This window comes from Sphingobium sp. B11D3A, assembly GCF_025961695.1.
Classification (GTDB): domain Bacteria; phylum Pseudomonadota; class Alphaproteobacteria; order Sphingomonadales; family Sphingomonadaceae; genus Sphingobium.
On the sequence record NZ_JAOQOE010000001.1, the window covers coordinates 2,987,409 to 3,100,747 of the forward strand.

109 protein-coding genes (2 of these 109 cut by a window edge) are annotated in these 113,339 nt (G+C 65.0%); 74 read left to right on the forward strand and 35 right to left on the reverse strand.

What is annotated here, in order from left to right; translation table 11 throughout:
• Positions 1-748, forward strand: the 3' portion of a protein-coding gene (locus M2332_RS13935; protein ID WP_264574525.1) for a GMC family oxidoreductase. It extends 878 nt beyond the left edge of the window; the window shows 748 of its 1,626 coding nt (coding positions 879-1,626); its start codon lies off the left edge, out of view; the stop codon is at positions 746-748.
• A gap of 64 nt (positions 749-812) precedes the next feature.
• The gene (locus tag M2332_RS13940; protein ID WP_264574526.1) at positions 813-2,114 is read left to right on the forward strand and encodes an MFS transporter; all 1,302 of its coding nucleotides are present in this window, start codon (positions 813-815) and stop codon (positions 2,112-2,114) included.
• Here M2332_RS13940 and M2332_RS13945 read toward each other — a convergent pair.
• Genes M2332_RS13945 through otsB form a run of 3 tightly spaced genes read right to left on the reverse strand, consistent with a single transcriptional unit; the run spans position 2,093 to position 6,257 of the window.
• Positions 2,093-3,553, reverse strand: coding sequence for an alpha,alpha-trehalose-phosphate synthase (UDP-forming) (locus M2332_RS13945; protein WP_264574527.1), 1,461 nt, complete (start codon positions 3,551-3,553; stop codon positions 2,093-2,095). The two genes, M2332_RS13940 and M2332_RS13945, sit on opposite strands and share 22 nt — an antisense overlap.
• The gene (locus M2332_RS13950; RefSeq protein ID WP_264574528.1) at positions 3,550-5,346 is read right to left on the reverse strand and encodes a glycoside hydrolase family 15 protein; all 1,797 of its coding nucleotides are present in this window, start codon (positions 5,344-5,346) and stop codon (positions 3,550-3,552) included. Before M2332_RS13950 ends, M2332_RS13945 begins: the two co-directional genes overlap by 4 nt.
• Positions 5,346-6,257: a trehalose-phosphatase gene (otsB, locus tag M2332_RS13955; RefSeq protein ID WP_264574529.1), complete on the reverse strand. Its 912-nt coding sequence runs from the start codon at positions 6,255-6,257 to the stop codon at positions 5,346-5,348. The genes M2332_RS13950 and otsB overlap by 1 nt, the downstream gene beginning before the upstream one ends.
• A 13-nt stretch (positions 6,258-6,270) precedes the next feature.
• On the opposite strand from otsB, the gene M2332_RS13960 reads away from it, so the two are divergent.
• Positions 6,271-6,738, forward strand: a complete 468-nt coding sequence (locus M2332_RS13960; protein ID WP_264574530.1) for a low molecular weight protein-tyrosine-phosphatase — start codon at positions 6,271-6,273, stop codon at positions 6,736-6,738.
• Here the strand turns inward: M2332_RS13960 and M2332_RS13965 are convergent.
• Positions 6,725-7,654 (reverse strand): 1-phosphofructokinase family hexose kinase, encoded by a 930-nt coding sequence (locus M2332_RS13965; RefSeq protein ID WP_264574531.1) that lies wholly within the window; start codon positions 7,652-7,654, stop codon positions 6,725-6,727. The genes M2332_RS13960 and M2332_RS13965 overlap by 14 nt on opposite strands.
• A 274-nt stretch (positions 7,655-7,928) precedes the next feature.
• Between M2332_RS13965 and M2332_RS13970 the strand changes: the two genes are divergently transcribed.
• The 7 genes from M2332_RS13970 (at position 7,929) to M2332_RS14000 (ending at position 18,109) form a co-directional block, all read left to right on the forward strand.
• Complete coding sequence (locus M2332_RS13970) at positions 7,929-9,899, forward strand: extracellular solute-binding protein (RefSeq protein WP_264574532.1); 1,971 nt, start codon at positions 7,929-7,931, stop codon at positions 9,897-9,899.
• Positions 9,896-10,975, forward strand: a complete 1,080-nt coding sequence (locus M2332_RS13975) for a microcin C ABC transporter permease YejB (RefSeq protein WP_181558805.1) — start codon at positions 9,896-9,898, stop codon at positions 10,973-10,975. The genes M2332_RS13970 and M2332_RS13975 overlap by 4 nt, the downstream gene beginning before the upstream one ends.
• Before the next feature lie 65 nt (positions 10,976-11,040).
• Positions 11,041-12,060: an ABC transporter permease gene (locus M2332_RS13980; RefSeq protein ID WP_413715986.1), complete on the forward strand. Its 1,020-nt coding sequence runs from the start codon at positions 11,041-11,043 to the stop codon at positions 12,058-12,060.
• Entirely contained in the window at positions 12,057-13,682 is a 1,626-nt protein-coding gene (locus M2332_RS13985; protein WP_264574534.1) for an ABC transporter ATP-binding protein, read from the forward strand. The genes M2332_RS13980 and M2332_RS13985 overlap by 4 nt, the downstream gene beginning before the upstream one ends.
• Before the next feature lie 283 nt (positions 13,683-13,965).
• Positions 13,966-14,220: an energy transducer TonB gene (locus tag M2332_RS13990; RefSeq protein WP_264574535.1), complete on the forward strand. Its 255-nt coding sequence runs from the start codon at positions 13,966-13,968 to the stop codon at positions 14,218-14,220.
• Positions 14,221-14,990: 770 nt separating this feature from the next.
• Positions 14,991-16,067, forward strand: a complete 1,077-nt coding sequence (locus tag M2332_RS13995) for an ABC transporter substrate-binding protein (RefSeq protein ID WP_264574536.1) — start codon at positions 14,991-14,993, stop codon at positions 16,065-16,067.
• A 398-nt stretch (positions 16,068-16,465) separates the two neighbouring features.
• On the forward strand, positions 16,466-18,109 hold the full coding sequence (locus tag M2332_RS14000; RefSeq protein WP_264574537.1) for a transferrin-binding protein-like solute binding protein: 1,644 nt from the start codon (positions 16,466-16,468) through the stop codon (positions 18,107-18,109).
• A 7-nt stretch (positions 18,110-18,116) separates the two neighbouring features.
• Here the strand turns inward: M2332_RS14000 and M2332_RS14005 are convergent, their stop codons facing one another.
• The 3 genes from M2332_RS14005 to gmk all read right to left on the reverse strand — a co-directional run bounded on the left by M2332_RS14005 (position 18,117) and on the right by gmk (position 21,243).
• A complete protein-coding gene (locus M2332_RS14005; RefSeq protein ID WP_264574974.1) occupies positions 18,117-18,572 on the reverse strand; it encodes a YaiI/YqxD family protein in 456 nt (151 codons plus the stop codon).
• A complete protein-coding gene (locus tag M2332_RS14010; RefSeq protein WP_264574538.1) occupies positions 18,572-20,371 on the reverse strand; it encodes a DEAD/DEAH box helicase in 1,800 nt (599 codons plus the stop codon). The genes M2332_RS14005 and M2332_RS14010 overlap by 1 nt, the downstream gene beginning before the upstream one ends.
• A 191-nt stretch (positions 20,372-20,562) precedes the next feature.
• Positions 20,563-21,243: a guanylate kinase gene (gene gmk, locus M2332_RS14015; RefSeq protein WP_181558811.1), complete on the reverse strand. Its 681-nt coding sequence runs from the start codon at positions 21,241-21,243 to the stop codon at positions 20,563-20,565.
• Positions 21,244-21,639: 396 nt separating this feature from the next.
• Here gmk and M2332_RS14020 point away from each other — a divergent pair, with 396 nt between their 5' ends.
• Together M2332_RS14020 and M2332_RS14025 are read left to right on the forward strand one after the other, a co-directional pair.
• Entirely contained in the window at positions 21,640-21,843 is a 204-nt protein-coding gene (locus tag M2332_RS14020) for a Flp family type IVb pilin (protein WP_264572146.1), read from the forward strand.
• 110 nt (positions 21,844-21,953) lie between these two features.
• Positions 21,954-22,142 carry a flagellar FlbD family protein gene (locus tag M2332_RS14025; protein ID WP_181558812.1) on the forward strand — a complete coding sequence of 63 codons (189 nt, stop codon included), beginning with the start codon at positions 21,954-21,956 and terminating at the stop codon, positions 22,140-22,142.
• Positions 22,143-22,160: 18 nt separating this feature from the next.
• Here M2332_RS14025 and M2332_RS14030 read toward each other — a convergent pair whose 3' ends face one another.
• From M2332_RS14030 to lepA, 4 genes are all read right to left on the reverse strand, one after another.
• On the reverse strand, positions 22,161-22,487 hold the full coding sequence (locus M2332_RS14030) for a hypothetical protein (protein WP_264574539.1): 327 nt from the start codon (positions 22,485-22,487) through the stop codon (positions 22,161-22,163).
• 191 nt (positions 22,488-22,678) lie between these two features.
• Entirely contained in the window at positions 22,679-22,873 is a 195-nt protein-coding gene (locus tag M2332_RS14035) for a hypothetical protein (RefSeq protein ID WP_181558813.1), read from the reverse strand.
• A 40-nt stretch (positions 22,874-22,913) separates the two neighbouring features.
• Entirely contained in the window at positions 22,914-23,228 is a 315-nt protein-coding gene (locus M2332_RS14040; protein ID WP_264574540.1) for an alkylphosphonate utilization protein, read from the reverse strand.
• Positions 23,225-25,045: a translation elongation factor 4 gene (lepA, locus tag M2332_RS14045; RefSeq protein ID WP_264574541.1), complete on the reverse strand. Its 1,821-nt coding sequence runs from the start codon at positions 25,043-25,045 to the stop codon at positions 23,225-23,227. Before lepA ends, M2332_RS14040 begins: the two co-directional genes overlap by 4 nt.
• 211 nt (positions 25,046-25,256) lie before the next feature.
• On the opposite strand from lepA, the gene M2332_RS14050 reads away from it, so the two are divergent.
• The 4 genes from M2332_RS14050 (at position 25,257) to M2332_RS14065 (ending at position 30,819) form a co-directional block, all read left to right on the forward strand.
• Positions 25,257-26,018 carry a CsgG/HfaB family protein gene (locus M2332_RS14050; protein WP_264574542.1) on the forward strand — a complete coding sequence of 254 codons (762 nt, stop codon included), beginning with the start codon at positions 25,257-25,259 and terminating at the stop codon, positions 26,016-26,018.
• A gap of 167 nt (positions 26,019-26,185) precedes the next feature.
• Positions 26,186-27,484 carry an FAD-dependent oxidoreductase gene (locus M2332_RS14055; protein WP_264574543.1) on the forward strand — a complete coding sequence of 433 codons (1,299 nt, stop codon included), beginning with the start codon at positions 26,186-26,188 and terminating at the stop codon, positions 27,482-27,484.
• A gap of 436 nt (positions 27,485-27,920) precedes the next feature.
• A complete protein-coding gene (locus M2332_RS14060; RefSeq protein WP_264574544.1) occupies positions 27,921-30,089 on the forward strand; it encodes a TonB-dependent receptor in 2,169 nt (722 codons plus the stop codon).
• A gap of 127 nt (positions 30,090-30,216) precedes the next feature.
• A complete protein-coding gene (locus tag M2332_RS14065; protein WP_264574545.1) occupies positions 30,217-30,819 on the forward strand; it encodes a nuclear transport factor 2 family protein in 603 nt (200 codons plus the stop codon).
• Positions 30,820-30,862: 43 nt separating this feature from the next.
• Here M2332_RS14065 and M2332_RS14070 read toward each other — a convergent pair whose 3' ends face one another.
• Together M2332_RS14070 and M2332_RS14075 are read right to left on the reverse strand one after the other, a co-directional pair.
• On the reverse strand, positions 30,863-32,278 hold the full coding sequence (locus tag M2332_RS14070; protein ID WP_264574546.1) for an AtzE family amidohydrolase: 1,416 nt from the start codon (positions 32,276-32,278) through the stop codon (positions 30,863-30,865).
• The gene (locus M2332_RS14075) at positions 32,275-32,487 is read right to left on the reverse strand and encodes a DUF4089 domain-containing protein (RefSeq protein ID WP_264572156.1); all 213 of its coding nucleotides are present in this window, start codon (positions 32,485-32,487) and stop codon (positions 32,275-32,277) included. The genes M2332_RS14070 and M2332_RS14075 overlap by 4 nt, the downstream gene beginning before the upstream one ends.
• Positions 32,488-32,718: 231 nt before the next feature.
• Here M2332_RS14075 and M2332_RS14080 point away from each other — a divergent pair, with 231 nt between their 5' ends.
• From M2332_RS14080 to M2332_RS14125, 10 genes are all read left to right on the forward strand, one after another.
• Positions 32,719-34,329, forward strand: coding sequence for a CocE/NonD family hydrolase (locus M2332_RS14080; RefSeq protein ID WP_264574547.1), 1,611 nt, complete (start codon positions 32,719-32,721; stop codon positions 34,327-34,329).
• Positions 34,326-35,621, forward strand: a complete 1,296-nt coding sequence (locus M2332_RS14085; protein WP_264574548.1) for a cytosine deaminase — start codon at positions 34,326-34,328, stop codon at positions 35,619-35,621. The genes M2332_RS14080 and M2332_RS14085 overlap by 4 nt, the downstream gene beginning before the upstream one ends.
• Positions 35,621-36,784 carry an acetylornithine deacetylase gene (argE, locus tag M2332_RS14090; protein ID WP_264574549.1) on the forward strand — a complete coding sequence of 388 codons (1,164 nt, stop codon included), beginning with the start codon at positions 35,621-35,623 and terminating at the stop codon, positions 36,782-36,784. The genes M2332_RS14085 and argE overlap by 1 nt, the downstream gene beginning before the upstream one ends.
• A 180-nt stretch (positions 36,785-36,964) precedes the next feature.
• Entirely contained in the window at positions 36,965-37,834 is an 870-nt protein-coding gene (locus tag M2332_RS14095) for a bifunctional 5,10-methylenetetrahydrofolate dehydrogenase/5,10-methenyltetrahydrofolate cyclohydrolase (RefSeq protein ID WP_264574550.1), read from the forward strand.
• A gap of 104 nt (positions 37,835-37,938) precedes the next feature.
• Entirely contained in the window at positions 37,939-38,646 is a 708-nt protein-coding gene (locus M2332_RS14100) for a TetR family transcriptional regulator (RefSeq protein WP_181558823.1), read from the forward strand.
• A gap of 166 nt (positions 38,647-38,812) precedes the next feature.
• Positions 38,813-39,394, forward strand: a complete 582-nt coding sequence (locus M2332_RS14105) for an NAD(P)H-dependent oxidoreductase (protein ID WP_264574551.1) — start codon at positions 38,813-38,815, stop codon at positions 39,392-39,394.
• Between the two features lie 2 nt (positions 39,395-39,396).
• Positions 39,397-40,185 carry an ABC transporter ATP-binding protein gene (locus M2332_RS14110; RefSeq protein WP_264574552.1) on the forward strand — a complete coding sequence of 263 codons (789 nt, stop codon included), beginning with the start codon at positions 39,397-39,399 and terminating at the stop codon, positions 40,183-40,185.
• Complete coding sequence (locus M2332_RS14115) at positions 40,182-41,024, forward strand: ABC transporter permease (RefSeq protein ID WP_264574553.1); 843 nt, start codon at positions 40,182-40,184, stop codon at positions 41,022-41,024. The genes M2332_RS14110 and M2332_RS14115 overlap by 4 nt, the downstream gene beginning before the upstream one ends.
• A complete protein-coding gene (locus M2332_RS14120; RefSeq protein WP_264574554.1) occupies positions 41,021-42,184 on the forward strand; it encodes a hypothetical protein in 1,164 nt (387 codons plus the stop codon). Before M2332_RS14115 ends, M2332_RS14120 begins: the two co-directional genes overlap by 4 nt.
• Positions 42,184-43,035: a bifunctional 5,10-methylenetetrahydrofolate dehydrogenase/5,10-methenyltetrahydrofolate cyclohydrolase gene (locus tag M2332_RS14125; RefSeq protein ID WP_264574555.1), complete on the forward strand. Its 852-nt coding sequence runs from the start codon at positions 42,184-42,186 to the stop codon at positions 43,033-43,035. The genes M2332_RS14120 and M2332_RS14125 overlap by 1 nt, the downstream gene beginning before the upstream one ends.
• Before the next feature lie 25 nt (positions 43,036-43,060).
• Here M2332_RS14125 and M2332_RS14130 read toward each other — a convergent pair whose 3' ends face one another.
• Both M2332_RS14130 and M2332_RS14135 read right to left on the reverse strand, forming a co-directional pair.
• Positions 43,061-44,371 (reverse strand): Rieske 2Fe-2S domain-containing protein, encoded by a 1,311-nt coding sequence (locus tag M2332_RS14130; RefSeq protein WP_264574556.1) that lies wholly within the window; start codon positions 44,369-44,371, stop codon positions 43,061-43,063.
• 15 nt (positions 44,372-44,386) lie between these two features.
• Positions 44,387-45,742 carry an FAD-binding oxidoreductase gene (locus M2332_RS14135; RefSeq protein ID WP_264574557.1) on the reverse strand — a complete coding sequence of 452 codons (1,356 nt, stop codon included), beginning with the start codon at positions 45,740-45,742 and terminating at the stop codon, positions 44,387-44,389.
• A 221-nt stretch (positions 45,743-45,963) separates the two neighbouring features.
• On the opposite strand from M2332_RS14135, the gene M2332_RS14140 reads away from it, so the two are divergent.
• The 4 genes from M2332_RS14140 to hpxZ are packed head-to-tail and all read left to right on the forward strand — an operon-like array spanning position 45,964 to position 48,360.
• Positions 45,964-46,752 (forward strand): creatininase family protein, encoded by a 789-nt coding sequence (locus M2332_RS14140; protein ID WP_264574558.1) that lies wholly within the window; start codon positions 45,964-45,966, stop codon positions 46,750-46,752.
• The gene (locus tag M2332_RS14145; RefSeq protein ID WP_264574559.1) at positions 46,749-47,177 is read left to right on the forward strand and encodes a cupin domain-containing protein; all 429 of its coding nucleotides are present in this window, start codon (positions 46,749-46,751) and stop codon (positions 47,175-47,177) included. The genes M2332_RS14140 and M2332_RS14145 overlap by 4 nt, the downstream gene beginning before the upstream one ends.
• A complete protein-coding gene (locus tag M2332_RS14150) occupies positions 47,177-47,977 on the forward strand; it encodes a cysteine hydrolase family protein (protein WP_264574560.1) in 801 nt (266 codons plus the stop codon). The genes M2332_RS14145 and M2332_RS14150 overlap by 1 nt, the downstream gene beginning before the upstream one ends.
• Positions 47,977-48,360, forward strand: coding sequence for an oxalurate catabolism protein HpxZ (gene hpxZ / locus M2332_RS14155; protein WP_264574561.1), 384 nt, complete (start codon positions 47,977-47,979; stop codon positions 48,358-48,360). The genes M2332_RS14150 and hpxZ overlap by 1 nt, the downstream gene beginning before the upstream one ends.
• Before the next feature lie 25 nt (positions 48,361-48,385).
• Here the strand turns inward: hpxZ and M2332_RS14160 are convergent, their stop codons facing one another.
• Entirely contained in the window at positions 48,386-49,963 is a 1,578-nt protein-coding gene (locus M2332_RS14160) for a gamma-glutamyltransferase family protein (RefSeq protein WP_264574562.1), read from the reverse strand.
• Between the two features lie 152 nt (positions 49,964-50,115).
• Between M2332_RS14160 and M2332_RS14165 the strand changes: the two genes are divergently transcribed.
• Positions 50,116-51,447, forward strand: a complete 1,332-nt coding sequence (locus M2332_RS14165; RefSeq protein WP_264574563.1) for an amidohydrolase — start codon at positions 50,116-50,118, stop codon at positions 51,445-51,447.
• Positions 51,448-51,462: 15 nt separating this feature from the next.
• On the opposite strand, the gene dnaN is transcribed toward M2332_RS14165, so the two are convergent.
• Positions 51,463-52,575, reverse strand: coding sequence for a DNA polymerase III subunit beta (dnaN, locus tag M2332_RS14170; protein ID WP_181558834.1), 1,113 nt, complete (start codon positions 52,573-52,575; stop codon positions 51,463-51,465).
• A 172-nt stretch (positions 52,576-52,747) separates the two neighbouring features.
• Between dnaN and M2332_RS14175 the strand changes: the two genes are divergently transcribed.
• Together M2332_RS14175 and M2332_RS14180 are read left to right on the forward strand one after the other, a co-directional pair.
• Positions 52,748-53,263 (forward strand): hypothetical protein, encoded by a 516-nt coding sequence (locus M2332_RS14175; protein ID WP_264574564.1) that lies wholly within the window; start codon positions 52,748-52,750, stop codon positions 53,261-53,263.
• An 86-nt stretch (positions 53,264-53,349) separates the two neighbouring features.
• Positions 53,350-54,945, forward strand: a complete 1,596-nt coding sequence (locus M2332_RS14180) for a M28 family metallopeptidase (RefSeq protein WP_264574565.1) — start codon at positions 53,350-53,352, stop codon at positions 54,943-54,945.
• 11 nt (positions 54,946-54,956) lie between these two features.
• Here M2332_RS14180 and M2332_RS14185 read toward each other — a convergent pair whose 3' ends face one another.
• Positions 54,957-55,229: a PepSY domain-containing protein gene (locus M2332_RS14185; RefSeq protein ID WP_264574566.1), complete on the reverse strand. Its 273-nt coding sequence runs from the start codon at positions 55,227-55,229 to the stop codon at positions 54,957-54,959.
• Positions 55,230-55,489: 260 nt separating this feature from the next.
• On the opposite strand from M2332_RS14185, the gene rlmN reads away from it, so the two are divergent.
• A complete protein-coding gene (gene rlmN / locus M2332_RS14190; protein WP_264574567.1) occupies positions 55,490-56,758 on the forward strand; it encodes a 23S rRNA (adenine(2503)-C(2))-methyltransferase RlmN in 1,269 nt (422 codons plus the stop codon).
• A gap of 8 nt (positions 56,759-56,766) precedes the next feature.
• Here the strand turns inward: rlmN and M2332_RS14195 are convergent, their stop codons facing one another.
• Complete coding sequence (locus M2332_RS14195; RefSeq protein ID WP_181558839.1) at positions 56,767-57,390, reverse strand: flavin reductase family protein; 624 nt, start codon at positions 57,388-57,390, stop codon at positions 56,767-56,769.
• A gap of 118 nt (positions 57,391-57,508) precedes the next feature.
• Here M2332_RS14195 and M2332_RS14200 point away from each other — a divergent pair, with 118 nt between their 5' ends.
• From M2332_RS14200 to M2332_RS14210, 3 genes are all read left to right on the forward strand, one after another.
• Complete coding sequence (locus tag M2332_RS14200; protein WP_264574568.1) at positions 57,509-58,744, forward strand: SAM-dependent methyltransferase; 1,236 nt, start codon at positions 57,509-57,511, stop codon at positions 58,742-58,744.
• A gap of 107 nt (positions 58,745-58,851) precedes the next feature.
• Positions 58,852-61,083 carry a catalase/peroxidase HPI gene (katG, locus tag M2332_RS14205; RefSeq protein ID WP_264574569.1) on the forward strand — a complete coding sequence of 744 codons (2,232 nt, stop codon included), beginning with the start codon at positions 58,852-58,854 and terminating at the stop codon, positions 61,081-61,083.
• Positions 61,084-61,494: 411 nt separating this feature from the next.
• Positions 61,495-62,712 carry an argininosuccinate synthase gene (locus tag M2332_RS14210; RefSeq protein WP_264572181.1) on the forward strand — a complete coding sequence of 406 codons (1,218 nt, stop codon included), beginning with the start codon at positions 61,495-61,497 and terminating at the stop codon, positions 62,710-62,712.
• A gap of 63 nt (positions 62,713-62,775) precedes the next feature.
• Here M2332_RS14210 and M2332_RS14215 read toward each other — a convergent pair whose 3' ends face one another.
• The 5 genes from M2332_RS14215 to ispH all read right to left on the reverse strand — a co-directional run bounded on the left by M2332_RS14215 (position 62,776) and on the right by ispH (position 67,022).
• Positions 62,776-62,919 carry a hypothetical protein gene (locus tag M2332_RS14215; protein WP_181558843.1) on the reverse strand — a complete coding sequence of 48 codons (144 nt, stop codon included), beginning with the start codon at positions 62,917-62,919 and terminating at the stop codon, positions 62,776-62,778.
• Positions 62,920-63,024: 105 nt separating this feature from the next.
• A complete protein-coding gene (gene amyA / locus M2332_RS14220) occupies positions 63,025-64,512 on the reverse strand; it encodes an alpha-amylase (RefSeq protein ID WP_264574570.1) in 1,488 nt (495 codons plus the stop codon).
• 132 nt (positions 64,513-64,644) lie between these two features.
• Positions 64,645-65,082, reverse strand: a complete 438-nt coding sequence (gene rnhA, locus M2332_RS14225) for a ribonuclease HI (RefSeq protein WP_264572183.1) — start codon at positions 65,080-65,082, stop codon at positions 64,645-64,647.
• Complete coding sequence (gene thrB, locus M2332_RS14230; RefSeq protein ID WP_264574571.1) at positions 65,079-66,062, reverse strand: homoserine kinase; 984 nt, start codon at positions 66,060-66,062, stop codon at positions 65,079-65,081. The genes rnhA and thrB overlap by 4 nt, the downstream gene beginning before the upstream one ends.
• Before the next feature lie 3 nt (positions 66,063-66,065).
• Positions 66,066-67,022 (reverse strand): 4-hydroxy-3-methylbut-2-enyl diphosphate reductase, encoded by a 957-nt coding sequence (ispH, locus tag M2332_RS14235; RefSeq protein WP_413714902.1) that lies wholly within the window; start codon positions 67,020-67,022, stop codon positions 66,066-66,068.
• A 255-nt stretch (positions 67,023-67,277) separates the two neighbouring features.
• Here ispH and M2332_RS14240 point away from each other — a divergent pair, with 255 nt between their 5' ends.
• The 31 genes from M2332_RS14240 (at position 67,278) to M2332_RS14390 (ending at position 99,480) form a co-directional block, all read left to right on the forward strand.
• Positions 67,278-67,931: a hypothetical protein gene (locus M2332_RS14240; protein WP_264574572.1), complete on the forward strand. Its 654-nt coding sequence runs from the start codon at positions 67,278-67,280 to the stop codon at positions 67,929-67,931.
• 71 nt (positions 67,932-68,002) lie between these two features.
• Complete coding sequence (gene argS, locus M2332_RS14245) at positions 68,003-69,730, forward strand: arginine--tRNA ligase (protein WP_264574573.1); 1,728 nt, start codon at positions 68,003-68,005, stop codon at positions 69,728-69,730.
• Positions 69,730-70,491 carry an SPOR domain-containing protein gene (locus M2332_RS14250; RefSeq protein WP_181558849.1) on the forward strand — a complete coding sequence of 254 codons (762 nt, stop codon included), beginning with the start codon at positions 69,730-69,732 and terminating at the stop codon, positions 70,489-70,491. Before argS ends, M2332_RS14250 begins: the two co-directional genes overlap by 1 nt.
• Before the next feature lie 10 nt (positions 70,492-70,501).
• Entirely contained in the window at positions 70,502-71,518 is a 1,017-nt protein-coding gene (gene nagZ, locus M2332_RS14255; protein WP_264574574.1) for a beta-N-acetylhexosaminidase, read from the forward strand.
• A gap of 62 nt (positions 71,519-71,580) precedes the next feature.
• A complete protein-coding gene (locus tag M2332_RS14260) occupies positions 71,581-72,336 on the forward strand; it encodes a segregation and condensation protein A (RefSeq protein WP_264572368.1) in 756 nt (251 codons plus the stop codon).
• Entirely contained in the window at positions 72,333-72,950 is a 618-nt protein-coding gene (gene scpB, locus M2332_RS14265) for an SMC-Scp complex subunit ScpB (protein ID WP_264574575.1), read from the forward strand. The genes M2332_RS14260 and scpB overlap by 4 nt, the downstream gene beginning before the upstream one ends.
• Positions 72,951-73,045: 95 nt before the next feature.
• The gene (locus tag M2332_RS14270; RefSeq protein WP_181558851.1) at positions 73,046-73,288 is read left to right on the forward strand and encodes a twin-arginine translocase TatA/TatE family subunit; all 243 of its coding nucleotides are present in this window, start codon (positions 73,046-73,048) and stop codon (positions 73,286-73,288) included.
• Positions 73,289-73,317: 29 nt separating this feature from the next.
• Positions 73,318-73,788 (forward strand): Sec-independent protein translocase protein TatB, encoded by a 471-nt coding sequence (tatB, locus tag M2332_RS14275; protein WP_264574576.1) that lies wholly within the window; start codon positions 73,318-73,320, stop codon positions 73,786-73,788.
• A complete protein-coding gene (gene tatC, locus M2332_RS14280; RefSeq protein WP_264574577.1) occupies positions 73,785-74,573 on the forward strand; it encodes a twin-arginine translocase subunit TatC in 789 nt (262 codons plus the stop codon). Before tatB ends, tatC begins: the two co-directional genes overlap by 4 nt.
• Before the next feature lie 95 nt (positions 74,574-74,668).
• Positions 74,669-75,655: a cysteine synthase A gene (locus tag M2332_RS14285; RefSeq protein WP_264572192.1), complete on the forward strand. Its 987-nt coding sequence runs from the start codon at positions 74,669-74,671 to the stop codon at positions 75,653-75,655.
• An 11-nt stretch (positions 75,656-75,666) separates the two neighbouring features.
• Positions 75,667-76,095 carry a hypothetical protein gene (locus tag M2332_RS14290; protein ID WP_264572193.1) on the forward strand — a complete coding sequence of 143 codons (429 nt, stop codon included), beginning with the start codon at positions 75,667-75,669 and terminating at the stop codon, positions 76,093-76,095.
• A 20-nt stretch (positions 76,096-76,115) separates the two neighbouring features.
• On the forward strand, positions 76,116-77,507 hold the full coding sequence (locus M2332_RS14295; protein WP_264574578.1) for a GldG family protein: 1,392 nt from the start codon (positions 76,116-76,118) through the stop codon (positions 77,505-77,507).
• A 179-nt stretch (positions 77,508-77,686) separates the two neighbouring features.
• Positions 77,687-78,184 (forward strand): division/cell wall cluster transcriptional repressor MraZ, encoded by a 498-nt coding sequence (locus M2332_RS14300; RefSeq protein WP_181558856.1) that lies wholly within the window; start codon positions 77,687-77,689, stop codon positions 78,182-78,184.
• A complete protein-coding gene (gene rsmH, locus M2332_RS14305; protein ID WP_264574579.1) occupies positions 78,184-79,164 on the forward strand; it encodes a 16S rRNA (cytosine(1402)-N(4))-methyltransferase RsmH in 981 nt (326 codons plus the stop codon). The genes M2332_RS14300 and rsmH overlap by 1 nt, the downstream gene beginning before the upstream one ends.
• Positions 79,161-79,796 carry a colicin transporter gene (locus tag M2332_RS14310; RefSeq protein WP_264574580.1) on the forward strand — a complete coding sequence of 212 codons (636 nt, stop codon included), beginning with the start codon at positions 79,161-79,163 and terminating at the stop codon, positions 79,794-79,796. The genes rsmH and M2332_RS14310 overlap by 4 nt, the downstream gene beginning before the upstream one ends.
• Positions 79,796-81,550 carry a peptidoglycan D,D-transpeptidase FtsI family protein gene (locus M2332_RS14315; RefSeq protein ID WP_181558859.1) on the forward strand — a complete coding sequence of 585 codons (1,755 nt, stop codon included), beginning with the start codon at positions 79,796-79,798 and terminating at the stop codon, positions 81,548-81,550. The genes M2332_RS14310 and M2332_RS14315 overlap by 1 nt, the downstream gene beginning before the upstream one ends.
• Entirely contained in the window at positions 81,550-82,977 is a 1,428-nt protein-coding gene (locus tag M2332_RS14320; protein ID WP_264574975.1) for a UDP-N-acetylmuramoyl-L-alanyl-D-glutamate--2,6-diaminopimelate ligase, read from the forward strand. The genes M2332_RS14315 and M2332_RS14320 overlap by 1 nt, the downstream gene beginning before the upstream one ends.
• Positions 82,974-84,353 (forward strand): UDP-N-acetylmuramoyl-tripeptide--D-alanyl-D-alanine ligase, encoded by a 1,380-nt coding sequence (locus M2332_RS14325; RefSeq protein WP_264574581.1) that lies wholly within the window; start codon positions 82,974-82,976, stop codon positions 84,351-84,353. Before M2332_RS14320 ends, M2332_RS14325 begins: the two co-directional genes overlap by 4 nt.
• Entirely contained in the window at positions 84,353-85,423 is a 1,071-nt protein-coding gene (gene mraY / locus M2332_RS14330; RefSeq protein ID WP_264572201.1) for a phospho-N-acetylmuramoyl-pentapeptide-transferase, read from the forward strand. Before M2332_RS14325 ends, mraY begins: the two co-directional genes overlap by 1 nt.
• On the forward strand, positions 85,420-86,754 hold the full coding sequence (murD, locus tag M2332_RS14335; protein WP_264574582.1) for a UDP-N-acetylmuramoyl-L-alanine--D-glutamate ligase: 1,335 nt from the start codon (positions 85,420-85,422) through the stop codon (positions 86,752-86,754). The genes mraY and murD overlap by 4 nt, the downstream gene beginning before the upstream one ends.
• A 113-nt stretch (positions 86,755-86,867) precedes the next feature.
• Positions 86,868-88,028 carry a putative lipid II flippase FtsW gene (gene ftsW, locus M2332_RS14340; protein WP_264572369.1) on the forward strand — a complete coding sequence of 387 codons (1,161 nt, stop codon included), beginning with the start codon at positions 86,868-86,870 and terminating at the stop codon, positions 88,026-88,028.
• Positions 88,025-89,191 (forward strand): undecaprenyldiphospho-muramoylpentapeptide beta-N-acetylglucosaminyltransferase, encoded by a 1,167-nt coding sequence (gene murG / locus M2332_RS14345; RefSeq protein ID WP_264574583.1) that lies wholly within the window; start codon positions 88,025-88,027, stop codon positions 89,189-89,191. Before ftsW ends, murG begins: the two co-directional genes overlap by 4 nt.
• Positions 89,188-90,615 (forward strand): UDP-N-acetylmuramate--L-alanine ligase, encoded by a 1,428-nt coding sequence (gene murC, locus M2332_RS14350; RefSeq protein ID WP_264574584.1) that lies wholly within the window; start codon positions 89,188-89,190, stop codon positions 90,613-90,615. Before murG ends, murC begins: the two co-directional genes overlap by 4 nt.
• Positions 90,561-90,848, forward strand: a complete 288-nt coding sequence (locus tag M2332_RS14355) for a hypothetical protein (protein ID WP_264574585.1) — start codon at positions 90,561-90,563, stop codon at positions 90,846-90,848. Before murC ends, M2332_RS14355 begins: the two co-directional genes overlap by 55 nt.
• On the forward strand, positions 90,848-91,792 hold the full coding sequence (gene murB, locus M2332_RS14360; RefSeq protein WP_264574586.1) for a UDP-N-acetylmuramate dehydrogenase: 945 nt from the start codon (positions 90,848-90,850) through the stop codon (positions 91,790-91,792). The genes M2332_RS14355 and murB overlap by 1 nt, the downstream gene beginning before the upstream one ends.
• Entirely contained in the window at positions 91,789-92,751 is a 963-nt protein-coding gene (locus M2332_RS14365; protein ID WP_181558868.1) for a D-alanine--D-alanine ligase, read from the forward strand. Before murB ends, M2332_RS14365 begins: the two co-directional genes overlap by 4 nt.
• The gene (locus M2332_RS14370) at positions 92,748-93,710 is read left to right on the forward strand and encodes a cell division protein FtsQ/DivIB (protein WP_264574587.1); all 963 of its coding nucleotides are present in this window, start codon (positions 92,748-92,750) and stop codon (positions 93,708-93,710) included. The genes M2332_RS14365 and M2332_RS14370 overlap by 4 nt, the downstream gene beginning before the upstream one ends.
• A gap of 2 nt (positions 93,711-93,712) precedes the next feature.
• Positions 93,713-94,972 (forward strand): cell division protein FtsA, encoded by a 1,260-nt coding sequence (ftsA, locus tag M2332_RS14375; RefSeq protein WP_264569595.1) that lies wholly within the window; start codon positions 93,713-93,715, stop codon positions 94,970-94,972.
• Positions 94,973-95,088: 116 nt separating this feature from the next.
• Positions 95,089-96,591, forward strand: a complete 1,503-nt coding sequence (gene ftsZ / locus M2332_RS14380; RefSeq protein ID WP_181558871.1) for a cell division protein FtsZ — start codon at positions 95,089-95,091, stop codon at positions 96,589-96,591.
• Positions 96,592-96,643: 52 nt separating this feature from the next.
• Entirely contained in the window at positions 96,644-98,329 is a 1,686-nt protein-coding gene (locus M2332_RS14385) for an SPOR domain-containing protein (RefSeq protein ID WP_264574588.1), read from the forward strand.
• Positions 98,326-99,480: a deoxyguanosinetriphosphate triphosphohydrolase gene (locus M2332_RS14390; protein WP_264574589.1), complete on the forward strand. Its 1,155-nt coding sequence runs from the start codon at positions 98,326-98,328 to the stop codon at positions 99,478-99,480. The genes M2332_RS14385 and M2332_RS14390 overlap by 4 nt, the downstream gene beginning before the upstream one ends.
• A gap of 310 nt (positions 99,481-99,790) precedes the next feature.
• Here the strand turns inward: M2332_RS14390 and recF are convergent, their stop codons facing one another.
• Positions 99,791-100,858, reverse strand: coding sequence for a DNA replication/repair protein RecF (gene recF / locus M2332_RS14395; RefSeq protein ID WP_264574590.1), 1,068 nt, complete (start codon positions 100,856-100,858; stop codon positions 99,791-99,793).
• Positions 100,859-100,972: 114 nt separating this feature from the next.
• Here recF and M2332_RS14400 point away from each other — a divergent pair, with 114 nt between their 5' ends.
• From M2332_RS14400 to M2332_RS14410, 3 genes are all read left to right on the forward strand, one after another.
• On the forward strand, positions 100,973-101,509 hold the full coding sequence (locus M2332_RS14400) for a peroxiredoxin (protein ID WP_264574591.1): 537 nt from the start codon (positions 100,973-100,975) through the stop codon (positions 101,507-101,509).
• 182 nt (positions 101,510-101,691) lie between these two features.
• Entirely contained in the window at positions 101,692-102,090 is a 399-nt protein-coding gene (locus tag M2332_RS14405; RefSeq protein WP_264574976.1) for a thermonuclease family protein, read from the forward strand.
• A gap of 143 nt (positions 102,091-102,233) precedes the next feature.
• Positions 102,234-103,100, forward strand: coding sequence for an SDR family NAD(P)-dependent oxidoreductase (locus M2332_RS14410; RefSeq protein ID WP_264574592.1), 867 nt, complete (start codon positions 102,234-102,236; stop codon positions 103,098-103,100).
• Between the two features lie 61 nt (positions 103,101-103,161).
• On the opposite strand, the gene M2332_RS14415 is transcribed toward M2332_RS14410, so the two are convergent.
• Together M2332_RS14415 and M2332_RS14420 are read right to left on the reverse strand one after the other, a co-directional pair.
• Entirely contained in the window at positions 103,162-103,824 is a 663-nt protein-coding gene (locus M2332_RS14415; protein WP_264569603.1) for a hypothetical protein, read from the reverse strand.
• A 186-nt stretch (positions 103,825-104,010) separates the two neighbouring features.
• Positions 104,011-104,178 carry a hypothetical protein gene (locus M2332_RS14420; RefSeq protein ID WP_264569604.1) on the reverse strand — a complete coding sequence of 56 codons (168 nt, stop codon included), beginning with the start codon at positions 104,176-104,178 and terminating at the stop codon, positions 104,011-104,013.
• A gap of 209 nt (positions 104,179-104,387) precedes the next feature.
• Between M2332_RS14420 and M2332_RS14425 the strand changes: the two genes are divergently transcribed.
• Positions 104,388-104,522, forward strand: a complete 135-nt coding sequence (locus M2332_RS14425) for an entericidin A/B family lipoprotein (protein ID WP_264569605.1) — start codon at positions 104,388-104,390, stop codon at positions 104,520-104,522.
• 102 nt (positions 104,523-104,624) lie between these two features.
• Here M2332_RS14425 and M2332_RS14430 read toward each other — a convergent pair whose 3' ends face one another.
• From M2332_RS14430 to M2332_RS14455, 6 genes are all read right to left on the reverse strand, one after another.
• Positions 104,625-105,203, reverse strand: coding sequence for a glycine zipper 2TM domain-containing protein (locus tag M2332_RS14430; RefSeq protein WP_264574593.1), 579 nt, complete (start codon positions 105,201-105,203; stop codon positions 104,625-104,627).
• A gap of 119 nt (positions 105,204-105,322) precedes the next feature.
• Positions 105,323-105,793: a hypothetical protein gene (locus M2332_RS14435; RefSeq protein WP_264574594.1), complete on the reverse strand. Its 471-nt coding sequence runs from the start codon at positions 105,791-105,793 to the stop codon at positions 105,323-105,325.
• Positions 105,794-106,054: 261 nt separating this feature from the next.
• Complete coding sequence (locus tag M2332_RS14440) at positions 106,055-107,107, reverse strand: ribonucleotide-diphosphate reductase subunit beta (protein WP_181558882.1); 1,053 nt, start codon at positions 107,105-107,107, stop codon at positions 106,055-106,057.
• A gap of 164 nt (positions 107,108-107,271) precedes the next feature.
• A complete protein-coding gene (locus M2332_RS14445; RefSeq protein WP_181558883.1) occupies positions 107,272-107,460 on the reverse strand; it encodes a hypothetical protein in 189 nt (62 codons plus the stop codon).
• Positions 107,457-107,864, reverse strand: a complete 408-nt coding sequence (locus M2332_RS14450; RefSeq protein ID WP_264574595.1) for a PepSY domain-containing protein — start codon at positions 107,862-107,864, stop codon at positions 107,457-107,459. Before M2332_RS14450 ends, M2332_RS14445 begins: the two co-directional genes overlap by 4 nt.
• A gap of 57 nt (positions 107,865-107,921) precedes the next feature.
• Complete coding sequence (locus M2332_RS14455) at positions 107,922-108,242, reverse strand: hypothetical protein (protein ID WP_264574977.1); 321 nt, start codon at positions 108,240-108,242, stop codon at positions 107,922-107,924.
• 262 nt (positions 108,243-108,504) lie between these two features.
• Here M2332_RS14455 and M2332_RS14460 point away from each other — a divergent pair, with 262 nt between their 5' ends.
• Entirely contained in the window at positions 108,505-108,903 is a 399-nt protein-coding gene (locus M2332_RS14460; protein WP_264569609.1) for a DUF2171 domain-containing protein, read from the forward strand.
• 343 nt (positions 108,904-109,246) lie between these two features.
• Here M2332_RS14460 and M2332_RS14465 read toward each other — a convergent pair whose 3' ends face one another.
• Complete coding sequence (locus M2332_RS14465; protein WP_264574596.1) at positions 109,247-110,203, reverse strand: alpha/beta fold hydrolase; 957 nt, start codon at positions 110,201-110,203, stop codon at positions 109,247-109,249.
• Between the two features lie 144 nt (positions 110,204-110,347).
• Here M2332_RS14465 and M2332_RS14470 point away from each other — a divergent pair, with 144 nt between their 5' ends.
• A complete protein-coding gene (locus tag M2332_RS14470; RefSeq protein ID WP_264574597.1) occupies positions 110,348-111,991 on the forward strand; it encodes an RNA-directed DNA polymerase in 1,644 nt (547 codons plus the stop codon).
• Positions 111,992-111,998: 7 nt separating this feature from the next.
• Here M2332_RS14470 and uvrA read toward each other — a convergent pair whose 3' ends face one another.
• Positions 111,999-113,339 carry the end of an excinuclease ABC subunit UvrA gene (uvrA, locus tag M2332_RS14475; RefSeq protein ID WP_181558887.1) on the reverse strand. Its footprint extends 1,692 nt past the window's final position, so the window shows 1,341 of its 3,033 coding nt (coding positions 1,693-3,033); its start codon lies beyond the right edge, outside the window — the gene reads right to left on this strand; it ends in the stop codon at positions 111,999-112,001.

Sequence of the window (113,339 nt, forward strand, 5' to 3'; positions counted from 1 at the left end):
TCCGATCGCGCTCAGCTTCTGGCAAGCCGCCGCGCCGGTGACCTTTGACGACCAGTTGCGGCTCGACCGGATCGCGCTGCACGCGGCGCGCTGGGCCTTGTTCGGCACCGGCAACATGGCGCAGAGCCCCATGTCGGTTCAAGGCTTCCTGCGCTCGGGGCCGTTGCAGGATCGGCCGGACCTGCAGTTCCAGATTGTCCACGCAAGCTACGCAGCGCGCCCTTGGTTCCCCGGGTGGCGAAAAGGCGCAGGGCACCAATTCTCGGCCGGCACGCTGCTGCTTAACCCCGAGAGCCGGGGCAGCATCGCGCTGCGGTCGGCCGATCCAGAGGCGCTGCCGAAAATTCACCTGAACTTCCTGAGCGAACAGGGCGATCTTGATCGGCTCTTATGGTCGATGCACTTCATGCGCCGTTTCTTCGCGACAGCGCCGGCCCGTGATCTGGTCGCCGCGGAAGTCGCGCCCGGACCTGATGCTGCGGATGATGCGGCGCTTGAAGGCTGGCTGCGCGCGACGGCGCGGAGCGGGGGCCATCCCGCCTGCACCTGCGCCATGGGCACCGACGATGCTGCCGTGCTGGATGCGCAGTTGCGGGTGCGCGGGGTCGAAAGCCTGCGGGTGGTCGATGCCTCCTCCATGCCAGCGCTGATCCGGGGAAATACCAACGCCCCCGTAATCATGATCGCGGAAAAGGCGGCTGACCTCATTCTGGGCAAGACGGCGCCGGCCGAGCCAGCGCAGCGGTGATGGACGAGCAGGAACGGCCAGACCGGATGAACCGGCGGCGACAGGGTGAGAGGATGGGACCGAGATGAGTCAGAGCGACGCAATTCTGCCGGCGGATGCACAAGCGGACCCGCCGGCGCCTGCCAAGGCGGCCAGCGGATTTCAGATCTACATCGTCGGCCTGCTGAGCTTCATCATCATGGTCATCGATGGCTATGACATCGGGTCGATGCCCGTCATCGTGCCGCATCTGGCGCAGCTTTGGGGGGAGTCACCGGCCTTGTTCGCACCGGCCCTATCCGCCGTGGTCATTGGCTTGGGTCTCGGCGCCTTCTTTCTCGGACCGCTGGGCGACAAGGTCGGGCGGCGCACGACGACCGTTGTGGCGCTGGGCGTTATCAGCTTCGCGACACTCGGCACCTCATGGTCGCAGACGGTCAGTCAGTTGTTCTGGTGGCGCTTGCTCACCGGCACGGCGCTGGGCGCCTGCCTGCCCAATGTGCTGGCGATCCTCGCGGAGGTGATGCCGGCCAAGCGGCGGGCGAGCGCGATGACCATTGTCGGCTGCGGCATTCCGGTCGGGGCAGCCGGTGCCGGCGTCGTGGTGCCATGGCTCACCGCCGGGCGCGGGTGGGAAGCGGCGTTCACCGTCCCGGCGACCTTCATGTTCGTGATCACGATTCTTCTCGCGCTGTTTCTCACGCGTCTGCCGGCGGCTCCCATAGCGGCCAAACCGGCGCGCGAGCGGGCGTGGCACTGGACTGACATTCCCATATTGGCGCCGCTGGGGCGCGGCTATCTGCTGCGCACCACGCTGTTTTCCGCGCTGTTCTGCTTCAACGCCTTGTCCATGTACATGCTGGCGAGCTGGCTGCCGACGGTGCTGCGCGGGGTCGGCTTCAGCTTCGAGACGTCGGCCCATATGGCTTCCATCGTGCAGATCGGCGGACTGGTCGGCGGCCTCATTCTGGCTACGCAGATCGACCGTCACCGCACGATTCCGGCGCTGTTGGTGGGCTATGCGCTGGTGTCGCTCGGCTTGGTGGCGCTGGCGGTGCTGGCGCCGACATTCGCTACCTGGGGTCTGCTCATGCTGATTATCGGCATGGGCGTCGGCGGCGCCCATATCGCCCTGACGGCCGTGGCCGCGAGCATCTACCCGATCACGATGCTGTCTGCCGCCATCGGTCTGGCGGTCGCCGTCGCGCGCGTGGGTGCCATGGCGGGCCCGCTCGTCGGCGGGGCGCTGATCGCTGCCAACATGTCCGCCGGCATGTTCTTTCTGGCGCTGCTGGTGCCGGTCGGCTGCTGCATCCTGTGCGTGCTCGCCTTCTCCAAGGCGCGGATCGCGACCGCGCCCTCCGCTCAGGAGGAGGCTGCAGCCTGAGCGGCCTCTTTCGTATCTGCGCCTTCTGAACTCTCAGAGGCCTCGGCAGTGCTCCCTCGCGGCGGGTGTTCGCTCGTCAGCAGATCGAGGAAGCGCTTCAGCCACCAGCGAATGTCCTGCGTTTCCACGCTGTCCATCATAGCCCGCCAGCGCGTCTTGCGCTCTTCGAGCGGCATGAGCAGCGCCTGGTGCAGCGCGTCGGCCAGTTCTTCCGGGCTGAACGGGTTGACCAGCAGGGCATCCTGCAATTGCTCGGCGGCGCCGGCATAACGGGAGAGGATGAGGACGCCGGGATTTTCCGGGTCTTGCGCCGCGACAAATTCCTTCGCGACCAGGTTCATCCCATCCCGCAATGGCGTCACCAGTGCGGCGCGCGCGGAGCGGTACATGCCGGAGAGGGAAAGCCGGTCATAGCCACGGTTCACATAGCGCAACGGCACCCAATGGGCGGTGGCGAACTCGCCGTTAATATGGCCCGACAGCGCATCGAGTTCGCGTCGGATGTCCTGATAGCTGGCGACCTGCTCGCGCGATGGCGGCGCGATCTGGAGGAAGGTGACCTTTTCCTGAAATTCGGGATGGTCCTGCAGCAAGCGGCTGTACCCGTGAAAACGCTGCTCCATGCCCTTGGAATAGTCCAGCCGGTCGACCCCCATGATGAGGTCGCGGCCTTCGAGACTGCGCAGGATGCTTTCGCGCGCTTCATCGGCTTCCGGGGTGGTCGCGCTTTTGGCGAAGTCCCCCGCATCGATGCCGATCGGGCAGGCGACGACCCGCACGGTCCGGTCGCCGATGCGGATCACACCGTCCGATATTTCCGCCTCGGGGAACTGGTCGTGGACATAATAGAGGAAGGAATCGAGCCAGGCCTGGCACTGGAAGCCCAGGAGATCATAGGCGAACAGCGCATTCACCAGCTTGGCGTGGCTCGGCAGGGAGGTCAGCAGGCGCGCGACGGGCCAGGGCGTGTGGAGGAAGAAGCCGGTGCGGTTGGTGACATCGCGTTTGCGCAGTTCCGCGCCGAGCGGGATGAGGTGGTAATCGTGGACCCAGATCAGGTCTTCGGGCGTGATGAGCGGCAGCAGGGTATCGGCGAAGCGCTCGTTCACCCTCGCATAACCGCCCGCGAAGTTGCGCTCGAATTCTGCGAGGTCGGTCCGGTCGTGAAAGAGCGGCCAGAGCGTGCGATTGGCAAAGCCGTTATAATATTCGTCGATATCCTGCGGCTCGAGGTCGACGGTGGCGGTGGTGACGCCATCGCTCTTGCTGAAATTCACATGACCGGTGAACGTCTCGGTTTCATTGCCCGACCAGCCGAACCAGATGCCGTTTGTCTCGCGCAGCGCCGAGGACAGCGCGACCGCAAGGCCGCCCTGATTGGCTTGTCCTTCCCCCGTCGGCGGGCTGACGCGGTTCGACACGATGACGAGGCGAGTCATCTGATGGTACTCCACGGCTTGCTGAGCAGAACGGCGCAGTTGATTAATCCAACCAACGAATAGGTTTGGGGATAGTTGCCCCACAGTTCGCCCGTGGCGGGGTCGATATCCTCCGAGAGCAGTCCGGCGGCGGTGCGACGGCTGAGCATTTCCTCGAACAACACCCGCGCCTCGTCGACCCGTCCGGTGGCGTGCAGCGCCTCAATAAGCCAGAAGGTGCAGACGTTGAAGGCGGTCGAGGGCAGGCCGAAATCGTCCTCGGTGGCATAGCGCAGCATGTGGCTGCCACGACGCAACCCCTGCTCGACGGCCTCGAGCGTGGTCTTGAATCGCGGGTCGCCGGGCGAGAGAAAGCGAAGGTCCAGCAACTGGATGATGCTGGCATCCAGATCGTCGCCGCCGAATGTCGCGGACATCCGGCCTGTGTCTTCCCGCCAAGCCGCATCGATAATGGTCTGGCGCATGCTATCGGCGCGCCCCTGCCAGAAGGCGGCCCGCTCCGGCAGATCGAGCGCGGCGGCGGCATTGGCCAGTCGGTCGCACGCCGCCCAGCACATGGCGGCGGAGTAGGTGTGGACATGGCTGCGGGTGCGCAGCTCCCACAGGCCGGCATCGGGCTTGTCATAGACGTCCCACGCGCGCTCGCCGACGGCCTCAAGCGCGTGAAAATCGTCGGTGCCGCCCATGCGCAGCAGCCGCCGGTCGAAGAAGCTCTGGGTGCTGGAGAGAACGATCTGCCCATAGGCATCGTGCTGGATCTGCTCGGCCGCCTGGTTGCCGACGCGCACCGGCCCCATGCCGCGATAGCCGGCTAACCCCGGCGCGATCCATTCGGTCAGCGTGGCTTCGCCGCCCACGCCGTACAGGGGCTGAATATGGCCACCGCGTGCATTGTCGACGAGGTTGCGCAGATATTCGAGATAGCTCTCCAGAACATCGAGCGCCCCGAGCCGGTTGAGCGCCTGGACGGTGTAATAGGCATCGCGAATCCAGCAGTAGCGATAATCCCAGTTGCGCCCGCTATCGGCATGTTCGGGCAGCGATGTGGTCAGCGCCGCGACGATGGCGCCGGTTTCCTCATGCTGGCACAGCTTGAGCGTGATCGCGGCGCGAATGACCGCCTTCTGCCACTCCACGGGCGTGGCAAGACCCCGCACCCAGCCCTGCCATTCCCGGATCGTCCGGTCGAGCATGGTGTCCAGCGTGATGCGCAGGTCGTCGGCAAAGCTCTCGTCTGGCCCGAGAAAGAAGTGCAGCGGCCGCTCGACCCGGAACAGTCGCTCGTCCTCGATCCAGCCGACGGGCGCCGTCGTCGTCAGGCGCAGGGTCATGTCCGAGAGCATGTAGCGGATGTGATTGGTGCCGCGCGTGCGGTTCGGATCGCGCGCGCCCCAGTCGCGCGCCGGGCGCAGGCGGATTCGGATGCGCGGACTGCCCGCCACCGGCTTGACGATGCGGGCATAAGCGACGGGACGGAACATGCGCCCGCTCCGGTGGAAACGCGGGCAGAAGTCGATGACCTCAATGGCGTTGCCATGCTTGTCCTCATGCCGCGTCACCAGCACCGGCGTGTTGCGCACATAATGCTGCGCCGTCTCCACGCAGTCTTCCAGGTCGATTTCCCAGAAGCCGCGTGCGCCCTCGGCGGCGCGCGGGGCCGGGTCGAGCAGGGAGGAGAAGGCCGGGTCGCCATCCACCCTGGGCACGCAGCCCCAGACGAAGCGGCCGGCCCGGTCGATCAGGGCGGAGACCTGGCAATTGCCGATAGGCCAGAGGTCGAGTGTTGCAGTCATCAGAGCAGGTCCTCCAGCCAGGCATGTACGGCGCGCGGATTGGCAAGCTTGTATTGGGCTGCGGTCGGCCGCCGATCGCCCACGATCACGCCAACGCCGCCAAGCGCCTGCGCGGCGAGAAACGCGGCCTCGTCTGTCTCGTCATCGCCAAGGAACCACGGCGAGGTGCCTGCCATGGGCGCCCGGCTCATCAGGGTACGCACGGCCTTGCCCTTGTCGCCGCCGGGCATCCGCAGTTCCGTCATCATCTTGCCGGGCTGGTAATGGAGGCCGAGGTCGTCAGCGAGGCGGGTGGCGAGGGCGGTGGCTTCCGCCTCGATCTGCGGCGCCATGCGGAAATGCAGCGCGACGCCATAGCTCTTGTCCTCGACGATCACGCCCTCATGCCGGCCGGCGAAGGCGCGAAAGTCCGCGGCGGCTTCGTCCAGTCCCTTGGGCCGCACCGGATGCGCCGCGACGCCGCGCCAGCGATGTTCGCTGCCATGGCTGCCGGACACCGCCAGATCTTGCGCGATGGGGCCGAGAATGGCGTCGATCTGCGCGATGGAGCGCCCACTCACGACCGCCAGACGCCCGTCGAGCCGCGTCGACAGCCGGGCGAGGAGGCTGCGCAGACGCTCGTCTGCGATCACCTCTTCGGGATGGTCGATCAGCTCGAAGAGCGTGCCGTCCAGATCCAGAAACAGGCTGAGATGGTCGAGGGTGTCGATTGAGGGCGCTGGAAGATCGAATGCGGACGGATGCGAAATGGTGATTCCCCTGTCATGCTTTGCGTCATGGTTTGCGTCATGGTTGGGTCCGCCGTGATTGGGTTCGGCGTGGCTCTCGTTGCGAACGCCCGCACATGGGGGCGGGTTCCTGTCTCGCGGCCTGGCCGAAGCGCGGCCGGGTCGCGTTCGTCGTCCGCGCATGATAGCGAGGCGCATGCTCAAGCCAACCCCATCCGCTATTTTGTTCGTCTGTCTCGGCAATATCTGCCGGTCGCCTTTGGCCGAGGCGGCCTTCCGCCACGAGGCGTCGCTGGCGGGCCTTGATGTGACGGCGGACTCGGCAGGCACGGGCGACTGGCATGTCGGGCGGCCGCCCGATCCGCGCGCCCAGGCCACCGCGCTGCGCCATGGCATTGACATCTCGACCTACCGCGCGCGGCAGATCGGGCTGGCGGATTTCCAGCGCTTCGACATGATCTTTGCGCTGGATGCGGACAATCTCGCCAGCCTCCGGCGCCTCGCGCCCGCAGGGCATCGCGCTCATGTCGGCCTGTTGCTGGACATGGTGCCGGGCCGGGAAGGGCAGGCCGTGGCCGACCCCTATTTTGGCGATGAAGCCGGGTTCGATGTGACCTGGCGGGACGTGCAGGCGGCGGCGCGCGCGCTGGTCAGCCGGTTTTGATCTGCGCGTAGAGGCGGTCGATGTCGGCCGGGCGGGCGAGGTCGGTGCCCGGCGTCAGCACCGCTGCAGTGCCACCGGCAATGCCATAGCGGAAGGCATCTTCCACCGGCCAGTCGCTGGCCAGCGCATAGACCATCGCGGCGACGAAGCTGTCCCCCGCGCCGACCGCGCTTTTCGCGTCGATGGGGATGGCGGGGTGATAGACGGTGCTCTCTGCCGTCGCCAGCACCGCCCCTTCATGGCCAAGAGTGACCGCGACATAGCGCGCGCGGCCCGATCGCACGATGTCCTGCGCTGCCGCCGCAATGGCGTCCGGGCCTTTCAGGTCGCGCCCGACGAGCTGCTGCAATTCGCCCTGGCTAGGCTTGACCAGCAGCACATGCTCGCCGCTCAGGCCACCGCGCAGGCCGGCGCCTGAACTGTCGAGCACGAAGCCGATGCCGCGCGGCGCCAGCGCGGCGGCAAGCTGCCCGTAGAAATCCTCCGGCACCCCGGGCGGCAGCGATCCGCTGGCCACGAAATAATCGCACGTCACCTGACTGAGCTGGTCGAGCGCCAGCCGCCATTCGGCCTCCACCACCACCGGCCCCGGCGGTGTGAAGCGATATTCCTTGCCGCTGTCCTTCTCCAGCACCGAGGTTGCGACGCGGGTTTCGCCCTGGATCGGGATCTGCGCGCGCACCAGTTGATGCCGGTCGAGCAAGCCATCGAGCGCCACGCCGGTCGCCCCGCCGGACAGGTAATGCACCCGCGCATTGCCGCCCAGCCGCACGAACACGCGGGCGACATTGATGCCGCCGCCGCCGGGATTATGATATTCGCCAGCCGTCCGCATCTTGTGCGTGGCAAATACCTTGTCGACCTCATAGGCCACATCGATGGTGGGATTGAGGGTGAGCGTGGCGATGTTCTTCATGCGCATGGGCTAGCAGGATGCGCGCGGTGATCAAAGCCGTGCCGCGCTGTGCGGCAGCCGGTTGCATTGGTGGAGCAGGCGCGGCACGATGACGAGCAGGGCGTTTACGCGCCTGGCAGCGCGAATTATGACAAGATAAGTTCGATTCGAATTGTTAGTTAGGTCAACTAAAGTTAGACATTGAACCAACGGAGCGGGTGACGCGACATTCGGCGCAAGATCGAATGGGCATCACTTGTTTGCTGGACTCCATCTGGGGTTCGGAAGGGAGAGTATGGCTGGAGATGCTGCGGACGGCCCGAATGACCATGGCCTGGATGATGGCGGCCCGCCACCATCTGCCGGGCCGGTGAGGCAGCGCCTCGGGGTGCTTCGGCAACTCCTGCTGGCGCTACTCTGCCTTCCGCTGCTGCTGACGATCAGTTCCGCCAGCGTTCAGGCCGTGCCGGGCGGCAATGAGCTGATCTCCAGCCATGCCTATGCGGTGTTCGGCACCCCCAAATACGGCCCCGGCTTCAAGCATTTCGACTATGCCGATCCCAAGGCGCCCAAGGGCGGCACGCTGCGGGTGGCCTATATTGGTGGCTTCGACAGTCTCAATCTCATGGCCCTGCTTGGCACGCCGCCCATCGGCATGATGCAGGTCTATGAGCCGCTGATGCGGCGCAGTTCGGACGAGCCGGCGATGCGCTACGCGCTGGTCGCTGAGTCGATCACCTATCCCAAAGATATTTCATGGATGGATTTCCATCTCGATCCCCGCGCGCGCTGGCATGATGGTGTGCCGATCACGCCCGAGGACATCATCTTCACCATCGATCAGGCCAAGGGCCTGGTGACGCCCTCTCTCAAGCGCCTTGAACAGGCCGTGACGCGTGCGGAAAAGCGCGGGCCGCACACGGTGCGCGTCTATTTCACCCAGCCCAATAATCCCACGCTGCCGACGGTGGTGATGGATATGTGGCTGCTCCCCCGCCATTATTACGCGAAGCACCCGCTCAACGCCGCCTCGCTCGACCGCCCCTTGGGCAGCGGCCCCTATAAGGTCGGCCGTTTCAGCCAGGGGCGCTGGATCGAATATGAGCGCGTGAAGGATTATTGGGCCAAGGATCTGGCGGTCAACAAGGGCCGCTACAACTTCGACATCATCCGGCACGATTATTACCGGGACCAGACGGTGGCCTATGAGGCCTTTCTCGCCGGCAATGTCGACTTCCGGCAGGAAACGAGCGCGGTCCGCTGGGCAAGCGAGAAGCAGTTGCCGGCCTTCCGCGCGGGCCAGATCAAGCGGCAGGTCATCGATTACCGCAGCCCGTCCTTCTATCTGGGCATCGTCATGAACACGCGGCGGCCCGCGCTGGCGGATCGCCAATTGCGGCGCGCGCTGATGCTGGCCTATGATTTCGAGTGGGTGCGCCGGACCCTGCTCGCCGGGCATCATGGCCGCCTGCACAGCTTCTACACCAACAGCGAGTTTGCGGCCGAGGGCTTGCCTCAGGGCCGGGAGCTGGAGCTGCTCCAATCCGTGCGGGACGAGGTGCCGGGCGAGGTGTTCACCAAGGCGCCGGACCTGCCGGTTGGCGGGAACTGGCGCAACCGCCGGGCCAACCTCATCGAAGCAGTGCGGATCCTGCGGGCGGCGGGCTATCGCTATCAGGACGGCCGGCTGATCGACAAGACAACCGGTCGCCCCATGGCGCTCGAGCTGATCAGCTATTCCCCGCTGATGGACCGGCAGGTTTCGCTCTTTGTCGAGAATGCGCGGCAGCTTGGCATCGCCATCAGTTTCCGCTCGTTCGACAGTGCGCAATTCCGGCATCGGCTGCGTCATTATGATTATGATCTGCTGCTCAACATCCCGATGTTCCCCGGCCATGAAACGCCGAGCATCGGCCAGACACTGATCTGGGGGTCGCACGCTGCGGATCAGCCGCAATCGCTGAACTATCCGGGCGTCAAGAATCCGGCCGTCGACAAGATGCTCGCGCAGATGATCACCGCGACGGACAGGGAGACCGTGGTCGGCGCGATGCGGGCGCTCGATCGCATCCTGCTGTGGAATTTCTACGCCATACCCTTCCAGCATGATTACCCGGCGCCGGTGGGGCAGATGCCGATCACCTATTGGGACCGCTTCGGCATGCCGAAAAAGCAGCCCGCCTATAATTTCCCGATTATGACGCTGGATACGTGGTGGGCCGACCCCGGCAAGACGGCCGGGCACGCACAAGGACAGTCATTATGACGGCGCTCTGGTCCTATGTCGCCCGCCGGCTCCTGCTGATGGTGCCGACGCTGATCGGCATCGTCACGATCACCTTCATCATCATCCAGTTCGTGCCCGGCGGCCCGATCGACCAGATTCAGGCGCGGTTCGCCGGCACCGCGATGGACGCGACGGCCACCATCGGCGGCAGCGTCGATACGGGGGCGAGCAGCGGCATCATGCCCACTGGCGAGCTGGACCCGGCGATGGTGAAGGAGTTGGAGAAGCTCTACGGTTTCGACAAGCCGGTGCTCTATCGCTACTTCAAGATGCTCGGCGATTTCGCGCGGTTCGAGTTCGGCAATAGCTATTACAAGGACCAGCCGGTGATCGATCTGATCATCGAAAAACTGCCGGTGTCGATCTCGCTGGGCCTCTGGACCACGCTCATCACCTATCTCGTCGCCATTCCGCTCGGCATCCGCAAGGCCGTGCGCGCGGGCACCGCGTTCGATGCCTGGTCGAGCTTCTTCGTCACCATCGGCTATGCCATTCCCGGCTTCCTCTTCGCGGTGCTGCTGGTCGTGCTGTTCGCCGGCGGTACATTCTGGAGCATCTTCCCGGCGCGGGGGCTGGTCTCGGACAATTGGGAGGAGCTCTCGCTCATCGGCAAGGTGCTCGATTATCTGTGGCACATCACCCTGCCGGTCGCCGCGATGGTCATCGGCGCCTTCGCCAACCTGACCATGCTCACTAAGAATTCGATCCTGGATGAGGTCGGCAAGCAATATGTGACGACGGCGCGAGCCAAGGGCCTCTCAGAGAACGGCGTGCTCTATGGCCATGTCTTCCGCAACGCGATGCTCATCGTGATCGCCGGCTTTCCTGCTGCCTTCGTCAGCGTGCTGTTCACCTCCTCGCTGCTGATCGAGGTGATCTTCTCGCTGGATGGCCTTGGGCTGCTCGGCTTCGAGGCGACGATCAACCGGGATTATCCCGTGATGCTTGGCTCGCTGTTCATCTTCTCGCTCCTCGGCCTGCTGACCAATCTGCTCGGTGACGTCACCTATGTGCTGGTCGACCCCCGCATCGATTTCGAAAGGCGGGACGTCTGATGAACGCCGAAACGCCCGTCGCAGCCCCGGCCGTTCATCCCCGGCCTTTGCGCCCGATCAGCCGGATGAGCCCGCTCACGCGCCGGCGCTGGGCCAATTTCAAGGCCAATAAGCGCGGCTATTGGAGCCTGTGGATCTTCCTTGCGCTCTATGCGGTGACGCTGTGCGCGGAGCTGATCGCCAATGATAAGCCCATCTTGCTGAGCTATCGCGGCGAGATTTATGCGCCAGTGCTGCGCGCCTATCCCGAGACGACATTCGGCGGCGTGTTCGAGACGGAGGCCAATTATCAGGACCCCGCCGTGCGGGCGATGATCGCGGACGGCGACGGCTGGGCGATCTGGCCGATCATCCCCTACAGCTACCGGACGATCGACTATGATATCCCCGTCACCGCGCCGTCGCCGCCATCCGCACGCCATTGGCTGGGCACGGACGACCAAGCGCGCGATGTGCTGGCGCGCATCATCTACGGCTTCCGCCTCTCGGTGACCTTCGGCCTGCTGCTCACCTTCTTTAGCTCCATCATCGGCATCACCGCCGGTGCCATCCAGGGCTATTTCGGCGGTTGGACGGACCTTATTTTCCAGCGCTGCATCGAGATCGTGCAGAGCCTGCCGATGCTCTACCTGCTGATCATCATGGCCAGCTTCCTCACGCCCAGCTTCTTCACGCTGCTCGGCGTGCTGCTGCTGGTGAGCTGGATGACGCTGGTGCACGTCGTGCGCGCCGAGTTCCTGCGCGCGCGTAATCTCGATTATGTCCGCGCCGCCCGGGCGCTTGGCCTTGGCAACCGCACGATCATGTTCCGGCACATCCTGCCCAATGCGATGGTGGCGACCATCACCTTCCTGCCGTTCATCGTCTCCTCGTCGATCACCATCCTTACCGCGCTGGATTTTCTCGGCTTCGGCATGCCGCGCGGATCGCCCTCGATCGGCGAACTGCTCAACCAGGCGAAGAACAATCTCTATGCGCCGTGGCTCGGCATTGGGGGGTTCGCGGTCATGGCCACCATGCTCTCGCTGCTCATCTTCATCGGCGAAGCGGCGCGGGATGCATTCGATCCAAGGAAATCGACATGAGCGCCACGGACACGCCCCTGCTTGTGGTCGACAGGCTGTGCTGCTCGTTCCGCTCGGAAGGCCGCATCGTCGAGGCGGTCAAGGACGTGTCCTTCACGCTGGAGAAGGGCCAGACGCTGGCGCTGGTCGGCGAGTCCGGCTCGGGCAAGTCGACCGCTGCCATGTCGATCCTGCAATTGCTGCCCTATCCGGTGGCGTTCCACCCATCGGGCTCGATCCGGCTGGACGGGCAGGAGATCGTCGGCGCCAGCGAGCGCACGATGCAGACGCTGCGCGGCGCCCGCATCGCGCTGATCCCGCAGGAGCCGCTGACCGCCCTCAACCCGCTTCACACCATCGATCGGCAGATCATCGAGGCGATGAAGCTGCACGATCCCGCGATCAGCCGGGCGGCGGCGGTCGCCAAGACCATCGACCTGCTCAAGCTGGTCGGTCTGCGCGATGCCGAGAAGCGCCTCAAATCCTATCCCCACCAGCTCTCCGGCGGGCAGCGCCAGCGCATCATGATCGCGATGGCGCTGGCCAACGAGCCGGACCTGCTGATTGCCGACGAGCCGACCACCGCGCTCGACGTGACCGTGCAGGCGCAGGTGCTCGATCTGCTCAAGGATCTCCAGCAGCGCCTCGGCATGGCGATGCTGCTCATCACCCATGATCTGGGCGTGGTGCGCAAGATGGCCGAGCGCGTCTGCGTGATGACACAGGGCGAGGTGGTGGAGGCCGGCGACACCAGCGCGGTGTTCGATAATCCCCAGAACGCCTACACCCGCAAGCTGCTGGACGCGACGCCGCGCGGCGAACCACTCAAGATCGAGGGCGATCCCGCGCCGCTGGTGCGCACCGAGGATCTGAAGGTCCATTTCCCGATCAAGGGCTGGTTCGGCAAGCCGCGCGCCTTCGTGAAGGCCGTGGACGGGGTGACGCTCTCGATCCCGCGCGGGCATACGCTCGGCGTCGTCGGCGAGTCCGGCTCGGGCAAGAGCACGCTCGGCCTTGCGCTGCTGCGCATCAGCCGCTCGGAAGGGCCGATCTGGTTCGAGGACGAGCCGCTGCACGAGCGCAACTGGAAGCAGATGCGCCCCCTGCGCAAGCGGATGCAGATCGTCTTTCAGGACCCCTTCGCCAGCCTCAGCCCCAAGATGACCATTGGCCAGATCGTCGGCGAGGGGTTGCCGATCCACCGACCCGACCTGACGCCAGCGGAGCGCTACGAGGCCGTCGCGACGATGATCGAGGAAGTCGGCCTCTCGACGGCGGTGCTGGATCGCTACCCGCACGAATTCTCCGGCGGCCAGCGCCAGCGCATCGCCATCGCCCGCGCGATCATCCTGCGGCCCGATCTCGTGATCCTCGACGAGCCCACCTCCGCGCTCGACATGTCCGTGCAGGCCCAGATCGTCGACCTGCTGCGCAACCTGCAGGCGAGCCATGGCCTGACCTATCTGTTCATCAGCCACGACCTCAAGGTCGTCCGCGCCCTCGCGCATGAAGTGGTGGTGATGCGCAATGGCAAGATCGTGGAGCAGGGCTCCTCGCAGCAAATCTTCAACGCGCCGCAGACGGACTATACGCGCGACCTCATCGCCGCCGCGCTGGAACTGCGGGCGCGGGCGGCGGCGTGATGGGGTTAGCAAGCCCGAACTGAGTGAGTGTGCGTTTGGAAATGTGGGGCTCGCATACCTGAATGGCCGCTTTGTCTTGGGAAGCGGACATTAGGGGGATTACCAATTCTTGCCGCTTTAGGCTGACTAGTCCATATGAAACGGACTGGTTGGGGAAGGTTGTTCGGTCATGCGGAGAGGTGCTTTATTGGTGTTAGCGTTTGGTGTGCTTTTGCTTGATCAAGCATCTCAGGCCAAACAGAAGTATGCTTCCCCACCGCAGTTGTCCGGCGGTAGGTCGTTCATGACTGACGATGACTACCCTGCTGCAGCGCTGAGGCTAGGTCAGCAGGGCGTGGCTAAGATCACAATTCAAATCGATTCGAAAGGTAAACCCAAGGGCTGCCGCATTATTGAGAGCAGTGGTTCTGCCAGCCTTGACGAGGCATCATGTGCTATGTTCTCGAAGCTGAGATTTAAGCCTGCCCAGCGTGAAAACGGAAAGTCTGTCGAAGGCGAATTCGTTCGGAACGTGAGTTGGAATTTGCCCGGACGCTGACTTGGCCACGAAGGGCCGTCAATTTCAAACTCCCGAACGTCCGCTAAGTCGTCGTGTCTGGACAGGCCGCTTGTAAACCCAACGGTCGGGTGCCTGCCATGACCGCTTTGGAGCGTTAACAAGAGGTCGACGAACGGAAAGCTTGGCTTGGTGAGCCGGCATCAACAGGGGGCATGCCAATACACGCCATGCCCCAGTTCCGACCAGCACTCGACGAGCATCGTCAGGTCCTGCTTGTCCCAAGCGAAACCATAGCCCCAGCCACCATCGAAGGATGGCGTTGTCGCAATATCCACCATCCCTGGGTAGACTGTGACTGAATAAGGCTTCAACCTCGCTATTGCAGGTGGCCACTTATCTTTTGGGATGTCGACGGAACGCTCTGAAGCACGAAGCGGATAGGCCCCCACCAAATGTCGAGAATCGGCTGCGATTGACTTCAGCTGCGCCTGATCATGGATCGGGTGCGGGAGTAAGCAATATACTGCCAGCGCGCCTAAAGCGATGATTGGGAGGATAACGCGTATGCACACTTTCACTCAAGCCTCCCCATCCCTGGCCGGTCACGCCAGATGCCCCCGAGTTTACGGATCCTTCGAGTGCCCGCAACGGCGTCTCGTCTGGGCGGACCACTCTTGCCCGTGACCTGCAAACTCCAACCCCTCTGCCCCCCGCCACCCCAGGCAAGGATCAATGCCGTTCCGTGCATTGTTGGCGGCGCCACTGCTCGCTAGCCTCCCGCCGTTTAATGTGATGTGAGGGAGAAGAGGATGTCGGCATTCAATCGGGCGATGAGCCATGGCAGCGCGAGCCGGCGTGGGCGCGGCGTCCTGTTGGCCGGTCTCTCGCTTCTGGTCGCCAGCACCTCGGCCTGCACCCAGGCGGACACGCCCGTGGCTTCGGCGTCGGCGGCTTCCGCGACTGTGGCGCAGGCTGGCCCGATCCGCGCCTTCGGCAATCTCACCGTGTTCGAGTTCGCGCCGCTCTTCATCGCCGCTGAATCCTATTATCCCGCGCCTGTCACGGTGGGGCGCGGGAGCGTCGCCAATCTCGTGGGCGAGCCCGGCGCGACGCCGGATGACAGCAGCGCGCCGGCCGACATCGCGACCAATGCGGAGACGCAGGCGCTGCGCTATTCGCTGCGCAATCCGGACATGCGGATCGTCATGACCGTGACCGAGGGACTGTACCGCATCGTCGCGCGCAAGTCGGCCGGCATCAATTCGCTGGCTGACCTCAAGGGCAAGCGGATCGCGACCATTTCCGTCACTTCGTCCGGATTCTTCACCCAGAAGATGCTGAAAACCGTCGGCCTTTCCAGCGACGATGTCACCATGGTCGGCATGAAGCTGCCGGACATGCCTCAGGCGCTGGCCGACCGGAAGGTCGATGCCGTGGCGATCTGGGAGCCGGAAGTCGAACGCGCCGCGCAGGCCATCGGCGATGATTCCATCGAGTTCAGCGGCAAGGGCGTCTATCGCGAGCTGTTCAATCTCAACACAACCGCGGGCGCGCTGGCCAACCCGCAGATGCGGCGGAACATCGTCGTTATGGTCCGCGCGATCATCGATGCCACGCAGGAGGTCCGCCGCAATCCCGCACGGGCGCAGGAGCTGGTGGCGCAGAACAGCGGCTATCCGCTCGAGCTGGTCAAGCAGAGCTGGTCCCACCACAACTGGCTGGCGGACTGGACCGGCGACCTGCTGGACGTGCTGGAGGAAGAGGAAGCCTGGCTCGCCAAACAGGACAAGCGCACGCCCCGCACCCGCGCGCAACTCGCGACGCTGATCGACACGAGCGTGCTGGAAGAAGCCAAGGCTCTGCCACCGCTGCCCAAGCGGAAGTGAGGGCTCGTCGTTTCATGGCGCGCTGAGATTCGCGACAAAAAGTTCTCGAGGAGGGCCACGCCGGGAAAAAACTCGGCTTCCTTGGACACTCGCCGTTCTGAAACAAGACAAAAGTGGTGGCTCCTTTCAGCTCAATCGGCTTGACCCTGCCGCCTGCGAACGCCCAAACAAACATCCGAGTTCACCGGGTGGGGGTTGCATTGCAGTACCATTTTCGAGGCTGCTTCATAGCGGTCTGCACGTTGCTGACAGCGTGTGGCGGCGGCGGTGTCAACAGCACGCCTGCGCCTTCTCCAACTCCGTCGCCTTCACCGACACCCGCCCCGGCGCCGTCCGCCGCCGCCCTTGTTCGTCCTGCACCGCCAACCTCTTTGCCGGCAGCAACTAGCGGAACGCTGATGGAGGCTTTGGGGCAGACGCAAGACTTTCGGTCCGGTTCTGTCGAAGTTGATATCAATTACTACGATGAGACCCTCCGAACGCGACACAGCCCTTATCAATCTTCAAGCGCGGCTCGGCTCTATGTCGACCCTCGCGCGGGTGGTCGATATGCACTGTACAACATTCTGGCCAGTGGTCAGATTCACGCGCCCAACCTCTCGGGAGGGGACATCGGCTGGAGCGACAGCGCTGCGGATGGCACGCGTGTCCTGTGGTTCAGGCAGCCGGACTATGCAGACCCGCTGAGACCCGATCTGAGGCTTTCCTATGTGAGTTACGGCGGATGGGAGTTCATCTCTCGCGACACGAGTTTCGGAACTCCGCAGCGGCGCGTGAATGCCTATTTCTACTTCGGCGTGCCGACCACGGCTGGAGATTTGCCGATCGGTGGCAGCGGCACATACGAAGGATTTGCGGAAGGCATCCTCTACGATCGCGTGGGCGAGTATAGCCTGAGCGGCAAAGCGAGCCTGACGGCAAACTTTAGCGATCAAAGCTTCTCGACGTTCTTGCAGCTTTCCGGGCTTAGCAGCGTCTCTGGAGCTTCCGTCTCCCTCCCGTCTCTCAACGGAACTGGTCATATCGGAGCAGGCAACACGTTTCAGGGCACCTGGGACGGCGGCACTTATCAAGGGTCCATTCTCGGCGGCTTCTTCGGTCCTGACGGTGGAGAGTTCGGCTATACTTTTGCGATCAATAATGCCGACCTTAACTCGCTCGGCGGGGGTGTCGTCACGGGTGCTCTCAAGCAGTATGTCGCGCCTCCACCGCCTCCTCCGCCCCCGCCTCCGGGCAGCACCTTCCCGCTGCAAGGCGCCACGACATTTGACCTCATCAGCTCGCCCCTAAGCTATGCGAGAGAGACCAATTACAGTCCTCCGGTGTATGACGATAACGCACCCGCGGCGACTTCGATCACCGTCACGCCCGACTATCAAACTGGCACTTACACCATCACGACTGACAGCATCTCGGCGAGCTTCACCGGAGAGGATCTCGCTCAAGCCCCCGATCCTACAAAAACCTCCATCTCATTCCGAAAGGTCAGCGAAGCCGAGCGTGGAAAAAGCATTGCGTTATTCAACAACCTGACGCCGCAATTAGGTACCAACAAAGCGGAGCTACAGTTCCACTACCTCAGCTATGGCGAATGGACGCAGGTTGGGGTCGGATATAATGCGTTTCTCTACGGCTCTCCGTCAAGCTCGGATGAAATGCCGCGAACCGGCACAGCCAGCTATGCTTTGCATGTCAGGGGGCAAGGATTTGTCGGCAGAAGTACGGCGATCCTCGGAGATGGCCGTCTGGACGCTGATTTCGACTCTGGCAGGATTTATACGGAGCTGAAACTGATCGATTACTGGACGCTTGGGGCAGACACCCCCTTTGGTGATTTTACAGGTACGGCTACGATTTCCTCGGACGGTCCGACCTTCCAAGGTAGTCTTTCTTCCTACAACACCAACTTTTCAGGAGATTTTCACGGTTCATTCTATGGGCCTGATGCTGCCGAGGTCGGTTATGCGTTCTCGCTCACCAGCCCTGCGACGCCCTCCTCGCCGGAAGGCCGCATTGCTGGTGTGGCCGTCGGTAACCGCTGATCGCCCGTCACGCTGGCTGCTGCCGCTTCAGCCGCACGATCGTCTCATCCAGCGCCGAAAGAAAGCGTGAACGGTCCGCCTTGCTGAATGGCGCGGGGCCGCCGATGATGTCGCCGCCGGCGCGCAGATCGGCCATGATGGCGCGGGTCGCGATGGCGCTGCCGATGGACGCGGTGGTGAAGGGCTTGCCGGTCGGGGCGATCACGCTCGCGCCGGCTTTCAGGCAGCGATCCGCGAGCAGAATGTCCGCGGTGATGCAGATCGTCGTCGGGCCCGCCTGCTCGGCGATCCAGTCGTCGGCCGCGTCGAAGGCGTCGGACACGACCACCCGCTCGACCAGCGGATGATCGGGGATGCGGATGCGCTGGTTGCTGACGATCCTGACCGGCGTCTCATGCCGAAATGCCACCCGGTAGATTTCTTCCTTCACCGGGCAGGCATCGGCATCGACGAGGATCGCGATCATCTATCCTTGCCGGGCTTCTTGTGCGCGAAGGGCTTGGCGCCGCCCTTCCACTTGTTCGGCCCCTTCTTCTTGCCGGCGCCATGGGGGCCGGGCTGGGCCTGATCGGGGCGGCCCCCATGCGGCCCGCGCGCGGCGGGTGCGCGATAGGGCTTGGGCGCATGGACGGGGCGGGCATTGTCGCGGCGATTGCGGCGCGCTTCCTCGCGGGGCTTGCCGTCGGTCGGCTGGATGTCGACCTCGTCATCCTCGCTGGCGGTGCGGCGCACGGCGTCGAGGAAGCGCGCAGCGACGCCACCCGCGACCTCGAACAAGGTTTCCTGCGCCGCGATGCGGATCGCGCCGATCTCTGTGCGGCTGATATGGCCGCGCCGGCAGAGCAGCGGCAGGATCCAGCGCGGATCGGCATTCTGATTGCGGCCGACATTCAGGCGGAACCAGGCGCTCTGCTCGAAACCGGGGCGGGGTCCGCGCGGTTCGGCGGGGGCATCGCTGCCCAGCAGATCTTCAGGCTCGGGCAGGCGCGCGCGATAGGCATGGGCCAGCATCGCGGCGACATCTTCCGGGCTGCGCTCGGCGAGCAACTGACGGCCCAGCTCATGATCCTGCTCGCTCAGCTCGACAGGGGCGCGCAGCGTATCGAGCAGGCGCTGGGTATCGGCGCGACGAATGTCGTCGGCCGAGGGCGGCGAAATCCAGTCCGCCTGGATGCGCGCGCCGCGCAGCATCGATTCCACCCGGCGGCGGCGCGGATAGGGCACGATGAGCACGGCGGTGCCCTTCTTGCCCGCGCGCCCGGTACGGCCGGAGCGGTGCTGCAGCGTCTCGGCATCGCGCGGAATCTCGACATGGACGACGAGGCTCAGCGTCGGCAGGTCGATCCCGCGCGCGGCCACGTCGGTTGCGACGCACACGCGTGCCCGCCGGTCGCGCAAGGATTGCAGCGCCTGATTGCGCTCATTCTGGCTATGCTCGCCGGAGAGGGCAACTACCGCGAAGCCGCGCTCGACCAGCCCGGCATGGAGGTGACGCACATTGTCGCGCGTGGCGCAGAACAGCATCGCCGTTTCCGCCTCATGGAAGCGCAGCAGATTCACCACGGCATGTTCGATGTCGGCCGGTGCCACAGCCATCGCCTGATAGCTGATGTCGCCATGGCCGCGCTCCTGCGTCACCGTCGAGATGCGCAGCGCGTCGCGCTGATAGCGCCGGGCAAGCGCCACGATGGGGGCCGGCATGGTCGCGGAGAAGAGCAGCGTGCGGCGCTCCTGCGGCGTGCCGTCGAGGATTTCTTCCAGATCCTCGCGGAAGCCCATGTCGAGCATCTCGTCGGCTTCGTCGAGCACCACGGCGCGCAGGGTGGAGAGGTTGAGGGCGCCGCGTTCCAGATGGTCGCGCAGGCGGCCGGGCGTGCCGACCACGATCTGCGCGCCATGCGAGAGCGCACGGCGTTCCTTGCTCGCATCCATGCCGCCGACGCAGGTGGCGATGCGCGCGCCAGCCTTGCCATAGAGCCAGATCAACTCGCGGCTGACCTGCAGCGCCAGTTCACGGGTCGGCGCGATGATCAGGGCCTGGGGCAGGCCGGGCGGCGCCATGCGCTCGCCATCTTCCAGCAGGTCGGTGGCAATGGCGAGGCCAAACGCCACGGTCTTTCCCGATCCGGTCTGCGCCGAGACGATAAGGTCGCGGCCATGCGCCTGCGCCTCCAGAACTTCGGCCTGAACGGGCGTAGGGTCGGTATAGCCGCGCTCGGCAAGGGCATTGGCGAGAAGAGGGGGGAGTGTGGAAAAGGGCATGTATCTCGCTAATCAAAAAAGAGTGGAGCGGTGGACCATCCTCGCCGCGAAGCCTGTTTCAAAGGCCTCATCTGCGCGCGTCATCCTGTTTGGTGGTCCGCCTTATGCGCCCCCCATACAGATATGGAGGGCATCTGGCTTGCAAAGTTTTGCGTGGCCGAGCCGACGGCCCCTGCGGGCCGGGCTGAGGGCTAGATTTCCTCGCGGTCGAGCTTGCGGATGAAGCCGATGATGCCGGTCTGCCGGTGGCGCTTGAGTCGTTCGGCCTGCAGGATCGTGAGCACCTTGGCGAAACAGGCTTCGGCATCGTCATTGACGAGCACATAATCATAGCCGTCCCAGTGCGCGATTTCGCTGTGCGCGCGCGCCATGCGTCGCTCGATCACGTCGTTGCTGTCGGTACCCCGTCCGCGCAGCCGCGCTTCCAGCTCGATCATCGAGGGGGGCAGGATGAACACGCGGACGACATCGCCGCCGGCCAGCTGGTGGAGCTGCTGGGCGCCCTGCCAGTCGATATCGAACAGCACGTCGTGCCCGGCTTCCAGCATCCCTTCCACCGGCGCGCGCGGCGTGCCATAGCGATGATCGAACACATGCGCCCATTCGAGGAACTGGTTGTCCGTCACCATGGCGCGGAACCGCTCGAGATCGACGAAATGATAATCCTTGCCGTCGACTTCGCCGGGCCGCATCGGCCGGGTGGTGGCGGAGACGGACATGGTCAGGCCCGGATCATGCGCCAGCAGCTTGCGCGAGATGGTGGATTTGCCGGCCCCGGAAGGGGAGGACAGCACGAAAAGCATCCCCCGGCGCTTGAAGGATGCGGGCTGGGCAAGTGGATCGGCGGAAACGGGATCGGTCATGTCGGCCATGCTTGCTCCTGCCGTGAGTCTGCCGCCACGTCAATTGGCGGACTGAGACTTGCACGGAGGAATCGCCTCCGCGCGGCCAGTCTGGAGGGTTTTTGTGTGGATCGGTCGTCTTCCAGCGGCGTCGTTAAGCGCCCGTAAAGCCAGCCGCTGCTATGGGTTATGTCATTGGAGGATGACATGATTATGCGGATTCTCCGCACCGAGCGCGGAGCAAAGGCTTTGGAACTTGGGCTGGTAACCAGCCTCACGGGCATTGCGGCATTGATCGCCGTGGCTTCACTCGGTTTGGGCTGACGGGCCTGCCGCCCCCTTAGCCCCACGTCATCTGGCGCCTTCTCTTCACCACCTCTCCACCATTTGCGACGACGTTGAACCGGCAAATGTGAGGAGTGCCCCATGCCGCGCCAGACATCACCTGCGGTTGACCGTGACCTGACGCCCTTTGATCGGCTGCGCGCAAATGAGCGGGGCGCGACAGCAGTGGAATATGGGCTGATCGCGGCGCTGGTGTCGCTGGCCTGCGTCATGGCGTTCCTGTCGCTCGGCATCAATCTCTCGGAGCTCTTCTTCGGCATCAGCAACAGCCTGTCGGGCCGATAAGGCGCGAGAAGCGGCAGCCTGCCAGATATTTTCCACCTTGCGCGACGAGCAATTGCGTGGCGCGAGAATGCGCTTAGGCTGTCCCCAATCATAAGCAGGAGAGCGTGCCCATGTTCGTCAAGTTCACCAGCCCGGATCGCGCCCCCGTCGCCGTCAATGCGACGCAGATTTCGTTCATCTCCAATGTCGGCGAGGGCACGCGCATTCGCTTTGGCGAAGGCCGTAGCGTGACGGTCGTCGAGCCGCTCGATGAAGTGATCGACCGGCTGAACCGGACCAACCAGCTACCCGAAAGCTAGGGATAGCGCGCCGAGACTTCAGCTGCCCGCGTTGAGATTGATCGGGGGAGCAAGCGGATTGGTCTCATCCGGGTTGGCTTGGTTTGCACCCGCACCGCTCGCTTCGCCCGATAATGCGGCCGCGATCATCGCTTCCCAAATCTCTTCATTGCCTGCGCTGGCCATTGCCGCGTCCGGCTCGCGCATCGTGCGGAGCACCGCGCGCGCGTCCTCACGGCAGTCTTCCCATTCCAGGTCCACAGACCGGCTGGCGCTCGGCTCGGTACCATCGGCATTCTCGCTCAGCCGCAGTCCGGCGAGCACGCGCGCAATGCGCTCTATCAGGGGCGTATGGGAAATGGGCATGGGGACATCCTCCAGCATGGTCTCGCACAGGGGCAAGCGGCCGCCGCGGACTCGACATGTCCACAACAGCGATGTGCCACTTCCATCTCGCTTGGGAGCTGGCCCTGATGAGACGCTTGTGCGCCCCGAAGGTTGCCGGACGCTCACTCGGACGGGCGCCGTTTGCTGCTGGCAGGATTAGGGGCCGCGCCTTAACGCAGTTTCGCGATCGTCAGCCCGTCCGCCTTGGCGCGGTCCTTCACCGATTCCTCGCTGCGGGTGAGCGCTTTGGCGATGGCTTTCAGCGCCATGCCCTTCTTCGCCAACGTGTGCAGCTTGTCGATCTCGGCGGCGGTCCAGGGCTGGCGATGCCGCTCGAAGCGTCCGCCGGCGTCAGTCTTTGCCATCAGGCTGCACTCCTTTGCGATGGGCGGCCCGGTACCGCGCTCACCGCTTCTTCACGAACTCGGCACGCAGCACCAGCCCCTTGATGCCCTCGTAGCGGCAATCGATTTCCTGCGGGTCACCGGTCAGGCGGATCGACTTGATCAGCGTCCCGCGCTTGAGCGTCTGCCCCGCGCCCTTCGCGGTCAGATCCTTGATCAGCGTGACCTGATCGCCATCGGCCAGCAGATTGCCGACTGCGTCGCGCACTTCCACCGCATCGGCCGCGCCCTGCTTGGCGGCCAGTTCGGAAGCCGGCAGCCACTCGCCGCTGGCTTCATCGAACACATAATCCTCGTCGCTAGTCTGCTCGCTCAACTGTCGTCCCCCATTTTGAGCGCGGCGATGAAGGCTTCCTGCGGAATCTGCACGGAGCCATATTCGCGCATCCGCGCCTTGCCCTTCTTCTGCTTCTCCAGCAGCTTCTTCTTGCGGGTGATGTCGCCGCCATAGCATTTGGCGGTCACGTCCTTGCGCATCGCGGCGATGGTCTCGCGCGCGATCACCTTGCCGCCGATCGCCGCCTGAATGGGGATCTTGAAGAGGTGGCGGGGGATGAGGTCCTTCAGCCGCTCGCACATGTGGCGGCCGCGTTCCTCGGCCACGCCCCGATGGACGATCATGGAGAGCGCGTCGACCGGCTCGTTGTTGACGAGGATGCTCATCTTGACGAGGTCGCCCTCGCGCAGGCCGATCTGCTCATAGTCGAAGCTGGCATAGCCCCGGCTGATCGACTTCAGCCGATCGTAGAAGTCGAAAACCACTTCGTTGAGCGGCAGTTCGTAGCTCACCTGCGCGCGGCCGCCCACATAAGTGAGGCCGGTCTGGATGCCGCGCCGGTCCTGACAGAGCTTGAGGATGCTGCCGAGATATTCGTCCGGCGTGTAGATCGTCGCCTTGATCCACGGCTCGTCGATCTGCTCGATGCGGCTGGGGTCGGGATAGTCGGCCGGATTGTGCAGCAGGATCTCGCGCGCGTCCTCGGTCTTCGATTTGCGCAGCTGGATGCGATAGACGACCGACGGCGCGGTGGTGATGAGGTCGAGATCATATTCTCGCGTCAGCCGCTCCTGGATGATCTCGAGGTGCAGCAGGCCGAGGAACCCGGCGCGGAAGCCGAAGCCCAGCGCCGCGCTGCTCTCCATCTCGAAGGAGAAGCTGGCGTCATTGAGCCGCAGCTTGGCGATGCTTTCGCGCAGCTTCTCGAAGTCCGCCGCATCGACCGGGAAGAGGCCGCAGAACACCACCGGCTGCACTTCCTTGAAGCCGGGCAGGGGCGTGGTCGCGCCGTTCTTCACCGTGGTGATGGTGTCGCCCACGCGGGTCTGCGTGATCTCCTTGATCTGCGCGGTGATGAAGCCGATTTCGCCCGGGCCAAGCTCCGGCAGCGTCTCGATCTTGGGGCGGAAGCAGCCGACGCGGTCGACCAGATGCTCTGTGCCGCCGATCATGAACTTGATGTTCTGGCCCTTCTTGAGCACGCCGTTGATGACGCGCACGAGGATGACGACGCCGAGATAGGGGTCGTACCAGCTGTCGACCAGCATCGCTTCCAGCGGCTTGTCCCGGTCGCCATTGGGGGCGGGGATTTTCTTGACGATTGCTTCCAGAATCTCGTCAATGCCGATGCCGGCCTTGGCGGAGGCGAGCACCGCCTCGCTGGCGTCAATGCCGATCACGTCCTCGATCTCCGCCTTCACCTTCTCGGGCTCGGCGGCGGGCAGGTCGATCTTATTGATGACCGGCACGATCTCATGATCATGCTCGATGCTCTGGTACACATTGGCCAGCGTCTGCGCTTCCACGCCCTGCGCGGCATCCACGACCAGCAGCGCGCCTTCGCATGCGGCGAGGCTGCGCGAGACTTCATAGGCGAAGTCGACATGGCCCGGCGTGTCCATGAGGTTGAGCTCATAGGTCTTGCCGTCGCTCGCGGTGTAATCGAGGCGCACGGTCTGGGCCTTGATGGTGATGCCGCGCTCCTTCTCGATATCCATGTTATCGAGCACCTGCGCGGTCATCTCGCGATCCGAGAGTCCGCCGGTGCGCTGGATCAAGCGGTCGGCGAGGGTCGACTTGCCATGGTCGATATGCGCGATGATGGAAAAGTTACGGATGTGGGCGAGGTCAGTCATTGCGCGCCGATAGCAGGCGGAAGGGTTCCGGCAAAGCCTTCTGAAAGAGGGCCCGCCGCGACCATTTCATACAAGACATGAGGAGCGCCGCCTGTCATGCGCCGCCGCCGTGCAGTCGTTAACCTTGTGCCGCCATTTTGCTGTGATAAACAGCGGGCCTTGTGGTTCGGCAGGGGCGTCGACTGCATAATCCTTGTGGGTGAGGTAATACATGAAACTATCGATCAAACTGGCGCTGGCGCTGTCCGCGATCGGCCTGGTGGTGCAGCCGGCCATGGCGCAATCCTCGGGGCGCAAGGCGCAGGACAAGGGCACGCGCGAAATCCCGCGTTGCACCAAGAATCTGGGCACCGTCGCCATCGTCGAGCCGGACACGCAGTGGTGGCGCGAGCTGAGCCTCGGCAGCCCCGAAGCGATCCTGCGCATCTTCATCCAGCAGTCCGGCTGCTTCACGCTCGTTAACCGCGGGCGCTCGATGCAGAACCGCGCGATGGAGCGCGCCCTGGCCGATCAGGGTGAGCTGCAGGCGGGCAGCAACATCGGGCGCGGTCAGGTGAAGGCGGCGGACTATTTCCTCCAGCCGGACATCGTGACCTCCAACAAGAATAGCGGCGGCAACGCTCTGGGCGGCATGCTGGGCGGCTTCCTGGGCCGCAGCACGTTCGGCGCGCTGGCCGGCGGCATCAACATCAAAAAGAGCGAAGCCAATGTGACGCTCTCCATCGTGAACGCGCGCACCACGGTCGAGGAAGCGATGACCGAGGGCTATTCGCGCAAGTCGGATCTGAGCTTCGGTGCCGGCGGCGGCGCGGGCTGGTGGGGCGGTTTTGCCGGCGCGGCTGGCGGCGGCTACCAGAACACGGATATCGGCCAGGTCATCGTGCTGGCCTATCTGGATGCCTATACCAAGCTGGTGACCCAGCTCGGCGGTCTGCCCGCCAATGCCTCGGCAGCAGCGCCCGCTGCACGCTGAGCGGCAGCGGTACATCGATCTGAAAGGGCGGGCCGAATGGTCCGCCCTTTTCGTTTGGGCGCGCCTATCTCTCCACGGGCGTCGCTCTCATGCGCACGGCCCTTGCCTCGCGCGCAGCCTCGGCTAGGCTGCCCCCCGCAAGACACATTTTCTGGAGAGGCCGTTCCATGCGTCATATCGCCATCATCGGGTCTGGCCCTGCCGGCTATTATACCGCGGAAGCCTGCCAGAAGCAGTTCGGCGAGGATGTGGCGATCGACATCATCGACCGGTTGCCCGTCCCCTTCGGCCTTGTTCGCACCGGCGTCGCGCCGGATCACCAGTCCATCAAGGCCGTATCCCGCCGCTATGAAGCCGTGGCTTTGACCGACACGGTGCGCTTCGTCGGCAATCTCGTCATCGGGCGTGACGTGTCGATCCCGGAGCTTCAGGGCCTTTACGATGCGGTGATCCTCGCCACCGGCGCGCCGTCGGATCGCCCGCTGGGCGTGCCAGGCGACGATCTGCCCGGCGTCATCGGCAGCGCCGCCTTTGTCGGCTGGTATAACGGCCATCCCGATCATGCCGATCTCGCACCGCGGATCGACGAGCGGGATGTGGTCATCATCGGCAATGGCAATGTCGCGCTGGATTGCGCCCGCATCCTCGCCAAGACCGCGCGCGAGCTTGAGGAGAGCGATGTCGTCGCTCATGCCTATGACATTCTCAAAAAGGCGCAGCCCCGCTCGATCACAATCTTGGGTCGGCGCGGCCCGGCGCAGATTGCGATGACGCCCAAGGAGCTGGGCGAACTCGGCCGGCTGGAGCGCGCCTCCGTCCATGTCGATCCCGCCGATCTGCCGCCGACGTCGGTGGATGAGGCGCTGGAGCCGGGGCAGCGCAAGTCGCTGGCGCTGCTCCGCCAGTTCGCCGAGCCATCGCCCGAGAAGGTGGTGGCGATCCGGTTCGATTTCTTCGTCGTTTCCGAGCGTGTGGAGGGGGAGGGACGCGTCGAGCGGCTGGTGCTGGAGCGGACCCGGCTCGATGCGCAGCAGCAGAGCATCGGCACCGGCGAGCGTGTGACCATGCCCGCCGATCTCATCATCAGCTGCATCGGCTATCGCACGCCGCCCATTCCCGACGTGCCTTATGACGAGGCGCGCGGCCGCTTCGCCAATGAGGAGGGCCGCATTCGCCCGGGCCTCTATTGCGTCGGCTGGGCGCGGCGGGGGCCGAGCGGCACCATCGGCACCAACAAGCCCGACGGCTTCCTGATCGCCGAAGCCATCGCTGCCGACCAGCCCGCCGCCGCCGGCAAGCAGGGCCGGGCTGGCCTGGATGCGCTGATCGCCGAGCGCGGGCTGGAGATCGTCACCTTCCGCGACTGGCAGAAGATCGACGAAGCCGAAATTGCCCAAGCCCGCCTCGGTGCCCCGCGCGAGAAGTTCGTGCGGATCGCGGACATGGTGAAGGCGGGGCGGGGGTAGGGGGGCGCTCTCCGGCCGCCGCTTCTTTGATCCCTAATTATACATGCCCGCACCGGTCTCACCGTTGCGGCGACTCGGCTCGCGCAGGCGTCGCGCCAAGACACTTCGATTTGATCCGGTGGTCGTCGCCTGCTTTGGGTCGTGATCGTTCGGATCTCATGAAACCTCAATAAAACTGCCCTTTGAAGGTTGATCCACGCAGGCAGAGCACATTTGAGCCTCTGTCAAAAAATCGTCACGACCCTCTTTACATAAGTAAGCACGCTCTGCATACATACCAACGCCGAACGGGGAGGGCTCAACAGGATAAACATCGCTCACGCTGCGCGTGGGCTCGAGACGGTAACCGATGTGAGCTCTGGCCTGCGGGCATGACAGGTTTATCTGGAGGAAGCCCACAATGTTGTTTGCACGCAAGCCCGAGGCATCTTTGACGATGTCCCACAAAGCGTTTCTCGCCCTTCTTCTGGCTTCGACGAGCGCGCCGCTGATGGCTGCCGATGCCGCAGACACGGCCGAAGGTGGCGACATCATCGTCACCGCCCAGCATCGCGAGCAGCGCGTCACCGAAGTGCCGATCAGCCTCAGCGTCGTGTCCGGTGCGCAGGCCGCTGAATCCGGCGCGTCGAGCACGCTCGATCTCGCCCGCTTGGTGCCCGGCCTTTCTATCGGCCAGAACTCGGGCGACGGCGACTTCCCCTTCATCTCGCTGCGCGGCGTCGCCATGCGCGATTTCGCCGACACCAATGAGAGCCCGTCCGCCGTCTATGTGAACGAGTTCTACAAGGCGAACCTGATGGGCCTCGATTCCCAGATGTTCGACATCAGCCGCATCGAGGTGCTGCGCGGTCCGCAGGGCACGCTTTATGGCCGCAACGCGACCGGCGGCCTCATCCACTTCATTGCCGCAGCGCCGACCGAGCAACTGGAAGGCCATGTGTCCGTCACCTTCGCCGAGCGCAATCGCGTTCAGGCCGAGGCTGCGATCAGCGGCCGGCTGTTCGGCAATCTGCTGGGCCGCGTCAGCGTCTTCCGTCACCGTTATGATGGCTACATCAAGAACAATTTCCCCGGCGGGGAAGACGGCAACGCGCTCAACGCCAGCGCCATTCGCGGCCAATTGTCGAACCAGTTCGCGGACAATCTGAGCGCCGAGCTGTTCGTGCAATATTACAAGAACGACAATGAAGCGGGCAACATGTTCACCCACATTGCCGTGACGCAAGACCCGGTGACGGGCCTCTCCACCCGCAATCCGGGCGGCGTCGACTCCTTCGGCTATGGCGACAGCAAGCCGCTGGAGACGAACACCAACTTTGATGCCTATATGCGCTCGGAGCAGTTCACCGCCATCGGCAAAATCAAGGCCGACCTCGGCTTTGCCGAGCTGACCTCGATCACTGGCTTCGAGAAGGGCAAGAAGGACGCGGCGTTCGACAGCGACTCCACGCCCGGCGCACGCTCGACCGAAGTTCACCCGCGCGCCGAGCAGTTCTCGCAGGAGCTGCGCCTGGCGGGCGTGAACGGGCCGCTCACCTGGGTCACCGGCCTCTATTATTTCGACTATAATGTGAACGGCTATCAGCGCCGCACCACCTCGGCCGCTGCCGGGCCGCGCCGTCCGGTCTATTATGATCTGGACAGCGAGAGCTGGGCGATCTTCGGCAATGTCGACTATGCGCTGACCTCGACCCTCACCGCGACGGGCGGCGTGCGCTATACCGAGGAAGACAAGGAATATGATCTCAACAACACGGACACCGGCCCGGTGTTCAACACCACCACGGTGGGTGATCTCGCCAAGCGCAACGATGACAGCACGAGCTTCACTGCGCGGCTGAGCTGGGAGCCGCAGCGCGGGCAGCTGTTCTATGCGGGTGTGGCACGCTCGTTCAAGGCCGGCACCTTCAACGTCGGTTACACGTCGCTTCCGCTCTCGGCCATCTCGGTCCGCCCCGAACGGCTGACCAGCTACGAAGCCGGCGCCAAGTTCGCCACCTACGACAATCGCTACAGCATCAGCGGCGCGGTGTTCCATTACCAGTATAAGGACAGCCAGGCCTACCAGTTCGATGGCGTGTCGCTCTCCTCGACCACATTCAACCGCGATGCCGAGATCACCGGTGCCGAAGCCGAGTTCGCGGCAGAGCCGGTGCAGAATCTGCGCCTGCGTGGATCGCTGACCTATCTGGATGCCAAGCTGCTCGACGTGCAGCTGCCCGGCCTCGCCAATAACGGCCCTGTGGTCGATCGGCGGATGCCGCTGGCCCCCAAATGGTCGTGGAACCTGACGGCCAATTATCGTGTGCCGAACGTGCTTGGCGGCACGCTCGGCCTGCAGGGCGACATCGCCTATAAGGGCGTGCAGTATTTCGACGCCTTCAACAGTCCCAGCCAGCGTGAGGCAGCCTACGCCTTGTCAAACGTCCGCCTCTCCTGGACCGATGCAAGCGACTCGCTGACCCTTGCTGTCTTTGCCGAGAATGTGACGGACAAGCGCTATCGCACCGCCGCATTCGACCTCGCATTCCTCGGCATGGCGACCGAAGTCTGGGGCCGTCCGCGCTGGATCGGCGGCAGCATTTCCTATCGCTTCGGCAGCTAGAGCCTCGGGTCGCATCCGATCGCTCAATCGCCGTGGTGTCAGTGCAAGCCGACACCACGGCGATTTACTTTTAGGGCAAGACGCCCGCACATGGGGCGGGCCAAAACAGCGGCAAGGGAGCCAAGGCATGAGGATTGTCCGAGCATCGCGCAGCCGCTGGGTCTGGATCGTGGCCGCCTGCGCGGCCCTGTCCCCGATGCCGGCCATCGCGGAGCAGGCGGCTCCCGCCAAGCCCAGCGTCATCTACACCGGCAAAATGGAGGTGCGCGGCACGACGCGCGCGCAATATCAGCGCCTGATCCTCGATCTCGCGCATGTCTGGGCGGATTGTGACGCGGACCTGATGCGCCGCATTCTGACGGACGATGTCGATTTCTCCTATCCCGGCCGCCGCCTGATCGGCCGCGATGCCGCGCTCGCTGACCTCGAGGGCTTCTGCAAGGTCGCGACGGACCGCAGCATCTACTTTCCCGCCGATGCCTTCTACATCGACGTGCGCAATGGTCGCGTGGCGGCGGAAGTCCAGTTCCGCGTCACCCAGAATGGCGAGAAGCAGGTCGTCAACGACGTGTGGATCGCCACGGTGCGCAAGGGGCGCATCGCGATCATCAAGGAGTATCTGGATGGGCGGGTGCGGCTCCTTCAGGCCGAGGGCAAGCTCACTTATGGAGAGGACGCGCCGTTCCTCACGCCTTGGCCGCCCCGCGTGGAGCAGCCGCCAACGCCTTGAAGGTTAGCCCTGACGGTCAGCCCCTGATGCCAGGGCCCGAGCTTCAGGCGTTTTCCGACACCGGCGCGCAATCTGCCACGCTGGAGACGGCCACACCGGCTGCTTCAAGCCGCGCTGCGATCTGGAAAATCTTGGCCTCGGCCCAGGGCGCGGCGATGATCTGGACGCCCACCGGCATGGGGCCGCTGGTCATCACCGGCGCGGTCAGCACGGGCAGGCCGATATAGCTGATTGGCTGGGTGTAGATGCCGACATGCGCGCGGGCGAGCATCTCCTTGCCGCCCAGATTGAGGGTCTGCTGGCCGAGCTTGAGCGCGGCGCAGGGCGTGGCAGGCGCGAGCAGGACGTCATAGTGCGCGAAGGCCCGGCGCGCCGCCTCGCGAAACCGGTAGCGGAAGCGCTGGGCCTGCACGACGAGGGTAGAGGGGAGCAGGGCGCCGGCGAACAGGCGATCGCGCGTCGCCGGATCGAACTGGTCCGGGCGCTGGCGCAGGGCATCGATGTGCAGATTGCCGCCCTCGGCCGCCGTGATGACGAAGGCCGCATAGCGAGCGATCTCGGCTTCGGCGAGCTCGACATAGCGATCCGCGTTCAGGGCGTCGGCAACCTTGTCCACGGCTTCCAGCGCGACATCCTCGGCATTGCCCCGGAACCAGCCGCCCAGAACGCCGACGCGGAACGCATCGGTGTCTTCTCCGAGGCGGTCCAGAACCGGCTCAGGCGCTGCCGTCGAGCAAACGGGATCGCGTGGATCCGGCCCTTGCAGCACGTCATAGGCCAGCGCGAGGTCGGCCACGCTGCGGGTCATCGGCCCGATATGATCGAGGCTGGACACGAACGGGAAGGTGCCCGCACGCGACAGGCGGCCATAGGTCGGCTTGAGCCCGAACAGGCCGCAGAAGGAGGCGGGCACGCGGATCGACCCGTTGGTGTCCGATCCCATGCCGATATGCGCGAGGCCCGCTGCGACCGCTGCCGCAGCGCCACCCGATGAGCCCCCGGCGAGCCGCCCGAGATCGTGGGGATTGCGGGTCGGGCCGAAGAAATCATTCTCGGTCGTGAAGCCGTAGGCGAATTCATCCATGTTGGTCGATGCGACGATGATCGCGCCGGCCTCGCGCAGCAGCCTTACGGCGGTCGCGTCTTCGCTGGCGGGCGGGGCCTCGCGGCGCATCTTGGCGCCGGCCAGCGTGACCTCGCCGGCAATGTCGAACAGGTTTTTCACCACCACCGGCACGCCCGACATGGGGCCGCCCGGCTCACCCCGCGCAATCGCGGCATCGAGCGCCGCTGCCGCAGCCAGGGCCGACTCGGAAAAGACAGCCGTGCAGCTGTTGATCAGCGGATCGAGCCGTTCGATCCGCGCCAGCATGTCGCGCACCACATCGGATGCGCTGAACGTCCCGGCATTCACTCCGGCGGCGATCTGCGCCGCGCCCATCGCTGCAAAATCGCTCATGGCCGGAACACCGGTGCGGCTTCCAGCGCGGGATCAAGCTCGAGGGCCAGCAACGGGGCGCTCTGGACGAGGATGAGGTGAAGATTGTTAATGACGCCCTCGCGATATTCGGCGGGCACCGGCAAGCCGATGATTTCCGGCGCGGCCGCCACATAAACGGCCACCCCGTCCCGATCGCTGATCTGGTTTTGCTTTTGCGTATTCGTCATTTGATCCTTGTCCGGACGACCGGCGAGCTGAAATCTTTGGAAATCAGATGTTTCCTGGTGCCGGTCGGCGCCGGCAGAATCTTTTATGCATAATTTGCTCACTTAGGCAATTGTGCAGTTGCTGCATCGCGATTAGCCTTTGGGCTAAGACAGGCGCGGCGCTGCCCCGCGCCGGACCGGAATGCTGGATCGAAAATGATGATGGATACGCGCCCCCCTGAACTCCTCTCCATGACGACGCGTGACGGCGTGCGGCTGGATGCGGACGTGTATCGGCCCGCGTCGGCGGGCGATCACCCCGTGCTGCTGATGCGCCAGCCCTATGGGCGGCGGATCGCGACGACGGTCTGCTTCGCGCATCCGGCCTGGTATGCGGCGCAGGGCTATATCGTCGTGATTCAGGATGTGCGGGGCCGAGGGACATCTGAGGGCACCTTCGCACTGTTCGAGCAGGAGGCCGCGGACGGCGAGGATGCGATCAACTGGGCGGCGGGGCTGGCCGGATCGACCGGCGCGGTCGGCATGTACGGCTTCTCCTATCAGGGCGTGACCCAGCTCCTCGCTGCGGCGACGCTGCCGCCTGCGCTCCGGGCGATCGCCCCGACGATGGTTGGCTGGGATTTGCGGCAGGACTGGGCCTTTGAGAACGATGCCTTCTGCCTCGCCGCCAATATCGGCTGGGCGGTACAGCTTGCGGCGCAGAACGCCAAGCATGCCGGGGATGCCGACGCCTTTGCCGATCTGGCGCGGGCCGCGCGCTCTCTTGCACTGGGGCACAGTAATCACGCGCGGCCCGACATTCTGAATCGCCATGCGCGCCACGTGCCATTCTATCGCGACTGGCTCGACCGGGATTTTGCCGACCCCTATTGGGCGCGGATTTCCCCGTCCGCCCATGCGGATCGCCTGACAAAGAGCGGGCCGCCGGCGCTGTTCGTGACGGGGTGGTACGACACCCATCTTCCGGGCACCGTGGCGGCCTATCGGGCCTATGAGCAAGCGGGACGTCCAGATGCCGCGCTGGTCGTGGGGCCGTGGACGCATTTCCCCTGGGGCCGGCGGCTTGGCGGCAAGGACTTTGGCGAGGCGGCCATCGGAGAGATTGACCAGTTGCAACGGGCGTGGTTCGACCAGCACCTCAAGGGGGAGGGGGAGGCGATTGCGCCCTCCCGCGCCGTGCGACTGTTCGACATGGGGCGCAAAGCCTGGCGGGATTTTCCGGCATGGCCCGGCGAGCAGCAATGCTGGCAGATCGGCAGCGGCGGTCGCGCGGCGCTGGACGAGCGCGACGGCGTTCTGGCGCCGGATTGCGAGACGCAGGCGCCGGCGGATTATCTGGTGCACGATCCCTGGCGCGCCGTGCCGACCACGGGCGGGGCCTTCGGCGCGGTGCCGGGACCGGTTGACCGCACCGATGTGGATGCCCGGCCCGATGTGCTCACCTACACCAGCCCGCCGATGGCGGCGCCCGTGACGCTGGCGGGCGAGACCGTCGCTGCGCTGGAGGTGACAGCGGATTGCCCGAGTTTCGACCTGAGCTGCATCCTCACCATCGTTGATGAAGCCGGGCGCAGCCATCACCTGACGGAAGGCTATGCCCATTTCGCGGTCGCATCCGACGGCTCTGCCACTGTGCGCTTGCGCCCGACATGCGCGACAATACCCGCCGGGGCTCGCCTGCGGCTGGCCGTTTCGGCAGCGTCTTTCCCCGCCTATCCCATCAATCCCGGAACCGGCACGCGACCGGTGGATGCCGGCGTGGAGGAAGCGGGCGTGATTACGCTGCGTCTGAACCTGGCCGAAAGCCGGCTGGTGTTGCCGGTGCTGGAGGAAGTGCCATGACGCCTCAGGATTTGCTTCCGCACGATCTCGCGTCGGGCGAGCCCTTCGTCCTGCGCGGCGTGCATGTGCCCGCCACCTTCACGGCTTTTGAGGGCGGCGCGGAGATCGTCACGGCGGACATCGGCATCGAGCAGGGACGGATCGCCTTTGTCGCGCCGTCGCTCGCCGAGACGCCCAGCGCCTGGCGCGACATCCGGCTGGATCGCATGATGGTCTGGCCCTGTTTCGTGGAAGCGCACACGCATCTCGACAGCACGCAGATCTGGACGCGCTCCCCCAATCCCGACGGGACGTTCGGCTCTGCGGCCAGCGCGATCATCGCCGACCGCGAAACCCACTGGACGCCCGATGACATGCGCCGGCGCATGGATTTCGGCCTGCGCTGTGCCTATGCCCATGGTGTGCGCGCGATGCGCACCCACCTTGCCTCCCAGAACGAGCAGATCGAGCAGCGATGGGGGATTTTCTCGGAGGTGCGCGCAGCCTGGGCCGGACGGATCGACCTGCAGGCCGTGCCGCTGATTTCCACCGATGTGCTGGCGGACGATGTCTGGTTCGCGCGGGTGCTCGATGTCGTGCGCCGTCATGGCGGCGTGCTGGGCGGCTTCGCGCATGTCTCGCCGCTGGTCGATGCCAGCCTTGAGCGGCTCTTCGACGCGGCAGACAAATACGGCCTCGCGTTGGACTTCCACGCCGACGAGACGGACGACGCGACCTCGGACATCGTGCGGCGGGTCGCGACGCTCGCCGACCGGCGGGGCGGGGGGATGCAGGTGATGGTCGGCCATTGCTGCAGTCTCGCCGTGCAGGACGAGACAGAGGTGGACCGCACGCTGGACCTGATGGCACGGGCCGGGCTTTCCGTGGTGAGCCTGCCGGGCTGCAATCTCTATCTGCAGGCGCGCGCGCCGGGCCGCACGCCCCGTTGGCGCGGCGTCACCCTGCTGCACGAGATGGCCGCGCGCGACATTCCCATCTGCATCGGCGGCGACAATTGCCGTGATCCCTACAATCCCTATGGCGACTTCAATCCGCTCGAATCCTTTCAGGATGCGGTGCGGATCGCGCATCTCGATCATCCGGTGGGGGACTGGCCGCGCAGCGTCACCACCACGCCCGGCGCGCTGGTCTCGCAGGCGCAGGCGATTGTCGCCGGTGCGCCCGCCGATCTCGTTCTCTACCGGGCGAAGAGCTATAATGAGCTGTTCGTACGCCACGGCGCGGGCCTGCTGGTCATGCGCGACGGCATCTTCATCGATGCCCCCCTCCCTGACTTTAGCGAGCTGGACTGATGCTGGATCACGCTCTCGAAATTCTGGAAACGCTGGTCGCGTTCGACACGACGTCCAGCAAATCCAATCGCGCCCTCATCGATTGGGTCGCCGCGCGGCTCGCCCAGCGAAACATCCCCTATTGGCTGGTAGAGGATGCGGATGGCGGGAAGGCCAATCTGCTCGCGCGGATCGGGCCGGATGTGCCGGGCGGGATTGTCCTGAGCGGACATAGCGATGTCGTGCCGGTCGATGGCCAGCCGTGGACCAGCGATCCCTGGACGGTGACCCGCAGGGAGGGCCGGCTCTACGGGCGCGGCGTGGCGGACATGAAGGGGTTCATCGCGCTGGCGCTCGCGCTGATCGACACGCCGGCGGTGCAATCCCTGCAGCGCCCGCTGATCCTCGCGATCACCTATGATGAAGAGGTCGGCTGCCTTGGCGCGCCGCATCTGCTCGATCAAATGACGGCGTTCGTCCCGGCGCCAGCGCTGGCGATCATCGGTGAGCCGACCAGCATGAAGATATTGTCGGTCCACAAGGGCATGCGGGTGTTCGACGTGACGGTGACTGGGCGGGAAGCGCACAGCAGCCAGCGCGATCAGGGGGTCTCCGCGATTGCCGCTGCTGTCGAGCTGATGAGCCTGATCGGCCAGATGAATGCGCAGGCGCAGGACGCGATCCGGGCCGACGATCCATGCAGCCCGCCGGGTACGACGCTTTCGGTCGGCATCGTCAACGGCGGCACAGCGGCGAACATCCTCGCGCGCCAGTGCACCTTCCGCTGGGATCTGCGCTCGCCCAGCGAGGCCGAAGCGGACGGCTATGAAGCGCGCTTTCGGGCCGCGGCGCAGGCGCTGGATGCCCGCATTCGCGAGCGTGCGCCGGAGGGCGGGGTTGTGATCACCCAACTGGCCAGCGCGCCGCCGTTGGAGCTGGATCGGGACAGCGCCGCTGAATCCTTCGTGCGGTCGTTGACCGGCGATAATGGGCTGAGCGGCGCGGCCTTCGTTGCGGAAGCGGGGCTTTATCAGAAGATCGGCATCCCGGCGGTGCTGTGTGGGCCGGGCTCTATCCTGCAGGCCCATCAGCCCGACGAGTGGATCGAGATCGACCAGCTGCGCGCCGGTGCGGACTTCTTGATGCGTTTGGCGGACCGCTTGTCGAACGAGACCAAAGGTTAACGAAACTGGCCCGGCTTATTTGCAAAACATGCTTACTTATGTAAGGGTTCTGGCCGTGCAGAGCCCTCTGCGCGTCCGGCGGTCGCATCGATCCAGCCGGAAGAAGCCGATGATGTGCAGGTGGATCGTGAGACGCCGAACCCTTAACCGCTCCGGGCACGCGCCAAGGACCACCGCGCGATGACGCGGATTGTCGATGGCCACGCTGCCGCCCGGCGCCTGCTAGCGCAAACGGCGCAAGATTCGGCCCTTGCCCAAGCAAGCCTGGGTCGCGCTCCGCGTCTCGCGCTGCTCATGATGGGGGAGGCGGCGCCTGCCCGCGCATATGCCGCGCGCATCGAGGAGTTTGCCGGGCTGGCCGAGGTCGACACCATGATCGTCTCCGGCCCTGCCGATGGCTCATTGGCGCAGATGCAGGCGCTGGTGCGCCAGTTGAACGCCGATGAATCGATCGATGGTATTCTGCCGCTCACACCGTTCCCGTCCGGCATCGCGATGGCGGACATCGCTGCAATTCTCTCGAGCCAGAAGGACGTCGATGGCTTGACTCCGCTTAACGCCGGCCAGCTAGCGGCGGGGCTGGAGGGCCTGTTCCCCTGCACGCCACAAGCCGCGGTGCTGCTCGCGGAGGAGGTGCTGGGCGATCTGCGCGGGCTCAATGCCACCGTCGTCGGCGCCTCGGCCAGCGTCGGGCGCCCGCTCGCGCAATTGCTGCTCCAGCGCGGTGTGACCGTGACGATCGCGCATATCGATACGCGCGATCTGGTGGCAGCCTGCCAGACGGCGGACGTGGTGTTCGCCGCGGCCGGCCGGGCGGGGCTGATCGGCGCGCGCCATGTGCGGCCGGGCGCCACGGTTATCGATATCGGCATCAATCTCGTGACGCAGGCAGATGGCAGCCGGCGCATTCTGGGCGATGTCGATCTTGCCGCTGTCGACGGGGTTGCAGCCGTGATCTCGGCCGTTCCCGATGGTGTCGGCCCGCTGACGACGGCATTCCTGCTGGCGAATACCGTGCTGGCAGCGCAAAGGCGGCACGCAGGGGCTTGAGGGGCAAGCGGCGATAGGGTCAACAAGGGGCCGGCGTGGGCCGGGTCATATGAAGAGGATGGGACGTGGCGAGACAACCGAGCGTAAGAGGACCGAAAGCAGCGGTGCGGAAGACTGTCGGCGCGCGTGCCGCCAGGACGCAGGTCGCTGAACCGGCCGACGATGCGAAGGGTCTGCGCCGCACGCGGGATGCGGCTGGCACGCGCAAGAAGATTCTGGAAGCCGCCATCGAGGAATTCGCCGAGCGCGGGCTGAGCGGCGCGCGCATCGATTCGATCGCACAGCGCTCCGGCGCCAACATGCGGATGATCTACCATTATTACGGCAACAAGGAGCAGCTTTACGTCTTCGTGCTCGATCATGTGTATGAGGACATCCGCAAGAAGGAAGCGGCGCTGAATCTCGCGAACCTCGAACCGTATGAGGCGATGATGAAGCTGTTCAACTTCACCTACTCGCACTTTGCGGCCAACCCGCATGTCATCTCATTGTGGACCGGGGAAAACCTGCAGCAGGGCGCCTATCTCTCCACCTCGATGCGCGCGCCGACGCTGAGTTCACCGCTGATGGACGCCATCAAGGAGACGCTTGCGCGGGGCGTGGAGCAGAAGGTGTTCCGCGAGGATATCGATCCGTTGCAACTCTATGTGTCGATGGTTGCGCTGTCCTATTTCCACCTGTCCAACGTCTACACGCTCTCGGCGATCTTCAGCGCCAACCTGCACAGTGAGCGCTGGAAATCGGAACGCCGGCGCCACGCCCAGGAGATGCTGAGCGCCTACCTCCTGTCCAGCGCCAAGCCGGACACATGAGGACGACGCGGGAGACTCATCGGCGCTGTCGGTGTATTTCCGTCTTAGTGCCGGCGCATGTCTCAGCGGTATGAACAGATAAGTCATTGAATCATAACACTGAAAAATAGCAGAGCGGCCAAGTGTCAGTCTTGTCTTAGTAAGCAGTTTATGTATAACTATCGGCATGAAAGTTCATGTCATATATGCCTATCCGCTGAAGACGGGCCTCGCGGTCGACATTCACAACACGGTTGTCTCCAGCCTCATCGAGGCGGGGCACGAGGTCGATGATCTGGATCTCTATGCGGAGAATTTCGATCCGATCCTCAATGAGGAAGACCGGACGATCTATCATGACGTCACGATCAACCAGCGCCGGATCAAGCCCTATGTCGATCGGCTGCAGGCGGCCGATGCCGTGGTGCTCTGCCATCCGGTCTGGAATTTCGGCTGGCCCGCCATGCTCAAGGGCTATTTCGATCGGGTGTTCCTGCCCGATGTCTCGTTCAAGATGATGGACGGCAAGCTGACGCCGGGCCTCGCCAACATCCGCAAGCTGACCAGCGTGACGACCTATGGCGTGGACCGGCTTCGCGCACTCTACCTGTTCGATCCGCCGCGCTCGAATGCCACGCGCTTCCTGCGCGTTGTGTGCAACAAGAAGGTGAAGGTGGATTACCTCGCCCTCTATGGGATCAATAACATGACGGAAGCGCGCGCGGCCAAATTCCTGGCGAAGGTCCGCAAAGAAATGCTGGCTTTCTGACCATGGGCGATCGCCGCGTTGACCCGAATCAGGGCGCGGCCGATGCCGCCGCGCCGATCGTTTCCTTCCAAGATGTCTCTTTGACGTTCGGGACCGGTGTCGAGGCCCTGCGGGGCATTAATCTCGATATCCGCCCCGGCGAATTCATCAGCATTTTGGGGCCCTCGGGCTGCGGCAAGTCCACCTTGCTGCGCATCGCCGCCGGCCTGATCGACTATACTGACGGCGCGCTCCATGCGGATCGCTCCCACATCGCCTTCACCTTTCAGGATGCGACGCTGCTGCCCTGGCGCACGGTGCGCCGCAATGTCGAGCTGCTGCTGGAATTGCGCGGCGTCGGGCGGGAGGAGCGGCGCCGGGTGGCGCAGGAGAAGATCGCGCTGGTCGGCCTGAGCGGCTTCGAGGAGCAATATCCCAAGCACCTTTCGGGGGGCATGAAGATGCGCGTGTCGCTGGCCCGCGCCCTGACCCTCGATCCCACGCTGTTCATGTTCGACGAGCCCTTCGGCGCGCTGGACGAGATCACCCGCGAGCGGCTGAACGATGAAGTGCAGACCCTTCAACTGCGCCAGCAGTTCGCGGCGATGTTCGTGACGCACTCCGTGTCGGAGGCCGTGTTCATGTCGTCCCGTGTCATCGTCATGTCTGCGCGACCGGGCCGCATTGTCGGCGCCTACGACATCCCGTTCCCGTTTCCGCGAGATGACGCGGTGCGCTTCTCGCCGCAATTCGCGGAATTGTGCGGCACGCTCTCGGCGGCGCTGCGGGATGCATCGGGAGGTGTGAAATGACCAAAGCGACCTATTTTCCGCCCCGCGCTGCCCGCACAAAGGCCAGTCCCGCTGCACGCTGGGTCGCGCGACTGCTGCCCCCGCTGCTGCTCGGCCTCCTGCTCGCGGCCTGCTACGCTTATGCGCGCGCCGGTCTTGAGGAGTATCGCCAGTTCCTGATGCCCGGCCCCAGCGAGATCTGGGAAGGCGCCTTTGCTTCGGCCGCCGTGCGCGCGGAACTGCTGCGTGCCGCCGGCGTGACGGCGCAGATTGCGCTCACCGGTCTGGCCGTGTCGATTCCGGGCGGGATGCTGCTCGGCGTCCTCATGTTCCGCTCCTTCTGGATCGAGCGGGCCGTCGCACCCTATCTGGTGGTGCTGCAGTCGATCCCGGTGCTGGCGATCATCCCGCTTATCCAGTCCCTGCTCGGCTTCGGCTTCCTGCCCAAGGTGCTGATCGTCGCCTTGTTCACCTTCTTCGCCATTCCCACCACGCTGCTTCTCGGCCTCAAGAGCCTCGACAAGGGCATTGCCGAGCTGTTCCGGCTGGAAGGCGCGGGCTGGGGCACGACGTTGCTCAAGGCGGGCATCCCGTCCGCGCTGCCGTCGCTCTTTGCCGGCATTCGCATTGCAGCCAGCCTCGCGGTGATCGGCGCCATCGTCTCCGAACTGTTCTTCGTCTCGGGCGATGGCGGGCTAGGCCAGATGCTGGTGAACTCGAAGATCGATTTCCTCTACGAGCAGATGTACGCCGCGCTCATCGTCTCGGCAGTGATGTCGATCGGCGTCTACCTGTTCTTCGGCTGGCTTGGCGACCGGCTCTTCTCTCACTGGCACGATTCGGCCGGGGCGAAGGGATGATGCGGCGGGCACGTCATGCCGTGTTGGCCGCGCTGGCCTTGCTCGGTGCGGGCGCGCAGGCTGCGCCGGTCGCGCAGGGCGCCTTCGCCCGGGAGCATTACCGCACACCGTTGGCCAAGGTCTGCCCCAATCCGGTCGTCGTGCAGCTCGACTGGTTGCCGCAGGCCGAGCATGGCGGGCTGTTCCAGCTGATCGGCGGCGGCGGCAAGATGAGCCAGGGGCGCTACCAAGGCCCGCTTGGTGCAACCGGCATCGACCTGCTGATCCTGGTGGGCGGCAAGGGCATTGGCCTTGGCGATGCCGAGACGCCGTTTTCCGCGCTCTACATGGGCAATAGCCGCGCGGGCCTGCGTCCGCATCTGGCGCTGGTCGATCAGGATAATGCCTTCATCTTCTCCCGCCGCTTCCCGGCTACGGGCGTGGTGGCAATGCTCGAGAAATCGCCCATGGGTCTGTTCTGGGACCGCGCGACCTATCCGCGCGGCTTCCGGTCGGTGGCCGACCTGCGGGCGTTCGCGCAGTCGGGGAAAGGCAAGATCTACCTCTCTACAACCCGGCGCACATTCGGGCGCTATCTCATCAATAACGGCCTGCCCAAGGATGCGGTGCAGGAGGGCTATAATGGCGACGCCGAAACCTTCGTCCTGAATCGCGGGCGCTGGCTCAATCAGGGCAGCATCACCAGCGAGGGCTATCAGTTCGCCCATGGCAAGCGCTGGAACAAGCCGGTCGATTTTCTGCTGCTCTCGGACATGGGCTATCCGCTTTATCCCGGTATGGTTTCGGTCGCGACAAACCGGATGAATGAGCTGGCGCCGTGCCTCAAGGGGCTGGTGCCGCTGCTGCAGCGCGCGCAGGTGGATTATATCCGCGCGCCGAGCGAGGTGAACGACGTCATCTACCGGTTCAACGAGGGCGGCTTCGCGGCGCCCTGGTGGAAGACCTCGCGCGAGTTGTTGGCGGCGGCCTCTGCCGTTTCGCTCTCGCGCGGCATCGTCGGCAACGGGCCGGACAAGACTTTGGGCAATTTCGACATGACCCGCAGCAATGTGCTCCTCTCCCGGCTCAAGCCCTATCTCGACATTCGCGCCAAGCCGAATGTGAAGCCGCAGGATGTGGTGACCAACCGCTTCATCGATCCCACGGTCGGCCTGCGCTGATGCCCGTGATTCTCGATGGCGATGCCACTGCGGCAGCATGGCGCGCGCGGATTAAGGCGCGGGCGGACGAGAGCGCATTCGTGCGGGCGGGGCATCGGCCTTGCCTCGTCACGGTGCTCGTCGGCGATGATGAGGCGAGCCGGGCCTACGTCTCGCGCAAGCATCAGGATTGCGAGGCGCTTGGCTTTGCGTCCCGCCAGATCGATCTCCCGGCCAGCATTTCGCAGGCCGACCTGCTGGCGCTGATCGACATTCTCAACCGGGATGCTGCCTGTCATGGCCTGATCGTGCAACTGCCGCTCCCTGCGCACATTGATGCCGGCGCGGTGATCGAGGCGATCGGCCCGGACAAGGATGTGGATGGCCTCCACCCTCTCAATCTGGGGCGGATGTTGGCCGGTCAACCTGCGTTGCGGCCCTGCACGCCAAGCGCGATCCTCGCTCTGCTGCGTGAATATGATGTGCCGCTGGCCGGGCGCCGCGTCGCAATCATCGGGCGCGGGCTGCTGGTCGGTCGGCCGCTCGCCATGATGCTGGCCGACAGGGATGTCGATGCGGTCGTCACCGTGCTTCATCGCGGCATGGCGGATCTGACGCCTGTGCTGCGCGAGAGCGACGTGATCATCGCCGCAGCCGGCCAGCCCGATCTTGTGCGTGCCGACATGGTGCGACCCGGCGCCTGCGTCGTCGGAGTCGGGATTAGCTATGTGGATGGGCAGATGGTGTCGGACATTGCCGAGGATGTCGCGCAGATGGCCGGCTGGGTGACGCCGCGCCACGGATCGGTGGGGCCGATGACCCGCGCCATGCTCATGCGCAACCTGCTGGACGCGGCGCTCAGCCAGACCTGAGCGCCGCCTGTTTTCCGATGTTCGATTATCCCCGCGCCGGGCCGATGGCCGCGGCGAGCTGGGCCTGATATTCTTCCATCCAGTCGGCATCGGCCGGCGCATTATAGGCGCCACCGCGTGCGCCGTTGACGATCTCGGGATCGTCCACGCCTGGCGGCACCGTGCCGGCATCCTGCAGCGCGCGGGCTGCCTTGATGATGCGCTTGCGGGTCTGCATGATCATCAGGTCGCTGGTGACGAGATGCTCGTTGGAGCGGTCCACGATGTCGCCCATGCTCTCGGTGATATACTGGTCCTGCAGGGTGATGCCGGTCACGCCGGTGAAGCTCACCTCATTCTGCGCGGTACGATCCACCTCATAATCATTCTCGGCATTCTGGGCGAGCTTCCAGCGGCCGAACCAGTCGCTGCTGTTGGGCAGGAAATTGTGGCGGAATTCCAGGCCCGCGATGGTGTTGCCATCCACCGTGGTGCGAAGCGGCTGGGTGCGCTGCACCCAGGCGAAGTTGAAGACCATCGTGTGGCTGTCGTCCATCGGCACCCAGGCATTGGCCGTCACATTGTCCGAGAAGGTGCCGTCCGGAAACAGCGCCCAGAAGGGGAAGATATACTGGCAGATGCGCCAGTAGAGGCCCTCGCCATCGGCAGAGGGGCGATAGGCGCCAGCCATCGTGCCCCAGTCAGTATCCGTCACCTTGAAGTCAGGCGCGCGCTTGGTCACCGCGACGCTGTGCATATTGGTCGCGTCGACGTCCTCATCGGCCACGCTGCCGACATGCAGGAAGCCGAAGTGGCTGGTGTCGATGTCACCTTCCAGCGCCTGCAGCCAGTTGCACTCGCGCTGGGTGAGCGTCACGCGCAGCTCGGCATCCGGCAGCATCGTGGCTTCGATGCAGGGGAGGGGCGGCGGCGTTTCGCGCTCGCCCATATACACCCACACCACGCCGGCGCGCTCGGCGGTGCGATACACCTTGGCGTGGACACGCGGCTGGAATTTGGCGGCGTCGGCTTCGGAGACGTTCGGCATGTCCAGGCACTTGCCGTTCACGTCGAACTTCCAGCCATGGTACACGCAGCGAATGCCGCCCTTTTCGTTCCGCCCGAAGAAGAGCGAGGCGCAGCGGTGCGGGCAGCGATGGTCCATCACGCCGACCCGGCCCTCGCTATCGCGGAAGGCCAGCAGCTTCTCTCCGAGCAGCATCAGGCGCAGCGGCGCGCCGTCTGCGGCGATCTCTGACGAGGCGCAGGCCGGAATCCAATATTGGCGCATGACGGTGCCCATCGGCGTACCGGGGCCAACACGCGTCATCAGTTCATTATTCGCAACCGAAACCATGCAACCTTCCTTCTTTCAGATTTCCGCGAGCGCGTCTTGATTGTCCCAGGCCAGCATCTTGCCGGGGTTGAGCAGGCCCTTGGGGTCGACTGCCCGCTTGAAGGCCAACTGGACATGGTTGACCTGCTTCATGCCGCCTTCCTCGATGGTGTAGACATGCGGGTTGAACTGACGGCAGCCGCGCTGCTCATGATAGGCCATGATCTCGTTCAGTCGCTCCTCGGTGGTGAAGCGCACCATCTGGATGGCCGAACAGCTTACGGCCGGGCCGCTGCGGGTGAACTCGAGGTGGAACATCACCTCCTCGCCGAAATGGCGCTGGAGTTCGTCCGCCAGTTCCACGCAATTCTGGGCCGGCAGCAGCGTTTGCAAATAGGTCAGCGTCGGGTCGACCTTGAGCGCCTGCAGCGTCGTATGGTTCCAGCACAGTTCGTAGAGCGGCACGCGCTTGCCCGTGGCAGGCGCGGTGCGGCTATCGTGCGCGATGCGTCCGCCATAAGCGGCGACGAGCGTCTCGAACCCTTCCCAGGACTGGCTGGCGACCATCACGAGCGCGCAGGCTTCATCGGCACCGACATATTGCGCGATCGGGCGCAGATAAGTGTGGGCAATCGGTGGGGCCATCACCCCGCACTGCTTCTTCACCAGGCCCGGACTTTCGGCGAACGCCTTGCCGAAGCGGGCCGCGCTCAGCAGATCGTCGAACGTGACGACCGCGTCGATCCACAATTGCGCATTGGCGAGCGGCAATTCCAGTTCCGTGATGATGCCGGTCACGCCATAGCTGTGGTTGAACTTGGCAATGTCCGCGCCGCGCAGTTCCAGCACGCGCGGTTCGGCTTCCAGCGTCACGAGCCGGGCGCCGAGGATGTTGCCGGTCTCCCGCAGCATTCCCCAGTTGATCGAGCCGACGCCGCCCGATCCGCCGGCAATGAACCCGCCGACGGTCGCGACGGTGCGAGTGGAGGGGTGCAGCCGCATTTCATAGCCATGCTCGGCCAGTTCCTGATCGAGCGTGATGAGGCGCTTGCCGGCCTGCACGCGGCACACGCCATCCTTCACCCACAGGAGCTGGTCCATCGCGCGCATGTCGAGCAGGGCGCCGCCCCTTATCGGCATGGCCTGGCCGTAATTGCCAGTGCCGCCGCCGCGCACCGTCAATGGCACGTCATGGGCGTGGCAGGCGGCGGCGATTTCCTGAATGTCGGCTTCGGACCGCGCTTCCAGCAGCACGTCGCCGGTCACATCGGCGAGCTGGCGCTTGAGGATGGGGCTGTACCAATAATAGTCCCGGCTCATCCGGCGCACCGCTGCGGCATCGGTGATGACCTTCGGCCCCTTCAGTGCGGCGATCAGACCATTCAAGTTCATAGGCTTCGATTCCGTTTCAATCCTGCGCGGCGCCGGGGCGGATCGCAATCATCCTTGCGCTCGGTCGAGCATTAGTTATACATAAACTGCTTACTAAGAGAAGAGGGGAATCTCGGATTTGCGCGTGCGGGTCGTAGATTGGGTCGCCGAAATAGGGCAGAAACGCAGCGGTGGGCGCGATGGCGGCCAGCGCGTTCCTGCGGTTTTGAGGGATAAAGGCAATGCTTGAATATTGGCAGGATATGACGACGCGCGACTTCCAGTCCGTGGATGCCGCGCGCGATATTGCCCTCATGCCGGTCGCTGCCATCGAGCAGCACGGGCCGCATCTGCCGGTCTCTGTCGATGCCGACATCAATGCGGGTGTCGTCGCGGCCGCAGCGCGTCACTTGGCGGACGGCGTGCGCGTCGTCGCGCTGCCGATGCTCGCCATCGGCAAGAGCAATGAGCATATGGCCTTCCCCGGCACGCTGACGGTGGGGGCCGAGACGCTGCTGCGCTACTGGATCGATATCGCCGAGTCCGTCCTGCGCGCCGGTTTCCGCAAGATCGTGGTGCTGAACTCGCACGGTGGCCAGCCCCAGCTTGTCGAGATTCTGGTGCGCGAGCTGCGCGTGCGTCACGGCGCTCTCGCCGTCTCCGCGAGCACCTATGGCTTTGGCGTGCCGGAGGGCCTGTTCAGCGAGGACGAGCTGCATCACGGCATTCATGCCGGCGCGGTGGAAAGCTCGATGATGCTCCACCTGCGTCCCGATCAGGTGAAGCGCGAGCTGATGGCCGATTTCCCCTCTACCGGCCCGGCGATTGCGCGCGATTATGATGAGCTTCGGCTCGAAGGCGCGGTGGGCATGGGCTGGATGACGCAGGACATCAATCCGGACGGGGCGATCGGCAATGCCAGCCTCGCCAATGCCGATCATGGCGCCCAATGCCTCGACCATGCCGGGCGCGGCCTCGCGCGTCTGCTTGCCGATGTCAGCCGCTACCCCTTGCCGGAGTCCCGCGCATGAATCCCGCCGTCTATCTCTCCCGTGCGACCGAACTGCAGGCGTTCCGCATCGCGCCGACCGACACCAACTATTTCGTCATCCTGCATGACAAGGCCGTGCCCGGCTTCGAACATGTGTGCGTGGTCGAGATTTTCGAGCCCGGCGGCAAGACCCCGCCGAACAGCCACAAGGCCGCCTTCGAGTTCTTCTACGTGCTGGAAGGGGAAGGGCGGGCGACCTGCGATGGAGCCAGCGTGTCGCTCAGCCGGGGCAGCGCCATGCTGCTGCCGCCCGGCGGCCTGCATGTCATCGAGAATACCGGGCCGGGCAAACTCTACACGCTCACTGTCATGACACCCGATGAAGGCTTCTCCGACCTCATCCGCTCTGGCGTGCCGGTCGATCTCGATGCCAGCGATATCGCTCTTCTCTCAGGAGACGCATGATGCCGGACCAGACAGCCTCCTATCATCGCCTCGGCAGCTCGCCGCGCCGCGCGTGGCAGGTGAATGCGCAGGAGGCCATTCTCGCGCAGGGCGACCAGCCGCGCCGCGTTGTCGCCTGCGAAGCCGCGCCGCAGAATCTGCAGATCGATCTGGCGCGCACGGCGATTGTCGTGGTGGATATGCAGAACGACTTCTGCCACCCCGATGGCTGGCTGGCCTCGATTGGCGTGGATATTTCCGCCGCGCGCTCGCCCATCGCGCCGTTGCAGGCGCTGCTGCCGCGTCTGCGCGCAGAGGACGTGCCCGTCATCTGGCTCAATTGGGGCAACCGGCCGGACCGGATGAACCTCAGCCCCTCGGTCCTCCATGTCTACAAGCCGGATGGCACCGGCACCGGCCTTGGCGATCCGCTGGCGAACGGGGCGCCGGTTCTGGAAGAAGGGAGCTGGGCGGCGGCCGTGGTCGACGAACTGCCGATCGCCCCGCAGGACGTGTGCGTCTCCAAATATCGCATGTCCGGCTTCTGGGACACGCCGCTGGACAGCATCCTGCGCAATCTGCGGGTCGATACGGTGCTGTTTGCGGGCGTGAACAGCGACCAGTGCGTGCTGGCGACGCTGATCGACGCGAATTGCCTGGGCTATGACTGCGTGCTGCTCACCGATTGCGCGGCGACCACCTCGCCGGCCTTCTGCGCCGAGGCGACGCTCTACAATGTGAAACAATGCTTTGGTTTCGTGACCGATTCGGCGGCCCTCGTCGCCGGCATGGACGCGGCGAGCGGGCAGGCGCGCGCGTGATGGAGATCAACAAGCCCGCCGTCCTCGCGGAGGTGACCGCGCTTGTGGATGCATACGAACGCGCGCTGGGAGACAATGACATCGCCATGCTGGATGGCATGTTCTGGCAGTCGGACCGCGCGGTGCGTTATGGGGTTGGCGAATGCCTGTACGGGATCGAGGAGATCCTCGCCTTCCGCAAGGCGCGAGCGGGCGGCTCGCCGCCTCGGACCATCCGGCGCATGGAGATCACCACCTTCGGCGATGATTTCGCGACCGCCAATGTCGAGTTCCAGCGGATCGGCGGCGAGGTCATCGGCCGCCAGAGCCAGAGCTGGGCGCGGCTGTCGGAGGGATGGCGCATCGTCTCCGCCCATGTCTCGCTGCAGGGAAGCGGCCACTGACGGCACGCCCCCGCGCGGACTGACTTCAGAAGCCCGCCGCCTTGCCGTCGCTGCGCGGATCGCTCGCGCCTTCCAGCTGCCCATCGGCATGGCGGACGATGGCGCCGGCATGGCCCATCATCGCCGTCATCGGTGCGACCAGCTCCACCTCATGCCCCGCCGCGCGAAGCTGCGCATAAAGCGCCGGGTCGAAGCGATCCTCCAGCTTGAGTGATGTGCTCTCTTCCCCCCATGTCCGGCCGAGCAGCCAGCGCGGGGCGGAGATCGCCTGCTGCAAGGGCACGCCGAAACGGGCGTAGCGGCTGAACAAAGCGGCCTGCGTCTGCGGCTGGCCTTCGCCACCCATGGTGCCATAGGCCATCACCCGGCCGTCATCGAAATGCGCCAGCGCGGGATTCAAGGTGTGGAACGGCTTGCGGCCGGGCTTGAGGGCATTCCACCCCTCGTCTGCAAGACGGAAAGAGCAGCCGCGATTCTGCCATGTGATGCCGCTCTGCGGCAGCACGAGGCCAGAGCCGAACTCGAAATAGGTGCTCTGGATGCAGCTCACCACCTGCCCGCGGGCATCGGCGGCGGCGAACCAGCAGGTATCTCCGAGGGCCGAGGGGCGCGGCCAGGGCATGGCGCGCGCCGGATCGATCGCCTGCGCCATCCGGTCCAGACTGGTCGCGTCATCGAGCAGAGCCTGCGGATCGATCTCCATGAAGGCCGGGTCGCCGACATGCGCATCGCGGACCAGAAAGGCCTGCTTGGTCGCCTCCACCAGTCCGTGCAAATGCGCGAAGCTTTCGGCCTGTTCTGCTGGCAGGCGGTCGAACAGCGCCAGGATCAGCAGCGACGCGAGGCCCTGCGTCGGTGGGGCGGTGTTGTAGAGCATAGCGTCGCGCAGCCGCACGGAAAGCGCGGCGGGCGAGGTCGCGCGGTGGGCTGCCAGATCCTGCGCCGTCACCGGGCTACCCAGCCGCGCGAGATCATCGGCGATCCGCTCGGCCAGCGCGCCGCGATAGAAGCTGTCCAGCCCATCCTCGGCCAGCATTCTCAGCGTCGCGGCCAGTTGCGGCTGGCGCAGCGTGTCGCCCTCGCGGAGCGGGCGGCCCTCCGGCTCGAAGATCGTGCGATAGGCGCCCGGCACGCTTGTCACCTCGTCCGATTTGCTCGCGGCCAGTTCGGCGCCGCCGGCGGTCACCGCCACGCCCTGTTCGGCATGGGCAATGGCGTCCGCGAGCAGGCGGTTCAGGGGGAGCGGAGAGGGCAGCGAGGACCGCGCCAGATCCCATCCGGAGACCGTGCCCGCCACGGTATTGGCGGCGAGCGGCCCGCGCCAGGGAATGGCCGACAGGCCGGCATAGGCATCGCCTAGCGCCCGAGGACTGCGCCCGCAGGCGTCGATGGCCCAGACCCGGCCGTCCGGCTCGTGGATCAGCCAGAAACCATCCCCGCCGATTCCCGTCATGTGCGGATAGACCGCGGCGAGGCAGGCGGCGGTGGCAATCGCGGCCTCGATCGCCGTGCCGCCGTCCCGCAGGATGGACAGGCCGGCTTCGCTGGCCAGATGGTGGGGCGCGGTAACCATTCCATTGCTGCCGTGGGCACTCTCTTGCATGGTCATGGTCCTTTCCGATCAGCGCATCCCGTCCGCTGCGGCCGCACTAGTATGCATCTTCTGCATAACTTTCAACTTCACCTCGTCCAAGCCCATGTCTATGCTCCGGCCCGGTTCGTGCCACCCAGCCTCCTGCTTACCGGAGAGATGCCATGCTCAAATCCCCTCTCGCGCTGCTCCTTGCCATGTCGGCGCTGGCCAGTCCGGCCATGGCAGCCACCGTGGATGCGCGGGCGACCGGTGCCATCGAGCAATCCATCAAGCAGAGCACGCCGGACCTGATTGCGCTCTACCGCGATCTGCACGCCAATCCCGAGCTAAGCCTGGCGGAAACCCGCACGGCCGCGCGGCTGGCGCAGGAAATGCGCAAGCTGGGGCTGGAGGTTACAGAAAAGGTTGGCGGGACCGGCGTCGTCGCCGTGTTGCGCAATGGCGAGGGGCCGGTGGTGCTGATCCGTGCGGACATGGATGCCCTGCCGATGAAGGAGCTGAGCCAGTCGCCCTTCTCGAGCACCCGTGAGGCGCAGTATCAAGGCAAGACCACATTCGTCGCGCATAGCTGCGGCCATGATCTGCACATGGCCTGGTGGGTCGGCACGGCGAAAGCGATGCTCGCCATGCGGGGCCAGTGGCGCGGGACGATGCTGTTCGTCGCGCAGCCGGGCGAGGAAAGCGGGCAGGGCGCGCGCAAGATGGTCGAGGACGGCCTGTTCACGCGCTTCCCCAAGCCCGATTACGGCTTTGCGGCCCATGTCGGCAATGATCCCGTCGGGCGGATCGTGGTCAAGCAAGGCGCCTTTACCAGCAATTCGGACACCATCCGGATCACTTTCAAGGGCAAGGGTGGTCACGGCTCGATGCCGAGCCGCACCATCGATCCCATCGTGATGGGTGCGCGCTTCGTGATGGATGTGCAAACCGTGATCAGCCGGCAGAAGGATCCGTTTGAGTTCGGGGTCGTGACGGTCGGCGCGTTTCAGGCGGGCTCGGCGGCCAATATCATCCCGGACACGGCATCGCTGGCCCTGACGTTGCGTTCCTTCTCGCCGGAGGTTCGCGAGCAGCTGGTCGAGGGCGTGAAGCGCACGGCACTCTCCGTCGCGACCATGTCGCAGGCGCCCGAACCGGTGATCGATCACAGCAGGGGCGCGGCATCGGTCATCAATGACGATGATCTCGCTGCAAAAACCGCAGCTGCCCTGCGCACGGCGGGGTGGGACGACATTGCGCTGATCCCGGCCAGCGCGCCGGGCGGCTCGGCCAGCGAGGATTATTCGGAACTGGTGTCAGCCAGCGGCATGCGCTCGGTCTATCTGGGTGTCGGCGGCTATCTGCCGTCAGTCATCGCGGATTATGCCAAGCGCGGCGAGCCGCTCCCAACAAACCACTCGCCCTACTTCCTGCCGGACGCCGAAAGCGCCATCCCAACGGCCATACGCAGCCTGTCGGTCGCGGCCCTCTCGGTGCTGGGCAATCCCAAATAAGCCTGGTGCGCGGGATCAGACCCGCATCGGCATCAGCACGTAAAGCGCCGGCGCCTTCTCATTCTCGCGGATGAGCGTCGGCGCGGCGGCGTCGGCGAGGTGGACCTCCACCGAGTCGCCTTCGACCTGCCCGAGAATGTCGAGCAGATAGCGCGCGTTGAAGCCGATCTCGATGGGCGCGGCGCTGTAGTCGCCGGGCACTTCCTCGGCGGCAGTGCCGTTTTCCGGGCTGGTGACGGAGAGGGTGATCTTGTCCTTCTCCAGCGCCATCTTCACGGCGCGGGTCTTCTCGGTGGCGATGGTCGCGACGCGGTCCACGCCTTCCTCGAAGCTGCGCGGATCGATCTTGAGCAGCTTGTCGTTGCCGGTCGGGATCACGCGGCTGTAATCCGGGAAGGTGCCGTCGATCAGCTTGCTGGTCAGCACCGCATTGCCAAGGTCGAAGCGGATCTTGGTGGGCGAGAGGTCGATGCGCACGCTGCCATCCACTTCGTCGAGCAGCTTGCGCAGCTCGGCGATGCATTTGCGCGGAATGATGATGTCCGGCATGCCCTCGGCGCCATCGGGGCGCACGACCGTCACGCGGGCGAGGCGGTGGCCATCGGTCGCGGCGGCCTTCAGCACCGGGGCGGGGTCTTCCGCGACGTGCAGGAAGATGCCGTTCAGATAATAGCGCGTCTCCTCGGTGGAGATGGCAAAGCGCGTCTTGTCGATGATCTGGATGAGCGAGGCGGCCGGCAGCTCGAAGCTGGTGGGCAGCGCGCCTTCCGCGATTATCGGGAAGTCGTCGCGCGGCAGCGTCTGCAGGTTGAAGCGGGCACGCCCGGCCTGCACCAGCATCTTGCCCTCGGCAGCTTCCAGGCGGACCTGGCTGCCCTCGGGCAGCTTGCGCGCGATGTCGAACAGCGTGTGGGCCGAGACCGTGGTGGCGCCCGGCGTTTCCACCTGCGCCTGCACATTCTCGACGATCTGCAGATCGAGGTCGGTGGCCATCAGCTTGATGGCGCCGTCGCCGGTCGCGTCGATCAGCACGTTCGAGAGAATCGGGATCGTGTTGCGCCGCTCCACGACCGACTGGACATGGCCGAGGCTCTTCAGGAGCGTCGCACGTTCGATGGTGGCCTTCATCCCTCTGGTGTCCGTTTCTTATCCGGTTGATGGAGTCGGAGCGAAGGAGTCCGCTCTTGGAGCCTCATTCCTTATCGAAATTGCCGCATGGGGCAAGTCGCCCCGAGAAAAAAGCGCGTGTCCACCCGGCGCCGTCTTGTGTTCGCGGGCGCGTTACGCTTTGTCCGGCGGCATGACGCTCACCCGCCCTGTCCGCGCGCTCGCTCTGCTGCTGATCGGCGCCGCGCTTGCCGCGGCCGGGAGCGCGCGGGCGCGGGATGTGCTCGGCGTGTTCGAGGGCTGGGGCGCGTTCCGGGATCCGAACGCCCAGCGCTGCTTTGCCATGGCCCAGCCGATGGCCGGGGGCTGGGAAGCATCGCCCTGGCGCCCGTTCGCCGCCATTGGCTACTGGCCCCGCGCCGGGCTGCGCGGGCAGGTGAATATTCGCCTCAGCCATCAGCTGGCCAAGGATACGCACGCGGTTCTGTCCCTCGGCGGCAGGCAGTTCGCGCTGGTTGGGTCCGAAGCGGATGTCTGGGCGGCGGACCCAGCAAGCGATGCGGCAATCATCGCCGCGATGCGCACCAACCGGACGATGAGCATATCCGGGCGGGCGCGGGCCGGCGGGCGCTTTACCGATCGCTATGCCCTGGGCGGTGCCGCCACCGCCATCGACGCGGCGGCGCTGGGCTGCGCGCGGCGACGTTAAGCGCTGCTTTCCCGGTCCCGCCACGCGTTGACAGCGCTCTTGTTGCATTGCAGCATGCGGCGCATTGTCCGGGGAGACCATGCTTCATGTTCTATCGCCACGCCCTAGGGGCAGTCATTGGCTGCCTGATCGCCGCCCCACTGGCTGCGCAACTGCCCGACCCATCCCCTGAGCGGATCAGTGCCTGGTGGGGCCATGTCGAGGAACTTGCCAGCGATGCCAATGAAGGGCGCGGAGCCGGCACGCCGGGCTATGATCGCGCGGCCGATTATGTCGTCGCGTCCTTTCGCGAGCTTGGGGCGCGGGCGGCAGGAACGGACGGCTATTTTCAGCGTGTCGATCTGGTCGAGCAGCACTTCGATCAGCCGGCGAGCACGGCGGTGCTCAAGCGCGCGTCGGGCGATGTGGTTCTGGCGACCCCGCAGGATCTGTTCTTCCGTGGCAACACGCCCATGCCGGCCAGCATCGACGCGCCGCTCGTCTTTGCCGGCTATGGCCTCTCCATAGCTGAGGCCGGTCACGACGATTTCGCGGGGATCGACGTCAAGGGCAAGGTTGTGGTCGTACTCTCCGGCGGCCCGGCCGACATTTCGGGCGCGCTGAAGTCGGATGCGCGCTCGGCGCGCGCGAAGCTGCTCGCTGAGCGGGGTGCCTTGGGCATGATTGCGCTCACCACCCCCAAACAGGTCGAGATCCGGTGGGAGCGGCAGGTCGGCAATGCGAGCCTCTCCTCCATGTATCTGGCCGATCCGGCGCTGCGCGATGTCTCGGTGCCCTTCATGATGGCAACCCTCTCGCCGGAAAAGGCCGGTCTGCTGTTCGAGGGCACGGGGCAGAGCTTCGAGGCGCTGTCCGCCCTGTCGGACGCATCCGCGCCGCTGCCCGTCTTCGATCTGCCGGCCCGTTTTGCCGCGACGATTAAGGCGACCCAAAAGCCGCTCAGCAGCAACAACATCATCGCGGTTCTGCCCGGATCGGACCCGGCACTGGCCTCGGAATATGTCGTCCTTTCGGCGCATTTGGATGGCTATGGCATCGGAGCGCCGGTCAATGGCGATGCCATCTATAACGGGGCGTTCGATAATGCCGTCGGCGTCGCCAGCATGATCGAGGCGGCCAGGGCGCTGGCGGCGGCGCCCAGGAAAACCCGCCGCTCGATCCTGTTCGCCATCGTCACGGCCGAAGAGAAGGGCCTGCTCGGCTCGCGCTATTTCGCCAGTCGTCCGACGGTGCCGGCCGGATCGATCGTGGCGAACATCAATCTGGATATGCCGCTGCCGATCTTTCCGCTGACCAGCATCACGCCCATCGGCTATGAGGAGAGCACCCTTGGCGCTCATGCGCAGGCGGTGAGCGAGGCGATGGGCCTGCCCATCGTCCCGGACCCCAAGCCGGATCGCAACGTGTTCATCCGGTCGGATCAATATAGCTTCATAAAGCAGGGCATCCCGGCGCTCTTTCCCAAATATGGTTTCAAACTCGGGACGCCGGAAGAGGCGGTGGAGGCCGCGTGGCGCGCGAACATCTACCATTCTCCCCAGGATGATCTTCTGCAGCCCGTCATGAAGGCCGAGGGCGTGAAGCTGACCGACTATGTGATTGCGCTCACCCAGCGCGTCGCCAACGCGCCGGAACGCCCGCGCTGGCTGGACAGCAGCTATTTCAAGCGCTTTGCGAACTAGGGAGCCCGCCGTCAGTCTCGTTTGCGGCGGACGATCGCGTAGGTTTTTGGGGCGAGATGGAGATCCCACTGCTGGCCCTGCGCATCGCGCGCGTCATCGACCTCCCAGCGATTGTCGTCGATGTCGAACTCGATCTCGTCCCAGCTCTTGAAACCCGCGTCGTGCAGCACGGCAGTGATGGCCTTCGCCTCCTCCGGGGTCGGGGCACGGTCCGCGGCGAAAGCGGGCGTCGCGCAGGCGAGCGAGGCCAGGGCGGCGAGGGGGAGCGGGACCGTGAACTTCATGGATCAATCCTCCGATAGGCGCCGAAGGACTCCACGGCGAATGGCGTACGTGGAATGATGTGCCTCGGGCGCGATGGGGCGTCCGACATCACGCTTGCCAGCAAGCGCCAGAGGGGCCCGGACGACCAGAGCGTAACGGCTCCTTGCTCGCCGGGTTCCCGCAACGACGGGAAATCCGGTTTCGTATGGGGATGGTCTGCCGGCATCGGGGTTGGTGAACGCCACTGGCGCAAGCTCCAACATGCGATTATATGCGCCCCATGCCCCACACTGCGACGCCCCTCATGCCGATCCCCGGCCATGTCGATCCTGTGCCGGTCCCCCGCGCCATCACGCCGCGCGAGGATGGGCGGGTCGATCTCGTTGGTCTCTCCCGCGCCCAGATCAAGGCTGAGCTGAGTGCGGCCGGTCTCGATGAGAAGCAGGCGAAGCTGCGCGCCAAGCAGCTCTTCCACTGGCTCTATCATCGCGGCGAGACCGATTTCGACCGCATGACCGATCTGGCCAAGCCGATGCGGGGCTGGATGGCAGAGCGCTTCATCGTCGGGCGGCCCAATGTGGTGGAAGCGCAGATCAGCTCGGACGGCACGCGCAAATGGCTGCTGCGCTCCGACGACGCGCAGGATTATGAAATGGTCTTCATCCCCGATGCGGACCGGGGGACGCTGTGCGTGTCCAGCCAGGTCGGCTGCACGCTCAATTGTCGCTTCTGCCACACCGGCACGATGCGTCTGGTGCGCAATCTGACGCCGGGCGAGATCGTCGGGCAGGTGATGCTCGCGCGCGATGCCCTTGGCGAGTGGCCAAAGGGCAGCATGGCCGGCTTCGGCGAGGTGGAAGAGGAAGAAGACGACGACGCGCCGCAGTACAGCCCGGACGGGCGCCTGCTCACCAATATCGTGATGATGGGCATGGGCGAACCGCTCTACAATTTCGAGCATGTCCGCGATGCACTCAAGGTGGTGATGGATGGCGACGGGCTGGCGCTCTCCAAGCGCCGCATCACGCTCTCCACCAGCGGCGTGGTGCCGATGATGGCGCGCGCGGGCGAGGAGATCGGCGTCAATCTGGCCGTCTCGCTCCACGCCGTCACCAAGGAGGTGCGCGACGAGATCGTGCCGCTCAACCGCAAGTTCGGGCTGGAAGAGCTGCTCCAGGCCTGTGCCGACTATCCCGGTGCCAATAATGCCCGTCGCATCACGTTCGAATATGTGATGCTCAAGGACAAGAATGACAGCGATGAGGATGCGCGCGAACTGGTCCGTCTGCTCCGCCAATATCGTCTGCCGGCCAAGGTGAACCTCATTCCCTTCAACCCGTGGCCCGGCGCGCCTTATGAATGCTCCACCCCGGAGCGGATCAGGCGCTTCTCGGACATCGTTTTTGAGGCTGGCATTTCCGCGCCGGTGCGCACGCCGCGCGGTCGCGACATCATGGCCGCCTGCGGGCAGCTCAAGTCCGCCAGTGAGAAGAAGAGCCGCGCCGAGCTTGATCGGCTCGCGGCCGAGAAGCAGGCCGCGCTGGGCTGAGCCGAGGTTCAGCCGGGGCGCTTCATCAGGAACTGTGTGTCGGGCCGGATTTCGTAATAGTCGGCCGGACCTCCACCCCGCGCCACCGGCACGGCATCGGTGGTGCGATAAATGCCGTCATGCAGGCAGGCCGGATCGATGTGGATGTGGACCACTTCGCCAAACACCATGACATTGCCGCTTTGCGCGCCGGAAAGGCCACGCAGCGGCATGATGTCTGTCACCCGGCATTCGAACTGCACCGGACTGGCCGCGACGCGCGGTGCCGCGATCTCCACCGATGCGAGCGGTTCAAGCCCCGCGAGCGCGAATTCGTCGATGTCCGGCGCGACCTCTGCCGATGTGGCGTTCATCGCCTCGGCCAGGGAGCGGCCAACCAGGTTCCAGGTGAAGACGCCGGTCGCGCGCGCGTTTGTCAGGCTGTCCTTCACGCCGCTGGATGAGAAGCCGATGATCGGCGGGCTGTAGGCGAAGAGATTGAAGAAGCTGTAGGGCGCGAGATTGGGCACGCCGGTCGCGCTGACCGTCCCGATCCACCCGATCGGCCTCGGCGCGACGATGGCATTCAGCGGATTGTGCGCCAGCCCATGGCCATCGGCCGGGCGGTAGCTGTGGAAGCTGGGGGTGGTCATGATCGTCTCATCTCCGACGGGCCGAGGCAGCGGAATAGCAGATGGACCGGTCAGGGAAAGCGCCCGCTCTTCGTGAAAGGGGGTGACCGAACGATCCGCCGCGCTATAAACGCGCGCCATGAGAATATTGGGTCGCCTGCTCGGCAAGATCATCAGTCAGGGCACATTGACCATCCGCTATGCGGATGGGTCGCAGGAAGTGTTGGGAACAGCCGTGAGGGGCTGGCCGGACGTCGCCATCCGCTTCACCGATGATGCCGCCGCGCGGGCCATCCTCACCAATCCGGCGCTCGGCGCGGCCGAAGGGTTCATGGATGGCAAGCTCATGATCGAGCAGGGCAGCATCTGGAACCTGATCATGCTGGTCGCGGCCAATTCGCCTTTGGAAAGCGGCAAGACGCTCGATGAGCCGAGCTTGCTCGGCTGGCTGGGAGAGCGGATCAAGCACTGGCGCGACAATTACAACAAGCGCAGTCGCTCCAAGGCCAATGTCGCGCATCACTATGATCTATCGGACAAGCTCTACGCGCTGTTCCTCGACAAGGACCGGCAATATAGCTGCGCCTACTTTACCGACCCCGATGCGGTAAGCCTGGAGCAGGCGCAGATCGACAAGAAGGCGCATATCGCCGCCAAGCTCGATCTGAAGCCCGGTCAGCAGGTGCTGGATATCGGTTGCGGCTGGGGCGGCATGGCCCTGTATCTCAACCGCGTGGCGGATGTGGACGTGCTCGGCGTCACTTTGTCCGAGGAGCAGCTCAAGGTCGCGCGGCGCAGGGCGCAGGAGGCGGGCGTCGCCGATCGCGTCCGGTTCGAGCTGATCGATTATCGCGATGTGAACGGCACGTTCGATCGCATCGTCTCGGTCGGCATGTTCGAGCATGTCGGCGTGCGCCATTATCGCGAGTTCTTCCGCACCTGCCATAACCTGCTGAAGCCGGACGGGGTGATGCTGCTGCACACCATCGGCCGCCTCAATGGCCCGTCATCGACGGATGGCTTCATGCGCAAATATATCTTCCCCGGCGGTTACGCCGCGGCGTTGTCGGAGATCATGGAAGGCAGCGAGCCCAACCGCCTGCTGCTGACCGACATCGAAGTGCTGCGCATGCATTATTACTACACGCTCGAGCATTGGTATCAGCGCACGCTGGCGGCGAAGACGGAGATCGTCGCCCTGTACGACGAGCGCTTCTTCCGCATGTGGACCTTCTATCTGGCGGCAGCAGCGTCCGGCTTCCTCTATGGCAGCCAGACGATCTACCAGCTCCAGTTCGTCCGCAATCGCCACACTCTGCCCATCACGCGGGACTATATGGCGCAGGCCGAGGCACGCTATCGCGCCAAGGGCTGATGCTTGATCGAAAATCTAGCTTTCAATAACGAAGTTTAATCGCTGTTTTGAGTGGCCTCTGTTCGATAATCTCCCCTCAATGAATTTTGATCGGGAAGGATATTGAAATGGACGCGAAAACAACTGGTTCGCCGTCGGGTTGCCCGATGAAGGCCTCCGCTGCCATGCGCTCGCTGCTGGGCCGCACCAACCGGGACTGGTGGCCCAACCAGCTCTCGCTCGAAATTCTCCAGCGAAACGGTCTCTCTACCGACCCGATGGGGGACGATTTCGACTATGCCGCAGCGTTCAAGACGCTGGATTATGAGGCCGTCAAACGCGACCTTCATGCGTTGATGACGGACAGCCAGCCCTGGTGGCCGGCGGATTACGGCCATTATGGCCCGTTCTTCATCCGCATGGCGTGGCACTCGGCGGGCACCTATCGCACCGGTGACGGTCGCGGTGGCGCCAATAGCGGGCAGCAGCGTTTCGCCCCGCTCAACAGCTGGCCGGACAATGCCAATCTGGACAAGGCTCGCCGGTTGCTCTGGCCGATCAAGCAGAAATATGGCGCGAAGCTGAGCTGGGCGGACCTGATGATCCTTGCCGGCAATGTCGCGATCGAATCGATGGGTGGACCGGTGTTTGGCTTCGGCGGCGGCCGGGCCGACGTGTTCGAGCCGGAGAAGGACATCTACTGGGGCACCGAGGAGCAGTGGGTGGGCCAGGAAGGCAATCTCACCCGCATTGACGAGGCCGAGGGCCGCGCGCTGGAGGATCCGCTCGCCGCGATCCAGATGGGCCTCATCTACGTCAATCCGGAAGGGCCGGGTGGCAATCCCGATCCGCTCCAGTCCGCACGGGACATTCGCGAGACGTTCAAGCGCATGGGCATGGACGATGAGGAGACAGCTGCCCTGACCGCCGGTGGCCACACCTTCGGCAAGGCGCATGGCGCGGGCGATGCCTCCAAGATCGGCGCCGAGCCGGAAGGCGCAGACATCGCGCAGCAGGGCCTAGGCTGGCAGTCGAGCCACGAGAGCGGCATCGGCGATCATACGATCACCAGCGGCATCGAAGGCGCGTGGACGCCCACGCCGATCAGCTGGGACATGAGCTATTTCGACATGTTGCTCGACCATGAGTATGAGCTGGTGCGCAGCCCTGCCGGCGCGAAGCAGTGGCAGCCGGTCGGCAATCCGCCCGAGACGCTGGCCCCGGCCGCGCACAATCCTGCCAAGCATGTGCCGACGATGATGACCACAGCGGACATGGCGTTCAAGATGGACCCCGCCTATCGGGTGATCATGGAGAAATTCCGGGCGAATCCGGACTATTTCGCGGATTGCTTCGCACGGGCCTGGTTCAAGCTGTGTCACCGCGACATGGGGCCGAAGGCGCGCTATCTCGGCCCCGAGGTGCCGGCGGAAGACCTGATCTGGCAGGACCCGATCCCCAAGGCCGACCATGCGCCGATCGACCCCGCCAATGTCACCGCGCTCAAGGAGAAGATCGCGGCATCGGGCCTGTCCGTGGCCGAGCTGGTCACCACCGCCTGGGCCTCGGCCTCCACCTATCGCGGCTCGGACCATCGCGGCGGTGCTAATGGCGCGCGCATCCGCCTTGCGCCGCAGAAGGACTGGGAGGTCAATCAACCCGCGCAACTGGCCCGTGTCCTGAATGTCTATGAGGGCATCAAGACGGACTTCGATGCGGCGGCACCGGGCGGGAAGAAGGTGAGCCTTGCCGATCTGATCGTGCTGGGCGGCAGCGTCGGCATCGAGCAGGCCGCCAAGGCAGCCGGGCGCGCAGTGACCGTGCCGTTCACGCCCGGTCGCACCGATGCCGTGCAGGACTGGACCGATGTCGAAAGCTTCGCCGTGCTGGAGCCCAAGGCAGACGGCTTCCGCAATTATCTCCAGGTGCGCTTCAGCGTGCCGACCGAGGAGCTGATGATCGACCGCGCCCAGCTTCTGCGGCTGAGCGCGCCGGAGATGACGGTGCTGGTCGGCGGGCTGCGCGTGCTCGGTGCCAATCACAATGGTCGCAAGGAAGGCGTGCTGACGGATCGTCCCGGCCAGCTGACCAACGACTTTTTCGTCAACCTGCTCGACATGGGCACGGCGTGGAAGGAAGTCGATGATCGCGGGGACGAGGTGTTCGTCGGCACCTGCCGCAAGACGGACATGGAGAAATGGACCGCGACCCGCACCGATCTGGTGTTCGGATCGAACTCCCAATTGCGGGCGCTGTCGGAGGTTTACGCGTCGTCCGACGCTGCCGACAAGTTCGTCGCCGACTTCATCGCGGCCTGGGTGAAGGTGATGAACGCCGACCGGTTCGATCTCTCGGCATAATCCTCCTTCCATGACGGATGCTTCGCCGCCCGGCTCCAGAGATGGGGCCGGGCGGTTCGTTTTATACAGGCGCAAAGCTGCCGCGGTCTTGCCGGATGCAGGGGAATGTCGGGAGGCGATAGCTGCCCCGGCAGGAGGGGGGTGCCGGGGCAGCAGGTGCTCGCGCGGCCGTGGGGAACCGGCGAGCAATGGACGCAGGCTGCAGGCTGCGTTCCAAGGCTGACAATAATGCCACCCGTTCAAGAACAAAAATCGATTAAAGTCGTCTCAATGATCGATCGTGCCGATGACTAGTGGCGGGCTGCCACCGGATTGGCGCGCCCGGCGTCCCTCACAGGTTGCGCGTTTTGAGCGACGCTGATAGGCGACCGGCCTGATCCTCGACCTCCAGTTCGAAAGACCCCTGTCGCCATGTCTGACACCATCAAGCGCGTTGTTCTCGCCTATTCCGGTGGCCTCGATACCAGCGTCATCCTCAAGTGGCTGCAAATCCATTATGGCTGCGAGGTCGTGACCTTCACGGCCGATCTGGGGCAGGGCGAGGAGCTGGAGCCGGCCCGGCAGAAGGCGCTGAATGCCGGCGTGAAGCCCGAGCACATCTTCATCGACGATTTGCGCGAGGAATTCGTGCGGGATTATGTCTTCCCGATGATGCGCGCCAACGCCATGTATGAGGGGCTGTATCTGCTTGGCACCTCCATCGCGCGGCCGCTGATCGCCAAGCGCCAGATCGAGATCGCCAAGATGGTCGGGGCCGATGCCGTGTCCCACGGCGCGACCGGAAAGGGCAATGACCAGGTGCGGTTTGAGCTTGGCTATTATGCGCTCCAGCCGGATATCAAGGTCATTGCGCCGTGGCGCGAATGGGATCTGACCTCGCGCACCAAGCTCATCGAATGGGCCGAGCAGCACCAGATCATGGTGCCCAAGGACAAGCGCGGCGAAGCGCCGTTCTCCACTGACGCCAACATGCTGCACACCTCCTCGGAAGGCAAAGTGCTCGAAGATCCGTGGGAGGAGGTGCCGGACTATGTCTATTCGCGCACCGTCAATCCCGAGGATGCGCCGGACACGCCGGAATATATCACCGTCGATTTCGAGAAGGGCGACGGTACGGCCCTCAATGGTCAGGCGATGAGTCCGGCCACGCTGCTGGAAGCCCTCAACGAACTGGGTCGCAAGCACGGCATTGGCCGGCTCGATCTGGTCGAGAACCGCTTCGTCGGCATGAAATCGCGCGGCATGTACGAGACGCCGGGCGGCACGATCTATGCGCTGGCACATCGCGGCATCGAACAGTTGACGCTGGATCGCGGCGCCGCCCACCTCAAGGACGAACTGGCGCCGCGCTATGCGGAACTGGTCTATAACGGCTTCTGGTTCTCACCCGAGCGCGAGATGCTGCAGGCGGCAATCGACCACAGCCAGCTGAAGGTTGCGGGCACGGTCCGCCTCAAGCTCTATAAGGGCAGCTGCATCGTCGTGGGCCGCAAGTCGCCCAATTCGCTCTACAGCGAGAAGGTCGTGACGTTCGAGGATGATGCGGGCGCCTATGATCAGCGGGATGCGGCTGGCTTCATCAAGCTCAACGCTCTGCGTCTGCGGTTGCTCGGGCGCCGCGATATTTGAGGAATGTGGGCCGGCCGCGTCCGGCCCCACTTTTCTGCGCGTAAAAGCGCATTCAGGCCGTCGTCAGCTCTGGGCAGAGCCCCAGAACAGAACGACCGCCATCACAATCACCGCAAGCACGAGCGAGATGCTCAGCACATAACGGACGATGTGCGGCGTCTGGCCGGCACGGGCGTCTTCGGTGGTCTTGTGAACCTCATCTTCCATCTGAGAACTCCTTTCAATTGAGCCAACGCGCGATGTTGGAGGGTCGTTCCTGAGCATCAGTCGCCCCGGAGTTCCCAAAAGGGCAATGCGCTGGCGCTGAGCCCTTCAAAATGCGTCGCTGCGCACCCACACGCTCACGCTTCCGCCATTCACCCGCGCGATCAGCCGTCCCTCATCGTCCGACCAGATTTCTTCCTCGCAATGCCCGAGATAATCGCGGAAACCCGCGCCGGCATGATCCGGGCCGAGATCGAAGACCTTACTGGCATCGCCCGCATTGGTGAGCAGCACGACGCAGCCCGGCGCATCCTCCGTGCCGTGGCGGATGAAGCCGATGGCATGGGGGTCGTCGAACAGGTCGGTCTGCGGGCCGTGCGCGAAACGCTGCCGCGCTTCGATCAGCTTCTCGAGGCCGTCAATCGTCGGCATCTCGACCTCATGAGTCTCGCCATCGCCGCCCGTATCATTGTACCGCGCGCCATAGAGATCGGGATAGAACACGCAGGGCACCCCGGCCTCGCGCAGCAGGATCAGCGCATAAGCCAGCGGACGGAACCAGGTCTCGACGGGTGCTTCCATGGCCTGCAGCGCCTGGGTGTCGTGGTTTGCCACGATCGTCACCGCCCGGTCCGGGGCCACCGCCACCAGCGAACCGTCGAAGATCGTCCGCATGTCAAATGCGTCGCCCGCGCAGGAGGCTTCGTAAAAGCGGTGATGCAGGGCGACGTCGAACAGGGCGAGCTGATGATCGACCCGGTCGAGATAGGTCTGCAGGGCGGTCATGTCCGGGTGCCAATATTCGGCGACCACGAACAGATCGTCCGCCACGCTCTCCCGCATATGCCCCACCCAGTCGCGGAAGAACCAGGCCGGGATATGCTTGGCGGCATCGAGCCGGAAGCCATCGACAGGAAGCTGCTCGGCCAGCCAGCGGCCCCAATATTTCAGCTCTTCATAGACGGCGTTGTTGCGGAACTCGATGTCCGATCCCATCAGATAGTCGAAGTTGCCGAGTTCCTCGTCCACCTCGGCGTTCCACTCGCCATCGCCATAGTCGTTGACGAGCTTGAAGACGCCATTTTCATTGGGCTCGTCGAGATGGTCCACGCCGCTGAAGCAGCGGGCATCCCATATGAACTTGGAATAGGCGCCATTGCGCCCCGGGAACGTGAAGCGCGTATAGGCGCGCGCCTCGAAAGCCTCGTCCTCGATCTCGGTGCGGTTATCCGGATTGACCCGGCGCACGCGCACCTGCTCCGTCTCGTCTCCGCCCATCTTGTGATTGAAGACGACGTCGTGGATCACCCGCAATCCGGCATCGCGCAGGGTAGCGCAGGCCCGTTCGAGCGCGGCGCGATCACCATATTTGGTCGCCACCGTGCCCTTCTGGTCGAACTCGCCGAGGTCGAACAGGTCATAGGCGTCATAACCAACCGAATAGCCGCCCGCCGCCCCCTTGCCGGCCGGCGGCAGCCAGATATCGGTGATGCCGATGCCCGCGAGGCTCGCGCTCTTGCCAGCCACCTCATCCCAATGCCGCCCTCCATCCTGCGTGTACCAATGGAAGAACTGGATCAGGGTGCGTGGCGGCATAACAGTCCGATCTTTGGCTAACGAGCCCAGGATCGGCTCCACGCCGTAACGAAGGTTGGCGGCGGACGTTCCAGCCGGCGTAAAACCGGGCGCTATGGGGCTAACGCGAACAGCAGCCCGGAGCCGCGAAACCTAACCCCGCGCCCGCTCCGCCGCATCGCTGGCGAGGCGGTCGGCGCGCTCGTTTTCCGGGTGGCCGGAGTGGCCCTTTACCCATTGCCAGTCGATCTGGTGGGGCGCGACGGCGGCAAGCAGTTCCTGCCAGAGGTCGGCATTCTTGACCGGTTTCTTGTCGGCGGTGCGCCAGCCATTGCGCTGCCAGCCGTGAATCCAGCGGGTGATGCCGTCCTTCACATAGTTGCTGTCCGTGGAGAGAATCACGTGACACGGCCCCTTGAGGGCGTTGAGGCCAGCGATCGCGGCCATCAGCTCCATGCGGTTGTTGGTGGTGTGCGCTTCCCCGCCGGAAAGCTCCTTCTCATGGCCGTTGAAGCGCAGCACCACGCCCCAGCCGCCCGGTCCGGGATTGCCCTTGCAGGCGCCGTCGGTGAACAGCTGAACGGTTTTCACGAGGCCGAGCCGAACAGCGCCGCTGCGTCCGTTTCGGCATAAAAGTCGAGGCGCCGCAGATAGGCCAGCGGATCCTTGCGCGTCACCAGCGCATTGGCGGGCGTGTTGATCCAGTCATAGGCGCGGGTCAGCAGGAAGCGCAGCGCCGCGCCGCGTGCGAGGACAGGCAGCGCGGCATATTCCTCCGCGGTCAGCCCATGCGTCGCGCGATATCCCGCGATCAGCGCCAAAGCCACGGCGCTGTCGAAGTCCCGCCCGTCGGGCCCGAAGCACCAGGCGCCATGCATGATGGCAAGGTCATAGGCGCGGATGTCCGTGCAGCTGAAGTAGAAGTCGATCAGTCCGCCGACCTCGTCGCCGCGCATCAGCACATTGTCCGGAAACAGATCGGCATGGATGACGCCACGTGCCAGCGCATCCGGCCAATGCGCGTCGAGATAGGCGAGTTCGGTCCGTACGCGCTGTTCCAGCCCCGGCTGGATGGTATCCAGCGCGCCGCCGCACTCATTGGCGAGGCGGTGCCATCCTTCCGGGCCGAGCGTGTTGGGGCGCTCGCCGGAGAAATCCTCGGCGGCGCGGTGAAACTGCCCCAGGGCCGCGCCGGCAGACCGGGCCTGCGGCGGGGTCGGGTGGGTCACCGAGACGCCGTTCAGAAACTCGATGAGGGCGGCGGGCCGCTCGCACAGCGTCTGCAGTGCCTTGCCCTCGCGGTCGTGGATGAAGCGCGGCACCGGGCAGCCACGCGCGCCGACATGGTCGAGCAGATCCATGAAAAAGGGCAGGTCCGCCACATCCACGCGCTTTTCGTAGAGCGTCAGGATGAAGCGGGCGCCTTTGCCGTCCGCGCCGGTCGTGTCGACGAGATAATTGCTGTTCTCGACGCCCTCGGCGATGCCCTTGGCGGCGAGCAGTGTGCCGACATCATAGCGTTCGAGGAAGAGCGCCAGCGTCTCGGCCGGCACCTGCGTGTAGACAGCCATGGCTCAGGCCGCTTCCAGGCCGCGCGGCAGCTTGAAGGTGATCGATTCGGTGGTGGTGAGCACTTCCTCCTCGGTCACGTCGAAGCGGGTGGCGAGCTTGTCGATCACGCTGCGCACCAGCACTTCGGGCGCGCTGGCCCCGGCGGTCACGCCCAGCGTCTCGACGCCGGCCAGCCAGTCGAAGTCGATTTCGTCGGCCGTTTCGATCAGGCGGGCACGCGCGCCGCTGCGGTCGGCGACCTCGACCAGCCGCATGGAATTGGAGCTGTTGGGTGCACCGATGACCATCACGGCCTGCGCACGACGGGCGATTTCCTTCGTCGCGGCCTGCCGGTTGGAGGTCGCGTAGCAGATGTCCTCGCCCTTCGGCGCGGCAATGTCCGGAAAGCGCCGCTCCAGCGTCGCGACGATCTCCGCGGTATCGTCGACGGAGAGCGTGGTCTGGGTGAGGAAGGCCAGCGACACGCCGGGGGCGGGCTGGAAGGCCTCGGCATCTGCCTGCGTCTCGATCAGCGTCATCGCGCCGTCCGGCACCTGGCCGAACGTGCCGATCACCTCGGGGTGATTGGCGTGGCCGATGAACAGGATGTGGCGCCCGGCCTCCACCTGCCGCTCGGCCTGCCGGTGGACCTTGGAAACCAGCGGGCAGGTCGCATCGAGATAATCGAGGCCGCGCGCCTCGGCATTGGCGGGCACGACCTTGGGCACGCCATGGGCGGAAAAGACCACCGGCCGCCCATCGGGCACCTGGTCCAGCTCGTCCACGAAGATGGCGCCCTTGGCGCGCAGCCCATCGACGACGAAGCGGTTGTGGACGATCTCGTGCCGGACATAGACCGGCGCGCCGAACTTCTCGAGCGCCCGCTCCACGATCATGATCGCGCGGTCGACACCGGCGCAGAAGCCGCGCGGTGCGGCGACCAGAACGGTGAGGGCGGGGCGCTGGCGAGAGGCAGGCATGTCGGGCATATGTGTCGATCCATCCATCCAGTCCCATTAGGGGCATGGCCGCCCGAGGGAAAGCCGGAAGAATGGGAGAGGGCGCAACGGCCGTCCGGTTCATCCTGCGGTCATCTGGCGCGGGCGAGGTCTTTGCAGCCCGTCCGGGCGACGTGCCCTTTCGGTTGCGCGCCCGTGGGAGCGCGACTAAGAAGCGCGGACCCGATTGTGCGCGGGATATCCCGCGCGCGCCAGAATGAAGGAATTGGAGCCATCGTGCGGATCGCCGCTCTCTCGAAACCCGCCGTTCTGGCAGCTCTTGTCGCCCTGATGGCCGGCTGCGCGAAGCGCGGCGACATCGACTCCGCCGGACAAGGCATCATCCAGTTCCGCACCGCATGCCCGACCGTGGCCGTGGCCGCGCACACCGGCGACGTCACGCTGTTCGACCCGGCCGACAGCCGCGACGCGCGCGCGATCGATGTGGTCGCGACGCTCACCGATGTGCGGCCGTCTTGCACGACCGGCGACACCGACATTTATTCGCAGGTCGGCTACAAGGTGGTCGCGGTGCGCCGCGATGCGGGCCCGGCGCGGACGGTCGATCTGCCCGTCTTCGCGGCGGTCGTGCGCGGCGCGACGGCGGTGACCGCCAAGCGCGTTACGATGGTGCGGCTGAATTTCGCCGAGGGGGCGCTGCGTGCCGAGGCGACGGGTAGCACCTCCGCCTATATCGATCGCAGTGCGGCAACGCTGCCGCCCGAGGTCGAGCGCATGATCACCCGCCCGCGCAAGACGGGCGATGAGGACGCGGCGCTCGATCCGCTGGCCCGCCCTGAAGTGCGCGAGGCGATCCAGCGAAGCAGCTTCGAGCTGCTCCTGGGTTTCAACCTGACCACCGACCAGCTCCGCTATAACGTGACCCGCTGATATTTTCCGGCGGCCGGACGACCGCAGCATCCTGCAGCCGCGCCGCCGATGCTGACAGGACCGCTGACCCGATGAATATCTTCGCTCGTATCGCCGCCGCGCTGGACGGCCTTCTGGACGACATGGTGCAGGCTGGCGAATTGCCCGCCGGCCTCAATCGTGCCGCCGTGACCGTCGAACCGCCGCGCGATCCCTCGCATGGCGACATGGCGACCAATGCCGCGATGGTGCTGGCCAAGCCGGCCGGCACCAATCCCCGCGCCCTTGCCGAGCTGATCGCCGGCCGGCTGCGGACGCTCACGGATGTCGACGGCGTGGAGATCGCGGGCCCCGGCTTCATCAACCTGCGCCTTGTCCGCACTGCCTGGGAAGACGAGCTGGCGGCCATCCATGCGGCCGGCGCCGACTATGGCCGCTCGACGATGGGCAAGGGCGTGCGCGTCAACATCGAATATGTCTCGGCCAATCCGACCGGGCCGATGCACATGGGCCACTGCCGGGGTGCGGTGGTCGGCGATGCGCTGGCCGCGCTGCTGGAATATGCCGGGCATAAAGTCACCCGCGAATATTATATCAACGATGCCGGTGCGCAGGTGCAGACGCTCGGCCGTTCGGTGCATCTGCGCTACAGGGAAGCGCTGGGCGAGACGATCACGATCCCCGAGGGCTTCTATCCCGGCGAATATCTGATCCCGATCGGTCAGGCGCTGGCGGCGGAATTCGGCGATCGCTACGTCGGAGCCCCGGAAGCCGACTGGCTCGACCTGTTCCGCGAGCGCGCCGTCGCTGCGATGATGGACATGATCCGCGCCGATCTGGCGCTGCTCGGCATTCATCATGATGTCTTCGCCTCCGAGGCGGCCGTGCAGCAGGCCGGCCGCGTCGATGCCGCGCTGGCCCGGCTGGAGGCAGAGGGGCTTATCTATCAGGGCGTACTGGAGCCGCCGAAGGGTGAACTGCCGGACGACTGGGAGCCGACCGAAATGACGCTCTTCCGGGCGACGCAGTTCGGCGACGATAGCGACCGGCCGGTGCGCAAGTCCGATGGCGGGCTGACCTATTTCGGCACCGACCTCGCATATCATGCCCAGAAGGCCGAAAACGCCGACCAGCTGATCGACATCTGGGGCGCCGACCATGCCGGCACCGTCAAGCGGATCAAGGCCGCCGTGGCTGCGCTGACCGGCGGCAAGGTCCAGTTCGACGTCAAGCTGGTGCAGATGGTCCGCCTGATGCGTAATGGCGAGCTGGTCCGCATGGGCAAGCGGCTCGGCAATTTCGTCACGCTGGCAGACGTCGTCGAGGAAGTCGGCAAGGATGTGGTGCGCTTCACCATGCTGACGCGCAAGGCCGATGCGCAGATGGATTTCGACTTCGCCAAGGTGGTGGAAGCCAGCAAGGACAATCCGGTCTTCTACGTGCAATATGCCCATGCGCGGATTTCCTCGCTGGCGCGCCGGGTGCAGGAGAGCTTCCCGGACGGGCTGCCCGCGGCGGACAGCGCGCTGTTCGGCCCGGAGGAGGTGGATCTGGTCAAACAGCTGGCCACTTTCCCCCGCGTGGTGGAGGCTGCCGCCAATGCGCGTGAGCCGCATCGCATCGCCTTCTATCTCTACGATCTTGCCGCCAGCTTCCATGGCTGGTGGAACCTCGGCAACGATCAGCCCGAGCGGCGCGTGATCGTCGCGGGCGATGCGGGCCTCACCGCGGCGCGACTGCACTTGAGCGCCGGAATCGGTCAGGTTATCAAGAACGGCCTGGCCCTGATGGGCGTCAGCGCGCTTGAGGAGATGAACTGATGTCAGCCGGGGAGCCGAATAACGGTCTCAATCTTGATGACGAGGACCGGCTGCCCTGGCTGGAGCCCGCAGGAATTGAGGAAGAGACCGAAAGGGTATCCCCGATCCGCATTGTCGGTCTGGCGGTGCTGGGCCTGGTTCTGCTCGGTGTGATTGTCGCCGGCGGCTACCTGTTCAGCAACCGCGATCGCAGCGGCAGCGATGGCTCGGCCCCGCTGATCGCGGCGGAGAACAAGGATTACAAGGTCCCGGCCAACGCGTCGGACGCGCGCACCTTCGATGGGGAAGGAGACGAAGCCTTTGCAGCCAGCGAGGGCCGGGAGGCCTCGGGCCGCATCGATGCGAGCCGCGTGCCGGAAGCACCGCGTGACGATTTGAAGCAGACCGGCCCGACCGCGCCGGCTCTCGCCGTTCCCGCAGAACGTCCGGCGGCAAAGCCCACGGTCATCGCGCCGGTCAAGACGGCCGCCACGCCCAAGCCGGCGGCGCCAGCTCCGGCGAAGGTTGAGGATGTCGATACCTTGACCGGGCCGCGCGTCCAGCTCGGCGCCTTTGCCTCGCGCGCCATCGCCGAGGAGGTCTGGAAGAAGCAGTCCGGCCGATTCGATTATCTCTCGGCCCTCAAGCACAGCGTCGAGCCGGTCGAGACGGGCGGACGCACCCTGTATCGCCTGCGCGCCAGCGTCGCCTCCCCGGCGGATGCCACCGCCACCTGCGGGCGGCTTCGGGTGGCGGGCGAAAATTGCATCGTCGTCCGGTGATCTCCGCGCGATGAAGCCGGTCATCTTCGGCCTTGCCGGCGAGCGTGTCAGCGCGGACGAGCGGGCGCTGTTCCGTGCCTGCGACCCGGCAGGCTACATCCTGTTCGGCCGCAACATCGCCGACCGCGCCCAGTTGCGCGCGCTCACCGATGAGTTGCGCGAGATCGCCGGGCGGGACGATCTGTACATCATGATCGATCAGGAAGGCGGCCGCGTCGCGCGGATGCGCCCGCCGCACTGGCCGGACTGTCCCCCCGCCGCGCGCTTCGATGCCCTTTATGATCTCGCGCCCTCAAGCTCCATGGAGGCGGCGCGCTGCAACGCCCGGCTGCTGGGCACGATGCTCTCGGATGTCGGGATCACCGCCAATGCCGCCCCTGTGCTCGATCTGCGCTATCCCGGCGCGAGCGACATTGTTGGGGATCGGTCCTTCGGCGCTGAGCCGATGCGCGTCGCGGCGCTGGGCCGGGCAACGCTGGAGGGGCTGAGGGACGGCGGCGTCGCCGGCATCGTCAAGCATATGCCGGGCCATGGTCGCGCGCTGGTCGACAGCCATCTCGCTTTGCCCACGGTTTCGGCCAGCGCCGATGAGATGGAGCGCGACCTCGCGCCATTCCGGGCGCTGCGTCACGCTCCGGCGGGCATGACCGCGCACATCGTCTACACCGCGTGGGATGCGGATCGGCCAGCCAGCCTGTCGCCTTATGTGATTCGCGAGATCATCCGGGGGGCTATCGGCTTTGATGGCCTGCTGATGTCCGACGATCTCGACATGAAGGCGCTCAACGGTCCGGCGGATGAACTGGCCGAGGTGGTGGTCGCGGCCGGTTGCGATCTGGCGCTCAATTGCTGGGGGCGGATGGACGAGATGACGGCCATTGCCGCGCGCTTGCCAGACATGTCCGATGCGGCGCGCGAGCGGCTGGACCGGGCGATGGCGAGCATCGCCGCCGGCGCCGATCCGGCCTGGCCGGGTGAAAAGGCGATGGCGACGCGCGACGCGCTCTTGGCCCTCGCGCCGGCATGAGCGCCAGCTCGCCCGTCCAGCCTGCCGATAAGGCGCCGACCGGGCTGTTCGATGGCGAGTGGATGGAGCCTGTCCGCCGCCTGCCAGGCGATGCCATCCTCACCGTCTCGGTGGAAAGCTGGGAAGGGCCGCTCGATCTGTTGCTGGCGCTGGCGCGGACGCAGAAGGTGGATCTGCGCGAGATTTCCATCCTCGCCCTTGTCGAGCAATATCTGCGCTTCATCGAGGAAGCGGCGGAACTGCGGCTGGAATTGGCCGCCGATTATCTGGTGATGGCGGCGTGGCTCGCCTATCTCAAATCCGGGCTGCTGCTGCCCAAGGAAGCGCAGCCCGAGCCCTCGCCCGAGGAACTGGCGCTGCGCCTCCATCTGCGGCTGCAGCGGCTGGAGGCGATGCGCGAGGCGGGCGCCCGCCTGATGGCGCGGGATCGGCTAGGCCGGGATGTCTTCCCCCGTGCGGCGCCGGAAGGATTGCACCGGCCCCGCGCAATCGTGTGGCAGGCCAGCCTGTTCGACATCATTCAGGCTTATGGGCAGGTGAAGGCGCGGACGGCGCCGCGCATCCACATCGTCCATCGCCGGCCGGTGATGACGCTGGATGAAGCCATTGAGCGGGTGTCGCGCCTGATCGGCATGGAGCTGGACTGGGCCGAGCTGGGCCGGTTCCTGCCCGAAACCGCTGATCCGCAGCTGCGCCGCTCGGCGTTGGCCAGCAGTTTCGTCGCAGCGCTGGAGCTCGCGCGGCTAGGGCGCGTCGAACTGCGGCAGGAAGAGACGTTCGCGCCGCTGTACCTGCGCGCGCCGGCGGTGCCGTCATGAGCGTGCCGGAGTTCCATGCTGCGAGCGAGATGGAGCGTCTCGTGGAAGCCGTGCTGTTCGCGGCCGAGGCGCCGCTGACGGTCGCCGAGATCCAGCGGCATAGCGGGCTGGACGGCGATATCCGGGGCTGCCTGTCGGCTTTGGCCGCGCATTATGCCGGTCGCGGGATTGAACTGGTCGAGCGGGGCGGGCGCTGGCATTTCCAGACGGCAGCCGATCTCAGCCATATCCTGCGCCGCGAGCGGGAGGAGCCGCGCAAGCTCAGCCGGGCCGCGGTCGAGACGCTGGCGATCATCGCTTATCACGAACCGGTCAGCCGCGCGGAGATCGAGGCGATTCGCGGCGTGCAGGTCGGCAAGGGGACGCTGGACGTGCTGATGGAGGCGGGCTGGGTGCGCCCGGCGGGGCGGCGAGAGGTGCCGGGACGGCCGCTCACTTATGCGACGACCCCTGATTTTCTGAGCCACTTCGGCCTCGCCAGCCGGCGCGATCTGCCCGGGATCGACGATCTGCGCGCTGCCGGCCTGCTCGATCCGGTCGATCTGGCGATGGAATCGCTGGATTTGCAGGGGAGTCTTGAAAATGACCCACAAGATGAAGAAGATGAGGACTGATCGCCTTATTCGATGAGGCAAGGGCTGATGCCGGGATGGCCATTGCGCTATGGACCCGCAGGGCTTAGTTAGGGCGCATTCACAGGAGATTTCTGATGGGTTTCGGTTCCCCGATTCACTGGGTCGTACTGGTGCTGGTGATCGTGCTGCTGTTCGGCGGCGGACGCATCTCCAGCCTGATGGGCGATGTCGCCAAGGGTATTAAGAGCTTCAAGAAGGGCCTTGCGGATGATGACGGCGATACGGCGAGCGCGGCGAAGCCTGCGCAGCGCATCGATCGTCAGTCCGCAGCCGGCGAGAGCAGCGCGACGCGCGAAGAGCAGAAGCTCGAAAGCTGATCCGGGCGGTCTGATCAGGCCAACCTGGCATGTTTGACATTGCGTCCACAGAGCTGCTGCTGATCGCGGTGGTGGCGGTCCTCGTGATCGGCCCCAAGGATTTGCCACGCGCGCTCTATAAATTCGGTCAGATCGTCGGGAAGGCGCGCGGCATGGCGCGCCATTTCCGCAGCGGCATCGACGCGATGGTGCGCGAAGCCGAGCTTGAGGAACTGCAGAAGCAGTGGGCCAAGCAGAACCAGAAAATCATGGACGAAACCCGCAATACGGAGTTCAGCGATCCGGCGAGCACAGCCGCCCTGCAGGATCATAGCGCGCCGGAATTGCTGGGGGATCGTGACGATAAGGTCGCGACCGATGACGCGCCGTCCCATACCGGCGAGACGGTCGAGGATGCCGGCCCGGCGCACAAGCGCGACGCGCCCGCCAGCGAGAGCATGGCGCAGTCCAGCCTGCCGCTTGGCACCTCCGACGAGCCGAACGGACCGCGTACCGCATGAAGGACATTGACGATACCAAGGCGCCCCTGCTCGATCATCTCATCGAGCTGAGAAAGCGCCTGTTGCGCTGCGTCGCCGCGCTCTTCATTTCCGGCGCGGTCTGCTATTATTTTGCGGGCGACATTCTCGGTTTTCTCGTGGAGCCGCTCAAGCAGGGCTTTGGCAACACGGTCGGAAAGCTCGTTTACACCAAGCTTTATGAGGCGTTCTTCGTGGAATTGAAGGTCGCCATGTTCGGCGCCTTCTTCATCTCCTTCCCGATCACCGCCAACCAACTCTGGGCGTTCATCGCGCCGGGCCTTTATGCCAAGGAAAAGCGGGCGCTGCTGCCCTTCCTGCTGGCAACGCCCATCCTGTTCGTCGGCGGCGCGGCCTTTGCTTATTATCTGGTGATGCCGACCGCATTTCACTTCTTCCTGCGCTTTCAGGGCGATGCGGGCGGGATGCAGCTGGAAGCGCTGCCCAGCGTGGACAGCTATCTCAGCCTCGTCATGCAGTTCATCCTGGCCTTCGGCATCAGCTTTCTTCTGCCGGTGCTGGTGATGCTGCTCAATCGCGCCGGCATCGTCTCGCGCGCGCAATTGGTGGGTGCGCGGCGCTATTTCATCGTCGGTGCGGTGGCTGTGGCGGCGGTTCTCACGCCGCCCGATGTGGTTTCGCAGCTCATGCTCGCCATTCCGCTCATCATCCTCTACGAAATGACGCTGATTTTCATCTGGTTTACGGATCGGCGCGCGGCCCGCGAACAGGGCGAAGACGAGCAGGCGCTCGTCCGGTCCGAATAAGCGCGTTCCGGCAGTGCTGCGGGACAAGCTGGGCTTGCGGCGGCCATGCAATCTCCTGCCTTGCTCAGCGCGCTTCGTCGTCCTAGTCAGTCGCTATGACCGTCCATCCCAATACGATCTCCCTCATCGGTAATACGCCTCTCGTCCGGCTGGCCGGACCGTCTGAGGCCAGTGGCGCCGAAATCTATGGCAAATGCGAGTTCATGAACCCGGGCGCCTCGGTCAAGGACCGCGCCGCCCTGTTCATCGTGGAAGATGCCGAGGAAAAGGGCCTGCTGCAGCCCGGCGGCACCATCGTCGAAGGGACGGCCGGCAACACCGGCATCGGCCTGGCGCTGGTCGCCAATGCCAAGGGCTATCGCACGATCATCGTCATGCCCGAGACGCAGAGCCGCGAGAAGATGGACACGCTGCGCGCGCTCGGTGCCGAGCTGGTGCTCGTGCCCGCCGCGCCTTATGCCAATCCCGGTCACTTCGTGCACACCTCGCGCCGTCTCGCCGAGGAAACGCCGAACGCGATCTGGGCCAACCAGTTCGACAATATCGCCAATCGCAAGGCCCATATCGTCGGCACGTCCGAGGAAATCTGGGCGCAGATGGAAGGGCGGATCGATGGCTTCACCTGCGCGGCCGGAACGGGCGGCACGCTTGCGGGCGTCGGCCTCGGCCTCAAGCAGAAGAGCGAGGCGATCACCATTGCGCTGACCGACCCCTATGGCGCAGCGCTGTATAATTACTACGCCCATGGCGAGTTGAAGGCGGAAGGCTCCTCGGTCGCCGAGGGCATCGGGCAAGGGCGCATCACCGCCAATCTGGAAGGCGCGCCCATCGACACGCAGTTCCGCATGTCTGACGAAGAAGGCATGATGTGGGTCGAGAAGCTGATGGGCGAGGGGCTGTGCGTTGGCCTTTCCACCGGCATCAATGTCGCAGGTGCCGTGGCGCTGGGGCGCAAGCTCGGGCCGGGCAGCCGGATCGTTACCATCCTGTGCGACACGGGCCTTCGCTATCTTTCAACGCTTTACAATCGGGACTGGCTGGTTTCCAAGGGATTGACGCCTTTCCCATGGTTGGCGGACTAGGGAGCGCAAAGATGGCGGACAGTCGGCCCGAACGGGAAGCAGTGAGCCGCAAGAGCGACGTTCGCGCCCATCGTGAAGAGTTGCAGCGCGTGCAGATCGGCCTGGTCGGGCTGGCCGCGGTTCTGCTGGTCGTTACGCTGGCGAACCTGATCGTCGATGCCGTCCGTCAGGATGGGACGAGCGATACCGCGACGATGTCGAGCGATGCGTCGTCCGCCGCCGCACAGACCGGTGGCGCCAATACGACCGGCACCCCGGCGCCGACCAACAACGAGCCGCTGGCGGATCTCGGCGTCACCCCGACCACATCGGACAGCGCCGCGCCCATTTTGCCGTCACCCGTGCCCGATCTGGAGCCCGATCCGCAATTGCGTCAGCGCATGGATCAGGACCGCGATCAGGCCCAGTCGCAGCGCCCCGCCCAGCAGCAGACGCCCTGAGCCGTCGCCCGGTTGCCGCGATGCCCCGCACTGCCTTGCTGCTGGCGGCGACGCTTGCCCCTGCCATCCTGTCGCTCCTGCTCGGGCTGACCGGCACCAGCCTGCGCACCGGACGGCTCGATCCGCTCGATTGGCTGTGGCCGGAGACTGCGGGGATCATTCTGGGCGCAATTCTGCTGACGCGCGCCGCCCGCGCCGGGCAGGGTGACCGCGCCGAGGCTGCTCCTGCAAGGTTGCGCTGGCCGACGGTTGCGGCTCTGTGGGCCGCCGTCTTGCTGCCGCCGCTGTGCCTGATCGGGTTGGCGTCCGTCCGTCTGCCTTGGGCCGGCATGATCGCGCTCGCAGTGGGATTGGCCGTCGTCGGCAGTCTGTGGGCTTTGGTCGCAGGCCGCTCCCGCCGGGTAAGGCTGGGTTCGGCGCTGGCGCTGTGCGTAGGGGCTGTGCTTGTCGCGAATTGGGCCGTGCCGGCCATGCGCAATGCTTCCCCATCCACCACAGCCGGGGATCGGCCCAGCGTCGCTTTGTTCTCGGCCTTGCCCTTGCATGATGTCGCCATGGGCGCCGTTCACGGATTGCCGGCAGCGCAGTCGATCGGTCTGCGCTCGCCCTTGCTGCGCGCGCTCGACCTCCATGTCGCCCTGCACCCTCTGGATGCGCTCAATGACCAGAGCCTGGCTGGGCACGCGGCGGTGCTGCTGGCCCAGCCGCGCGCGATGGCGCCGGAAGAACTGGTCGCGCTGGACCGCTGGGTGCGCGCGGGTGGACGCGCGGTGGTGCTGGCCGATCCGCTACTGCTCTGGCCGGACCCGCGCCCGCTCGTCCATCCCGGGCGGCCGCCGCTCACGAGTCTGCTCGATCCGCTGCTGGCCCATTGGGGCGTGCGACTGGAAGCTGCGGAGTTCACCGCGCAATCCCATGGCGATGGCCATGGGGGCGAGGCGTCGGATCGGCGCACCTTGGCGTCAGGCGCCTTGCTGCAGGTGGCAGGCGCCTCGCGCTTCGTTGTGCGCGAGCCGACGGCCGGCTGCACGCCCGCCGAGCAGGGGTTCATCGCGACCTGTCGGTTGGGCAGGGGGCAGGCGCTGCTGGTGGCGGATGCGGACTGGATCGATGACCGCCTCTGGACGCTGGCCTCGCAGGATGGGGCCGACCGCGCGCTGCGCACCAGTGACGCGCCGGACGTTCTCGCCGCGTGGCTGCGCGACGAGCCGCTTTCGATCGGCACTTTCACGAGTTGGGTGAAGGACGAGGCCGCTCTGGTGCGGGGTCTCCGCTTCGCGCTGGGCGCTGCGCTGGCCCTTTCCCTCCTGCTGGCGCTGGTGGTGCGCAATCCCCGCTATTCCCAGCCCATGGTTCGGACAAATACGGGTCATAATGAGAACATAAGAAAAACGGAGGGCATTTCTCCCTAATCCGCCCAAGATTTTCCCATCATTTCCCACTTTATCCAAGATTCTCCCTTTTCTCCCCGGGGGCGGACTGCTAATACCGCAGGCCTAGGGGCACTCGTATCTTCGCGAGTCTATCAACCGGTCAGCTTGGTGCTTTCCGGAGCGGGAAGGCCTGTGCCCCGCGCAGGGAGTTCGTTGGGGTGTCATCGGCTTATTTCATGGGGAACGGGGCCAGTGCCCTGGACGGCAAGGGGCGCTTCGCGCTGCCGATGTCGTTCCGCTCCGTCCTGAATGAGCACAGCACCCAGCCCGGCACCATGCTTGTTAGGGCCGACCCCACCCGCAAATATGTGTCGCTGTTCGGCAGTAAGCAGCTCGATTTCTTTCAGAACAAGTTCGACGAGGCCGCCCGCATCGCCATGACCCGTGGCGAGGATTTCGACGCGGAAATGGCGGATGCGAACTTCTGGAGCACCATCAAGACCGTTACCATCGACTCCGGCGGCAGGTTCACCCTGCCGCCGGCTTTTCGGCGGTTGTACGGCATCACCGACGCGCTCTTCATTGTGGGGGGCGGTCGCCTCGTCCAGCTCTGGAGCCCCGAGCGCTTCCTCGCCGAGAATTCGGCGAACCTGCTTGCCATCGAGGAATGCGAAACCTTCCTCGATGAGCTCAAGGCCAAACGGGAGGAGCGCTGATGAGCGCGGCTTCCCTTGCGAACCCGCCGGCCGAGCCGCACCGCCCCGTGCTGCTCGACGAAGTGCTGGACGCGCTTGCCATTGCCCCTGGCGAGCGTCATGTCGACGGCACATTTGGTGCCGGCGGGTACAGCCGCGCCATGGCCGCGCGCGGTGCGCAGGTCTTCGCGATCGATCAGGATCCTGACGCCATTGCCGAAGGGCAGGCGGTCGTCGCAGCCAGCGAGGGCGCGATCACGCTGCTCGCCGGCAATTTCGCGCAGATGGAACGGCTGCTGGCTGAGGCCGGTGTCGACGGCGTGGATGGCGTGACGCTGGATATCGGCGTCTCCTCGATGCAGCTCGATCGCGAGCGGCGCGGCTTCTCGTTCCGCTTTCCGGACGCCCCTCTGGATATGCGGATGAGCCAGTCCGGCGAGACGGCGGCAGAGTTCCTCAATCGCGTCGATGAGGCCGAGCTGGCGGACATCCTCTATCATTATGGCGAGGAGCGGCAGTCGCGCCGTGTCGCGCGCGCCATCGTGGCGGCGCGCCCGCTGGCGACCATCGGCGATCTCGTCGGCGCGGTCCACAAGGCGCTCGGCAAGCGGCCCGGCGACAAGACTGATCCGGCGACACGGACCTTCCAGGCGATCCGCATTCATCTCAATGGTGAGCTGGATGCGCTGGAGCGCGGTCTGGATGCCGCCGAGGCCGTGTTGCGCCCGGGTGGCCGGCTGGCGGTGGTGACCTTCCACAGCCTGGAAGATCGCATCGTGAAGAATTTTCTCCGCACGCGCAGCGGGCAGGAGGGTGCCGGCTCGCGTCACCGGCCGGAAGTCAAATCCGCCGTGCGCCCGACCTTCCAGAAGCCCGCCCGCGCTGTTCGCCCCGGCGATGCCGAACTCAAGTCCAACCCCCGTGCGCGCTCCGCAACGCTGCGTAGCGCCATCCGAACTGAAGCCCCTGCCATGCACCAATCTGTGGGAGCACGATCATGATCGCCATCAAGCGCTTGCAAAGCATCATGTGGATTCTCGTGGTCGCCATGGGGGCGCTCGCCGCCTATCTGATCAGTCTGCAGGTGGCGACGGAGCGGAACGCGGTGCGGCATACGATCGACCAGATCCGCTGGACCCGCGCCGACATCCGCTATTTGGAGGCAGAATTCGGTGCGCGGGCAACCATGCGTCAGCTCCACGCCTGGAACACCAGCGACCTGCGCCTGTATGTGCCGGCGCCTGCGCAATATCTGCCCAATGAGCGCGCGCTCGCCAATCTGGATCGCATGGCACCGGTGACCGGCGGCTACAGCCCGCCGCCCGTCATGACCGCGATGGCCCAGAACACCCCGCCTGCGCCGGTCGCGGCAGCGCCCGAAAAGCCGGCAGCGCGCAGCGGTGCCGATGTGGCCTCGGAGTTTGCGTTCATTCGCACTGCCTCGGCTGCCGAGCCCCGGCCCCCCGTGGCGGAGGCTAAGGCGAAAACGGCACCAGCAACGCGTGCGCCGGCAGAGGCTGCGGCGCGCCGCACTGTCGAGCCCGATCCGGCCTCCCGCAAGGCAGCGCGGCTGGCCCTGCTCGACAAGAAGCTGCTCGGCGGCCCGGCTCTAAGTGAAGCTATGGTGCCCTGATGGCCACCATTTTGGCGCGGCCGGAGCCGCGTTCCGAGACCCGGAAACCGACAGATTTGGTCACGGTGGCCCACGGCCGGATCATGCTCCTCCTGCTTATTTTCGCCGCGATCACAATGGTGATGGCGGCGAAAATGGTCTGGATGGGCATTGACGCCGGCACCCAGGCCGAGCGCATGGCCAGCCCTATCCCGATTCCGGGGCGCGCCGATATTGTCGATCGCAACGGCGTGCCGTTGGCGCGCGATATCGACGGTTATGCCATTGCCGTGCGCCGCGACCGCCTGCTCGGCGATCCGCGCGATCTGGCCAAAAAGCTCCACGCGATCTTCCCGGACCAGTCCGAAGCCGATTTCTACGCCAAGCTGACCTCGGGCGGGCAGTGGAACTACCTCCGCACCCGCGCCGTCCCGCGCGACGTCGCCGCTGTGAATGCGCTGGGCGAGATCGGCATCGAGTTTCCGCGTGAGGCGGAGCGGCTGTATCCGCAGCGCACGCTGGCCGCGCACCTTATCGGTTTCGTCAATCGGGACGGGTTCGGTGCCATGGGCGTCGAGCGCGCGTTCGATGACCGGCTGACCGACGAAAAGACGCGCGGGCAGCCGCTGCAGCTTTCCATCGATAGCCGCGTTCAGGCCGCGCTGGAGGAAGAGCTGTCGCTCGGCATGGCGGAGCAGAGCGCCAAGGGCGCCGTCGGCATCGTGCTGGATTCGCGCAATGGCGAAGTGATCGCGATGGCGTCTCTGCCCACGTTCAATCCCAACCGCCTGGTGCCGGTCGAGGCGCCGATGGTGATGGGCCCGGACGGCCAAATGCGCCGGGGCCAGATCACCTGCGACATGTCGCCGCGCTGCAATCGCGTGGTTCAGGCGCGCTATGAGCTCGGCTCGACGTTCAAGCCGCTGTCCTTCGCCATCGCCATGGATGCGGGCGTCATCGTCAGCATGAGCAAGCGCTATGATGCCACGGCGCCGCTGCCGGTCGGGCGGTTCACCATCAAGGATGACCACCCACTGGGCCGCTGGCTGACGGTGCCGGAGGCGCTGGTGCACTCCAGCAACATTGTCACGGCCCGCATCGCCGATGAAATGGGGCAAAAGCCGCTTGAGGCGGCCTATCGCTCGCTTGAGTTCGACCGTCCGGCCACCGTGGAGCTCCGCGAACAGGCCGGCACGCTGTTCCCGTCGCGCTGGTATCGCACGACGATCATGACGACTGCTTATGGCCATGGCATCGCCGTGACGCCGATGCATCTGGCGAGCGCGTATGCCGCGCTGGTGAATGGCGGCATCTGGCATCCCACCACCGTTCTCAAGCGCAAGCCGAATGAACAAGTGGCCGCCCGCCGGGTGTTCTCCGAGCAGACCAGCGCGAAGATGCGCCAGTTGCTGCGGATGATCGTGCAGACCGGCACCGGGCGCAATGCCGATGCCGAAGGCTATCGCGTCGGCGGCAAGACGGGCACGGCGGAGAAGCCCAAGGATGGCGGCTATGCCCGCCGCTCGCTGGTCTCCACCTTCGCTGCGGCTTTCCCGATGGAAGCGCCGCGCTACGTCGTCATCGTGATGATGGACGAGCCGCAGGGCAGTGCCCGCTACCCGGGCATCCGCACGGCCGCTTATACGGCCGCCCCGGTGGTGAAGTCCTTCGTGTCGCGCGCCGCGCCGCTGCTGGGCGTCTATCCCGAGGCGTTCCGCGACGTCGACATTTCTGAGCTGACCCCGTTGGTCAAAGACGAAGAGGTGGCCGAATGATGCGCCTTTCCACGCTTGTGCCCGACTCGATCGATCCGGCCAAGGACGCCGAGGTGAGCGGCTTCGCGCTGGACCATCGCAAGGTGGCGCCCGGCGCCGTGTTCGGCGCGTTTCGCGGCGCGCGGGTGAACGGCGAGGACTTTATCGACGCCGCCATCGCTGCGGGCGCCGCGGCTGTCGTCGCGGCCCCGGACGCGCGGGTGACCGGCGTCCCCCACATCGCCGCCGAGGAACCGCGCCGCCTGTTTGCGAGCCTCGCGGCGCGCTATTATGCGCCCTATCCGCAGACGCTGGTCGCGGTCACCGGCACCAACGGCAAGACCTCGACGGTCGAGCTCACCCGGCAGCTTTGGCGCATGATGGGCCATGGCGCCGCGTCCATCGGCACGCTGGGTGTGACGACCGCCGTGGATCAGGTTTCGACCGGCCTCACGACCCCGGACGTGGTGACCTTCCTCTCCAATCTGGCCGGGCTCGCCAAGGAAGGCATCGATCATGTCGCCTATGAGGCGTCGAGCCATGGGCTGGCCCAATATCGCGCCGAGGGGCCGCGCGTTGCGGCGGGCGCCTTCACCAATCTGAGCCGCGATCATCTCGATTATCACGGCACTATGGACATGTATTTCGCGGCCAAGATGCGGCTGTTCGACGAGGTTGTCGCGGATGATGGCGTCGCTGTCATTTGGGCCGATGACGAACGCTCTGCCGAAGTGATCGAGCATGTGCGTCGCCGGGGCTTGCAGTTGATGACCGTCGGTTCGGCCGGCGAGACGCTGCGGCTGGTCACGCAAACGCCGACCCATCTTGGGCAGACGCTTATGATCGAGGCGGAGGGCGGCACGCACAAGGTCGATCTGCCGCTCATCGGCGCCTATCAGGCCGCCAATGCGCTGGTTTCCGCTGGACTGGTCCTCGCAACCGGCGGCGCGCTGAAGACGGTGCTGGGATTGCTCTCGCGCGTGCAGCCGGTGCGCGGTCGGCTGGAACGCGCCGTCATCACCACTGCCGGTGCGCCGGTCTATGTCGATTATGCCCATACGCCCGACGGGCTGCGCGCCGCCATCGAAGCGCTGCGCCCGCATGTGCGCGGTCGGCTCATCACCGTGTTCGGCGCTGGTGGGGATCGCGATGCCGGCAAGCGCCCGCTGATGGGCGGCGTTGCCAGCGACCTGAGCGATGTCGTGATCGTCACCGATGACAATCCGCGCGGGGAAGACCCGCAGGTGATCCGTGCCGCAATCATGGCCGGTGCGCCGGGCGCACGGGAAATTGGCGGGCGACGGGCTGCCATCGCTGCCGCCATTGCCGAGGCGGGGCCGGACGATATCGTGCTGCTGGCCGGCAAGGGGCATGAGCAGGGCCAGATCATCGGCGACCGCGTGCTGCCGTTCGACGATGTCACCGTGGCGCGGGAATGCGCTGCATGAGCTTGTGGACTTCCGACGAGATCGCCGCCGCGACCGGCGGGGCAGCCTCCACGGCCTTCGCGGTGAGCGGTGTCGCGTTCGATAGCCGGGAGGTCGCGGCCGGCGATCTCTTCGTCGCGCTGCATGGCGAGAGCGCGGATGGTCACGCCTATATCCCCGGCGCGCTGGCGTCCGGCGCATCGGGGCTGCTGGTCGACCGGGCAGTCGAAGGCCCCTGCGTTCGCGTCACCGACACCGCGAAGGGCCTCGATGATCTTGGTCGTGCCTCGCGCGAGCGGACGTCAGCAAAGATCATCGGCGTCACCGGGTCGGTCGGCAAGACCGGCGTCAAGGAAGCTCTGTTTGCTGCCTTCGACCGGATGAGCCAGGGCGCCGCCCATCGTTCGCTCAAGAGCTATAACAATCATGTCGGCGTGCCGCTTTCGCTGGCGCGGATGCCGCGCGAGGCGCGCTATGGCGTGTTCGAGATGGGCATGAACCATGAGGGCGAACTGCGGGCGCTGACCGCGCTCGTCCGCCCGCATGTCGCCATCGTCACGACGATTGCGCCCGCGCACATCGAATATTTCGGCACGGAAGAGAAGATCGCGCTGGCCAAGGCGGAGATCTTCGAAGGCCTTGTCGAAGGCGGCACGGCGGTCATTCCCGCCGACTCGCCGCATGCGCCGCTGCTGACCGACCACGCCGGTCGTCACGCCGGGCAAGTCGTCACCTTCGGGCGCGATGCCGGGGCGGATGTCCGACTGATCGACGAAATGTCCGTGGGCGCTGCCGGTACCCGCATCACCGTGCAGACCTGCGCGGCGCGCCTCAGTCTGGTGGTCGGAATGCCCGGTCGCCACTGGGTCAGCAATGCGCTGGGCGTGCTGGCCGTGGTCGAGGCGGCCGGTGGCGATCTGGCGCAGGCCGGGCTTGCGCTGGCGGAAATGACCGGGCTGCCAGGCCGGGGCGCGCGCCGCCCCATCGCGACCGCGGACGGTGGCGAGGCCTTGATCATCGATGAAGCCTATAATGCCAATCCCGCCTCCATGGCCGCCACCTTGGCGCAGCTTGGCGAGGAGCGGGCGCAGCGGCGGATCGCGATATTGGGCGCGATGAAGGAGCTTGGCGACCAGTCCGCGCCGCTTCACGCCGGGCTGGCGCAGGCCATTCGCGATGCGAAGGTGGATGTGGCGCTTCTGGTCGGCGAGGAAATGGCACCGCTCGCCGATGCTCTGGCCAGCGAAATTTCCGTCGAGCATGTCGCAAATGTCGATCAGGCCGTTGAATTCGCACGCTTAACGGTCAAAAGCGGTGATGTGATGCTGGTCAAGGGGTCCAACAGTGTCGGACTTTCGCGACTTGTCGAACAGCTCGCAGCAAGCGAGGTGGCCTGATGCTTTATTGGCTCGCTGAACAACTGAATTTCCCAGGCATCTTCAACCTGGTCCGCTACCTCACATTCCGGGCCGGCGCCGCGATCATGACGGCGCTGATCATCGGGCTGGTGATTGGTCCCCGCTTCATCGGCTGGCTGCGTGTCCGCCAGGGCAAGGGGCAGCCGATCCGAGAGGATGGGCCGCAGACGCACTTCGTCAAGCGCGGCACGCCGACCATGGGCGGGTTGATGATCCTCACCGCCATGGCGAGCGCGGTGCTGCTGTGGATGAACGTCACCTCGGTCTATATCTGGGCCTGCCTTATCGTGACGCTGGGCTTTGGCGCCATCGGTTTCATGGACGATTATGACAAGGTGACCAAGGCGAGCCACAAGGGCCTCTCCGCCCGGGCGCGCCTGCTGGCGGAATTCGGCATCGCCGGGTTCGCCACCTGGCTGATCGTCAGCCAGAACGGCACCTTGCTGTATCTGCCCTTCTGGAGCGGCGGGGCGCTGGACCTTGGGCCGCTTTATTATCTGTTCGGCGCCTTCGTCATCGTCGCCTTCGGTAATGCGGTGAACCTCACCGACGGGCTGGACGGGCTGGCCTCCATGCCGGTGATTGTGGCGTCGATGGCCTTCATGCTCATCGTCTATCTTGTCGGCCGCGCCGATTATGCGTCCTATCTCGGCATTCCCCATGTGCCGGGCGCGGGCGATCTGGTGATCCTGTGCGGCGCGATTGTCGGGGCATGCCTCGCCTTCCTGTGGTTCAACGCGCCGCCGGCGGCGGTGTTCATGGGTGATACCGGCAGCCTCGCGCTGGGCGGCACCATCGGCGTGATCGCCGTGGCGGCCCATCACGAGATCGTGCTGGCGGTCATCGGCGGCATCTTCGTGGTGGAGGCGATGTCGGTCGTCATTCAGGTGTTCTTCTACAAGCGCACCGGCAAAAGGGTGTTCCGCATGGCGCCTATCCATCATCATTTCGAGCAGCTTGGCTGGCCCGAATCCACGGTGGTGATCCGCTTCTGGATCGTCTCCTTCGTCCTCGCGCTCGCGGGCCTTGCGACGTTGAAGCTGCGATGATCGTTTCCCCCGCCTTTGCCGGCAAGCGCTATGCCGTTCTGGGGCTGGCCCGCTCCGGCCTCGCCACGGTCGATGCCCTCGCCGCCAGCGGTGCTCATGTCATCGCCTGGGACCAGCGCGAGGATGCGCGGGCACTGGTGGCCGACAAGGCCGAGCTGGGCGATCCGATGGAGATGGACCTGGCCGGGCTGGACGCGCTGGTCGTCTCGCCGGGCGTGCCGCTCAACCGTCACCCGGTGACATGCCGCGCGCGCGCCGCCGGCGTGCCGATCATCGGCGACATCGAGCTGTTCGCGCTGGCACGGTCGAGCCTGCCGGCGCATCGCGTGGTTGGCATCACCGGCACCAATGGCAAGTCGACCACGACGGCGCTGATCGATCACATCGTGCGCACGGCGGGGCTGCCCTCGCGCATGGGTGGGAACATCGGCCTGCCCATTCTCGCGCAGGCACCGCTGCCGGAGGGCGGGGTCTATGTGCTGGAGCTTTCCAGCTATCAGATCGATCTGACCTTCAGTCTCGATTGCGACGTGGCGGTGCTGCTCAACATCACGCCCGATCATCTCGACCGCTATGATGGCTTTGAGGGCTATGTCGCGTCCAAGCAGCGCCTCTTTGCCATGCAGTCCCCCGATCATCCGGCGATCATCGCGGTCGACGATGCGGTGACGCGGCGCATCGCCGATGCTCTGCCGCAGACCGTGCCCGTGACCGCCCAGTCGATTGCCGCCGAGGACCAGTCGCGCTGGCCCGCGCTGCAGGGGCCGCACAATGCGCAGAATGTCGCGGTCGCCAAGGCCGTGGCAGAGGCGCTGGGCATTGCGCGCGAGACGACGGCGCAGGCGCTGGCGAGCTATGTCAGCCTGCCGCACCGCATGCAGCGCGTCGCCGAAATCGACGGCGTGCTGTTCGTCAACGACAGCAAGGCGACCAATGCCGCCTCGACCGCGCCGGCGCTCGCTGCCTGGCCGCCGGTCGACGGACGGCCGCGCATCCACTGGATTCTCGGCGGTCTCGCCAAGTCGGATTCGCTCGATGAGTGCGCGGCGGGCTTCCCCAACATCGCGCGGGGCTACACCATCGGCGAGGCCGGGCCGCTGTTCGCCCGTCTGCTGGGTGAGGCCTCCGTGCCCGTCACCGAATGCGAGTTGATGGTCACGGCCGTGGCCGAAGCCGCCGCACATGCGCAGCCGGGCGATATCGTCCTGCTTTCGCCGGCCTGCGCGTCGTTCGATCAGTTCCGGGATTTCGAGGCGCGGGGCGATGCCTTTGCGGCCGCCGTGGCCGCGCTTCGCGATAAAGCAGGGGCAGAAACGGGGGCAGGGGCATGAGCGAGCGCGGAGACGAAGGCGTGGTCATGGTCGAAGGCGAGGCGGCAAAGCCGGTTACCGCGCCGCCGCTCGATGTCGCTTTGTCTCCTTTGCGGGCGCGCCCCGGCAAGCCCATGCCGCGCGAGCGGACCGCGCTGGCGATCTGGTTCTGGGAAATCGACCGGGTGCTGCTCGGCCTCATCGTGGTGCTGATCGCGATCGGGCTGGTGGCGGTCGCGGCGGCCTCGCCCGTGGCGGCGGCCAAGCTGTCGACCCACTCGGCCTCGCTCTCGCCCCTCTATTTCTTCTATCGCCAGCTCATGTGGATCGGCCTCGGCCTGCCGCTGATGATCGTGATTTCCATGTTGCCGCGCACCCAGGCCCGCCGCTTGGCGGTCGGTCTGGCAGCGCTGTTCGCGGTGATGCTGGTGCTCGTGCCGATCATCGGGACAAGCGTGAACGGCGCCTCGCGCTGGCTGGGCAGCGGCGCCTTCCGCTTCCAGCCGTCCGAGTTTCTCAAGCCCTTCTTCGTCGTCGCCATTGCCTGGCTGCTGTCACTGCGCGCGCGTGATCCGTCGCTGCCGGTGATCCCGCTGACGGGCATGTTGACCGGCATCGTCGCCCTGCTGCTCATGCGCCAGCCGGACTTCGGCCAGACGGTCATTTTCGTGGCCTGCTGGGGTGCGCTGCTGCTGGTGGGCGGCGCCTCGATCAAGCTCCTCTCGGGCTTTGCGTGCGGCGGCCTCGGCCTGTTCGTGCTGACTTATCTCTTCTACGACAATGGTCGCGAGCGCATCGATTCCTTCCTTAACCCGGTCGTCGATCCGGCGGCGGGGCCGGATCAGGTGCAGCTGGCCTATGCGACCATCACGCGCGGCGGCCTGACCGGCGTTGGCCCCGGCGGCGGCACCGCCAAGTTCAATCTGCCCGAGGCCCATACCGACTATATCTTTTCGGTAATCGGGGAAGAGTTCGGCCTGATCGCCTGCATCGCCATTGCGCTCGTTTATCTCGCCATCATCGTGCGGGTGCTGCTGCGACTGCTGGATGAGGAAGATCCATTCATCGTCATGGCAACCTCCGGCCTTGTCTTTGTGATGGGCGTGCAGGCCGTCATCAACATGGGCGTGAACATTCACATCTTCCCCTCCAAGGGCATGACCCTGCCGTTCATCAGCTATGGCGGCTCCTCGATGATCGCCTTGTGCTCGGGCATCGGCCTGCTGCTGGCCTTCACCCGGCGGAACCCGTATATGTCGCGCTCCCCTTACGTCGTCACATGGAGCGGGCGATGAGCCTTTTTCGGCATTATGTTCTGGCCGCCGGTGGCACGGGTGGGCACATGGTCCCCGCCCACGCGATCGCGCAGGAGCTTATGGCGCGGGGCCACCGCGTCGCCCTGATTACCGACGAGCGCGGCGCCAAGATTCCGGGCCTGTTCGAGGATGTGCAGACGCATGTGCTGCCGGCCGGCCGCATGTCCGGCGGTATTTCCGGTTGGATCAGGGGCTTCAAGGCCATTCTCGAAGGGCGCGCCATGGCCCGGCAGCTCTACTCGACCTTCGAGCCGGCCGCCGTGGTGGGCTTCGGCGGCTATCCGGCGCTGCCGGCGATGCTCGGCGCCTTTGCGGAGCGCATTCCGGCGATCGTGCATGAGCAGAACGCGGTGCTCGGCCGCGTCAACCGGCTGGTGGCCCGCAAGGTCGCCGCCATCGCAACGGCCTATCCCGATGTGAAGCGTCTCGCCAAACGCCATGCGGACAAGACCTATCTGGTCGGCAATCCGGTGCGAGAGTCTGTCCTGGCCCTGCGCGACGAGCCATTTCCGGTCTTCTCCGATGAGAGCGTGCTGCGCCTGCTGGTCACCGGCGGCAGTCAGGGCGCGTCGATCCTCTCGCAAGTCGTGCCGGCCGGGCTTGGTATGTTGCCGATCAGCCTGCGTCGGCGCTTGCAGGTCACCCAGCAATGCCGGCCCGAGGACATCGAGCAGGTCCGCGCGCTCTATGCCGAGATGGAAATTCCGGCCGATCTAGCGACCTATATCGAGGACATGCCGACCAAGCTCGCCTGGTCGCACCTCGTGATCGGGCGCGCCGGCGCCTCGACCATTGCCGAACTTACCGCCGCGGGGCGCCCCGCCATCCTCATACCTTTGCCGAGTGCCATGGATAACCACCAAGCCTATAATGTCCTCGAGATGGTGAAGGCGGGCGGCGCCCGCGCGATCGACCAGAGCAAGTTCACCCCCGCCGAGCTGGCCCGCCAGATGCAGAAGCTGGCGATGGAACCGGGCGCGCTCCAGAACGCCGCCAAGCGCGCGCATCGTTGCGGCCGCCCGGATGCGGTGAAGGACATGTGCGATCTCATCGAGAGCTTCGGCCCCGCACCGCAGACCATCGACACCGTGCGGGCCGCAGAAGCGCCGCGCATGGCCGGCCTCGCGGGAGCGGGCGCATGAAGGGCGTCGGCACGGATATCGGTACGATCCACTTCATCGGCATTGGCGGCATCGGCATGTCCGGCATCGCCGAGGTGATGCACAATATGGGTTACAGCGTGCAGGGCAGTGACATGTCGGAAGGCTATGTCATCCAGCATCTGCGCGATCTCGGCATCAATGTGATGATCGGCCACAAGGCCGAGAATCTGGGCGACGCTGCCGTGGTGGTGACCTCCACCGCGATCAAGCGCGGCAATCCGGAAGTGGAACTGGCGCTCGAGAACCGCGTGCCGGTCATCCGCCGCGCGGAAATGCTGGCCGAACTGATGCGGCTCAAATCCACCGTCGCTGTAGCCGGCACGCATGGCAAGACGACGACGACCTCGATGATCGCGGCGCTGCTCGATGCTGGCGGGATCGACCCCACCGTCATCAATGGCGGCATCATCAACAGCTATGGCTCCAACGCGCGCCTCGGCAACAGCGACTGGATGGTGGTCGAGGCCGATGAGAGTGATGGCAGCTTCCTGCGGCTGGACGGTACCTATGCCGTCGTCACCAACATCGATCCCGAGCATCTCGATCATTATGGCTCGTTCGATGCGGTGAAGGACGCGTTCGTCGAGTTTGTCGAGAATGTGCCCTTCTATGGCGCGGCCATGCTCTGCCTGGATCACCCGGAGGTGCAGGCGATCCTGCCGCGCGTGCAGGATCGGCGGATCGTGACATACGGCTTCTCCGCACAGGCCGACCTGCGCGGCGAGAATGTCCGGCCCGTTCCCGGTGGCAATATGTTCGACGTGCAGATTCGCGAGCGTGATGGCTCGACGCGACGCATTGCCGACATCACCATGCCGATGCCGGGCCGGCACAATGTGCTGAATGCCATGGCCGCCATTGGCGTCGCCCTGCAGATGGGCATTGAGGATGCGACCATCCAGACCGGCTTCGCCAGCTTCGGCGGCGTCAAGCGGCGCTTCACCAAGGTGGGCGAGATCGAGACGGGCGGCGGCAAGGCCGTCGTCATCGATGATTATGGCCACCACCCGGTCGAAATCCGCGCGGTCCTCGCAGCGGCCCGCGAGGGGGCGCAGGGCCGGGTGATCGCCGTGGTGCAGCCGCACCGCTTCACGCGGCTGCGCGATCTGATGGACGAGTTCCAGCAATCCTTCAACGATGCCGACATGGTCTATGTTTCGCCCGTCTACCCGGCTGGCGAGCAGCCCATCGAGGGCGTGGATGCCGATGCGCTGGTCGCCGGCCTCAAGCGTCGCGGCCATCGCGCGGCGCAGACCATCGGCGATGCCGATGCGCTCGCCGCGGCCCTCGCCGCGGATCTGAAGGCCGATGACATGATCGTCTGCCTCGGCGCGGGCGACATCACCAAATGGGCGGCTGGTCTGGCGCCGGCCATCGCGGCATCGGGCGAGGGGCGCGGCTGATGTGGGAGCTGATGCGCATTGGCCTGGAGATGCAGGAGCGCATGATCGAGGTGCATGGCAAGAGTCTCGACATGGCGCGCGAGATGATCGACGCCGTCGAGAGCCATGCCGCCATGGGGCCGAAGGGCATGGGGCAGGCCGCGCTCGACATGGGTGAAGCCATGAACCGTGCCGGCAAGGCGCAGGCCGATCTGATCGGGCGTTGGTCCAGCTGGTGGAGCGGTCGCGCCTGATGCATCCCGCCGCTTCCGTGAACGTCGATCGACAGCTGAGCCCGGACGGCATTGCCGTGCGGGGCAAGCTGACGCGCGGTGCGCCGCTCGCGCCTCTGGTGTGGTTCAAGGCGGGCGGTTCGGCGGACTGGCTGTTCGAGCCGGCGGATGCGGATGACCTTGCGCAGTTCCTCTCGGCGCTGGATCTCTCGTTGCCGGTGATGGCGCTGGGCCTTGGGTCCAACATGATCGTTCGCGATGGCGGCGTGCCCGGCGTGGTGGTTCGGCTCGGCAAGGCCTTCGCGCGCGTCGAGCAGAGCGCGCCGCAGACGCTGCGGTGCGGCGGGGGCGCCTCGGGCATTCTGGTCTCCTCCACGGCGCGCGATGCGGGCATTGGCGGGCTTGAGTTTCTCCGCTCCATTCCGGGCACGGTCGGCGGCTTCGTGCGCATGAATGGCGGCGCTTATGGTCGCGAGGTGAAGGATATTCTGGTCGAGGCGGAGGTCATCCTGCGCTCCGGTCAGCGGACTGTCCTGCCGCTGGATGCGCTCGGTTTCACCTATCGGCATTCGACGCTGCCCGAAGGGGCCGTCGTGATCGCGGCGACATTCCGGGGCACACCCGCCGAGCCCGCAGCCATTCAGGCGGAAATGGACCGGATCGCGACCGCGCGGGAAGAATCGCAGCCGCTGCGCAGCAAAACGGGCGGATCGACCTTCAAGAACCCGCCGGGCGAAAAGGCCTGGGCGCTGGTCGACCGGGCAGGCTGCCGGGGCCTCAGCCTCGGCAGCGCGCAAGTGAGCGAGAAGCACACCAATTTCCTCATCAACACCGGCGGCGCGACCAGTGCGGACATCGAGTCCCTGGGCGAAGAGGTGCGCCGGCGGGTGCTGGCAGAGAGTGGCATAACCCTCGAATGGGAGATTCAGCGCGTGGGCCGTTCGGCGCAGGAGCAGGGGCAATGAGCATCAAGCGTCTCAAGGTCGCCGTGCTCATGGGTGGCTGGGCCGCCGAGCGGCATGTCTCGCTGTCGAGCGCGAAAGGCATCATCCAGGCGCTGGAAGAGCGCGGCCATGAGGTCGTGCCCATCGACCTGGGCGCGACCCGGGCGGAGGGCCGCGATTTTCCGGCCAAGCTCATCGCGGCCAATCCCGACATCGTGTTCAATGCCCTGCATGGCGTGCCGGGCGAGGATGGCACCGTGCAGGGACTTATGGACATCATGGGCTTCGCCTACACGCATAGCGGTCTGGCAACCTCGGTCATCGCCATCGATAAGCAGCTTACCAAGCAGCATCTCGTGCCCCATGGCATCCCGATGCCCGGCGGTCATATCGTCGAATGCGAGAGCCTTTTCGCGGGCGATCCCTTGCCGCGCCCCTATGTGCTCAAGCCGGTCAATGAAGGCTCGTCGGTCGGCGTCGCCATCGTCACGGAAGAGGGCAATTACGGCAATCCGATCGCGCGCGATGCGGTGGGGCCGTGGCAGGATTTCGACCAACTGCTGGCCGAGCCGTTCATTCGCGGCCGTGAGCTGACCGTCGCTGTGCTCGGCGACCGGGCGCTGGCGGTGACGGAGCTGCGCCCCAAGAGCGGCTTCTACGATTATGACGCGAAATATACCGATGGCCTGACTGACCATATCTGCCCGGCGCCCGTCCCGGCCGAGATGGCCGCCGCGATGATGGACATCGCACTGCGGGCCCATCGTCTGCTGGGCTGCAAGGGCACGTCGCGCTCGGACTTCCGCTGGGATGACGAGCGCGGGCTCGATGGCCTGTATCTGCTGGAAGTGAATACGCAGCCCGGCATGACGGCGTTGAGCCTGGTGCCCGAGCAGGCGAAATATTTGGGCATGAGCTATGGCGAACTCGTAGAGAGCATCATCGCCGAGGCTCTGGCGGACCGTGGGGGGAAGCAATGAACAGCGCGACGATCAAGCGCGGCTCGGCGAGCGGCGCGCGCGGCGGCCGGGCCGGCCGCAAGCCGCGGCGGGCGAGGAGCAATCTGGACAAGCTGCTCGACTATGTTCCGCTCAGTCCGGCGCAGATCAATCGGCTGATGACCTGGGGGATCGGCCTGGTCCTCTTCATCCTGCTGTGGGTCACCGCCAGCTTCATGGGTCTGCCGGCGATGCTGCGCGCCGAGGTGAACGATCTGGCCGGGCGCGCGGGCTTTGCCGTCGCCAAGATCGAGGTGCGCGGCCTTGAGCGCATGGACGAGATGCAGGTCTCTGACATTGCCGTGAAGTATGTCGAGCGCTCGATGCTGGCGGTCGATCTCGACAATCTGCGCAACGAGGTCATGCGGCTGGGCTGGGTGAAGGAGGCGCGGATTTCCCGCCGTCTGCCTGATGCGCTGATCGTCGATGTGGTCGAGCGGCAGCCGGCTGCGGTCTGGCAGAATGGCGGGCAATTGATGCTGGTGGACGCCGCCGGCGTCGCGCTTGGCCCGGTCGAGGCCAATGCCTTGCCCGATCTGCCCCTGGTGGTGGGGCCGGATGCCAACAAGCGGACCAAGGCGCTGGCCGAACTGATGAACGCCGCGCCGGCCCTCAAGCCGATGCTCGCGGGCGCGACCTGGGTTGGCGGGCGCCGCTGGGATCTGCGCTTTCAGTCGGGTGAGCAACTGATGCTCCCCGAGGGCGATGCCGACGCGGCTGCTGCGCTGGTCAACTTCGCGCGCATGGACGGCGTGGACCGGCTGCTCGGGCGCGGCGTGCTGCGGTTCGACATGCGCGATCCCGCGCGGTTCGTGCTGCGCCTGCCGCCGGGCAAGAAAGAGGATGAAGCGCCGGCGGTGACGTCGGCCAAGGATTCGGCAGTCGTGACGTCCGGCGAGAAGGATCGATCGACGACCTCTGCATCGGGTGGGGAGGGCTAAGCATGGCAGCGCGCAATGATGGGCTGATTACCGCGATCGACATCGGCACCTGGAAGGTGTCGGCGCTGATCGCGCGCAAGCAGGAGGATGGCACGCTGGCGGTGCTGGGCACCGGTCAGCGCGAGAGCCGGGGCGTGCGCCGGGGCTTCGTGGTCGACATGGAGCGGACCGAACTGGCCGTGCGCGAGACGGTCGAGCAGGCCGAGAAGGTCGCCGGCACCAACATCGAGAAGGTCATTCTGAGCTTCTCCGGCGGCAGCATCGAGAGCAAGGTCGAGCCGGTCGAGATCAATGTCGGCGGTCGGCGGATCGAGCAGGCCGATATCGAGAGCCTGTACGATCAGGCGCGTGAGCGGATCGATCCGGGCGGCCGGGTCATCCTGCAGGCGCAGCCGACGCTCTACACCATCGACGGGATGCGCGGCGTCGCGCGGCCGATGGGGCTTCATGCCGATCAGCTCGGCGTCGATATTCATGTGGTGCTGGCGGATAGCGCGCCGTTGCGGAACCTCGAGACGAGCGTGCGCGGCGCCTATCTCGATGTGCAGAGCATCATCGCCGCGCCGGTCGCCACGGCTGCGGCCTGCCTCTCCGACGAAGAGCGCGATCTCGGCGTTGCGCTGGTTGAGCTCGGGGCAGGCGTCACCAATGTGTCGCTGCACATCGGCGGCATGCTGGTGGGCTTCAAATCCATTCCCATCGGCGCGGCGGACGTGACCGACGATATTGCCTCGGCCTTCGGCATTCGCCGCAGCCAGGCCGAGCGCATGAAGTGCTTTTACGGCTCGGCCATGCAGTCGCGCCGGGACTTTCGCGAGATCATCGAAATCGCGCCCGCCGCCAGCAGCGCCGAGCAGACCGAAGCGCGCCGCGTGACTCGCGCCGAGCTGGTCGGCGTCATCTGCGAGCGGCTGAACCGGCTGATGGCTGAGGTCAACAAGGCGCTGGGCGAGATGGGCTTCCACTCGCCGGTCGGGCGCCAGGTCGTGCTGACCGGCGGCGGCGCGGAGCTCAAGGGCATGGCGGACTACGCCCAGACTGCGCTCGGCCGCGCCGTGCGGATCGGCCGCCCCAAGCTGCTTGATGCCATGCCAGAGGCGCATCGTGGCCCGGCTTTCGCGACGCTCGCCGGCCTCGCGCTCTATGCGTCGAAGGAGCGGCAGGATCTGCTGCAGCGGCCTCTGCGCGAGCAGCGCGTCCACACGACGCGCGGCGGAGCGGTCGTCCAGCGGCTGATCGCGGCGTTGCGCGCCGGCTATTAGGGCCAGGCCGCAACATATTGTGGATGAGCGGTTAAAAAGAACGTGAACTGGCGGCTCATCTGGTGCATGAATCCCGACAAGGTGACGGTGCGGTTTGCACCCGGAGGAGATAGTTGATGAGCATTGAAATCGGTCCGCCCCATGTGGACGAGCTGAAGCCGCGGATTACCGTTATCGGCGTCGGCGGGGCGGGTGGAAATGCGATTGCCAACATGATTGGCGCGTCCGTGGATGGGGTCGACTTCATTGTCGCCAACACGGATGCTCAAGCGCTCAATGCCTCTCCTGCAGAACGTCGTATCCAGCTCGGCCCGCGCATTACCGAGGGTCTCGGCGCCGGTTCGCGCCCCGACATCGGCCGCGCCGCTGCAGAAGAAACCATTGCGGAAGTGCAGGAGGCGCTCGAGGGCGTCCACATGTGCTTCATCGCTGCCGGCATGGGCGGCGGCACGGGCACCGGCGCAGCGCCGGTCATCGCCAAGGCTGCGCGTGAAAAGGGCATTCTGACGGTCGGCGTGGTCACCAAGCCGTTTACCTTTGAAGGCTCGCGCCGGATGCGCTCGGCAGACTCGGGCATCGAGGAGCTGCAGAAGCACGTCGATACGCTGATCGTCATTCCGAACCAGAATCTGTTCCTGATCGCCAACCCGAACACGACCTTCAAGGAAGCGTTCGAGATGGCCGACGAAGTGCTGCAGCAGGGCGTGCGCGGCATCACCGATCTCATGGTCATGCCCGGCCTCATCAACCTCGACTTTGCCGACGTCCGCTCCGTGATGGAAGAGATGGGCAAGGCCATGATGGGCACCGGCGAGGCCGAAGGCGACGGGCGCGCGCTCGAAGCCGCCGAGAAGGCGATTGCCAATCCGCTGCTCGATGGCGTCTCGATGCGTGGCGCCAAGGGCGTCATCGTCTCCATCGTTGGTGGCGAGGATATGCGCCTGATGGAAGTCGACGAGGCGGCCAACCACATCCGCGAGCTGGTCGATCCCGATGCGAACATCATCTGGGGTTCGGCATTCAACGAGCAGTTGAACGGCAAGATCCGCGTCTCCGTCGTCGCGACGGGCATCGATAATGAAGCGAGCGCCGCGGCGCAGGCCCGCAGCCAGCCGTTCAAGCTGGGCGATGTGGGTGTCGCTGCCGCGCCGCGCCAGGCTGCGCCTGCCGTGTCGGCGCCGGCCAATCTCGTCCGCCCGGAAGCTGCGCCCGCGCCGCGTTATGAGGAAGGGCTGGACCTTGGTGGCGTCGCGCCGGCGCGCAACGAGTCGTTCACACCGGCCCCGACCAGCGAGGCGCCTGCCAGCTTCCAGGCGCCCAAGCCGGAAGAGCCCAAGCCGGCCCCGCGTTTCGCGGCGTCGACTTTCGATGACATCACCGGCGAGGATGAGCTGGTGCTCGACAACAGCGTCTCGCCGGAGCCGCCGCTTCGGGTAGAGCCGCCGCAGCCCGCCGAGGAGCCGGCCAGCAAGGGTACGAGCGGCGGCACGCTGTTCGAGCGCATGTCGCAGCTGGCCCGTGGGCAGGCTCGGCAGGGCAATGCCGAGGAAAGCGAGAGCGAGCGGGATCGCACCGAATTCGAGGTGCCACGCTTCCTCAATCGCCAGAACAACCAGTAAAACTGTGCACGGCGGGGCGCAGCCCGTCCCGCCGGACAGAAGAGGTGTATCCGTGAAGTCGACCAGCTGCATTCTGGCCCTTTCTCTGGCCATCGCAGCGCCTGTGTTCGCGCAAAGCGGCGGAATGGTTCAGGCCACGCCACCAGCCGAGGCGGTAGCCGCGCTCAACCGCCACCTCGCGTCGCTCTCCCGTAATCCTCAGGATGTGAATGCCCTGCTCGGGGCCGGCCAGGCCGCGCTCGATCTGGGGGACATTCAGGCGGCCAATGGCTTCTTCACGCGGGCCAATATGGTGGACGGGCGCAATGGCCGCGCCCGGCTGGGGCTTGCGGTCGTGCAAATCGCCTTGAAGCAGCCGGCCGATGCCGCCGCGAACTTCGATGCCGCCTCGGCCTTGGGTGTCAGCGCCCAAGCGCATTTGCCCGAGCGCGCGCTGGCTTATGATCTCACCGGGCAGCAGGCTAAGGCGCAGCAGGATTATCGCGCCGTCCTGCAGGCCAATCCCAATGATAACACCGCGCGGCTCAATTATGCGGTCTCGCTGGGCGTCTCCGGCAATCTCGCGGAAGCCGAGCAGCAGCTCAAGCCCGCCCTGACGAGCGGTGACCGTGAAGCGTGGCGCATCCGGGCCTTCGTTCTCGCGATGAACGGCCAGATGGCCGAGGCGCGCTCCATTGCGCAGACGACGCTGCCGAAGGGCCTTGCCGACGCGCTCGAACCCTATCTGCAGCGCCTGCCGCTGCTGACGGCGAGCCAGAAGGTCTCCGCGGTCCATTATGGCGAGTATCCGGCGGATGTCCTCCGCTTGGCTGCACCCGAGCCGGCGCGGAACCGCGATACGCAGGTTGCTGCTACCACCGAGCGCGAGCGGGGCGGCCGGCGTCAGACGGCGGCAGAACGACGGGCCGCCCAGCAGGCCGCGCGCCGCGCGTCGCAGGCTCAGCAACCAGCACCCGCGGCGGCCGCCGCCCAGTCGCTTCCGCCGCCGCCACCGCCTGCTCCGGCAGCATCCCCACCGCCGCAACAGCCGGTGCAGACCGCCGCGCGCGCCCCTGCGCCGCAGCCGGCCCGCCCGGCTCCATCATCCGCTCCCGCCACACAGCCGGCCAGTCGCGTAACCAATCCTGCGCCGACGACCGTCGCTGCCGTGGCGCCGGCGGCACCCAGCACGCCGGCCCCGGTGGCGTCTGCGCCGACACCGGCACCCGCACCCGCACCCGCACCTGCGCCAGTGCCGCAGCCGGTGCGCTCGCTTGGCGACACGCTGCAGGCGCTCGAAGTGCCGGAAGGCGAGCGCCGGCAGGTCGCCGTCGCGGATCTGAGCGCTGTCGCGCGGATTCAGGAGCAGCGCCGGGTCGCGGCAGCCGCGCAGCAGGCCAAGGCGAAGGCGGATGCCGAGGCGCGCGCCAAGGCGGAGGCCGAACGCAAGGCCGAGGCCGAGCGCAAGGCCAAGCTGGCGGCCAATCCCTCGCGCAACTGGGTGCAATTGGCGGCAGGCCGTGATCCGGCTGCGCTGGCCTTCGATCTGCGCCGTTTGCGCCGGACCTATGGCGATACGATTGCCGGGCAGGATGGCTGGACAGCCACATGGGGTGAGACGCGCCGCCTGCTGATCGGCCCCTTCCGTCGCCCCGAAGATGCGCGGGCGGTGGTCACCGAATTGCGCAAGGCGGGAGGCGACGCGTTCTTCTGGCAAAGCGAAGCCGGCGAGGAAGTCAGCAAGATCGGCACGCAGTGAGCGTGCTCGCCCCCTATGCCTGTGACCCGGCGCGCAGCCGGGGTCGTCAACATGCCGAGGCGGGCGGGGAAGCACGCGGACCGCGCGACATTTTCCAGCGCGACCGCGACCGGATCATTCACTCGATCAGCTTTCGTCGTCTGCGCCACAAGACGCAGGTGTTCGTCGCACCCGATGGCGACCATTATCGCGTCCGCCTGACGCATAGCCTGGAGGTCGCGCAGATCGGGCGGACGATCGCACGGGTGCTGGGCCTCAATGAAGATCTGACCGAGGCGCTGTGCCTCGCCCATGATATTGGCCATCCCCCGTTTGGCCACGCCGGGGAGGATGCACTGGAAGAGGCGCTGGCCGGGCAGGGCGGCTTCGATCACAACGCCCATTGTCTGCGCACGCTGGCTTTGCTGGAAAATGCCTATCCCCGCTTCCCCGGCCTCAATCTGAGCTGGGAGATGATGGAGGGGCTGGCCAAGCATAACGGCCCGGTGCTGGCCCCCAACTGGGCGATGCAGCAGATCGATGCCGCCTTTCCGCTGGAGCTGGAAAGCTGGCCGTCGCTGGAAGCGCAGGTCGCGGCGCTTGCCGACGATATCGCCTATGACAATCACGATATCGACGATGGCCTGCGCGCCGGCATTCTGACGCTCGAACAACTTCTGGAAGCGCCGTTCGTCCGCCGCTGCTGGGAGCAGGTCACCGCGCGCTATCCCGATCTGCCGGCCGAGCAGCTGTTGCGGGAACTGATCCGCGACCAGATCGGCATCATGGTCAACAATCTCATCATGACCACGCGCGAAAACCTGCGCCTGCATGGGCTGGAGCAGGCCGACGTCTCAGCCGTGCGGAGCGCGGGACAGGCCATGGTCGCCTTCTCGGATGCGATGCGGGAGGACGAGCGCCAGCTCAAGCGTTTCATGTACGCCAATCTCTATCATCATCCGACCCAGCTGGCGGCAGCCGGGCGGGCACGGGTGATCGTCACCGATCTATTCCGCGCCTATCAGGCCGATCCTGCGCTGATGGGGACCGCCTGGGATGCCAGTTGCGGCGCTGCCGAGCCCGAGCGCAGCCGCCATATCGCGGACTATATCGCGGGCATGACCGATCGCTTCGCCGAGCGCGCGCATCAGGAGATTTGCGGAGTTTCCTAGGCGAGGACAGAGTCCGCGAGGGCGTTGTCCACTATCGATTTGGTCAGAGCGCGCGACCAGCGGCTCATGTGGGGGGCGCCGACTTCGCCACCCTCCACCGTTCGTTCTGAGTAGGGTCTGAGTAGGGCCGCAGGCGCGTAGCGAAGACCCGTATCGAAGCATCTCAGTCATGGACTGCACCTTCGATACGCCGCTTCGACAGGCTCAGCAGCTACTCCGGACGAACAGAGGGCGGTCAGCAATGATGCCGTGTCTGAAAGTCCGCGTGGGGGAAAAGGTGTAATAGCCGCGCTTCGGCCACGCCGCTTGATCACCCCGGAATGACCTGCCCCGCGTCCACCCGCAAATAGGTCGCCTGATCCAGCCCGTTGAACAGATCGGCCTCGGTCCCCGTCATCCACACCTGCCCGCCGCTGGCGCGCAACCGCTCGAACAGGGCGTGGCGGCGCGTCGGATCGAGATGAGCGGCCACCTCGTCCAGCAGGATGATGAGCGGTCGCCCGCTCCGTGTGCCGACCAGCTGGGCGTGGGCGAGCATGATGCTGAGCAGCAGCGCTTTTTGTTCCCCTGTCGAGCACAGCGCCGCATCCTGCTGCTTGGCTTCGTGCGTGACCAGCAGGTCGGCGCGATGGGGGCCCACAAGCGTTCGCCCCGCCGCCCGGTCTCCCGTCCGCGCCGCGCGCAGCCGAGCGGCAAGGGTGCCTTCCTCAAATGGCTCGCCGGTCAGCCTCAAGGTCGGCCGGGCGAAGAGATGCTGCGCGCTGCGGGCGATCTCCTCTTCAAGTTCGGCGATCAGCGCCCGCCGTGCGGCGTCGATTGCGGCGCCATGTTCCGCCATGCGGGCTTCCAGTGCGGCGAGCCAGTCCGGGTCGGCCGGCCCGTCTTCTCCCAGCAGGGCATTGCGGGCGCGCATCGCGGCCTCATAGCGCGCGCTGTGATGGGCGTGCGATGGCGCCTGGGCCAGCACCAGCCGGTCCAGGAACCGGCGCCGCCCGCCGGGGCTGTCCAGAAACAGGCGGTCCATCGCCGGCGTCAGCCAGCTCAGCGACACACGCGTCGAGAGGGCATTGGCCGGGGAGGCGCGCCCGTCGATCCGCACTTGCCGCTTGTCCGGCGCATCAGGGTCGGTGCCGGTCCCCAAGGCGGCATCGCCCAATCGCGCGGCGACCGCAAATCCGCCCGGCCCGCTCTGCCGCGCCATGTCGCGCAGGGCAGCGCCGCGCAGGCCGCGGCCCGGCGCCAGCAGCGAAATCGCTTCGAGGATGTTGGTCTTCCCCGCGCCATTCTCGCCGGTCAGGACGATCATCGGCGCGTCAGGCACAATCAGGGCGTCGGCATGATTGCGGAAATTGGTGAGGGCAAGGCGGTCGATCGCCATGGCTGCTCGTAACCGGTGAGGGCTGGCACGCCAAGGGCTTCTATGGCAGATTGTGCGGATCGTGAGTCAGCAGACGGGAATGGGCATATGTTCGGCAAAGCATCGAAGACAATCATGGTTGCGATGCTGGGCAGCGCCCTGCTCGGCGGCGGCGCGCAGGCGGCGCTGCCGGTTGGCGCCAAGGCACCGGATTTCGAGACGCGCGGCGCGCTCGCCGGCAAGGTGTTCAGCGTCAAGCTGTCCGATGCGCTGAAGAAAGGCCCGGTCGTGCTTTATTTCTTCCCAGCAGCCTTCACCAAGGGCTGCACGGCGGAAACCAAGGAATTTGCCGATCAGGCGGATGCGTTCAAGAAAGCCGGCGCCACGGTGATCGGCATGTCGGCCGACCCGGTCGACGTTCTGCAACGTTTCTCCACCGAGGCATGCGGCAGCAAGTTCGCGGTCGCCTCAGCCGGGCCGCGTCTCATCACCAATTACGATGTGGCGCTCAAGGCGGACAATCCGGCCTTTGCGGGCAAGACGGACCGCACCTCCTATGTCATCAGTCCGGCGGGCCGGATCGTCTATGTGCATAGCGCGCTCGACTATCGCGACCATGTGAAGAACACGCTGGCTGCCGTGCAGTCCATGGCGGGCGACCACAAGCACTGATCATCCGCACCAGACCTGCCCGACGGCGCAGGGGTTTCCAGAGATCAGCCGGGCGGCCGCGCCGACGATGGCTTGCGCGGCTCGGTTCGCTGGCTCTTCTGGCGTTTCTGCTGATCGTGCTGGCCCTGCTCCGTGCGCCGCCCGAACGGATCGAGGCCGCTGATGGAGCGCGCGTGCACGTGATGGATGGCGATAGCCTGCGGATCGGCGCCCGGATCGTGCGCATCGCCGACATCGACGCGGTCGAGCTGGATCAACGTTGCCAGGATGCCACCGGCCAGCCCTGGGACTGCGGCGCGCAGGCGCGCGACGCCCTGCTGGCGCTGGTGCGCCGCGGTGGGCTCATCTGCGAGTCCCGGACGACGGACCAATATGGCCGCGCCGTGGCGACCTGCACCACCGCCCGGATCGCGGATGTCGGCGCGACCATGGTGGCGGAGGGCTGGGCGATCAGCGACCTCGGGCGCGGCTCCGGCGCGTATCCGCAGGAAGAGGAGGCTGCCCGTTCCGCGCAGCGCGGCATCTGGCGTGGCACGTTCGAGACGCCCTCGGTCTGGCGCGCCGCGCATCCGCGATCCTGAGGGACCAGCGACCCCGCAGGCGACGGCCGCTGTTGACTCTGTCCGGATTTGCTGGATGAGATTGGAAGAGCGGCCGGGCGCAGCGTCGGCCGATGCGTCAGTTTGAGCAAGCCGGCGAGGCGCCGGGTTTGGAGAGGAAAGTCATGGAGATTGCGGGCACGACGGCGTTCATCACGGGCGGGGCGAGCGGGATCGGCTTCGGCATTGCCCAGCAGCTGCTCGCCAATGGCGCCAGGCTGGTGCTGGCCGATATCCGCCAGGACCATCTCGATGAAGCCAAGGCGTTTTTCGAGGAGCGCCAGCAGGGCCGCAATGTCCACACCATACGGCTCGACGTGTCCGACCGCGACCAGATGCGCGAGGCCGCCAAGGAATGCGAGGCCGTGATGGGCGGGCCGGAAATCCTGATCAACAACGCCGGCATCGATCCGTCCGGCCCGTTCGATCAGGCCACCTATGCCGATTGGGACTATGGCATTGGCGTCAATCTTATGGGGCCGATCAACGGCATCATGGAATTTGCGCCCGGCATGCGCCGGCGGGGCAAGGGCGGCCACATCGTCAACACCGCGTCGCTGGCCGGCTTGACGCCGATGCCCAGTTTCATGGCCATTTATGCCGTGGCGAAGGCGGGCGTCATCACCCTGTCTGAATCGATTCGCGACAGCATGGCGCAGGACAATATCGGCGTGACGGTGCTGATGCCCGGCCCGATCAAGAGCCGCATCCATGAATCCGGTCAGAACCGGCCGGAGCGCTTCCGCTCGGGTAGCGGTCTTGCGCAGACGGAAGATCAGCTCGCCAAGCGCGTGGTGTCCGATACCTGGATGGAACCGACGGAAGTGGGCGACATGATCGTCGACGCGATCCGCAACAATACGCTGTACGTGGCGACGCACGGTAATTGGAAAGACAATGTGGAAGAGCGCTTCAAGGCGCTGATGGCCGCAATGCCGGAGGCCAAGCCGTTTGATTTCGGCGCGACCCTGGCCGTGCCGGACGAAGACTGAGGATTGATCCGCACCCGGAGCGCGCCTGCCTCTGATGCAGGGCGCGCTTCCGGCGAGCCGCTTAGCGCTGCGTGGTCGTCTGGCTGGTCGTCGCCTGGACGGTCTGCACCAGTCCCGGCGTGCTGTTCGCAGCCGCAGCCCGCGCGAGCGATCCGTCCGGATCGGGCAGGCTTGCGGCCTTGTTCAGCTCCCAAAGCAGGAACGTCGCCTTCTCGCTGAACGCGATGGGGGTCTGGTTCGCGACTTCGGCGAGCTGCGCCTTGGCCTTGGCGCAGAACTTGTCGCGCGACTGGGTGTTGGAATAGCGGTTGTAGAGCTTGGTCATATGGTCGTCATGGGCATCCTGCCACTTGCGACCGCCCTTGGCCTTGAACAGATCGACCTGCATCTGCGCGGCTTCCGAGAGCAGGCCCTTATGGACCGAGAGCATCCGGTTGTAGTCGGAGACCATCGCTGCATTGTCCGGCCCCTGGCAGAGCAGCACGGCGACGTTCAGGCCTGAGCGCAGGTGCCACATGTCCTGCCCCTTATTCTCACCGATCAGGATCGGCGGTGGCGGCGGCACTTCGATCAGCGGGACATTCTGCGGAATGGGAACGGGAATATTCTGCAGCGGCGCTTCGGCGACCTGCTTTGCGGTGCAGCCTGCCAAGGCCAGCAGCGGCAGAGCGGACAGTGCGACTGCGGCCTTGATCCGCCGGCCCCCGATCATGCTCAATGCCATAACGTTCTTCCTCCCGAGGGGGCGCCATGGGTGGCGGCCCTGTTCCCATCAAGAGGCGCTTATCCTCCTCTGATTCCACCAAGGCAAGACCCTTATGGACTCGATTCGTCGCACCGGCGGGGAACCCGCGACTCGCCGAGATTCAGAGCTTTGCGGCGATGCGGTTCATCGCCGTTGAAAGTGGAATCAGTGTCGGGTGCCGGGGTGGGTGCCGGCCGCCTTTGCACCGACCATATGCTGCAACACGATCACGCGCTGCCGCTCACGGTGCCAGTCGCGAGAGGGGTTGGCCTGAATCTGCGCAAGCAGGCTCTGCAGCTCTTGGCGGCGATGCTCGATGGTGACCGGATCCATGCGGAAATCTCCTTCGATTGTACCGCTAGGAATACGTGCGCGCTGGAGACCGGTTCCCGCTCGCAAGCCCCTTTCGGCAGCAATGCATCGCACATGAGTGCCTTTTCATCCGGGCCGGGATCACCAGCAGGCGGATTGCGCCGGATCGCATTTTTTCGGATAGTCGAGGGCGTTGGAAAACATCCGATAATCGGAAAGGGATCGAGGACATGAAAACAAGAAGGTCGGCGCTACTTCTCGCGGTCGTGAGCGCATCCCTGCTCCTGTCTGCTTGCGCGACGGTGAAGGGCCTTGGCCGGGACATCGAGTCCGTGGGTCAGGCAGGTCAGGACGCGATTAACTGATCCTTGGCAACTGATCCCTGGCAACTGACCCTTGGCTGACAAAAGCCCGGCCCGCTGGGGTCAGCGCGCCGGGCTAATGCTACAGCTCTGTGTCGGCCGGGCTTAGCGGCAGACGACATCGCCCCGATCGACCGACCGTCCGATCATCGCCCCGGCGCCCGCGCCCAGCACGGCCCCCAGGATCGAGGAACGACCGCGATCGAGCTGATCGCCAAGCAAGCCGCCCAGCGCCGCACCGACGATCAGGCCGGTGGTGCCGTCCGAGCGGCGGCAATAATAGCGATCATCATAGCCCCGATACACGCGGGTATCGCGGTAGACGCGCACCGGCGCATAGCCGCCGCGATAATAACGGTCGGCATAATAGCCGCGATAGCGCGGGTCCGGCCGGTTATAGTCATAGGCGTAGACGACGCGCGGGGCAGGGCGGACGACAGGGCGGCGGTCGATCACCACAACCCGGTCACGGCCCCGGCGGTCGTCCCGGTCCCAACGGCGATTGTCATGACGATAATCGCGCCGATCGTCGCGGCGGTAGTCACGTCGATCGTCGCGGTCCCGCTGCCAATCCCGGTCATGCCCGCGACCCGGGTCGGCAAAAGCGGGGGTGGCGGCCAGACCGCCCACCGTCACGGCACCCAGCGCCAGCGCCGCGATGCTGTTCTTCAGAGCCTTGTACATCTGTCTCACTCCGATCCTTATTCTGTCTCTCCCGGCAGCGGGAGATCGGACCGGACTGTATCGCGAGTCGCCTGAACCGGTGGCGACGGGCGGTTCATTTGGGGGAAAGGGGAAGCGTTTTAACTGCCGCTATTCTCACTCGAAAATGCTTGAGCATTGAGTGCTTGCGGGAAGTTCTCATTCGCAAACTTGCGCAGTTCTGAGAAGGTTGTTCTGGAGGATCGGCAGGAATTTATAAAATTCTTCCCGTGTTCACTGGTTTGAAGGCCGGTAAAAACTTCTATGATATGATCACCAAGAACATCCTTCGCATCTTTCGTAAGAATATTTTTATTAAATAAACTACAAGCTATTTCAAAATAGCTCAATATTTGTCCAATGTTGTATTGATATTCTGAATTATTTTCTGATATTCGATCCCAATACCTATTTATTTCTGAGAATATTTCCAAGGCCATGCTTACGTCGTAAGATGTCCGCTGATGGCGGAAAGTTCTTATCCCCATCCATGCAGCAACGAATGCGATTACTGCTGTCGCGCCTGACGAGAATGCGGTGACCCAATCGGTTATCCCAGCGCTCTCATTCATTTTTTTGTTGGGGTGGGCGGAGGAGGTGGGGGCAGGTGGCCGGTAGGGACCGAGCCCCCAGGGCTTGTAGTGGAAGGATTTGGTGCCATCGGCAGATGCCCTGTTGGAGCGGTGTTCGTCCGGATGTCGCTGGTTTGAACAACGGTTCTTTTGATTTTCTCTTCCATTTTATCCCTCCCGCCCCCAGGCGCTATCGCAGACACTCACACAAGAAAAACCACTTGTTGAACGTTCTCGTGCCCGCTCTTGTGGCGCTGGTCTCTACTCCGCCGCCACCCCGGCCCGCGAGAACATGTCCTCGCCGCTGTCGCTTTCGGCCTCGCCGTCATTGGCGCGCATTTTCTTGCGGCGGTCGAAGCTGTCCCACACCTCGTTCCAGTTGCCGCGCGTGGCGCCCTTGGAATATTCGGTGGCGCGCGTTTCGAAGAAGTTGGCGTGCTCCACGCCGTTGAGCAGCGGGGTGAGCCAGGGGAGCGGGTGCTCCTCGATCATGTAGATCGGCTGGAAGCCGAGCTGGCCCAGCCGCCAGTCGGCGATGTAGCGGATGTAGCGCTTGATCTCCTTGGCGGTCATGCCGGGCACCGGGCCTTGCTCGAAGGCGAGGTCGATGAAGGCATCCTCCAGCCGCACGGTCTTCTGGCAGCAATCGATAATGTCTTCCTTCACCGCCTTGGTCAGGCAGTCGCGCTCCTTCACGAACTCGTGGAACAGGCGCACGATGCCCTCGCAGTGCAGGCTCTCGTCGCGCACCGACCAGGTGACGATCTGGCCCATGCCCTTCATCTTGTTGAAGCGCGGGAAGTTCATCAGCATCGCGAAGCTGGCGAAGAGCTGCATGCCCTCGGTGAAGCCGCCGAACATGGCAAGGGTGCGGGCAATGTCCTCATCGCTGTCCACGCCGAACTGCTGCATGTAATCATGCTTGGCGCGCATCTCGTCATATTCGAGGAACATCGAATATTCGCTCTCGGGCATGCCGATGGTGTCGAGCAGGTGCGAATAGGCCGCGATGTGGATCGTCTCCATGTTGCTGAACGCGGTCAGCATCATCTTGATCTCGGTCGGCTTGAACACGCGGCCATATTTGTCGTGGTAGCAATCCTGCACTTCCACGTCCGCCTGGGTGAAGAAGCGGAAGATCTGCGTCAGCAGGTTGCGCTCATGGTCGGAGAGCTTCTGCGCCCAGTCGCGGCAATCCTCGCCCAGAGGCACTTCCTCGGGCATCCAGTGGACCTGCTGCTGGCGCTTCCAATAGTCATAGGCCCAGGGATATTCGAAGGGCTTGTAGACCTTGGAGGCTTGGAGAAGCGACATTTTTCCGGGCTCCGCAATTGGGATGGCTGTAGGGCGCAAATAACTAGATGAAGGGGGATGCTAGTCCAATCCACCACAATGTCTAGCGGTGTTGTCGCGTTCATCCACAGTAAATTTTGTGTCCCCGGCCTTGACTTTCGCCAGCGCCGCAGGCCGCCGTCGGTTCAGCCGGCCATGCGCTCCAGCCCCCAGGCGAACAGGGCGAGGATGAGCGCGAAGGAGAGCGCCATGGTGCCGGCGATGCGCTTGCCATAGACCCCCTGCGGCGTCCGCGCCTTGCGCGCGAGGATGAGCGCACCGCAGAGCGCCGCCGTGCCCGAGACGCCGGCCATGATGAGCGCCGGGAGGGTCATTTCCAGAAGATGTCGCGCCGTCCCCGGCTGAGGCGATTGCGGAACATCTGCACATACATCCACATGCCGGACATCGCGAAAAAGACGAGCGCGAAGCCGGAGAGCAGGGAGATGATCACGCCGACGGGACCGAAAAACTCGCCCGAATGGAGATGATGAAACAGGCCTACCAACTTGCGGGCGGGGTTCGGCGCGGCTTGCTGGGCGGCGGGCGCACCCGCAGACGGGCCAGCCTTCTGTGCCGCGACCGGCGCCTGCGCGGGCGGCGGTGCGCCGCGCTCCTCGGTCTCGAACACGCTCCCCCGCGCGACCATCGCGGCGAAATGGCTGCCCAAGCCGGTCAGGGCGATGAACAGCATGAACAGGCCGATGAAGACGGTGGTCCAGCGATGCCATTTACGCATGGGTGCATCCTTTCTTGCGGAAGGCAGGTGCAGCAGCGGAAGGATGGGCGCTCGCCATCACCGGCCGCGCCACCGATCGACATAGACGGTCACCGTCTTGGTTTTGCGCGCGCCCACGCCGAAGACGACTATGCCGAGGAAATAGCCGAAATCATACCATCCGCCATTATTGGGCACGGCATAGACCGCGACATCATCCGCGATCAGCGAGAGCGCCCAGGCGAAGGGGAAGATGAAGCCGTGCCACAGGCCGAGCAGGAAGCCGGGCGTATCCGGCGCGCTGCTCACCGCCGCGGCGCTCTGCCGGGCGCATCCGCCAAGGATCAGCAGCAGGCCCGCCGGCAAGGCGAGCGCGGCGCCGGCGGAGGGGCGGGGCATGGGGTGCGTGGTCATCGCGTCGGTCATCCACTGCTGTGTGACCGCTCAGGCGGCCGGACGCATTGACCCGTATCAAAAGCGGCGCGCGCCGTCTCGCGCCGGATTTCGCTTGGTGCCGGCCGTGAACGGCCCAGTCGTGGCGGGGATGCGCTGGATGGGGTGGGGTTTTCGGAACGCTCCGCCGCCTCGGCCGTTCTGTCTTCAGTACCATCTAGTTCGTTACCATCTAGTTCGTTGTATCTGCAGAGAAAAGGAGCGAGCCATGTTCGAGAAGTGGCGCATCAAGGAGCATATGGAAGTCGCGGATGCGAGTGGCCGCCATGTCGGCACCGTCGACAAGGTGGACGGCGATCTGCTGGTCCTCACCCGCACGGATTCGGCGGACAGCCGCCATCACCAGATCAACCTTGATTATGTCGATAGCATCCATGACGATCGTGTCACGCTCAAGCCCGATACGCCCATGCCTGAGGGCCTGACGATCGGCGGCGGCTATGCCGATGGCACGCGTCCCGGCGTCCAGTCCGGCGGCGTGAAGACGGACAGCTATGCCGGCAGCGCGGCGACCACCAGCACGACCGGCACCAACGAGAATTCGCAGATCTTCGGCACCAGCGGCCTTGGCACCGGCATGGGCGGGTCCGGCACGCCCTCGACCTGAGGCACATTCGCCTGAACAAGTCCGGTGGCCGGGTCCCTCCCGCCCGGCCACCAACACATCGCTGCGACGAAAGAGCGCCTGCATACGTCCGTCCGATGCAGCGAGACGGCCCAACGTGCGTCAGGCGCGATTGATCGCGCGGCCCTTGTTCCCCGGCCTGTCGACCCTATCTGATAGGGAACAGGTTCAGTGAATGCTGCACCCAAAGGGGTAGAAAGTCGCTTCGGCGGTGATCTCCCACACACAGCCGAGCGGCTGAAAAGGGTCCGGTCTCCCATCCCCCCACCCCCCGGGAGGCCGGACTTCTTTTCCGCTCACATCTTCCGAAAAATTGGCCCCGAGGTCAGTCGCGCAGGAAGGCCTGCAGCGCCGCGAGTGTCGCCTGCGGGTCGCTCTCCTGCAGATTGTGCGTGGCATTGGGCAGCGCATGGCCGCGCACGTCCGTCGCCTCGGCCTGCCACACGCCCAATATGTCATCGAACAGGCGCGGATAGAGCCCCTTGCCGGCCCAGATGGCGAGCAGCGGGCAGGTGATCTTCTTCCCCGCCGCCAGATCGGCATGGTCCAGATCCAGATCGACCGAGGCCGAGGCGCGATAATCCTCGCACATCGCATGGAGCATCGCCGGGTCGAGCCGGTGGCGATCATATTCCCGCTCGATCTCGCTGGACGCCTCGACCGCCCGCGCCTGGTAGCGCGCCAGCGTCTCCTCCTCCGGAATGGGCGCCGGGCGCAGGAAGCTGAACCAGTGATAATAGCCGCGCACGAAGCCGAGCGTGACATGGCTGTAGAGATAATGCTCCGGCAATATGTCCAGCACCGCGAGCTTGCGGACCTTCTCGGGATGATCCAGCGCCATCCGCCGCCCGACCCGCGCGCCCCGATCATGCCCGACGAGCAGGAAGCGCTCATGGCCCAGCTGCGCCATCACCTCCACGCCATCCTGCGCCATCGCCCGCTTGGAATAAGCCGAATGATCCGCGCCGCCCTCCGGCTTGCTGCTATCCCCATAACCGCGCAGATCGGCCAGCACGACGGTGTAGTCCCGCGCGAGCGCCGGGGCGACGAGATGCCAGGTGACAAGCGATTCCGGCGCGCCATGGAGCATGAGCAACGGCGGCCCCGATCCGCCCGTGACAACATTGATCTCCGCGCCGCTGGTCTTGATCCGCAGGTTGCGAAAGCCGGGGTAGAGCTTCTGCCAGAGCGGCGGGGTGGGGGTTTGCGCCTGAGCGGCGGGTGGCGCGATATTTGCGTCGCCGACGGCACCGCAATTTATAGTATCGCGGCATACGTTCACGGACGGACTTCCTTAGCGGCTGGATATGAAGCTCAATGTGGATGGGAGAGGGGAGCCGGTCAAGGTATTGAAAGAAAATAGACTTGACTGATTCAGTCGATACAGGGTTTGATCGTGCGTGGTGGACCGTGGTGGGGGTGGAACATGGAAGAAGCGGCAGTTAGACGTGCTCTATTACATCTGACTTCGCTAGGGGACACGGACATATTCCCCTCGCCTTTTGAATTCGTATTTTATGACGAATGCGCCGATAAAATCACTGAAATTGTCTGTGGGCTTAACACCGGGCAATATCGACCAAAAAGTTGTGTAGAAATATTGAGCCCAAAGAGAGAGTTGTCATTTAGAATTGCGCATCAACTTTATCCATCTGATACATTGCTATATACGAGTGCGGTGATTCAAATTGCCCCTTCGATTGAAGAGATTAGATTACCTGTCGAGAACGGACCTTTTTCTTACCGTTTCGTTGATAAAGCGGACGAGCCTAGATTATACTCAGAGTCTTCAAGCTTCCACGATTGGCTCCTTCGTGTGAAAGCGATATGCGATGAAGCAGATCCATTCTCTGACGTTAAATATGTCATCGAAACGGACATTTCTGATTTCTACGCCCGAATATATTTCCATCGTATTGAGCATATAATGGATGATTGTGGTGCGCCAAATTCAGTAAGGAAAGTAATCGAAGGTATAATAAAGTATAGCCGCGCAAGGCAATCATACGGATTGCCGGTGGGAACCGCTGCCTCAAGATTGTTAGCAGAAGGTTTGCTTAACGATACTGATCGAATGATAGTAGAAAGGTCGAGTGGGTATACTCGATTCGTGGACGATTTTCGAATTGTGGTCGATCACCAAAGCCAAGTCCATGCAACGTTGTGTAAACTTGCCGAGCATCTCATGCTTACGGAAGGGCTTTCTCTAAACTCTAGCAAAACTCGGACTTACACAACGGAGGATTCTGTAAAGCAAATTGATAAAAAACTATCCGATGTTTTTAACGACGATGAACTTGTAAGTATCAGTAGATATATAAGGCAAGTTTACGATGACGAAGATATTTCTATTGAAGAGATAGAGGATGTAGACCCGGAAAGGCTTGTGGACAAGCTCGTTGAATTAATTAAGTCTGACGCCGTTGATTATGCCGCAGTAAAGGTTTTAATGAAAGCATTACGGGCGGTGTCAATAGAAGACGGATTAAAAGTAGTAGATAGAACTACAGAGCTTCTTTATTATCTTCCTAGAGATTACTGTCTTTTCCTCGGGTCGTTAGCGCAACGCGCAGAGGGAATTGCAGACGATTTGGCTGAAAAGTTGGTTTCCGTACTGGAAGGTCCCCCTTATTCTGAGATGACTTTATCTAGAATTTGGGTGGCGCATCTTTTCGTTTCTCAAGCTCTACCGATTAGTCGGGCGCGTTTGGAGCGTTTAAGATTGAATGGATCTGTCTTGGAGAGGCGCCAGAAGCTCCTGTTGCTGGGTTTGCTTGGTGATCGCTCCTTCTTCCGCGAAAAGAAAACAAGTTTTGATGAGATGAGTGATTGGGAGAAGCCAGCTTTGATGCTGGGAGCCTCATGCTTATCAAAAGGTGAATATACTACGTGGCTCGGAACTATCAAAAGTCGGATGAATGATCCGTTTGAAGATATCTATCATTCTTGGCTTGTTCAGAATCAGTCTGCCTTGTTTGAAAAACTTAAGGTCCAATTCAAAGTGAAGTCAAAAGGCGAGATGATGGCGGAAGCACTTGACGATCTAGGCGATGATTTTCCTGCATTTTAACAGTTATTCACTCCGCCGCCTCACTCACAGCCTTCTTCCCCAGCAACGGCGCCAGATACCGCCCCGTATAGCTCCGCTTCTCCTTCACCACCTGCTCGGGCGTGCCGGTCGCGACGATCTCGCCGCCTTTCACGCCGCCTTCCGGCCCCAGGTCGATGATCCAGTCGGCGGTCTTGATGACATCGAGATTATGCTCGATCACCACCACACTGTTGCCCTGTTCGACCAGCGCGTGGAGGACTTCGAGCAGTTTGCGCACGTCCTCGAAATGGAGGCCGGTGGTGGGCTCATCGAGAATGTAGAGGGTGTTGCCGGTGGCGCGGCGGCTCAGCTCCTTGGCGAGCTTCACGCGCTGGGCCTCGCCGCCTGAGAGGGTCGTCGCCTGCTGGCCGACCTTCACATAGCCCAGGCCCACTTCCGCGAGCATGGCCATGCGGTCGCGGATCGGCGGCACGGCCTTGAAGAACTCGACGGCGTCTTCCACCGTCATGTCCAGCACGTCAGCGATGCTGTGGCCCTTGAACTTCACCTCCAGCGTCTCGCGATTGTAGCGCTTGCCGTGGCATTCCTCGCAGGTGACGTAGACATCCGGCAGGAAGTGCATCTCGATCTTGATGACGCCATCGCCCTGGCAGGCCTCGCAGCGGCCGCCCTTCACGTTGAAGGAGAAGCGGCCGGGCTTGTAGCCGCGCGCCTGGCTTTCCGGCAGGCCGGCGAACCAGTCGCGGATGTTGGTGAAAGCGCCGGTATAGGTCGCCGGGTTGGAGCGCGGGGTGCGGCCGATGGGCGACTGATCGATGTCGATCACCTTGTCGAGATGCTCCAGCCCCTCGATCTTGTCATGCGCGCCGGCGATGACGCGGGCGCCATTCAGCGCGCGGGCGCTGGCGGCATAGAGCGTATCGATGGTGAAGCTGGACTTGCCCGAGCCGGAGACGCCGGTGATGCAGGTGAAGGTACCGAGCGGGATGGACGCGCTGACGCCCTTGAGATTGTTGGCACGGGCATTTTTGACGGTCAGCTTCTTGCCGCTGCCCTTGCGGCGCTTGGCGGCGACGGGGATTTCGCGCGTGCCGTTGAGATAATCGGCGGTGAGCGAGCCCTGCGTCGCCAGCACATCGGCCAGCGTGCCCTGCGCGACGATCTCGCCGCCATGCACGCCGGCGCCCGGCCCCATGTCGACGATATGGTCGGCCGCGCGGATCGCGTCCTCATCATGCTCCACCACGATGACGGTGTTGCCGAGATCGCGCAGGCGCTTGAGCGTCACCAGCAGCATGTCGTTGTCGCGCTGGTGGAGGCCGATGCTCGGCTCATCCAGCACATAGAGCACGCCGGAGAGGCCCGA

Coding starts and splice junctions, on each gene's coding strand:
- M2332_RS14440 (WP_181558882.1), bottom strand. CDS start 107,107: ATGTCGCTTCTCCAAGCCTCCAAGGTCTACAAGCCCTTCGAATATCCC.
- M2332_RS13940 (WP_264574526.1), top strand. CDS start 813: ATGAGTCAGAGCGACGCAATTCTGCCGGCGGATGCACAAGCGGACCCG.
- M2332_RS14195 (WP_181558839.1), bottom strand. CDS start 57,390: ATGACCACCCCCAGCTTCCACAGCTACCGCCCGGCCGATGGCCATGGG.
- M2332_RS14085 (WP_264574548.1), top strand. CDS start 34,326: ATGACGCCTCAGGATTTGCTTCCGCACGATCTCGCGTCGGGCGAGCCC.
- M2332_RS14470 (WP_264574597.1), top strand. CDS start 110,348: ATGGAAGAAGCGGCAGTTAGACGTGCTCTATTACATCTGACTTCGCTA.
- M2332_RS14010 (WP_264574538.1), bottom strand. CDS start 20,371: ATGCCCTTTTCCACACTCCCCCCTCTTCTCGCCAATGCCCTTGCCGAG.
- M2332_RS14160 (WP_264574562.1), bottom strand. CDS start 49,963: ATGCAAGAGAGTGCCCACGGCAGCAATGGAATGGTTACCGCGCCCCAC.
- M2332_RS14000 (WP_264574537.1), top strand. CDS start 16,466: ATGGAGGCTTTGGGGCAGACGCAAGACTTTCGGTCCGGTTCTGTCGAA.
- M2332_RS14200 (WP_264574568.1), top strand. CDS start 57,509: ATGAGAATATTGGGTCGCCTGCTCGGCAAGATCATCAGTCAGGGCACA.
- M2332_RS14405 (WP_264574976.1), top strand. CDS start 101,692: ATGGATGGCGATAGCCTGCGGATCGGCGCCCGGATCGTGCGCATCGCC.
- M2332_RS14030 (WP_264574539.1), bottom strand. CDS start 22,487: ATGCCCATTTCCCATACGCCCCTGATAGAGCGCATTGCGCGCGTGCTC.
- M2332_RS14060 (WP_264574544.1), top strand. CDS start 27,921: ATGTCCCACAAAGCGTTTCTCGCCCTTCTTCTGGCTTCGACGAGCGCG.
- M2332_RS14400 (WP_264574591.1), top strand. CDS start 100,973: ATGGTTGCGATGCTGGGCAGCGCCCTGCTCGGCGGCGGCGCGCAGGCG.
- M2332_RS14415 (WP_264569603.1), bottom strand. CDS start 103,824: ATGGCATTGAGCATGATCGGGGGCCGGCGGATCAAGGCCGCAGTCGCA.
- M2332_RS14150 (WP_264574560.1), top strand. CDS start 47,177: ATGCCGGACCAGACAGCCTCCTATCATCGCCTCGGCAGCTCGCCGCGC.
- M2332_RS14080 (WP_264574547.1), top strand. CDS start 32,719: ATGACGACGCGTGACGGCGTGCGGCTGGATGCGGACGTGTATCGGCCC.
- argS (WP_264574573.1), top strand. CDS start 68,003: ATGAATATCTTCGCTCGTATCGCCGCCGCGCTGGACGGCCTTCTGGAC.
- M2332_RS14450 (WP_264574595.1), bottom strand. CDS start 107,864: ATGCGTAAATGGCATCGCTGGACCACCGTCTTCATCGGCCTGTTCATG.
- rlmN (WP_264574567.1), top strand. CDS start 55,490: ATGCCCCACACTGCGACGCCCCTCATGCCGATCCCCGGCCATGTCGAT.
- M2332_RS13950 (WP_264574528.1), bottom strand. CDS start 5,346: ATGACTGCAACACTCGACCTCTGGCCTATCGGCAATTGCCAGGTCTCC.
- M2332_RS14410 (WP_264574592.1), top strand. CDS start 102,234: ATGGAGATTGCGGGCACGACGGCGTTCATCACGGGCGGGGCGAGCGGG.
- M2332_RS14130 (WP_264574556.1), bottom strand. CDS start 44,371: ATGGTTTCGGTTGCGAATAATGAACTGATGACGCGTGTTGGCCCCGGT.
- M2332_RS14175 (WP_264574564.1), top strand. CDS start 52,748: ATGACGCTCACCCGCCCTGTCCGCGCGCTCGCTCTGCTGCTGATCGGC.
- otsB (WP_264574529.1), bottom strand. CDS start 6,257: ATGCGCGGACGACGAACGCGACCCGGCCGCGCTTCGGCCAGGCCGCGA.
- ispH (WP_413714902.1), bottom strand. CDS start 67,022: ATGCCTGCCTCTCGCCAGCGCCCCGCCCTCACCGTTCTGGTCGCCGCA.
- M2332_RS14145 (WP_264574559.1), top strand. CDS start 46,749: ATGAATCCCGCCGTCTATCTCTCCCGTGCGACCGAACTGCAGGCGTTC.
- M2332_RS14140 (WP_264574558.1), top strand. CDS start 45,964: ATGCTTGAATATTGGCAGGATATGACGACGCGCGACTTCCAGTCCGTG.
- amyA (WP_264574570.1), bottom strand. CDS start 64,512: ATGCCGCCACGCACCCTGATCCAGTTCTTCCATTGGTACACGCAGGAT.
- M2332_RS14295 (WP_264574578.1), top strand. CDS start 76,116: ATGCCCCGCACTGCCTTGCTGCTGGCGGCGACGCTTGCCCCTGCCATC.
- M2332_RS14020 (WP_264572146.1), top strand. CDS start 21,640: ATGCCGCGCCAGACATCACCTGCGGTTGACCGTGACCTGACGCCCTTT.
- dnaN (WP_181558834.1), bottom strand. CDS start 52,575: ATGAAGGCCACCATCGAACGTGCGACGCTCCTGAAGAGCCTCGGCCAT.
- murC (WP_264574584.1), top strand. CDS start 89,188: ATGAAGGGCGTCGGCACGGATATCGGTACGATCCACTTCATCGGCATT.
- M2332_RS14125 (WP_264574555.1), top strand. CDS start 42,184: ATGCCCGTGATTCTCGATGGCGATGCCACTGCGGCAGCATGGCGCGCG.
- murG (WP_264574583.1), top strand. CDS start 88,025: ATGAGCCTTTTTCGGCATTATGTTCTGGCCGCCGGTGGCACGGGTGGG.
- recF (WP_264574590.1), bottom strand. CDS start 100,858: ATGGCGATCGACCGCCTTGCCCTCACCAATTTCCGCAATCATGCCGAC.
- lepA (WP_264574541.1), bottom strand. CDS start 25,045: ATGACTGACCTCGCCCACATCCGTAACTTTTCCATCATCGCGCATATC.
- M2332_RS14290 (WP_264572193.1), top strand. CDS start 75,667: ATGGCGGACAGTCGGCCCGAACGGGAAGCAGTGAGCCGCAAGAGCGAC.
- M2332_RS14320 (WP_264574975.1), top strand. CDS start 81,550: ATGCGCCTTTCCACGCTTGTGCCCGACTCGATCGATCCGGCCAAGGAC.
- M2332_RS14420 (WP_264569604.1), bottom strand. CDS start 104,178: ATGGATCCGGTCACCATCGAGCATCGCCGCCAAGAGCTGCAGAGCCTG.
- M2332_RS14070 (WP_264574546.1), bottom strand. CDS start 32,278: ATGAGCGATTTTGCAGCGATGGGCGCGGCGCAGATCGCCGCCGGAGTG.
- M2332_RS13970 (WP_264574532.1), top strand. CDS start 7,929: ATGGCTGGAGATGCTGCGGACGGCCCGAATGACCATGGCCTGGATGAT.
- M2332_RS14095 (WP_264574550.1), top strand. CDS start 36,965: ATGACGCGGATTGTCGATGGCCACGCTGCCGCCCGGCGCCTGCTAGCG.
- M2332_RS14430 (WP_264574593.1), bottom strand. CDS start 105,203: ATGTACAAGGCTCTGAAGAACAGCATCGCGGCGCTGGCGCTGGGTGCC.
- M2332_RS14370 (WP_264574587.1), top strand. CDS start 92,748: ATGAACAGCGCGACGATCAAGCGCGGCTCGGCGAGCGGCGCGCGCGGC.
- M2332_RS14185 (WP_264574566.1), bottom strand. CDS start 55,229: ATGAAGTTCACGGTCCCGCTCCCCCTCGCCGCCCTGGCCTCGCTCGCC.
- M2332_RS14055 (WP_264574543.1), top strand. CDS start 26,186: ATGCGTCATATCGCCATCATCGGGTCTGGCCCTGCCGGCTATTATACC.
- hpxZ (WP_264574561.1), top strand. CDS start 47,977: ATGGAGATCAACAAGCCCGCCGTCCTCGCGGAGGTGACCGCGCTTGTG.
- katG (WP_264574569.1), top strand. CDS start 58,852: ATGGACGCGAAAACAACTGGTTCGCCGTCGGGTTGCCCGATGAAGGCC.
- scpB (WP_264574575.1), top strand. CDS start 72,333: ATGAGCGTGCCGGAGTTCCATGCTGCGAGCGAGATGGAGCGTCTCGTG.
- M2332_RS14120 (WP_264574554.1), top strand. CDS start 41,021: ATGATGCGGCGGGCACGTCATGCCGTGTTGGCCGCGCTGGCCTTGCTC.
- gmk (WP_181558811.1), bottom strand. CDS start 21,243: ATGGCCGACATGACCGATCCCGTTTCCGCCGATCCACTTGCCCAGCCC.
- nagZ (WP_264574574.1), top strand. CDS start 70,502: ATGAAGCCGGTCATCTTCGGCCTTGCCGGCGAGCGTGTCAGCGCGGAC.
- M2332_RS14115 (WP_264574553.1), top strand. CDS start 40,182: ATGACCAAAGCGACCTATTTTCCGCCCCGCGCTGCCCGCACAAAGGCC.
- murB (WP_264574586.1), top strand. CDS start 90,848: ATGCATCCCGCCGCTTCCGTGAACGTCGATCGACAGCTGAGCCCGGAC.
- M2332_RS14135 (WP_264574557.1), bottom strand. CDS start 45,742: ATGAACTTGAATGGTCTGATCGCCGCACTGAAGGGGCCGAAGGTCATC.
- tatC (WP_264574577.1), top strand. CDS start 73,785: ATGAAGGACATTGACGATACCAAGGCGCCCCTGCTCGATCATCTCATC.
- M2332_RS14425 (WP_264569605.1), top strand. CDS start 104,388: ATGAAAACAAGAAGGTCGGCGCTACTTCTCGCGGTCGTGAGCGCATCC.
- M2332_RS14315 (WP_181558859.1), top strand. CDS start 79,796: ATGGCCACCATTTTGGCGCGGCCGGAGCCGCGTTCCGAGACCCGGAAA.
- M2332_RS13990 (WP_264574535.1), top strand. CDS start 13,966: ATGACTGACGATGACTACCCTGCTGCAGCGCTGAGGCTAGGTCAGCAG.
- M2332_RS13995 (WP_264574536.1), top strand. CDS start 14,991: ATGTCGGCATTCAATCGGGCGATGAGCCATGGCAGCGCGAGCCGGCGT.
- ftsW (WP_264572369.1), top strand. CDS start 86,868: ATGCCGCGCGAGCGGACCGCGCTGGCGATCTGGTTCTGGGAAATCGAC.
- tatB (WP_264574576.1), top strand. CDS start 73,318: ATGTTTGACATTGCGTCCACAGAGCTGCTGCTGATCGCGGTGGTGGCG.
- M2332_RS14035 (WP_181558813.1), bottom strand. CDS start 22,873: ATGGCAAAGACTGACGCCGGCGGACGCTTCGAGCGGCATCGCCAGCCC.
- M2332_RS13960 (WP_264574530.1), top strand. CDS start 6,271: ATGCTCAAGCCAACCCCATCCGCTATTTTGTTCGTCTGTCTCGGCAAT.
- mraY (WP_264572201.1), top strand. CDS start 84,353: ATGCTTTATTGGCTCGCTGAACAACTGAATTTCCCAGGCATCTTCAAC.
- M2332_RS14075 (WP_264572156.1), bottom strand. CDS start 32,487: ATGACGAATACGCAAAAGCAAAACCAGATCAGCGATCGGGACGGGGTG.
- M2332_RS14180 (WP_264574565.1), top strand. CDS start 53,350: ATGTTCTATCGCCACGCCCTAGGGGCAGTCATTGGCTGCCTGATCGCC.
- ftsA (WP_264569595.1), top strand. CDS start 93,713: ATGGCAGCGCGCAATGATGGGCTGATTACCGCGATCGACATCGGCACC.
- M2332_RS13980 (WP_413715986.1), top strand. CDS start 11,041: ATGAGCCCGCTCACGCGCCGGCGCTGGGCCAATTTCAAGGCCAATAAG.
- M2332_RS13985 (WP_264574534.1), top strand. CDS start 12,057: ATGAGCGCCACGGACACGCCCCTGCTTGTGGTCGACAGGCTGTGCTGC.
- rsmH (WP_264574579.1), top strand. CDS start 78,184: ATGAGCGCGGCTTCCCTTGCGAACCCGCCGGCCGAGCCGCACCGCCCC.
- argE (WP_264574549.1), top strand. CDS start 35,621: ATGCTGGATCACGCTCTCGAAATTCTGGAAACGCTGGTCGCGTTCGAC.
- M2332_RS14435 (WP_264574594.1), bottom strand. CDS start 105,793: ATGAATGAGAGCGCTGGGATAACCGATTGGGTCACCGCATTCTCGTCA.
- M2332_RS14050 (WP_264574542.1), top strand. CDS start 25,257: ATGAAACTATCGATCAAACTGGCGCTGGCGCTGTCCGCGATCGGCCTG.
- M2332_RS14310 (WP_264574580.1), top strand. CDS start 79,161: ATGATCGCCATCAAGCGCTTGCAAAGCATCATGTGGATTCTCGTGGTC.
- M2332_RS14285 (WP_264572192.1), top strand. CDS start 74,669: ATGACCGTCCATCCCAATACGATCTCCCTCATCGGTAATACGCCTCTC.
- M2332_RS14105 (WP_264574551.1), top strand. CDS start 38,813: ATGAAAGTTCATGTCATATATGCCTATCCGCTGAAGACGGGCCTCGCG.
- M2332_RS14445 (WP_181558883.1), bottom strand. CDS start 107,460: ATGACCCTCCCGGCGCTCATCATGGCCGGCGTCTCGGGCACGGCGGCG.
- M2332_RS14165 (WP_264574563.1), top strand. CDS start 50,116: ATGCTCAAATCCCCTCTCGCGCTGCTCCTTGCCATGTCGGCGCTGGCC.
- M2332_RS14065 (WP_264574545.1), top strand. CDS start 30,217: ATGAGGATTGTCCGAGCATCGCGCAGCCGCTGGGTCTGGATCGTGGCC.
- M2332_RS14215 (WP_181558843.1), bottom strand. CDS start 62,919: ATGGAAGATGAGGTTCACAAGACCACCGAAGACGCCCGTGCCGGCCAG.
- M2332_RS14355 (WP_264574585.1), top strand. CDS start 90,561: ATGGGCGGCTGGTCTGGCGCCGGCCATCGCGGCATCGGGCGAGGGGCG.
- M2332_RS13975 (WP_181558805.1), top strand. CDS start 9,896: ATGACGGCGCTCTGGTCCTATGTCGCCCGCCGGCTCCTGCTGATGGTG.
- M2332_RS14270 (WP_181558851.1), top strand. CDS start 73,046: ATGGGTTTCGGTTCCCCGATTCACTGGGTCGTACTGGTGCTGGTGATC.
- M2332_RS14250 (WP_181558849.1), top strand. CDS start 69,730: ATGTCAGCCGGGGAGCCGAATAACGGTCTCAATCTTGATGACGAGGAC.
- murD (WP_264574582.1), top strand. CDS start 85,420: ATGATCGTTTCCCCCGCCTTTGCCGGCAAGCGCTATGCCGTTCTGGGG.
- M2332_RS14025 (WP_181558812.1), top strand. CDS start 21,954: ATGTTCGTCAAGTTCACCAGCCCGGATCGCGCCCCCGTCGCCGTCAAT.
- M2332_RS13965 (WP_264574531.1), bottom strand. CDS start 7,654: ATGAAGAACATCGCCACGCTCACCCTCAATCCCACCATCGATGTGGCC.
- M2332_RS14365 (WP_181558868.1), top strand. CDS start 91,789: ATGAGCATCAAGCGTCTCAAGGTCGCCGTGCTCATGGGTGGCTGGGCC.
- M2332_RS14325 (WP_264574581.1), top strand. CDS start 82,974: ATGAGCTTGTGGACTTCCGACGAGATCGCCGCCGCGACCGGCGGGGCA.
- ftsZ (WP_181558871.1), top strand. CDS start 95,089: ATGAGCATTGAAATCGGTCCGCCCCATGTGGACGAGCTGAAGCCGCGG.
- M2332_RS14110 (WP_264574552.1), top strand. CDS start 39,397: ATGGGCGATCGCCGCGTTGACCCGAATCAGGGCGCGGCCGATGCCGCC.
- M2332_RS14460 (WP_264569609.1), top strand. CDS start 108,505: ATGTTCGAGAAGTGGCGCATCAAGGAGCATATGGAAGTCGCGGATGCG.
- thrB (WP_264574571.1), bottom strand. CDS start 66,062: ATGGCTGTCTACACGCAGGTGCCGGCCGAGACGCTGGCGCTCTTCCTC.
- M2332_RS14210 (WP_264572181.1), top strand. CDS start 61,495: ATGTCTGACACCATCAAGCGCGTTGTTCTCGCCTATTCCGGTGGCCTC.
- M2332_RS14455 (WP_264574977.1), bottom strand. CDS start 108,242: ATGCCCCGCCCCTCCGCCGGCGCCGCGCTCGCCTTGCCGGCGGGCCTG.
- M2332_RS13945 (WP_264574527.1), bottom strand. CDS start 3,553: ATGACTCGCCTCGTCATCGTGTCGAACCGCGTCAGCCCGCCGACGGGG.
- M2332_RS14260 (WP_264572368.1), top strand. CDS start 71,581: ATGGAGCCTGTCCGCCGCCTGCCAGGCGATGCCATCCTCACCGTCTCG.